99 protein-coding genes, 1 riboswitch and 1 other annotated feature (2 of these 101 running past the window's edge) are annotated in these 115,343 nt (G+C 52.9%); of the genes, 19 read left to right on the plus strand and 80 right to left on the minus strand.

Annotated elements, in window-relative coordinates:
- The 7 genes from hrpB to QTL79_RS04955 all read right to left on the minus strand — a co-directional run.
- Positions 1-1,466, minus strand: the 5' portion of a protein-coding gene (gene hrpB, locus QTL79_RS04925; protein ID WP_346353836.1) for an ATP-dependent helicase HrpB. It extends 1,024 nt beyond the left edge of the window; only the first 1,466 of its 2,490 coding nucleotides appear in the window; its start codon is at positions 1,464-1,466; its stop codon lies off the left edge, out of view.
- Between the two features lie 18 nt (positions 1,467-1,484).
- The gene (locus tag QTL79_RS04930) at positions 1,485-2,204 is read right to left on the minus strand and encodes a YdcF family protein (protein WP_346353837.1); all 720 of its coding nucleotides are present in this window, start codon (positions 2,202-2,204) and stop codon (positions 1,485-1,487) included.
- Between the two features lie 200 nt (positions 2,205-2,404).
- Positions 2,405-3,187 carry an SDR family NAD(P)-dependent oxidoreductase gene (locus QTL79_RS04935; protein WP_346353838.1) on the minus strand — a complete coding sequence of 261 codons (783 nt, stop codon included), beginning with the start codon at positions 3,185-3,187 and terminating at the stop codon, positions 2,405-2,407.
- 115 nt (positions 3,188-3,302) lie between these two features.
- Positions 3,303-4,226, minus strand: a complete 924-nt coding sequence (locus QTL79_RS04940) for a DNA-3-methyladenine glycosylase 2 (RefSeq protein WP_346353839.1) — start codon at positions 4,224-4,226, stop codon at positions 3,303-3,305.
- Positions 4,223-4,702: a methylated-DNA--[protein]-cysteine S-methyltransferase gene (locus QTL79_RS04945; RefSeq protein WP_346353840.1), complete on the minus strand. Its 480-nt coding sequence runs from the start codon at positions 4,700-4,702 to the stop codon at positions 4,223-4,225. The genes QTL79_RS04940 and QTL79_RS04945 overlap by 4 nt, the downstream gene beginning before the upstream one ends.
- Positions 4,703-5,281: a bifunctional transcriptional activator/DNA repair enzyme AdaA gene (locus QTL79_RS04950; RefSeq protein WP_346353841.1), complete on the minus strand. Its 579-nt coding sequence runs from the start codon at positions 5,279-5,281 to the stop codon at positions 4,703-4,705.
- A gap of 160 nt (positions 5,282-5,441) precedes the next feature.
- On the minus strand, positions 5,442-5,810 hold the full coding sequence (locus QTL79_RS04955; protein ID WP_346353842.1) for a VOC family protein: 369 nt from the start codon (positions 5,808-5,810) through the stop codon (positions 5,442-5,444).
- A gap of 140 nt (positions 5,811-5,950) precedes the next feature.
- On the opposite strand from QTL79_RS04955, the gene QTL79_RS04960 reads away from it, so the two are divergent.
- Positions 5,951-6,457: a GNAT family N-acetyltransferase gene (locus QTL79_RS04960; RefSeq protein WP_346353843.1), complete on the plus strand. Its 507-nt coding sequence runs from the start codon at positions 5,951-5,953 to the stop codon at positions 6,455-6,457.
- Positions 6,458-6,511: 54 nt separating this feature from the next.
- Here the strand turns inward: QTL79_RS04960 and QTL79_RS04965 are convergent, their stop codons facing one another.
- The 12 genes from QTL79_RS04965 to QTL79_RS05020 form a co-directional block, all read right to left on the minus strand.
- On the minus strand, positions 6,512-6,961 hold the full coding sequence (locus tag QTL79_RS04965) for a chemotaxis protein CheW (RefSeq protein WP_346353844.1): 450 nt from the start codon (positions 6,959-6,961) through the stop codon (positions 6,512-6,514).
- 442 nt (positions 6,962-7,403) lie between these two features.
- Positions 7,404-8,255, minus strand: coding sequence for a TSUP family transporter (locus tag QTL79_RS04970; protein ID WP_346353845.1), 852 nt, complete (start codon positions 8,253-8,255; stop codon positions 7,404-7,406).
- Between the two features lie 179 nt (positions 8,256-8,434).
- Complete coding sequence (locus QTL79_RS04975; RefSeq protein ID WP_346353846.1) at positions 8,435-9,364, minus strand: hypothetical protein; 930 nt, start codon at positions 9,362-9,364, stop codon at positions 8,435-8,437.
- A gap of 87 nt (positions 9,365-9,451) precedes the next feature.
- On the minus strand, positions 9,452-10,828 hold the full coding sequence (locus QTL79_RS04980) for an MATE family efflux transporter (protein WP_346353847.1): 1,377 nt from the start codon (positions 10,826-10,828) through the stop codon (positions 9,452-9,454).
- A 19-nt stretch (positions 10,829-10,847) separates the two neighbouring features.
- Complete coding sequence (locus QTL79_RS04985) at positions 10,848-12,020, minus strand: MFS transporter (RefSeq protein WP_346353848.1); 1,173 nt, start codon at positions 12,018-12,020, stop codon at positions 10,848-10,850.
- A 127-nt stretch (positions 12,021-12,147) separates the two neighbouring features.
- Entirely contained in the window at positions 12,148-14,169 is a 2,022-nt protein-coding gene (gene tkt / locus QTL79_RS04990; protein WP_346353849.1) for a transketolase, read from the minus strand.
- A gap of 93 nt (positions 14,170-14,262) precedes the next feature.
- Complete coding sequence (locus tag QTL79_RS04995; RefSeq protein ID WP_346353850.1) at positions 14,263-15,141, minus strand: DMT family transporter; 879 nt, start codon at positions 15,139-15,141, stop codon at positions 14,263-14,265.
- Between the two features lie 20 nt (positions 15,142-15,161).
- Complete coding sequence (locus QTL79_RS05000; RefSeq protein ID WP_346353851.1) at positions 15,162-16,721, minus strand: sigma 54-interacting transcriptional regulator; 1,560 nt, start codon at positions 16,719-16,721, stop codon at positions 15,162-15,164.
- Positions 16,722-16,939: 218 nt separating this feature from the next.
- Positions 16,940-18,316 carry a tyrosine phenol-lyase gene (locus QTL79_RS05005; RefSeq protein ID WP_346353852.1) on the minus strand — a complete coding sequence of 459 codons (1,377 nt, stop codon included), beginning with the start codon at positions 18,314-18,316 and terminating at the stop codon, positions 16,940-16,942.
- A gap of 325 nt (positions 18,317-18,641) precedes the next feature.
- A complete protein-coding gene (locus QTL79_RS05010; RefSeq protein ID WP_346353853.1) occupies positions 18,642-21,932 on the minus strand; it encodes a DEAD/DEAH box helicase in 3,291 nt (1,096 codons plus the stop codon).
- A gap of 235 nt (positions 21,933-22,167) precedes the next feature.
- Positions 22,168-23,787 carry an ATP-binding protein gene (locus tag QTL79_RS05015; RefSeq protein WP_346353854.1) on the minus strand — a complete coding sequence of 540 codons (1,620 nt, stop codon included), beginning with the start codon at positions 23,785-23,787 and terminating at the stop codon, positions 22,168-22,170.
- 111 nt (positions 23,788-23,898) lie between these two features.
- Positions 23,899-24,735, minus strand: coding sequence for a methyl-accepting chemotaxis protein (locus QTL79_RS05020; protein ID WP_346353855.1), 837 nt, complete (start codon positions 24,733-24,735; stop codon positions 23,899-23,901).
- 248 nt (positions 24,736-24,983) lie between these two features.
- Here QTL79_RS05020 and QTL79_RS05025 point away from each other — a divergent pair, with 248 nt between their 5' ends.
- Positions 24,984-25,328: a hypothetical protein gene (locus QTL79_RS05025; protein WP_346353856.1), complete on the plus strand. Its 345-nt coding sequence runs from the start codon at positions 24,984-24,986 to the stop codon at positions 25,326-25,328.
- A gap of 50 nt (positions 25,329-25,378) precedes the next feature.
- On the opposite strand, the gene QTL79_RS05030 is transcribed toward QTL79_RS05025, so the two are convergent.
- The 4 genes from QTL79_RS05030 to QTL79_RS05045 all read right to left on the minus strand — a co-directional run bounded on the left by QTL79_RS05030 (position 25,379) and on the right by QTL79_RS05045 (position 32,705).
- A complete protein-coding gene (locus tag QTL79_RS05030) occupies positions 25,379-27,877 on the minus strand; it encodes a hypothetical protein (protein WP_346353857.1) in 2,499 nt (832 codons plus the stop codon).
- Between the two features lie 442 nt (positions 27,878-28,319).
- Complete coding sequence (locus QTL79_RS05035) at positions 28,320-29,558, minus strand: Zn-dependent hydrolase (RefSeq protein ID WP_346353858.1); 1,239 nt, start codon at positions 29,556-29,558, stop codon at positions 28,320-28,322.
- A gap of 24 nt (positions 29,559-29,582) precedes the next feature.
- Positions 29,583-31,805: a HelD family protein gene (locus QTL79_RS05040; protein ID WP_346353859.1), complete on the minus strand. Its 2,223-nt coding sequence runs from the start codon at positions 31,803-31,805 to the stop codon at positions 29,583-29,585.
- A 45-nt stretch (positions 31,806-31,850) separates the two neighbouring features.
- Positions 31,851-32,705 carry an AraC family transcriptional regulator gene (locus QTL79_RS05045; protein ID WP_346353860.1) on the minus strand — a complete coding sequence of 285 codons (855 nt, stop codon included), beginning with the start codon at positions 32,703-32,705 and terminating at the stop codon, positions 31,851-31,853.
- A gap of 139 nt (positions 32,706-32,844) precedes the next feature.
- On the opposite strand from QTL79_RS05045, the gene QTL79_RS05050 reads away from it, so the two are divergent.
- A complete protein-coding gene (locus QTL79_RS05050) occupies positions 32,845-34,047 on the plus strand; it encodes an MFS transporter (RefSeq protein WP_346353861.1) in 1,203 nt (400 codons plus the stop codon).
- 177 nt (positions 34,048-34,224) lie between these two features.
- Complete coding sequence (locus QTL79_RS05055; protein ID WP_346353862.1) at positions 34,225-35,523, plus strand: NCS2 family permease; 1,299 nt, start codon at positions 34,225-34,227, stop codon at positions 35,521-35,523.
- Between the two features lie 54 nt (positions 35,524-35,577).
- Here the strand turns inward: QTL79_RS05055 and QTL79_RS05060 are convergent, their stop codons facing one another.
- The 7 genes from QTL79_RS05060 to QTL79_RS05090 form a co-directional block, all read right to left on the minus strand.
- On the minus strand, positions 35,578-37,170 hold the full coding sequence (locus QTL79_RS05060) for a deoxyguanosinetriphosphate triphosphohydrolase family protein (RefSeq protein ID WP_428845457.1): 1,593 nt from the start codon (positions 37,168-37,170) through the stop codon (positions 35,578-35,580).
- A 32-nt stretch (positions 37,171-37,202) separates the two neighbouring features.
- Positions 37,203-37,961, minus strand: coding sequence for a hypothetical protein (locus QTL79_RS05065; RefSeq protein ID WP_346353863.1), 759 nt, complete (start codon positions 37,959-37,961; stop codon positions 37,203-37,205).
- 270 nt (positions 37,962-38,231) lie between these two features.
- Positions 38,232-38,618 (minus strand): hypothetical protein, encoded by a 387-nt coding sequence (locus QTL79_RS05070; protein WP_346353864.1) that lies wholly within the window; start codon positions 38,616-38,618, stop codon positions 38,232-38,234.
- Positions 38,619-38,695: 77 nt separating this feature from the next.
- On the minus strand, positions 38,696-39,064 hold the full coding sequence (locus QTL79_RS05075; protein ID WP_346353865.1) for a hypothetical protein: 369 nt from the start codon (positions 39,062-39,064) through the stop codon (positions 38,696-38,698).
- 21 nt (positions 39,065-39,085) lie between these two features.
- Positions 39,086-39,550: a pyridoxamine 5'-phosphate oxidase family protein gene (locus QTL79_RS05080; protein WP_346353866.1), complete on the minus strand. Its 465-nt coding sequence runs from the start codon at positions 39,548-39,550 to the stop codon at positions 39,086-39,088.
- An 18-nt stretch (positions 39,551-39,568) separates the two neighbouring features.
- On the minus strand, positions 39,569-41,053 hold the full coding sequence (locus QTL79_RS05085; RefSeq protein ID WP_346353867.1) for a DEAD/DEAH box helicase: 1,485 nt from the start codon (positions 41,051-41,053) through the stop codon (positions 39,569-39,571).
- Positions 41,054-41,137: 84 nt separating this feature from the next.
- Positions 41,138-42,391, minus strand: coding sequence for a GNAT family N-acetyltransferase (locus tag QTL79_RS05090; protein WP_346353868.1), 1,254 nt, complete (start codon positions 42,389-42,391; stop codon positions 41,138-41,140).
- A gap of 187 nt (positions 42,392-42,578) precedes the next feature.
- Between QTL79_RS05090 and QTL79_RS05095 the strand changes: the two genes are divergently transcribed.
- Positions 42,579-43,910: a DEAD/DEAH box helicase gene (locus QTL79_RS05095; protein WP_346353869.1), complete on the plus strand. Its 1,332-nt coding sequence runs from the start codon at positions 42,579-42,581 to the stop codon at positions 43,908-43,910.
- A gap of 54 nt (positions 43,911-43,964) precedes the next feature.
- On the opposite strand, the gene QTL79_RS05100 is transcribed toward QTL79_RS05095, so the two are convergent.
- The 4 genes from QTL79_RS05100 to QTL79_RS05115 all read right to left on the minus strand — a co-directional run bounded on the left by QTL79_RS05100 (position 43,965) and on the right by QTL79_RS05115 (position 48,536).
- Positions 43,965-44,792 (minus strand): MBL fold metallo-hydrolase, encoded by an 828-nt coding sequence (locus tag QTL79_RS05100; protein ID WP_346353870.1) that lies wholly within the window; start codon positions 44,790-44,792, stop codon positions 43,965-43,967.
- A 154-nt stretch (positions 44,793-44,946) separates the two neighbouring features.
- Positions 44,947-45,114 (minus strand): hypothetical protein, encoded by a 168-nt coding sequence (locus QTL79_RS05105; RefSeq protein ID WP_346353871.1) that lies wholly within the window; start codon positions 45,112-45,114, stop codon positions 44,947-44,949.
- Positions 45,115-45,389: 275 nt separating this feature from the next.
- Positions 45,390-46,553 (minus strand): aldo/keto reductase, encoded by a 1,164-nt coding sequence (locus QTL79_RS05110; protein ID WP_346353872.1) that lies wholly within the window; start codon positions 46,551-46,553, stop codon positions 45,390-45,392.
- Between the two features lie 141 nt (positions 46,554-46,694).
- The gene (locus tag QTL79_RS05115; protein WP_346353873.1) at positions 46,695-48,536 is read right to left on the minus strand and encodes a transporter substrate-binding domain-containing protein; all 1,842 of its coding nucleotides are present in this window, start codon (positions 48,534-48,536) and stop codon (positions 46,695-46,697) included.
- Positions 48,537-48,686: 150 nt separating this feature from the next.
- Positions 48,687-48,935, plus strand: a binding site (T-box leader).
- Positions 48,936-49,003: 68 nt separating this feature from the next.
- Between QTL79_RS05115 and tyrS the strand changes: the two genes are divergently transcribed.
- Positions 49,004-50,224, plus strand: coding sequence for a tyrosine--tRNA ligase (gene tyrS / locus QTL79_RS05120; RefSeq protein ID WP_346353874.1), 1,221 nt, complete (start codon positions 49,004-49,006; stop codon positions 50,222-50,224).
- A 115-nt stretch (positions 50,225-50,339) separates the two neighbouring features.
- On the opposite strand, the gene QTL79_RS05125 is transcribed toward tyrS, so the two are convergent.
- Positions 50,340-51,689, minus strand: coding sequence for an APC family permease (locus QTL79_RS05125; RefSeq protein ID WP_346353875.1), 1,350 nt, complete (start codon positions 51,687-51,689; stop codon positions 50,340-50,342).
- Positions 51,690-51,910: 221 nt separating this feature from the next.
- A riboswitch (glycine riboswitch) is annotated at positions 51,911-52,007 on the minus strand.
- A 289-nt stretch (positions 52,008-52,296) separates the two neighbouring features.
- Between QTL79_RS05125 and QTL79_RS05130 the strand changes: the two genes are divergently transcribed.
- Complete coding sequence (locus tag QTL79_RS05130) at positions 52,297-52,668, plus strand: hypothetical protein (RefSeq protein WP_346353876.1); 372 nt, start codon at positions 52,297-52,299, stop codon at positions 52,666-52,668.
- A gap of 60 nt (positions 52,669-52,728) precedes the next feature.
- On the opposite strand, the gene QTL79_RS05135 is transcribed toward QTL79_RS05130, so the two are convergent.
- Together QTL79_RS05135 and QTL79_RS05140 are read right to left on the minus strand one after the other, a co-directional pair.
- Complete coding sequence (locus QTL79_RS05135; protein WP_346353877.1) at positions 52,729-53,283, minus strand: hypothetical protein; 555 nt, start codon at positions 53,281-53,283, stop codon at positions 52,729-52,731.
- A 22-nt stretch (positions 53,284-53,305) separates the two neighbouring features.
- Positions 53,306-55,498: a DNA topoisomerase III gene (locus QTL79_RS05140; protein WP_346353878.1), complete on the minus strand. Its 2,193-nt coding sequence runs from the start codon at positions 55,496-55,498 to the stop codon at positions 53,306-53,308.
- A gap of 279 nt (positions 55,499-55,777) precedes the next feature.
- On the opposite strand from QTL79_RS05140, the gene QTL79_RS05145 reads away from it, so the two are divergent.
- A complete protein-coding gene (locus QTL79_RS05145) occupies positions 55,778-56,293 on the plus strand; it encodes a hypothetical protein (protein ID WP_346353879.1) in 516 nt (171 codons plus the stop codon).
- Positions 56,294-56,360: 67 nt separating this feature from the next.
- Here the strand turns inward: QTL79_RS05145 and QTL79_RS05150 are convergent, their stop codons facing one another.
- The 3 genes from QTL79_RS05150 to QTL79_RS05160 form a co-directional block, all read right to left on the minus strand.
- Positions 56,361-57,272: a phosphatase domain-containing protein gene (locus QTL79_RS05150; protein WP_346353880.1), complete on the minus strand. Its 912-nt coding sequence runs from the start codon at positions 57,270-57,272 to the stop codon at positions 56,361-56,363.
- A 65-nt stretch (positions 57,273-57,337) separates the two neighbouring features.
- A complete protein-coding gene (locus tag QTL79_RS05155; protein WP_346353881.1) occupies positions 57,338-58,003 on the minus strand; it encodes an HAD family hydrolase in 666 nt (221 codons plus the stop codon).
- 16 nt (positions 58,004-58,019) lie between these two features.
- Positions 58,020-58,493: an HAD family hydrolase gene (locus QTL79_RS05160; RefSeq protein ID WP_346353882.1), complete on the minus strand. Its 474-nt coding sequence runs from the start codon at positions 58,491-58,493 to the stop codon at positions 58,020-58,022.
- Between the two features lie 231 nt (positions 58,494-58,724).
- Here QTL79_RS05160 and QTL79_RS05165 point away from each other — a divergent pair, with 231 nt between their 5' ends.
- The gene (locus tag QTL79_RS05165) at positions 58,725-61,016 is read left to right on the plus strand and encodes a PAS domain S-box protein (protein WP_346353883.1); all 2,292 of its coding nucleotides are present in this window, start codon (positions 58,725-58,727) and stop codon (positions 61,014-61,016) included.
- A gap of 279 nt (positions 61,017-61,295) precedes the next feature.
- On the plus strand, positions 61,296-63,062 hold the full coding sequence (locus QTL79_RS05170) for a methyl-accepting chemotaxis protein (RefSeq protein WP_346353884.1): 1,767 nt from the start codon (positions 61,296-61,298) through the stop codon (positions 63,060-63,062).
- 51 nt (positions 63,063-63,113) lie between these two features.
- On the opposite strand, the gene QTL79_RS05175 is transcribed toward QTL79_RS05170, so the two are convergent.
- The 6 genes from QTL79_RS05175 to blaOXA form a co-directional block, all read right to left on the minus strand.
- Entirely contained in the window at positions 63,114-63,914 is an 801-nt protein-coding gene (locus QTL79_RS05175; protein ID WP_346353885.1) for an AraC family transcriptional regulator, read from the minus strand.
- An 87-nt stretch (positions 63,915-64,001) separates the two neighbouring features.
- Entirely contained in the window at positions 64,002-64,304 is a 303-nt protein-coding gene (locus tag QTL79_RS05180) for a DUF6506 family protein (RefSeq protein WP_346353886.1), read from the minus strand.
- A gap of 124 nt (positions 64,305-64,428) precedes the next feature.
- Positions 64,429-64,998 carry a DJ-1/PfpI family protein gene (locus QTL79_RS05185; RefSeq protein WP_346353887.1) on the minus strand — a complete coding sequence of 190 codons (570 nt, stop codon included), beginning with the start codon at positions 64,996-64,998 and terminating at the stop codon, positions 64,429-64,431.
- A gap of 160 nt (positions 64,999-65,158) precedes the next feature.
- Positions 65,159-66,715, minus strand: a complete 1,557-nt coding sequence (locus tag QTL79_RS05190; RefSeq protein WP_346353888.1) for an ABC-F family ATP-binding cassette domain-containing protein — start codon at positions 66,713-66,715, stop codon at positions 65,159-65,161.
- A 49-nt stretch (positions 66,716-66,764) separates the two neighbouring features.
- Complete coding sequence (locus QTL79_RS05195) at positions 66,765-67,100, minus strand: arsenate reductase family protein (protein WP_346353889.1); 336 nt, start codon at positions 67,098-67,100, stop codon at positions 66,765-66,767.
- 206 nt (positions 67,101-67,306) lie between these two features.
- Complete coding sequence (gene blaOXA / locus QTL79_RS05200) at positions 67,307-68,119, minus strand: class D beta-lactamase (RefSeq protein WP_346353890.1); 813 nt, start codon at positions 68,117-68,119, stop codon at positions 67,307-67,309.
- A 166-nt stretch (positions 68,120-68,285) separates the two neighbouring features.
- Between blaOXA and QTL79_RS05205 the strand changes: the two genes are divergently transcribed.
- Entirely contained in the window at positions 68,286-68,699 is a 414-nt protein-coding gene (locus QTL79_RS05205) for a C-GCAxxG-C-C family (seleno)protein (protein WP_346353891.1), read from the plus strand.
- 84 nt (positions 68,700-68,783) lie between these two features.
- Here QTL79_RS05205 and QTL79_RS05210 read toward each other — a convergent pair whose 3' ends face one another.
- From QTL79_RS05210 to mgrA, 9 genes are all read right to left on the minus strand, one after another.
- A complete protein-coding gene (locus tag QTL79_RS05210; protein WP_346353892.1) occupies positions 68,784-69,149 on the minus strand; it encodes a hypothetical protein in 366 nt (121 codons plus the stop codon).
- A 141-nt stretch (positions 69,150-69,290) separates the two neighbouring features.
- On the minus strand, positions 69,291-70,304 hold the full coding sequence (gene mglC, locus QTL79_RS05215) for a galactose/methyl galactoside ABC transporter permease MglC (protein WP_346353893.1): 1,014 nt from the start codon (positions 70,302-70,304) through the stop codon (positions 69,291-69,293).
- Positions 70,305-70,320: 16 nt separating this feature from the next.
- Positions 70,321-71,838: a sugar ABC transporter ATP-binding protein gene (locus QTL79_RS05220; protein WP_346353894.1), complete on the minus strand. Its 1,518-nt coding sequence runs from the start codon at positions 71,836-71,838 to the stop codon at positions 70,321-70,323.
- Positions 71,839-71,920: 82 nt separating this feature from the next.
- Positions 71,921-72,949 carry a galactose ABC transporter substrate-binding protein gene (locus QTL79_RS05225; RefSeq protein ID WP_346353895.1) on the minus strand — a complete coding sequence of 343 codons (1,029 nt, stop codon included), beginning with the start codon at positions 72,947-72,949 and terminating at the stop codon, positions 71,921-71,923.
- Positions 72,950-73,068: 119 nt separating this feature from the next.
- Complete coding sequence (locus QTL79_RS05230; protein WP_346353896.1) at positions 73,069-74,262, minus strand: ROK family transcriptional regulator; 1,194 nt, start codon at positions 74,260-74,262, stop codon at positions 73,069-73,071.
- Positions 74,263-74,270: 8 nt separating this feature from the next.
- Positions 74,271-75,263, minus strand: a complete 993-nt coding sequence (galE, locus tag QTL79_RS05235) for a UDP-glucose 4-epimerase GalE (protein ID WP_346353897.1) — start codon at positions 75,261-75,263, stop codon at positions 74,271-74,273.
- 171 nt (positions 75,264-75,434) lie between these two features.
- Complete coding sequence (locus QTL79_RS05240; protein ID WP_346353898.1) at positions 75,435-76,595, minus strand: galactokinase; 1,161 nt, start codon at positions 76,593-76,595, stop codon at positions 75,435-75,437.
- Positions 76,595-77,587 carry a galactose-1-phosphate uridylyltransferase gene (galT, locus tag QTL79_RS05245; RefSeq protein WP_346353899.1) on the minus strand — a complete coding sequence of 331 codons (993 nt, stop codon included), beginning with the start codon at positions 77,585-77,587 and terminating at the stop codon, positions 76,595-76,597. The genes QTL79_RS05240 and galT overlap by 1 nt, the downstream gene beginning before the upstream one ends.
- A gap of 178 nt (positions 77,588-77,765) precedes the next feature.
- Positions 77,766-78,758, minus strand: a complete 993-nt coding sequence (mgrA, locus tag QTL79_RS05250; RefSeq protein ID WP_428845458.1) for an L-glyceraldehyde 3-phosphate reductase — start codon at positions 78,756-78,758, stop codon at positions 77,766-77,768.
- A 226-nt stretch (positions 78,759-78,984) separates the two neighbouring features.
- Here mgrA and QTL79_RS05255 point away from each other — a divergent pair, with 226 nt between their 5' ends.
- Together QTL79_RS05255 and QTL79_RS05260 are read left to right on the plus strand one after the other, a co-directional pair.
- Positions 78,985-80,139: an ABC transporter substrate-binding protein gene (locus QTL79_RS05255; RefSeq protein WP_346353900.1), complete on the plus strand. Its 1,155-nt coding sequence runs from the start codon at positions 78,985-78,987 to the stop codon at positions 80,137-80,139.
- Between the two features lie 36 nt (positions 80,140-80,175).
- Positions 80,176-82,518: an ATP-binding protein gene (locus QTL79_RS05260; protein ID WP_346353901.1), complete on the plus strand. Its 2,343-nt coding sequence runs from the start codon at positions 80,176-80,178 to the stop codon at positions 82,516-82,518.
- A gap of 70 nt (positions 82,519-82,588) precedes the next feature.
- On the opposite strand, the gene QTL79_RS05265 is transcribed toward QTL79_RS05260, so the two are convergent.
- From QTL79_RS05265 to nhaA, 8 genes are all read right to left on the minus strand, one after another.
- Positions 82,589-83,818: a SufB/SufD family protein gene (locus QTL79_RS05265; RefSeq protein WP_346353902.1), complete on the minus strand. Its 1,230-nt coding sequence runs from the start codon at positions 83,816-83,818 to the stop codon at positions 82,589-82,591.
- Positions 83,815-84,600 (minus strand): ABC transporter ATP-binding protein, encoded by a 786-nt coding sequence (locus tag QTL79_RS05270; protein ID WP_346353903.1) that lies wholly within the window; start codon positions 84,598-84,600, stop codon positions 83,815-83,817. Before QTL79_RS05270 ends, QTL79_RS05265 begins: the two co-directional genes overlap by 4 nt.
- A gap of 157 nt (positions 84,601-84,757) precedes the next feature.
- Entirely contained in the window at positions 84,758-85,255 is a 498-nt protein-coding gene (locus tag QTL79_RS05275) for a hypothetical protein (protein ID WP_346353904.1), read from the minus strand.
- A gap of 147 nt (positions 85,256-85,402) precedes the next feature.
- On the minus strand, positions 85,403-85,939 hold the full coding sequence (locus QTL79_RS05280; protein ID WP_346353905.1) for an HD domain-containing protein: 537 nt from the start codon (positions 85,937-85,939) through the stop codon (positions 85,403-85,405).
- A gap of 59 nt (positions 85,940-85,998) precedes the next feature.
- Entirely contained in the window at positions 85,999-86,823 is an 825-nt protein-coding gene (locus QTL79_RS05285; RefSeq protein WP_346353906.1) for a TrmB family transcriptional regulator, read from the minus strand.
- Between the two features lie 180 nt (positions 86,824-87,003).
- Complete coding sequence (locus QTL79_RS05290; protein ID WP_346353907.1) at positions 87,004-87,870, minus strand: Cof-type HAD-IIB family hydrolase; 867 nt, start codon at positions 87,868-87,870, stop codon at positions 87,004-87,006.
- 21 nt (positions 87,871-87,891) lie between these two features.
- Positions 87,892-89,796: an ABC transporter ATP-binding protein gene (locus QTL79_RS05295; protein WP_346353908.1), complete on the minus strand. Its 1,905-nt coding sequence runs from the start codon at positions 89,794-89,796 to the stop codon at positions 87,892-87,894.
- A 22-nt stretch (positions 89,797-89,818) separates the two neighbouring features.
- Positions 89,819-91,192, minus strand: coding sequence for a Na+/H+ antiporter NhaA (gene nhaA, locus QTL79_RS05300; protein ID WP_346353909.1), 1,374 nt, complete (start codon positions 91,190-91,192; stop codon positions 89,819-89,821).
- Positions 91,193-91,590: 398 nt separating this feature from the next.
- On the opposite strand from nhaA, the gene QTL79_RS05305 reads away from it, so the two are divergent.
- Positions 91,591-92,250 carry a hypothetical protein gene (locus QTL79_RS05305; protein ID WP_346353910.1) on the plus strand — a complete coding sequence of 220 codons (660 nt, stop codon included), beginning with the start codon at positions 91,591-91,593 and terminating at the stop codon, positions 92,248-92,250.
- Positions 92,251-92,403: 153 nt separating this feature from the next.
- The gene (locus QTL79_RS05310) at positions 92,404-93,321 is read left to right on the plus strand and encodes an SAM hydrolase/SAM-dependent halogenase family protein (protein ID WP_346353911.1); all 918 of its coding nucleotides are present in this window, start codon (positions 92,404-92,406) and stop codon (positions 93,319-93,321) included.
- Between the two features lie 41 nt (positions 93,322-93,362).
- Here QTL79_RS05310 and QTL79_RS05315 read toward each other — a convergent pair whose 3' ends face one another.
- The 6 genes from QTL79_RS05315 to QTL79_RS05340 all read right to left on the minus strand — a co-directional run bounded on the left by QTL79_RS05315 (position 93,363) and on the right by QTL79_RS05340 (position 99,693).
- Complete coding sequence (locus tag QTL79_RS05315; RefSeq protein WP_346353912.1) at positions 93,363-93,917, minus strand: hypothetical protein; 555 nt, start codon at positions 93,915-93,917, stop codon at positions 93,363-93,365.
- 22 nt (positions 93,918-93,939) lie between these two features.
- Complete coding sequence (locus QTL79_RS05320; protein ID WP_346353913.1) at positions 93,940-95,121, minus strand: ABC transporter substrate-binding protein; 1,182 nt, start codon at positions 95,119-95,121, stop codon at positions 93,940-93,942.
- Positions 95,122-95,143: 22 nt separating this feature from the next.
- A complete protein-coding gene (locus tag QTL79_RS05325; RefSeq protein WP_346353914.1) occupies positions 95,144-95,491 on the minus strand; it encodes an MmcQ/YjbR family DNA-binding protein in 348 nt (115 codons plus the stop codon).
- Positions 95,492-95,586: 95 nt separating this feature from the next.
- Positions 95,587-96,891: an amidohydrolase gene (locus QTL79_RS05330; RefSeq protein ID WP_346353915.1), complete on the minus strand. Its 1,305-nt coding sequence runs from the start codon at positions 96,889-96,891 to the stop codon at positions 95,587-95,589.
- Between the two features lie 35 nt (positions 96,892-96,926).
- Positions 96,927-98,183, minus strand: coding sequence for a C4-dicarboxylate transporter DcuC (gene dcuC, locus QTL79_RS05335; RefSeq protein WP_346353974.1), 1,257 nt, complete (start codon positions 98,181-98,183; stop codon positions 96,927-96,929).
- A gap of 172 nt (positions 98,184-98,355) precedes the next feature.
- Positions 98,356-99,693, minus strand: a complete 1,338-nt coding sequence (locus tag QTL79_RS05340) for a helix-turn-helix domain-containing protein (RefSeq protein WP_346353916.1) — start codon at positions 99,691-99,693, stop codon at positions 98,356-98,358.
- Between the two features lie 112 nt (positions 99,694-99,805).
- On the opposite strand from QTL79_RS05340, the gene QTL79_RS05345 reads away from it, so the two are divergent.
- Complete coding sequence (locus QTL79_RS05345; RefSeq protein ID WP_346353917.1) at positions 99,806-100,006, plus strand: hypothetical protein; 201 nt, start codon at positions 99,806-99,808, stop codon at positions 100,004-100,006.
- A gap of 82 nt (positions 100,007-100,088) precedes the next feature.
- Here QTL79_RS05345 and QTL79_RS05350 read toward each other — a convergent pair whose 3' ends face one another.
- The 3 genes from QTL79_RS05350 to QTL79_RS05360 form a co-directional block, all read right to left on the minus strand.
- A complete protein-coding gene (locus QTL79_RS05350) occupies positions 100,089-101,045 on the minus strand; it encodes an NAD(P)H-dependent glycerol-3-phosphate dehydrogenase (protein WP_428845459.1) in 957 nt (318 codons plus the stop codon).
- A gap of 46 nt (positions 101,046-101,091) precedes the next feature.
- The gene (locus QTL79_RS05355) at positions 101,092-101,841 is read right to left on the minus strand and encodes a DUF1189 domain-containing protein (RefSeq protein ID WP_346353918.1); all 750 of its coding nucleotides are present in this window, start codon (positions 101,839-101,841) and stop codon (positions 101,092-101,094) included.
- Positions 101,842-102,101: 260 nt separating this feature from the next.
- Positions 102,102-102,752, minus strand: a complete 651-nt coding sequence (locus tag QTL79_RS05360) for an HAD family hydrolase (RefSeq protein ID WP_346353919.1) — start codon at positions 102,750-102,752, stop codon at positions 102,102-102,104.
- Between the two features lie 151 nt (positions 102,753-102,903).
- Here QTL79_RS05360 and QTL79_RS05365 point away from each other — a divergent pair, with 151 nt between their 5' ends.
- Positions 102,904-103,665 (plus strand): DeoR/GlpR family DNA-binding transcription regulator, encoded by a 762-nt coding sequence (locus tag QTL79_RS05365; protein ID WP_346353920.1) that lies wholly within the window; start codon positions 102,904-102,906, stop codon positions 103,663-103,665.
- Positions 103,666-103,759: 94 nt separating this feature from the next.
- Here the strand turns inward: QTL79_RS05365 and QTL79_RS05370 are convergent, their stop codons facing one another.
- The gene (locus QTL79_RS05370) at positions 103,760-104,428 is read right to left on the minus strand and encodes a cysteine hydrolase family protein (RefSeq protein ID WP_346353921.1); all 669 of its coding nucleotides are present in this window, start codon (positions 104,426-104,428) and stop codon (positions 103,760-103,762) included.
- A gap of 273 nt (positions 104,429-104,701) precedes the next feature.
- Here QTL79_RS05370 and QTL79_RS05375 point away from each other — a divergent pair, with 273 nt between their 5' ends.
- The gene (locus QTL79_RS05375; protein WP_346353922.1) at positions 104,702-105,571 is read left to right on the plus strand and encodes a DMT family transporter; all 870 of its coding nucleotides are present in this window, start codon (positions 104,702-104,704) and stop codon (positions 105,569-105,571) included.
- Positions 105,572-105,629: 58 nt separating this feature from the next.
- Here the strand turns inward: QTL79_RS05375 and QTL79_RS05380 are convergent, their stop codons facing one another.
- Both QTL79_RS05380 and QTL79_RS05385 read right to left on the minus strand, forming a co-directional pair.
- A complete protein-coding gene (locus tag QTL79_RS05380) occupies positions 105,630-107,114 on the minus strand; it encodes a methylenetetrahydrofolate reductase C-terminal domain-containing protein (RefSeq protein ID WP_346353923.1) in 1,485 nt (494 codons plus the stop codon).
- A gap of 28 nt (positions 107,115-107,142) precedes the next feature.
- Entirely contained in the window at positions 107,143-107,955 is an 813-nt protein-coding gene (locus QTL79_RS05385; protein ID WP_346353924.1) for a hypothetical protein, read from the minus strand.
- A gap of 357 nt (positions 107,956-108,312) precedes the next feature.
- Between QTL79_RS05385 and QTL79_RS05390 the strand changes: the two genes are divergently transcribed.
- Positions 108,313-109,086 (plus strand): basic amino acid ABC transporter substrate-binding protein, encoded by a 774-nt coding sequence (locus QTL79_RS05390; protein ID WP_346353925.1) that lies wholly within the window; start codon positions 108,313-108,315, stop codon positions 109,084-109,086.
- 69 nt (positions 109,087-109,155) lie between these two features.
- On the opposite strand, the gene QTL79_RS05395 is transcribed toward QTL79_RS05390, so the two are convergent.
- The 5 genes from QTL79_RS05395 to pckA all read right to left on the minus strand — a co-directional run.
- The gene (locus QTL79_RS05395) at positions 109,156-109,407 is read right to left on the minus strand and encodes a TIGR03905 family TSCPD domain-containing protein (RefSeq protein WP_428845460.1); all 252 of its coding nucleotides are present in this window, start codon (positions 109,405-109,407) and stop codon (positions 109,156-109,158) included.
- Positions 109,408-109,417: 10 nt separating this feature from the next.
- A complete protein-coding gene (locus QTL79_RS05400) occupies positions 109,418-110,752 on the minus strand; it encodes a CoA-disulfide reductase (RefSeq protein WP_346353926.1) in 1,335 nt (444 codons plus the stop codon).
- 25 nt (positions 110,753-110,777) lie between these two features.
- Positions 110,778-112,175, minus strand: a complete 1,398-nt coding sequence (locus tag QTL79_RS05405) for an L-cystine transporter (RefSeq protein ID WP_346353927.1) — start codon at positions 112,173-112,175, stop codon at positions 110,778-110,780.
- Positions 112,176-112,453: 278 nt separating this feature from the next.
- On the minus strand, positions 112,454-114,220 hold the full coding sequence (locus QTL79_RS05410) for a sigma-54-dependent Fis family transcriptional regulator (RefSeq protein ID WP_346353928.1): 1,767 nt from the start codon (positions 114,218-114,220) through the stop codon (positions 112,454-112,456).
- A gap of 175 nt (positions 114,221-114,395) precedes the next feature.
- On the minus strand, positions 114,396-115,343 hold the 3' portion of the coding sequence (pckA, locus tag QTL79_RS05415) for a phosphoenolpyruvate carboxykinase (ATP) (RefSeq protein WP_346353929.1). It continues 633 nt past the right edge of the window; 948 of the gene's 1,581 nt are visible here — the last part of the coding sequence; the start codon falls outside the window, past its right edge; the stop codon is at positions 114,396-114,398.

A 115,343-nucleotide genomic window follows, 5' to 3' on the forward strand; every position in this document is an offset into this window, starting at 1 on the left:
TCCGCACGGCTGCGCGCGAGCGAGCCTTCTTCACGCTGCCCGCCTAAAGAAGCGGCTACGCCTTGCAGCGCATCGAGACGCAGTCTAAGATCTGCGCCTTGCTCTACCGGCATCGCATCGCGATTGCTGAGCAGTGCCGCGAGATCGCAGGCCATACGGCCGAGTCCCCGTTCAGCCGCCGTCAAAATCATGTGCGACAGGCGCGGATGCAGACCGATTTCCGCCATCCGGCGGCCATGTTCGCTGAGCCGTCCTTCTGCATCAAACGCACCGAGCAGTCTAAGCAGGCGAACAGCCTGTTCATAAGACGCCTGCGGCGGCAAATCAAGCCAATCGAGTTCCTCCGGCTGTCGAATCCCCCAGACCGCCAGTTCCAGTGCCAAAGAGGCCAAATCCGTCGCCAAAATTTCCGGCTTGCTTTGCTCCGGCAAACCTTTTTCCTCGCGTTTCGTCCAAAGGCGATAGCATACGCCCGGCCCCTGCCGTCCCGCACGGCCACGCCGCTGATCGGCAGCCGCACGCGAAACCGGCAGCGTTTCCAAGCGAGACATTCCGGTACGCGGCGAGAAACGCGAGAGACGCATCAACCCGCTGTCAACGACGATACGCACCCCTTCTACGGTCAAACTGGTTTCTGCAATTGAGGTCGTCAACACGATTTTACGCCGTCCCGGCGGTGTTTGGCTCAACGCCTGTTCCTGCTGCTTTTGCGGCAAATTTCCGTGCAGCGGCAATACCGATAATGACTCCGGCAATCCAGCCTGCGCCAGCAGTTGCTGCACACGCCGAATTTCTCCTACGCCCGGCAAGAAGACCAAGACATCGCCTTCAGCTTCGCGCAGCGCCCGTTTGATGACGCCGACAAGCGCCGCTTCTTTGCGTCCGACAAGCTCTTTTTCAAGATAATACGTCTCAACCGGATAACTTCTCCCCTCCGAGACTAAAACGGGCGCCGCATCGAGCAATGCGGCGACCGGCTTGGCCTCAAGCGTCGCCGACATGACGAGGATGCGCAGTTCCGGGCGCAACAGCGTTTGCGTCTGGCGTGAAAGCGCCAGGCCCAGATCGGCATGCAGGTTCCGTTCATGGAACTCGTCAAAGATAAGCAGGCCTACGCCGCTAAGCGCCGGGTCGTTTTGCAGCATGCGCGTTAAGATGCCTTCGGTCACGACTTGAATGCGTGTGGCATCGCCCACCCGGCTGTCAAAACGGATACGGTAGCCGACTCGTCCTCCAACCTCTTCCTGCAGCGAGCGTGCCATAAAACGAGCCGCCGCTTTGGCCGCGAGGCGGCGCGGTTCCAGCATGATGATTGTCTGTCCGGCCAGCCAGGACTCATGCATCAGTTCTAAAGGCACGCGCGTCGTCTTTCCCGCGCCAGGCGGCGCAATCAAGACGGCGCAGGCGTGGCTTTGCAAAGCCGCTTTCAGTTGCGGCAAAACATCGGTAATCGGCAAATCGGCCATTTCAGCTCCCCTTCTTCTCTATCGATCCAGTAAGAATGTTTTCAGTACGGCGAAATATTCGCGCAGCGCATAATTCAAATAAAGCAGCGGCCGCGAGCGAACCGCTTCTCCGCTTGCCTCGATGCCGAGCCGCGCCGCAAGATATTGCGCCCGGAATTGATGATAATCGCTAGTGATGATGACCAGACTTCCGTCCCAATCCGCCCGCTCCTGCAAAAGGATTTTGCTGTAACGCAGATTTTCCCAAGTCGTCGTCGAACGGTTTTCCATGATGATCCGTTCGGCTGCAACGCCGCGTTCGATCAGATAGCGCCGCATCACTTCCGCTTCCGTATATTGCTTGCCGCGCCCCAAGCCACCGGATACGACTGTTGTCGCCTCCGGATGCGCGTGCAGGTATTGAACCGCTTTTTCCAGCCGTCCTCTCAGCGTCACGCTTGGCTGGTCGCCGAGTACCGCAGCGCCGAGCACGATTAAAAACGGCCCCTTCGCTTTTGCATCATCGCTTCCGGCTCGATAGATGAACCCCTCTACGATTAACAGCGACGCCAGAAAAAGAATCACGCCGCTGAAAACTACGCATTGCAAACGATAGAGCAAACGTAAATGCCTCGGATTCTGCTCTGCAAGCGGCGCAAAGAGGCGACTTGCACCGAGTAACGCCAATCCCAGGCAACCGGTCGCCACTGTGCCGAAGGTAATTCCATATAGCGCCAGCATCAGCAGCAGAGCCAGCAAGATCAGAAAGATTCCAGCGCCAGCAAAGATCTTTTTCGTTCTGTGACCTACACTTCTAATTCGGTATTTCATCTTTCATGTTCAGTATGTGGCAAGCGATTAAGCTCCAAATACACTGAACATACACTTCCCTTCGCTTATAAGATTGTTAATTTCAAAAAAGAAAAAGCTGCAGGACCCTACTGTCCTGCAGCTCCATTTTACTCTTTTTTCTTACGATGGACAACTCCGCCTGTGGCCTGGTGCGTCGGCGTAACGGTGACTTCACAGATTTGCACATGCGGCGGAACCATGGCCGTGTAAAGCACCACATCGGCAATATCTTCAGCCACCAACGGCTGAAGCCCTTCATAGACGCTATCCGCTTTCGCCTGATCGCCCTGGAAACGGATCACGCTGAAATTCGTCTCGACCATGCCCGGTTGAATGTTCGTGACCCGGATCGGCTGATCCACGACATCCATGCGCAGCCCGTCGCTGATGAACTTTACGGCGGCTTTTGTCGCGCAGTATACGCCCCCTCCGGCATAGGCATGAATCCCCGCAGTCGAACCGATATTGATAACCTGGCCATTCGTCTGATTTTCAATCATGATCGGCACGACTTTACGCGTCAGGTACAACAGGCCTTTGACGTTGGTATCGAGCATCACATCCCAGTCCTCGGCATCGCCTTCGTGCAACTTTTCCAGTCCCAAAGCAAGGCCGGCATTGTTGACTAAGATATCGATCTTTCGCCATTCCGCAGGCAGGTTGTCGACTAGCGCGCCGACCGCAACACGATCGCGCACATCGAGTTTATCGACCATGACCTTTACGCCATGCTCGCTGCGCAGCGCCGCCGCGATTTCATTCAGCTTGGTCAGATTGCGTGCGAGCAGGATCAGATTCGCTCCGGCTGCGGCGAAGCGCTCTGCGCAGGCCCGCCCGATCCCGCTGCTCGCGCCGCTGATCAAAACGATTTTATTCTTCAATGCTACCATAGAAGTGACCTCCTTCATTTGCAAAACTCAATTACGCTTGTTCCCTCTTTTCAATTCTCCGCGCAAAAGCCAAACCCTGCTGCGCTTTTTTTATTTCGCCGCGTCTCTTTCAGCTTCATTCAGCAAACAGAGTCCGCCATAAGTAAAGCGTCGCATACGCTTCCCAGCCCTGCCAGGAAAGCGCCCATTCACGCAGTTCTTTCTCGCTCGGTTTTTCGCTGCGCCCCAGAATCGTCTTCACGGCGTTCTGCACGCCGGCGTCGCCGACCGGAAATGCATCCGGCTGCAGCAGCGCTTTCATGAGCACATAATCCGCGGTCCATTGCCCAACGCCCTTAAACTGCATCAAACGTTTTGCCATAGCGCTTGTATCTGCTTCGTGCAGCAACGCTTCTTTGTTCAGCTCGCCCTGCGTGATCGCCTGCGCAATGCCGATCAGATATCCCGCCTTCGCGCGCGATAATTTAAGCGGCGTTAAATCATCCAGCGATAATTTGGCAATCAACGCCGGCAACGGAAAGAGCCAGTGCTTTTCTTCCTGCCAGAGAATAAAGCTGCCAAACGTCTCGACAAAGCGGTTTTTCAACGTATAGGCAAAGGAAATATTGACTTGCTGGCCGATGATGCTCCAACAAAGCGCCTCGAATAGGTCCGGCAACGCGAAAATTCGCAAGCCGCGATACTTTTTTACGCTTGCGCCGAGCAGAGGATCCTTCTCCGCAATCCGGTAAAACGGCGTTATATCGCGCTTCAGATCCAGCCAGTCGCTGACGAACGCCGCAAGCTGTCGTCGTTCCGTCTGCGTCGGTTCCCCGTTCAGACAGCGCACGACAAGCTCGCCCTGCCGCGCAGGCCGAACCGTAATCAGCCAGCTGAAATTGCCGAAATCGACAGCCCTCTCCAACTGTCCCTCCCTGTATCGGTACAGGCAGTCAGGCGGATAATGACGCAAAAAATCCATCTGTTGACGCCACTCGTAACTCGGCGCCGTTTTGATGCAAAACTCACGCTGCGCCGCATTCCAGCTTAACTCCTTCATTCGCCCTGCTCCAGACGCAGCAAATATTCTTTAAACGTTACGCCAAACTCTTTATAGCCGACCATCTTCCCATTTTTCCCGATGACGCGATGACAGGGAATCAGGATCGGCAACGGATTTTTATTATTGGCCATGCCGACAGCGCGGCAAGCCTTGGGTCGATCAAGTTGAGCGGCGATCTCGCTATAGGAGCGTACCTCTCCATAGGGAATGGCAGCGACCGCAGCCCAGACGCGGCAGAAAAAATCTGTGCCGTCTGCCTTCAGCGCAACAGAAAACTCCCTGCGTTGTCCTTGAAAATATTCCTTTAACTGCTCAATGACTTCGCGGCAGGCTTCTTTGTCATGCGGACAATTCTTCTCCGTCTGATAGACCTGCCACTCCCGCTCGCCCAAAAGAATTTTTTCCACCACACCTTCATTGACGATTGTATAAATACGCCCACCCGCTGATTCCAGAAAATCATATGCAATCATTTATTCCATCCCTTCTTCCGTCTCGCGGCATAATTGGCGATAAGCACGGGGCGAACAGGCCATTTGGCGTCGAAAAGCCGCATAAAATCCGGAAAGACTACGAAAGCCGACCGCAAAGGCGATTCGCGTATTGTCGAGCATGCTTTCCGCTAACAGCACCGTCGCCTGCGTAATCCTGACGCGGCGCAAATATTCCGCCGGCGTTTCTCCTTTTGCCTTCTTGAACAGACGCTGAAAATGAAACGCGCTGCTGCCGAGCCGCCCCGGCAATGTTTCCGCCAAGCCTTCCCGGTCAAATTCGAGGCTGATAATCCGGCAGGCCGCCTCGATCAGCTCCTCTTCCGGCGAGTAAACGCCGTTCACTTCCGGTCGGCAACGCTTGCAGGGCCGGTAACCGGCTTTTTCCGCTTCGACAGCACTGAGAAAATAAACCGCATTCTCCCTCTTCGGCAACTTGGAATGACAGGAAGGCCGGCAATATATTTTCGTCGTTGTCACGCCGTAATAAAATCGTCCGTCATAATGTTCGTCGCCTGCGACAACCGCCTGCCACATGACACCGCTCGAAAAATTTTCCATCTCCCGTCTCACTCCCCACAAGCTTCTATACCGCTATCCTATCACATTCTACGCGCAATTTCGTCCGAAAATTTGCGTTTCAATTTTTCGCTAAAAAGAGCAGCGCAGGACAGGTCAAAAACCTGTCTTGCACTGCTCTCTTTAGCGTAGGATTTTTTTCTTACCCTCTTCCGTCAGGTAAGATTTCCAGCCAGTAGCCGTCCGGATCGGCAATGAAATAAATCCCCATCGCCTTATTTTCATAGCAAATGCAGCCCATCTTTTTGTGCAGTGCATAAGCCGCGTCAAAATCATCTACCGTAAAAGCGATGTGAAATTCATTTTCGCCCAGATTATACGCTTCGCTTCGCGCATGCAAGTGCGTCAGTTCGAGTTTGTGCGGCGTTTGTCCATCGCCAAGAAAGACCAGCGTAAAATCCTCCTTTTCCATGCGGCGGACTTCCTTTAGTCCTAAGGCTTCCTGATAAAACACCAGGCTTTTTGCCAGATTCAAGACATTCAAGTTATTGTGCACAAATTTGAAATTCATTCTTGCGCCCCCTTTATTTTCCGTCATTTGTCTTCTGGATAAATAATATCATTAATTTTGTCAACGCTCAATTGACATTAACTATTTTTAGTTTTACAATTGTAGTTAATTTTGCATCTTTTTTACAAGGAGTTGTAAGCATGGAAATGAAAATCCGACCTGTTTGTCTGGCTGACGCTGCTGCCATTCACGAATTGCGGCACCAGCCAGGCGTATTGGAAACCGTACTCAGCATTCCCGGCGAGCGAATCACGGACACAGAAGCCTTTTTAGCCGGTTTGAGCGAGCACGACTATCTGCTTGTCGCGGTACTGCAAAACGGCGCGCAAGAAAAAGTCATCGGCCTATGCGGCCTGCAGCGCAACCGGCGAGCACGTCAACTGCACAGCGCCGTACTCGGCATCATGGTCGATGCCGAGCAGCAGGGAAAAGGCGTCGGACGTGCCTTGCTGCGCGAAATCCTGACTCTGGCCGACCAATGGCTGATGCTGTTGCGCGTAGAGCTAAACGTCTTTACCGACAACAAACGCGCCATCGCCTTATATGAATCGATGGGCTTTTCCATCGAAGGTACGCGCAAATATGCCGCGATCAAGAACGGGGCTTACGCCGATGAACATCTGATGGCCCGCTACTGCCTCTCTTAGACTGTAAAAGCACCCTGCGCCTCACGGCAAAGGGTGCTTTTCGTATGAAGTTCATCACCCCGCGTCCTGCAAACGCACAAGCCCCATCGAGGCAAATAGTCGTTCCACATCGAGCAGAATGATTAACCGCTCCCCATCCTTGCCAATGCCTAGGATGACGTCATTCAGCATTTCCACTTCACTCGTCACGCTTTCAATATTCGCCTCTTCCAACCAACGCACTTCGGAAACAGCATCCACGATCACCGCTAAATCCTTGCCGGATGCCTCCAGCAGCAACGCCCGGCGATTCTCACTCTGCTCGGCACAGGCCAGTCCCATTTTTTTTGCCAGATCCACAACGGTAATGATCTTGCCGCGCAGATTGACAATCCCTTCCACGTACTCCGGAACATTCGGAATTCGGGTCGCCCCCTGGTAACGAATGATCTCTCGAACCTGGGAAATGTCCACCGCATATTCTTCTTTGCCCAGACTGAATACAACCACTTGCTCTTGGCTCATCGCGGACAACTCCTTTCTAGAAGTTCCCCCTTCTGCCTGGTTGAGCCCGGTTCAGTCTCGAATTGTCCAATCCCTTTTGCTTTTCCCCGCTTCCATTATATCATATTTTACATTTTTTAACATTCATTATTGAACCTTCGTTTCAAACATAGCCTTGGTAATCCATTTCCAAAAAACGGAGCCGCATCGGTTACAGCAATACAAATTCCAACCCAAATGTACCGTTCCTTCCACTACATGAGCTCGTCCGCCGCATTCGTGTCTGATGATTGAAAACATTGCAACCAACTCCAAATATGGATTTTTTCCGATGCTGCAACGCAGGAAGTTACTTATTTCATAGTATTCTAAGCCGATTTCAATATTCCTTTAAAAATCGGCCAAGATCGTACTAAATTTAAAGGGACCGTCAGTAGCGACAGTCCCTTTACCCTGTTCCCGCTTATTTTTTCGCTGCGCGGATCATCGTTACGCCGGTATAGATAATGACGCAAACCACGACCCACTTCAAAACCAGCAACGGCAAACTCTTGACGATATAAGCCGCGACTAAGACTCCAAACGAACCGGCCAGCGCAATCCAAAGGCTTGCTTTGCGATCGTACGCCCCGGTCTGGATGAACTTGATGCTTGCAGCCGGCTGCAAGAACGCACAGGACGCCATCATGATCGGGAATGCGACCCGCGGGCTAAGCCCAAGCGCATAAACCAGCGCCATACAGGGCGCAAACAAACCGATGCCGATCGTCATCAACGCGCCCAAGAAGAAATTGCCCACGGCGCCGATGACCATGCTGCTGCCCGTCAGTGCGATCGCATCGCCGCCAACCGGCATCACGCCAAGTAAGCCCGCTAAGATGATCGCCGCAACCGTCAGCAAGGCAATGCCCATGTAGAGGCGCACCTTATCAACCGGCAGGCGGGCAACAAGCCCGGCGCCAATCACAGCGCCCAGCATAGCCGCAATGATCATCACGACGAGTGTGATGGGTTCCACTTCGATGATCGTGGTAAAAATAAGCGCTTCCAAAACAACCGGTATACAGCAACTGACGTTTAACGTTCCTGGAATAATTCGATCCGGCACTAACTTGAAAAATTTGAAGAAAGCAGTTAACTGCGCAAAACTTCCAATCCCTAGCGTGTCGAAAAAATTAGTGATGAAGCCGATTGCGCTCAAGGTCATCGGGCTGGCTGAAGAAAACTGGCTGCGATATTTGTAGAGATCACGAAAAAAGATAAAGGAAAAACCTCCGGTCATAGCCACTAGCAGTCCGATAATAATTGATAACACCTGCGTTCCCCTTTCTTTATACTAATGTACGTCGAATTATAGCATAATCCAGTAAATATTTGTATGTTTTTTCTACGCCATCCGTCATTTTATTTTCTTTTTTCTTGCAACTATGTAAATAAAAAGCACCGTCTGTCGCGCAAGCGGAAAACAGACGGCGCTTTCTTTACTTGTCCCTCTTAGCGTTGTAAGAGATAGGCGCAAACCGTGTTGCCGGTCTTCTCATCATAAATGAGCTGTAAGGTGCAAGCCTTATAGTTGAACTCAAGCATTCCGGGTTTCTCTTTCACTACCGGACCAAAGACTTTTTTGAAACTGTCAACGCCGTCGCCCAGACGCAAACCGTTGAAACTGATTTCCTTGCCGCTGATAAAGACTTGGTTCACTTTCGCATCGCTGAACCAAATCCGGATGCCTTCTTTGACAAAATCCAAACCGCCTTCATCCGCCGCAATCGGAGATTCGGCGATGCGCGCGACGGCCGCTTCACGTGCCAGCCCCAGCAATGCATAGTAACGCGACAAGTTATGGCGAACCGTCATTGCCTTGACCTGCGCCCGTTCTTCAGCACCGCGTTCGACCAGAACCCGCTGCTTTATGACGTATTCCTTGCTGAGCGGCAACGGCGCCTGACCTGCGGCGCTATTTTTATTTTGCGTCAGATAATCGACCCGGATCACGCCATTTTCCAGCGCAAGGCGCTGCGGCACAATGCTCTCGCCTAAGAGCAGCGCATTACTGCCGCTGCGGCTTCCATCCGCCTGGCTTAGCGTAGCCGCAAGATAATAATAGACCGCTTTGCTGCCGCTGCTTTCCTGTTTCAAAAGCAACGCCGCATCGAGCGTACCGTCGCCATTCAAGTCGCCGCTCACGGGCTGAGGCTCTTCGAGCGCCGTAGTCAGCAGCCAGGACACGCCATGCGCGACCATATCCATTTCCGCTTTACCGTCAAGCAACGTGATCGACTTGCCATAAAAATCATACGTCGCATTGCGCGCGGCAACGCTTGCCTCGTTTGGCGTCAACGTCGCCTCTTCCGCCCACGCAGGACTCGCTGTGCAGCTCAAACCGATCAGCGCTGCGATCACCGCTTTCTTCATCGCCTTCATCGTAACACGCCCCTTTTCTAGCCTCGTCATCTCAAACCGTATTATTATATTTCTGTACGCGTCGCAAAAGCCCTGCAAAAAGGCAGTTCAGCCTTGCGCGCCCCGTTCTTCCTCTTTTAGCAAACGCTGACGTTGCTGCACCAACAGTAAACGCCCCAAGAGGCATAACGCGCCGAGCGCTAAGCCGATGATAACGCCCAGCCAATAGCCGTACGCGCCGTAAGCCGGTTGAAGCGCCAAGTAATGTCCGAGCGGCAGCCCGACAAACCAGTACGCCGCAATAGTCACCAGAAACGTAACATTCACATCCTTATAGCCGCGCAAAATTCCCTGCACCGGCGTTGCAACCGCATCCGAGAGTTGAAAAAACGCGGCATAAAGGAGAAAGCGCCCTGTCAATTCGATCACCGCCGGATCTTCGCTGTAAATCCGGGCGATGTGGTTGCCGTAAAACACCAACAGCACGGCGCAAATTCCGCCGACAAACACGGAAAGTCCTAAGCCCAGATAAGCATACTGCTTTGCGTCGCGAAACCGCCCCGCGCCGGTTTCGAAGCCGACCGCAATCGTCAGCGCCATCGCGACGCTAAGCGGCAACATATAGATCAGCGAAGCAAAATTGATCGCCGCCTGATGCGCCGCGATCGTCAACGTGTTAAAGCGGCTCATCAAGAGTGCGATCGCGGCAAAAATGCTCGTCTCGCAAAAAATGGCAATGCCGATCGGTATGCCGATCCGCGTGATCTCCCGCCAGATCTTCGCATCAAGGCGATAAAAGCGCTGCAGCACGCCATACGAACGAAACGGTTCTAGGCGCTGCACCACCCAGACGAACATCAGCAAGATGAACCAGTACGTAATGACCGACGCATAGCCCGCGCCTACGCCGCCCAAACGCGGCATGCCGCATTTGCCGAAAACCAGAAGATAGTTCAGCAGCAGGTTGAGCGGCAGCGCCGCCAGACTGATCCGCATCGTGATTTTCGTGTAGCCGAGTGTATCAACGAAGCTGCGAAAAATAGTCGAGAGAAATAACGGCGCGACGCCATAGGCGATGGCGCCGAGAAACGCCTGCGCAATCCGCCGGACTTCCGGCTGCAGCGCCATCCGATCGAGCAGCGCCGGTACGGCAAAATAGCCAACGAGCAGAACCAGCGCCGAAACAGCCAGCGCCAGATACACGCCCTGAATGATCTTGAACGAAATACTGCCTTTTTCCCGCGCACCGAGCAGCTGCGCAATGATCGGCACCAACGCAATCAGGATTCCGTTCAGGCCGGTAAATACAGCCATCCATATGTTCGCGCCAATCGCGACGCCTGCAAGATCGTCCGCTCCGGCATGGCCGGACATGATTGCCGCAAACAGGGCGATGGCAAAGAGCGCAACCTGGGTTACAAAGATCGGCAGCATCACGTCGCGCAACTGCCGGTATTTTTCTTTTAAAGACCACGTCTGTTTCATTCTTTTTCCTCTTTCTCCATCACTCAGACAGTTTGCTGGTCAAGCGGGTGATTTTCTTTTCCAGCCAAATTCCGTATACAGTTCCATAAAGCAGCGTATAGACGCCCGCCAGGAAAAACACGCCCGGATAACCGGTAAAAACAGCGGCAAAGCCAAAACCTGCCGAGCCTAAGATAAAACCCAGGTCCGCCGCCGTGGCAAAAAAGCCGAACGCGGTTCCGCGATTCACAGGATCGGTGCTCGCGGTCACGATCGTCCCCATCACCGGAAATGCCATGCCAAGCGCGCCGCCCATCAGCACGCCGCAAAAGCTGAGCAGAGGCCAGGAATTCGTCACACTCGTCAGACACATCATCAGTCCCATCAAAATCACCGCGACTAGCGTCAAGCGTTCCGGCGACGCCAAGCGCGTTATTTGGCGCAAAAAGAGACGCGTTATGATCACGCTCAGCGCATAGGCAGCAAAAAACGGCGTCGCATCCGCAATGCCCCGTCCCAGCATCATGAGCGGCAGAAACGTTAGTGCGCCGCCAAAGCAAAGACTGGTCGACAGGAGACTGAGCGTCGGCAGATAGACGCCGGGGTGAACGATAATCTCCCGAATCGGTCGTGTTTCTGAAGCCGTCATCTTCACCCGGATCGCCGGTCGCTTCGGAAATAAGAAAAGCGCAGCCAGGGCCAAAGCGCCGCCGACCTTAATGACTAACGACATGCCGCCCAAGAGATAAATCGGACTGGCCGCAGCCATCGCCAGACTGGCACCGAGCATGCCGAGCAGGCTATACCAGGCAAAGACCTCCGTCGTATGAATTTCCTCGAACATCAGGGTCGCCATCGTCAGCGCCGCGCCGCTGTAGCAGGCCAAGCCAATCCCTTGCACCAACGCACAGAACATGGCCAGCGGCAGTGTCTTCGCGAGCGAATAACCGCCCACCGCAAGCAGCGTCAGGCATAAGCCGATAGCAACCAGCGGCGACGTGCCAAAGCGGTCGACCGCCTTGCCCGCCACGACGCGCAGCAACAGGCCGCCGCTTGAAACCGAACCGACGACTAGCCCCACTTCAAAGCCGCTGAACGCAAGGCTGTCATAATAACGCGGCAAAACCGGCATAAAGATATCCAGACTGGCCCAATAACAAAAATTGGTCAGAATCAGCCGGATGAATTGGCGATTCATGATTTCACTTTTCACTGTCTTATCCACTCCATCTTTTCGTTGCAGCCTTCTGCCGCAACAACGACAAAACGGGCTTATGCACCGCCGGTAAGGCTACGCATAAGCCATCCATGCAACATCATAACTCCACTTACGCTTTCTTTCAGCGGTTCTCGGCCAGCAGCTGTTTCATCCGTTCCACTACATTCTTCACGTTGAAGCCATAGCGGCGGATCAATTCTTCGCCCGGCGCGGATGCGCCGAACGCATCGATCGCCAAGACCCGGCCACGTTCGCCGACGTAGCGTTCCCAGCCCATGCTCGCCCCCATCTCCAGTGCGAGGCGCGCGGAAATTTGCGGCAGCAATACGCTGTCCTTGTATTCGCGCCCCTGCTTTTCAAAAAGACTCCAGCAAGGAAAACTGATTACCGAGACATAGATATGTTCCTCCGCCAGCTTGGCCTGCGCCTCGAGCGCCAGAGCGACTTCCGAGCCGCTGGCCAGAATGAGGCCGCGCAGCGAACCGCCTTTGCCCGGCGAAAGGACATAAGCGCCGCGCACCACGCCTTCTTTGGCCAATTTATCGGTCGCAGGCAAGACCGGCAAATCCTGACGCGACAAGACCAAAGCCGTCGGCGTCGCACTCGCTTGCAGCGCAATCCGCCAGGCTGCCGCGGTCTCATTCGCATCCGCCGGACGGATCACATGCAGATTCGGCATCGCCCTAAGCGAAGCCAACTGCTCGATCGGCTCATGCGTCGGACCGTCCTCGCCTACCGCGATGCTGTCATGCGTAAAAACGTACGTCACCGGCAACTTCATCAGTGCCGCTAGGCGGATCGCCGGTCGCAGGTAGTCGGCAAACACGAAGAACGTCGCACCGAACACGCTCAGCCCGCCATGCAACGCCGCACCGTTAAGCGCCGCCCCCATGGCAAACTCCCTTACGCCGAACCAGATGTTGCGTCCCGTCGGCTGCAGCGCGGAAAAATCGCCGCCGCCTTTGATCGTTGTCTTATTCGATCCGGCTAGGTCCGCCGAACCGCCGAAAAAGCAGGGCAGCACCTGCGCCAGCGCATTGATGATTTCGCCTGAGGCCGAGCGGGTCGCCAAACTGGCGCCTTTCGCAAAGACAGGCAACGCCGCCTGCCAATTCTCCGGCAGCTTGCCGCTCATCGCCTGCGCAAGCACACTGCCCAGTTCCGGATATGCGGCATGATAGCGCACTAAGAGCGCTCGCCATTCTTCCTCAGCCTGGCAGCCGCGCTCCTTCACCGCCGTTTCAAAATGTTCATAGATTCCCGCCGGCACGGTAAAAGGCTGTGTTTCCTGCCAAGCGTACGCCTGCTTCGCACCTGCCGCCTCATCCTTTCCGAGCGGCGAACCGTGCGCCGCAGAAGTTCCCGCCTTCTTCGGCGCGCCGTAACCAATCACGGTCTTCACTTCGATCAGACTCGGCCTGGCGTCCTCTTCTTCGGCCGACGCCAGCGCCGCATCAATGGCAGCCAAATCATTGCCGTCTTCAACCCGCAACACTTGCCAGCCATAGGCGGCAAAACGCTGCGCCACATTTTCCGAAAACGATTTAGCCAAATCGCCGTCAAGCGAAATATCATTCGAATCATATAGCACAATCAGGCGGCCCAATTTCAAATGCCCCGCCAGCGAGGCCGCTTCGGCCGCAACGCCTTCCATCAGGTCGCCGTCGCCGCAAAGGCTGTATGTCCGGTGTTCAATGACCGGATAGCCGTCGCGATTGAACCGCGCGGCCAAATGACGCTCCGCCATCGCCATGCCGACAGCCATCGCGATGCCCTGGCCCAGCGGCCCGGTGGTGGCATCGACGCCTTTGGTGTGGCCGTATTCCGGATGCCCCGGCGTCCGGCTCTGCCACTGCCGAAATTGCTTCAAGTCTTCCATGCTAAGCTCATAACCGGACAGATGCAGCAATGCATAAAGCAGCATCGAGCCATGGCCTGCCGATAAGACGAACCGGTCACGATTGAACCAGTTCGGATTCGTCGGATTATGCTTCATATGGCGGGTCCAGAGCTGATACGCCATCGGGGCAGCACCCAGCGGCATGCCGGGATGTCCTGATTCAGCCTGTTCAATGGCATCAATCGCCAATGTCCGAATTGTATTAACGGCAATTTGCGCCACAGATTGTTCGCGCTTTTCCATCGTACCGCCTCCCTTTTCCTGCTTGCTTTCTCTTGCAACTCTTTCGCCAAGTGGAAAGAAAATCCCTTTTTGCCGTTTGCGCTGCGCCTTCCTTTACGCCGCCTTTTTCGCTCTCGCCGTCCCTAGCTGCAGCAATACGATGCCGAGCAAAATCAGACTGCCGCCCGACAATTGCGGCAGACTGAGTCGGTCGCCAAGCAGCAGCGCCGAAAGGAGCACCGTGATGACCGGTTCGATCATGCTGATAATCGAAGCATTTGCAGGTCCCACCCGGTTCATGCCGAGCAGAAAGCCAAGCACGCCGACCACTGTGCCAAAAAACGCGATCCCTGCCAGCGCCAGCCAACCGGAAAGCGGCAGCTCAAAGGCCAAACTGTCGCTTAGCAGGCCGCCGAGTGCGCAGAGCAGCGCCGCGGCGCCGCAAACATAGGTCGCGGCCACCAAGGCTGGAATCTCTTTTAACAAACGGTTGCTAAAGACAATATAGGCCGCATACACCAAAGCCGACGCCAAGCCCAACGCGATGCCGAGACCGCTGAGTTGTTGAAAGGAAATCCCCAGCACAAAACCCAGACCGATAAAACAGATCAGCAGCGACAGCGCCTTTTGACGCTGCATTTTTTCATCACCTAAAGCAGCCGCAATCAGCGTCACTAAAGCCGGATATGCATAAAGCAGCAGCGCGCCGATCGAAGCCGATACATGACGCAGCGATGCCGCGAACAAGATCGCCATCAGTCCATAGCCAAACGCGCCAAGCACGAGCAGGTGGCGCAACCTTTTCCCCGGCAGGCGCAGCGTCATTTTGCGCCAAGCGGCAGCCGCCGCCAGCAGCAACGCTGCCAACGAGAAGCGCACCGTCAAAATCGTAAACGTCGACGCTCCGGCCTCATACGCATATTTGATAAAAATAGCCACCGTCGCAAAACCGGCTGCCGAGGCCAGCACAGCCAACACTCCCGTCCATCGCATCTTCTCGCCTCCGTCCCTCTTTAGCCCGCCGGCTCATTCATCATGCCATATTTGCGCATTTTCTTCAGCACCGCAGTATGCGACAAACCAAGAACCGCGCCGACGCGGCGGGAAGAACGGAATTTTTTCAGCGTCTCTTGCAGGATCACTTTTTCCAATTCCGCCAGTCGTTCTTCCAACGTTTGATAAGTCGCAAACTGAACCTGGCTGATTTCGCCAACACGTCCTTCCGACTTACCCAACAGGATATGTTCACTCTGAACCTGATTGCCGTCCACCAAATTCACAGCCCGTTCGATGATATTTTCAAGTTCCCGCACATTGCCTGGCCAAGCGTAATCGCGCAGTCTCTCGAGCGCATCCGGCGAAAAGCCGGATACCGGCCGACGCAGCTTTTCGGCAAAGCGACGGAGAAACAAACCGGCCAGCAGTTCGATATCCTCCGGTCGCTCACGCAGCGGCGGCAGAAAAAGCGGAATGACGTTCAAACGATAATACAAATCTTCGCGGAACAGATTGCCGCTCACCATCTCTTCTAAATTACGGTTTGTCGCCGCAATGATGCGCACATCGAGCAATGTCTCCCGCGCGCTGCCCAGACGGCGCACTCGCCGTTCCTGCAGTACGCGGAGCAGTTTTGCCTGTAAATGCGCGGACACTTCACCGATCTCATCAAGAAACAGCGTGCCGCCGTTCGCCATCTCAAAAAGCCCCGGCTTGCCCCCTTTCGTCGCACCGGTAAACGCCCCTTCTTCATAACCGAACAATTCGCTTTCCAGCAGCGTATCCGGTATGGCCGCGCAATTAATCGGCACGAACTGCATCTTGGCGCGCGGCGATGCACTGTGCAGCGCGCGGGCAAACAATTCCTTGCCGGTTCCGGTCTCGCCCCGGATTAAAATCGTCGATTCGCTGTCGGCATAACGCTTGGCCTGAAAAAGCACACGTTCCATCGTCTTACTGACGAAATCGATATCTTCAAAAGTGACCGGAAGACCCGCCGTCATTTTTTTTACCAAATCTCTCACATCACGGTTATCGCGGATCACGACAACCACGCCGACGACTTCACGACTGCTGTCTCTAAGCGGAATCGTGCTCACCATGCAGTAGCTGGCCGTACATTCGACGTACACTTCGCGGTTTCGATACGGAGCGCCGCTTCGCAGAGTCTCTTTCACGAGCAGACTACGAGCCAGTTCCGTCTGCACCGGCGCACCGAGTACTTCCTCGAGTTGTAGACAGAGCATGCGCGCCGCCGCCGGATTACACTGCGTCACAACACCCTTTGCATTAATCGCGACAATCCCATCCTGAACCGATGTCAACACGGCATCGAGCTGTTCCGCACGTTCCTTGGAAGGCATAAAAAAAGTCCGCTCCACGCGATGGATGCCCTCCACGGCTGCCAATGCCTGCAGCAGTTCCTCGCAGCGCCTCTGTTCCACCGTCTGGCACTCGAGAAAAACCGCGCCCTGCTCCACTTCGATCGCAACAATGTTTATATCCCGTTCAGCCAGCAGCTGCGTCACTTCATACACGAGGCCGACCCGATCCATACAAGGCATGCGCAAACGCATTTTGCCACCTCCCAGCCGAACTTCATTCAAATTCTTTCCCCTCCATAGTAGCAAATTTTCTCACATTTCACAAATCTCTCAATCCAGCCTGAGCGGCAGACGCTTCGTGCCAGCAAAGCAAACGCTTACGCATTGTCAGCTTTTCAACTTCTTTCGCCAGAGTAAAAAGCCGGAAAAAGTGTTGTCGCACTTTTTCCGGCTTTTATTATGAATTTGTCTTAAACTAGCGGTTGGAATCGTGCGGTGAAGAAACGCAGCACCGGCGGTTCGTAAATCATTTCGAGTCCTTTGATGCTGTCGCGTTGTTTGTAAAGCTCGATCACCGAATCGGCCACGACATCCATATGCGCATACGTGTATACGCGGCGCGGAATCGTCAGGCGAACCAGTTCCAGTTTCGGATGGTAATTGTTGCCCTGTTTGTCACGACCGGCGGAAATGATGCCGCGTTCCATGCTGCGTACGCCGCCTTCGACATACAGATTGGCCGCCAGCGCCTGCGCCGGGAATTGGTCCTGGTCGATATGCGGCAGGAAACGTCGCGCATCGAGGAATACCGCATGACCGCCGATCGGCTTGACGATCGGCACGCCCGCTTCTTCCAGGCGTTCGCCCAGATAACGTACCTGCTCGACGCGATGCTTGATGTAATAATAATCCACCGATTCATACATGCCGCGCGCCATCGCTTCCATGTCGCGTCCGGCCAGGCCGCCGTAACTCGGCATGCCTTCATAGAGCACGACCAACTGCGTCGCTTTTTGATAGAGCATGTCGTCATTCATCGCGAGAAAACCGCCGATGTTGACGAGACAATCCTTCTTGCCGCTCATGGTTGCGCCGTCGCCGTAACTGAACATTTCTTTGACGATTTCCCGGATGCTCTTGTCGGCGTAAGCGGCTTCGCGCTCTTTGATGAAGAATGCGTTTTCCACGCAACGCGTCGCATCAAACATGATCTTGATGCCGAGCGGCTGCGTCAATGCGCGCAGTTCTTTCATGTTCTGCATGCTGACCGGCTGTCCGCCCGCCAAATTGACCGTGACAGCCAGACAAATATAGGCGATCTTCTCGGCGCCTACTTTTTCAATCAGCGCCTTCACTTTATTCAAATCCACGTTGCCTTTAAACGGATGCTCCGAAGCGGAGTCATGCGCTTCATCGATGATGATGTCGACAAAGTTAGCGCCGTTCAATTCCTGATGTGCGCGCGTCGTCGTAAAATACATGTTGCCCGGCACATAATCGCCCGGCTTGATCGCGATTTGCGAGAGCAGGTTTTCCGCACCGCGCCCTTGGTGCGTCGGCACGACATGCTTGAAACCGTACAAATCCTGCACCGCGCCTTCCAATTGGTAGAAGTTCACGCTGCCGGCATAGGCTTCGTCGCCGAGCATCATTCCCGCCCATTGATTATCGCTCATCGCGGTCGTGCCGCTGTCTGTCAAAAGATCGATATAGCATTCTTTGGAGCGCAGCAAAAAGGTGTTGTAACCGGCGCGCTTGATCGCCTCTTCCCGCTGTTCCCGCGTCGTCATTGCAATCGGTTCCACCACTTTGATCTTGAACGGTTCCGCCATGTACTTACGTGTCATTGTTTATTCCTCCTTGCGCTAATTACGGCAACGATCCAAATTTCCCGATCGTATTCCTGTCGTACAGTAGAGCAAAAACGATGCCAAGCGTGCCAAGGCGTTCCTTTCTTTGCTCACGCTTCTTTTTCGGAATCTCAAGTTTCCACTTTAGTTTCCTCTGTTGCTTTTGGTTTCCGATTTCAAACGACTCTTGCAGCATACAATTAGCAAGAAAGGCTTACCTCAAATAGCAGCGCTATTTCGGGGTAAGCCTGACTCAGTCAAACGAGAACAGTTTTATCTTGACACGTAGCGAATTAATCCGTGTTTCCCTAAGCAGTCACTGTTATAAACCGAATAAGTCTCTGACTTCCGCTTCGCCCAGTTTGTTCAGGAACGTTTCGCCCGGTTGGATCAGACCGTCAATGATCTCCCGTTTCTTTTCCTGCAGTTTGTATATCTTCTCTTCGATCGTATCTTTCGCAATCAGCTTATAAACCTGCACAGCCCGCTGCTGGCCAATCCGGTAGGCACGGTCGGTAGCCTGATCCTCGACCGCAGGGTTCCACCATGGATCATAATGAATAACCACGTCTGCGCCGGTAAGATTCAGCCCTGTGCCGCCCGCTTTCAAGGAAATCAGGAACACCTCCGCCTGTCCGCCGTTAAAAGCATGCACAAGGCGCATGCGTTCCGCAGCAGGCGTACTGCCGTCGAGATAAAAATGCTGAATGTCTTCCGCCGCCAGTTCACGACGGATCATGCCGAGCATTTCGGTAAACTGTGAAAACACCAAGATGCGATGTCCGCCGCTGACCGCGTCCGTTACCAATTCTTTGAGCATTTCAAGTTTACCGCTGCCGCCGTCATAGCCATCGAGAAAGAGACCGGGGTGACAGCACACTTGGCGTAAACGCGTAAGCAGCGTCAAAATTTTGATCTGGCTCTTGGCAAAACCGTTGGTCGCCACTTCCTGTTCAAATTCGCGCCGCGCCTGGAGCAGCCATGCGTCATAAACTTTCGCCTGTTCTTCGCTCAATTCGCCGCTGAGCTTCGTTTCGATTTTTTCCGGCAGTTCTTTCAGCACTGTTTTCTTCAGACGCCGCAAGATGAACGGACGGATATGGCGACTCAATTCGGCCATCGTTCCTTTATCGCCGTCTTTGACGATCGGCGCTTCAAAGCGCTGACTGAAGTCACGATGGCTTTTCAAATAGCCCGGCATCACAAAATCAAAAATCGACCACAGTTCGGTCAGCGTATTTTCGACCGGCGTACCTGTTAACGCGAAACGCGCTTCCGATTGCAGGCCTTTCACCGATTTGGCGCTCAAGGTATACGGGTTCTTGATATGCTGCGCCTCATCAAGAAAGCAGTAGCGAAATTGTTGCGCCTGGTAAAGATGAATATCGCGTTTGATCATGCCGTAGGAGGTGACGATAAGATCTACTCCGGTCATTTCCTGCAGCAACTCCTGACGCTGTCCCTGATTTCCGGTAATTACGAGCACCTTCAGATCAGGAGCAAACTTAGCCGCTTCTTCCTGCCAGTTGTACACGAGCGAAGTCGGCGCGATAACCAATGAAGGTTTACCGTTTTCGCTTTGTTCGGACAGGAGCAGCGTCAAAACTTGCAGTGTCTTACCAAGGCCCATGTCGTCAGCGAGAATTCCGCCGAGACGATAGTCAGCCAATGTCTTGAGCCACTTCACGCCGGTCTTTTGATAATCACGCAACTTTCCGTTGATGCCGGGCGGCACAGACCACTCTATTTCCTGCGGGTCACGCAAATCCTGCACCATTCTGCGAAATGCGCTGCTTCTTTCCAGCGCGACGCCGCCTTCTTCTCGCGCCGCCTGATCCAGGTACATCGCGCGGTAAGTCGGCAATTCGATCACCGATTTTTCCAGATCGGCACTTTGCAAGCCCAATTGTTCGACCAGCGCAGCCACCGCCTGAAACTCTTCGCCTTCCAGCGGAATAAAACCGCCTTCCGGCAAGCGATGATAGCGTTTCTTTTCTTTATAATCGGCCAGCAACGCCAATAATTCCCTGTGATCCATATTTTCATACTGAAAAGACAGTTCCATCAAACCGCTGTCGCTGTTTAAACGCACACCGGCGGACACCTGCGCCGGCGGCTGGATGCGCACGCGCAAAAATGCGTCGCTGGCCATGATTTCCGCCATCTCGCGCAGCGCAGGCAATCCGGTCAGCAGGAAATCATAACAGGCGCTCTCGCCTTCCAGCATCATTTGATCGCGCCCCAGTACAAAGCCATGCCGGTTGAAAACACCAAGCAAACGTCGCTCGCCTCTCACGTCGCGCAGCAGCAGACGTTCTCCGCCCGGCATAACGCCGCAAGCCGCATCTTTAAGGTCAAGAATGCGCTCGCCATACTGAAATTCGACTTTGGCGATGATGCTGTCCGCCTGACGATCAAGATAGATGCGGCTGTTAAGCGTTTCTTTATAGTAGCGGCTATAAACACTGTCATCCACTTCGACTTCGGCAACCTCTTCCAGCGCGGGCAATAAGCCGGCAAACAATTCTGAGGCCGCTTCGAGCGGCAAGGCCAGCGCGTCGGTCTCCTGACTTTGAAAGTAATGCAAGATGGGTTCCACTCCGGCGGCAAATTCCGCATCACAGTGGTAAATAGCCTGATCGCACCAAATATAGCGACATTGCGAATCAAGGCCGATCACGGACTTCGCATCCGGGCGCATCGTCAAACGCAGTCGCCCTTCTGCAGTCATTTCCTCCAGCTTAAATGAAATCGGCGGCCGTTCTTCGCGAACCATTTCATTGCGGCAGCGTCCGTTATCAGTTTCCACCAGGAAGGGTCGTTTTGCCATGATCGTCAAAAACTGCTGCAGCGTCTCATCGGTCAAACGCAGCCAGCGCGGTTCGGCAAAGGCCGAAGTCTCCCCCCGCCCAAACGATGCAGCACGCCAAGAGTCGCGCTGCGAGTCTTCGCGCCAGGCCGTCTGCAGCAGCGCCAACAGCTCTCGCGACAGAGAATCGAATTCCATGATCGCCGGATCAAAAGCAAACTGTTTGCCGAACACGACTGCCTTTTGCTCTCGCACGCCTTCCAACAGACGCGGAATGTCTTTGAGCACGTATTGTCGGCTGCTGCCGATGCCAAAACCAAGGCAATGCAGCACGCCCCATGGTTCGCGCGTGATCTGGTAAACCGGCGTCAAGCGCGCGGTCACTTTTCCTTTTCGTTCGCCGTTTTCCGACTCGGCGACAAGCAGAGGCTGCACATAGCGCCCCAACAACTCCTGCGTCGGCTGGTCGAGACTGACGCTCGACGCGGCTTCGACCGTAGTCGGCCCGAAATAATCGACCCAACGGTTTTGGATGTTTTTCATCACCGCGATCACATGTTTACAGGCGCCTTCATGTTCGCGCCAGGTAGCGCACTGGCATTCATAACCTACCAAAACCAGCGCTTCGTCAAATTCGACCTCGACGCGGTAATCGGTCCTTCCTGCCACCTTCGCTTCGAAGATTCTTTTCTTTCTATGAAAACGAAGCGGCTGTCGCACATGACCGTCTTCAAAATAACGACAACCTTTCTCATAACCATTTTTCAGAGCGGCTTGCGCCCGAATCGTTGCATCCGTTAGCATTTCACGTTTCTCCTCTTGATTCTGGATTAAAAGACCGGCCAGGTTCCCGCGCGGGAACGGCCGGTTCGTATAAAATCAGTCCGCCAATCTGTTTAAAGGCATACATTTTAGTATAGCATATTTTCTCCGCTGCGTCTTAAACTACATGAAAAAGAAAACGACTTTTAGCACTTCTTTTTCACACGCCCGATCGAACAAACCCGGCGACGCGCTTTTGCGCATCACCGGGTTTGTTTCAGTTTTTCTTCATCACATAGCGCTTTGGCATGCGCAGGGTAAAGCGGCTGCCCGCGCCGGGCGCGCTTTCGCACTCGACCGTGCCGCCTAATTTTTGCGTCACGATATTATAGACGATAAAAAGACCGAGCCCGGTTCCGCCGCTGGTTCTGCCGGTCGTGAAAAAAGGTTCGAAAATTTTTTGCCGGATTTCTTCGCTCATACCCCGCCCATTATCGGCAAACTGGAATACAATCTCTCCTTCCGCTTCGCGGATTTTAAAGAGCAGCGTTCCTGCCTCCCCCGGCGCAAAGCCATGCACGACGGCATTGACGACAAGATTGCTGATCACCTGCGCAAATGCACCGGGATAGCTTTCGATCTCCACTCCTTCCGCACAGTCCACTTCCAGCTGTAAGTTTGTCTTTTTGAGACTCGGCCGCAAGGTGAAGAGCACTTCCTCCAGATGCGCCTTTAAGTTGAAACGGCAGCGTTCTTCCACCATTTGCGAGACCGCTACGTTCTTAAAACTGCTGACCAGCTTGGCCACCCGTTCCAAATTGGGCAGCAAAGCCGCAAAGCCTTCTTTTTGATCCAGGCCGTACTCCTGCATCTGCTTAACGGTCATTTTCTTTTCTTCAAAAGCATTGAGCAGACGCTTCGTGTTTTCTTCCAAATAAGAAGCCGCCATGATGCCGTTGCCCAAAGGCGTATTAATTTCATGCGCCACCCCGGCGACCAGACTGCCCAGCGCCGCCATTTTCTCCGCATCCACCAATTGCGACTGCATCCGCTGCAAACTCTCCAGCATCTCTTTCAGCTCTTCTTCCATACTGCGCCGTTGTCGAACTTCTTCTTCCAAAGAATGATTAGCAAACTGCAACGCCTCATTGGAAGCCACCGCTTCTTCGTTCATTGCGCTCAATTCCTGATTGGATGCCATCAGTTCCTGCGTCCGCAAGTTCACCTTCTCCTCCAACGCTTCGTTCAGCGCAAGCATTTGCCTCTCCGACAGCATGATTTTTCGTGCCACCAAGAGGCCGATCAATAGGAAAATCAGGCCGGCCCAAACGGCAACGACAAGCATGTTTTGCTTCGCGCTTTGCGCCGCGTCCGAAATGGCGGTCGTTTCCTCTTGCACATTGCGCTGATGAAAATCAATGACCATCTTCATCCCATTGTTTATCCGTTCGAGATATAGCATGCTGTTCAATATCTTTTGCTCGGCCTGCGCGTCGTCGCCTCTTTGGCTCGCCGTCACCGCATCGTCGACCAATCGTTTGTAGCCCAGCCAGTTTTCTTTCAGGTATTGGTACAATGCATCTTCACGCGCATCTGTTTTGTCGCCCTGCAGATAGCCTTTGTCAATTTCCGCAATTTGCGCCTCTAACCGGTCATGAAAATAGACTTTTTTTCCTTCGTCCGGCGCTGCAAGCAACTCCGAAACGGAAAGAGGCACTTTATTAATCTTGTTCTGCAGTTCGACAACTTCATGAAAGCCGCTGCGCTGCGCCTGTTCGACGCGCAGCGTGTTTTGCTCGATCAGCGACAGCTGCTTGTAAAAAACAATTTGCGAATAAGCAATGATTGCGAAAACCGTCAGCACCAAGAGCGAGAGCGGTTTTTTGCTTGACTTCATACAATACCTCTCCTCTGCCAGGCACATCGCCTTGCAGTCTTTTCACAACGACTGACCGCCGCAAGCAGCAAAGAGGACGATTCGCAAACCGCCCTCTCTCAAGCTGCCGTGTTATTCCCGGAACATGATCCGCGCCACTTGTTCCAAATGAACCGCCGAATCAGTAAGTTCTTCGATCGACGCTGCAATCTGCTCGGAAGCGGCGGCCTGCCGTTCACTCAACGACAGCAGTTCCTTGATCTTGTCTTCAATAACCAGCGATTCGCCTTTAATCGCCCCCAAAATATCCTGAATCCGCTTGACCGATTCGCCGCTGTTTACAGCCATTTTGCGAATTTCTTCCGCCACTACCGCAAAACCGCGGCCATGCTCACCGGCCCGCGCCGCCTCGATCGCCGCGTTAAGCCCCAGCAGATTCGAATTGGCCGCCACGTCATTAATAAAACGCAGGATTTCTCCGGTATTGCTGATATCGTCAATAACCTTGGCATCGGATATACGCAGCGCATCCATCCCCGAAGCAAGTTCAGTGGCCGAAGCCGCCAATTCCTGCGCGGTCGCAACCATTTGCTGCGCCGAACCGGACAGCGTATGTGATATTGAATCGAGTTTTTCCCGGTTCGTCAGACTCACTGCCATATTAAGGCTGCCGACGATTTGCCCGCCCGCGTCACGCAGCGGTACCGCCGTCGACATGATCGCCATGCCGTACACTTCAGGAGGAACTACACTACTGGTTCTTTTTCCGCTGTCCATCGCCTTGCGCGCCGGTCCGGCCGGCGCTACCTGGCGCTCGACCAGATTGCACAAATTGACTTGGCTGCCCGGCTGGCAAAAAAGAATGGTTTCCTTATCGGTCACGACCACCGAACAATCCAGCGGCGATACCTCTACAATCTGGGGCGCTAATCGAATGGCCTCTTCTATAATCCCATGCATTTCCGCCATATTTTACCACTCCTTTTCTTTTTGTGGTCTTTTTTAATTTCTATCGAACCGCCGTCTTATTATTGCAGCTCTTATAAACTCTCACAAGTTATTCTCATTATAACAAATATGTCCTTTGCTTTATATGATTTTTCAAAATCATGCGATATTTTATTTTACAATATTTTCAATTTCCGTCACACAACTGTAACAAATTTAATTTATACTTAATAAAACGACATCATGCTGAAAAGGAGGTGAATCGAGTCATGAGCATCTCATCCGTCCAGCAGAATATAAATTACTATTTAAGCCGCCTCACGGCAACGTCCGGCATAGCGACCGATTCGCAAACGACGGCAACAAGCGCTGCCTCATCGATCGGCGCGGCCGCCAGTCTGACTTTGTCCGCCGCCGGCGTCGGCGCTTCCAGCAGCAGCAGCGGCGCCTCAAGCAGTACAAGCTGCCCGCAGGGAAAAAGCAGCTGCACCAGTTGCGGCCAGTGCGGCAAACCAGTTTCCAGTTCCCTCGCTCAGACAGGTTCGGCGGCAGCACTCAACTATTACAGCGCCGCAGCGCTGCAAGCGTATGACAAAACTCAAACTTATTTATAGCAAACGCATTAACGCCAGTCGGCAGACTATTTCTGCCGACTGGCGTTAACTTATGCCAACTTAAATGTTTGTCCCTCTATTTTGTAATGCGCACCGTCGACAAATTGAAAATCATTGACGTGATTTGTCGTCGCGTACCAATTGCTGAGCGTCAGTTCATTTTTTCCCGTTGCGTCAGCTGACTGATAAGAAATAAGCAAATCATTTCCGTTTTGCTTCGCCGTAAACGAGGTCGGATCAAACGCATGCGTAAACACCACTTTATCTTTTCCGTCTGCACCGATTAATGCGTCATGACCAAAGGCATCCGCAAAAACAAAAGTGTCCGTTCCCGCGCCGCCGAACAGCAAATCACTCCCGCCGCCGGCCAATAGGGTATCGTTGCCCTGCGCCGACGCAATCAGCAGACTGCCGGAATATTTATCGTCCGAACTGGCGCTGATTACGCTTGTTCCGGTGCAGACATGGTAGAGCTGATCGCCGCTATACAAACTTCCGTTAGCAAACTTGAAGTCCAGCTGCTCCTTATTCGCCTCAAATACCGTCAGCGCATTGCGAAATGTGACGCTCGCCGGCAGGTTGCCCCGGTTATCCGTCATTATAATATCATTGCCGCTTTCCGCCCACTTCATATCCTGAAAATGAATTTCGTCGACAAAATTAAACAACAAGTGACTCTCTGCACTCATCGCGCCTTTAATCTCAACCGTACTGTTGCCGATATTCGTAAAATTGCGTTGCCACTTCAATTGCGAATTACCGCGTGCGCCCTGCTCAATCAGGAACTGATACGTTCCTCCAGCCTGGCCATTGTACATGATATCATTGCCGTTGTTCCAGTAGAAGGTATCGTTCCCTCTGCCGCCAAACAGCAGATTGTTTCCGCCGCCGCCGGTCAGATAGGTAGTGCCGGAACCGGCATATATAACGTCATTGCCGCTGCCGCCGTACAATTGTGAATTGCCGCTGCCGCCGCTGATATAATTATCGCCGCTGCCGCCGTAAATAATATCATTACCCGAACCGCCAAGCAACATATCCCCATTGTTGCTGCCGTATATCACATCATTGCCGCTACTGCTGACAACCAACGCATTCTGTTTGCCGCTGACATGTTCCGCGACGCGAATTACCTGATCCGTCGCGCGCCCGAAAATTTTCACCTCTGGGATATTCAACTGTGAACCGCTCCATTGCTCGACTGGTGCGCCGTTCGTTCGTTCAATTTGCGCGCCAAGACCGATGGCACCGTTCGGATCATATAAGCCGAGCGACGAACCTGACCACAGACCTTCCGACTGCGCCGGCAAATGGCGGTCAATTCGGCTTGCGTCAATTCCGCTGATGCCCGGAAACAAATTTAATGCATCCTGCGGCATTTGCGGCGTGACAATTCCTAAATTATTAATCGGATACAATGCCGCATAATCGATATCCTGAAGACATTCGCGCGCCGTTAGAATCGCCGGAACAATAATGTTGACGCCGACATGCCCATCTTTAGCCGGATCGCTACTGTAGCGAACCTGCCCAACCGGATCTTGCTCCGTCAAGAGATTAACTATATTGCTAAAATCCTGCCCGACAAAGGAGTTCGCAATCGCCTTGGCCTGATTTGCGCGTTGCAACAGCGTACCTCCTTCGAGTCTCACGCTTCCGCCGCTTGGCAAATGTATCGTATGCCCCGCCAGCAATTGTTCTTCGGCGTACATTTTCAGTTGGCGCAACATGCCCGGCGCTTCTTCAGCCAGCGTCGGCAACGCAACGCCGGTGTCAAGAAAATACATCCCTGCCATCATTTCCGCCAAACCGCCGCCCAGCGAATGCCCGGCCAATGAGATTCCATAGCCTTTGCCGCCAAAATCTTTCTGCACGCGCGCCATTAACTCTTTGAAGCGTCCATAACCTTCGACGACCTGGTTGGGTATGACGCCCAAACCGATTTCCAAATCCGTTGCGCCATCCTTGCTTAACACCCACGTGCTAAGCGGACTGTTGGGCGATGTGCCTTCGAACGTGATGGCCACCTGCTTGTTTGCAGCGTCAACATAGGTACTGCTGTCATAGCCGCTGACCGTCTCGGTAAAATCATAGCGCTGCCATTTTTTATCGATTGTTTGATTCGTCGCCTTGTTTTCCGTGTAAATAAGCCAGGATAAATCTCCCATTGATGCGCCGCTAAGCGTTTCATTTGTGATCGTTTCCCCGGGCCGTGCATTGATGCTGCCTTCTTGCTGGGCAAAAACCGGCGCTGTCGTCCCCGTCGGCAGCGCATTAAAGATGTTGATGCCCGTGTCGATTACAAGCTGCACGCCATCCTTCACGAGATCCGCGGCATCGCGGACCGGATCCGGCTGACGGCCAAAAATCGCGATCGGGATGTCTTCGATGACTTGCTTCGCAACGCCAAGCGGATCGCCTATCACCCGGCCGACCTGTTTGCCCGCTAAATCGGCAATGCCGTCGATCAATTCTTTGCCGCTTTCAAGAACTGGATTCTCGGTTACATCCTGGATGATCTTGCGCGTCAAATTTCCGATTAAACCCATACGCTTTTTTCACCTGCCTTGCTTTTTTCACTTTGCCTCACCATTTCTTTCCCATACATACCAAACCACCCCTTACAAACTCTCATTTTTTCCCATTGCTTCAACAGAATATCCATTATGGATTTAACTGTCAACTATCTCAAAGCACCTATTTCCCATGTATTAAGTATTCTTGGTTCCACACTCTGCCAAATAAAAAATGCTCCGCCTAAAACATACCGTTTTAAGCGGAGCATTTTCTCATTGCGCACTGCTGTTAGCCAAGCAGAGCAAAACGTACAAAGGAGATCACGTTCTTTGCCGCCTGCGGGCGAACTTCGACGCTCTTCTCACTTTTCATCTGGAACAGGGTAGCCCATACCATCATTGCCAATCCTCCTACTACAATACTGTTCGCTATTATATGTCAAATTTTTCTTGTTGGCAAGGAGAATCTCATGCGTTATATCCGGACGGCCGCTAACTTTTTTACGGCTGCCAGCAAGATATCCGCACCAGCTGCAATATCGGCCATTTCGGCATGTTCGGCCGGATTATGACTGATGCCGTCGCGGCAAGGGATAAAGAGCATGCCGGTCGGCGCAAGTGCAGCCAGATGCATCGCGTCATGCCCTGCGCCGCTCGGCAGCAGGCGGTGACGATAGCCTTGTTCGTGACAAAGCGTTGTCAGCAGCTCTATCATGGAAGCGGCGAGTTTAACCGGCGCTTCTTCGCTTACTACGCTGATTTCAGCAGCAACGCCGCGCCGCCTGGTAATTTCTTCGATGGCAGCGTGCAATGCGGCTACGACCGCCAGCTTACTTTCCTGACCAATCCCCCTGATGTCGACGCCCATTTCGACGCGGCCGGGAATCACATTCATCGCACCCGGTTTAGCCTCAATCACGCCGACAGTTCCAACAATGCCTCCGTCAGCCGCTGCTTTCGCCAATTTTTCCACCTGCAGAATGATTTCCGCCGCCGCCGCAAGCGCGTCATGACGCAAATCCATCGGCGTCGCGCCGGAATGATCAGCCTGTCCGTTTACGACAATCGTAAAGCGGCTCGGCGCGGCAATGCCGGACACGATGCCAAGCTGCGCCTTAGCAACTTCCAACACCTTGCCTTGTTCGATATGCAGTTCGAGAAACGCCTTGATCGGCATCGCATATTTCGCTTCAGCAACACGCTGCGCGTCAAAACCACGCTGTGCGAGCGCTTCCGCTAGGCTGACGCCGTCTTTATCCCGATACCGTTCGAGCGCTTCACGCGTCAGTTTGCCGCAAAAAGCTTTGCTGCCCAGCGTCGCAACGCCGAAACGGCTTGATTCCTCGGCCATGAAAACCACCACTTCAATCGGGTTTGCATGCTGCGCTTTCGCATCGGCCAAACATTGCAGCACCTCGATTGCGGCGAGCACTCCGACGACGCCGTCATAGTTCCCGCCACTCGGTACGCTGTCAATATGCGAACCCAGCATCACCACCGGCGCCGCCGGATCCGTTCCTGCACGCCTGGCAATCAGGTTGCCGAAGCTGTCTTCCCGCAGCGCCAGACCGGCCTGGCGCAGCAAGGCTTTTACATAGTCCCGTCCCTGCCAGTCCGCAGCGCCGAAAGCAAGACGCGAAACCCCGCCATCGCTGTCTCGCCCGATTTTTTCCATTTCAGCAAACGTCTTTGCCAGTCGCGCCTTGTTAATCATCCCGCCACGCTCCTCTTCTTTCAATCAGTTTCCCCGCCGCTTGCGCAGCAGAGGCGTCATCTCTCCCTGATACAGGATATGCAGGTTATGCATTGCCCGCGAGAGCGCCACATACAACAAGCGTGCGTCAAACGGCGTATCTTTGAACGCTTCTTCCGACGCATCCCAGACGATGACGCCGTCAAACTCTAAGCCCTTCGCCAGTGCTACCGGCAAGACCGAAATGCCGCCCCGGTAGGTTGCGCCATCACCCGACACCAGACAAAGCGGCAGCTCACACTCCGTTTCCGCCCTTTCCGCTTTGAGCGCCGCATAAAGCTCGACGGCCTGCCTTTCTAATTTCGTGATTACAGCGATCGATTTCGCGCCGCGCTCCATAAACAAATCGAGCATTGCCGCTGTCCGCTTTACTCCATGCGCAAAGGAGCGGATCTTTTCCGCGGTCGGTTTGCGGCCAATTTCATAAACCGGAATCGCACGGCTGTGTCCCTGTGGCATCACGCGGTTAAAGATATCGATGATCTCTTTCGCCGAACGATAGCTATGCAGGATTTCGCGGTATTCGGCCTTGGCATCGGCAAACACTTCCTTGATCACGACGTTCCAGCTCGCGATGCTGCGGTACGAATGAATCCCCTGCGACAAATCGCCCATAATCGTAAACGAACCGTTGGCCGACAGTCGCTTCAGCACGACAAATTCCAGCGCGTTCAAATCCTGCGCCTCATCAATAACCATGTGATCGAAGCGATCCATATGACTCCAGCCGTTCAGCAGCATCGCCAGATATGCGAGCGGCGCCAAATCTTCGCGCTCCACCTGTCCAGCGTCGAAGACCGCCTGACTATGACGACGAATCGCATCAAGGTCGTAATTGGTATCTTTCACCGGTTTAAAGATGCCTTTTTTATTGAAGACATCACGATACGCATCAAGCAATGACGGCGCGTGCCAGCTTTTCGCATGCTTCTTCAAAAAGGTAGCCGCCTCTTTACGACAGCGCTTCAATTCCTCTTCCGTGCCCTTGCCTTTCTCAAAACGCGCCTGCATGACATCGAGATAATTGTTCACCTTAAAATTGACAAAGCGCCCCAGCATTTCAAGCCGCTCCCGATAGGGCGAAGCGGCGGCTTCCATAAATTGATTAAGCTGTTCGCGCGCCGTGATCGTCAGCACTCCTGCAAAGAGCGAGATGTCTTCCAGCTTCAGACAAAACGCGCGCGCTTTTTGCTCGACGTAATTTTCGAGAATTTGAATAAAATCGAGTGATCCCTTAAGACGCGCGGTATCTTCGAGCAGCTTTACCGCGGTCCGGTCTTCGCCTGACAAAATCATCTCCAAACGTTTGTCGGCGGCGACATTCCAGGTTTGCTGCGTAATCGCCGCAGCCAGATCGTCCCAGACCATCTGCTTGACGTCAGCCGCGTCAATCTCAGGCAACAACTCGGAAATATAATCGAGAAAAATACGATTCGGCGCAATAACGATAAGTTTTTCCGGATTCAGCTTTCCGTTATAAAGCAGGAACGAAAGGCGATGCAGACCAATCGTGCTCTTGCCGGAACCGGCTACGCCCTGAATCACGGTCACCTGGTTCAGCGGTTCACGAATGATCTTGTTCTGCTCCGCCTGAATGGAAGTAATGATGTCTTTCAACTTGTCCGCCGCACCCTCGCGCAATCGTTCGCGCAGTGCCGGATCGGCCAGCAGCGCTTCCTCCTGACGGTTCAAAACCTGGTTTAAAATATAATTATCCATCACCGCCTGCAGCTGTCCCTGCGCGATTTTATACTGTCGTTTCAGGCTGACAGCACCGCTGTAATGGTAGCGATCCATCACAGAATAACTGGCCCGTCCGTCATAGCATTCGTAAAAAACAGTCGCGACCGGATCACGCCAGTCAAAAACTAAAATATCCGCCGGTCCATTTATTTCGAGCCGCGCCGCTTTGCAGCGCCCGATATAAAAAGGTAAAAATTCATCCGTGCCGTCTTCTTTAAAATCCACGCGGCCAAAATACGGATTCGCCAATGCATTGTCCAAATCAAAGATTTTTTTGCTGTTGTCGCCGCGCAGCATCGCATGCACATAGGCGCTCACTTCATCTTTGATCGCCAGCGCATTTTGCCGTCGGTTGAAACGGTCGTCAATATCATGCTGCAACTGTGCAATAATTTCTTGCATCTCTGCCCTCGTTTGGGCAAGATGCTGCTCTTCCTTATTAAAATCAGCGTGCTGTTCTTCCATAAATCCTCCCGTTTTTATCACTGCAGCGTTTTGCCCGCTGCTTTTCTATTTGCGCAAGCTCGACGGCGGCAACTGCTTATATTTTTTAAACAAGCGACTGAAATAATTGATATCGTCAAAACCGACCGCCATCGCCACTTCGCTGATATTCATGCTGCTTTGCTGCAATAACTGCACGGCACGGTTAATTCGCAAATGATTCACGTATTCAACCGGCGCTTTGCCGGTAACGCTTTTGAACTGACGGCAAAAATGCGGTCCGCTCATATTGGCCAATGAAGCCAAGTGAGGCAAAGTAATTTTGTTCGCATATTCGCACTCGACGTATTCGAGTATCGGTTTCATTTGCTGCAGCCGCCGTTCCTGCCGTTGCCGTTTCGCAGGGCTCTCCTTATCTTGATGACGCCGGAGTAAGCAAACCAGAATCCGGTAACAGCAAGCCTTAACCGCCAGTTCATAGCCGACTTCCTGTGCATTAAACTCAGACACCAAACACTGAATTTCTTCACGCAACTCTGCATCCTCGCCAATCCAATTTTTAAAACAAATTTGATTGTTCATCAGCGGCGTCATATAGCGGATTTGACAAAAATCCATCTGACTGCTGAGCAAGAATGATAAGTCCATCTTGATTACATGATAAATCAAATGCTGGCAGTGGTTCTCACCGAAATGAAGTTCATTGCCGTTGATCACCACGACCGCTCCGGGAACGAGCGAAAATTCACTGGAATTGCAATGAATCATGCCTTTGCCCTTTTCGCACCAGACCATTTGAAATTCGCTGTGCCAGTGCCGTTCAAAAATCGGCCCGATGGTAAATTGTTCATGCCGTACCACCTTGAGCGGAAAATCACGCTTGAGATTTTCCCGCCACTGACCGTCATCATCGACTTTCATGCAAACCACCCCGTCAATATCATGCTAGTTTAGCGCAACATACTCCATGTATTTTCCTTTGATAATCTATATAATACTATCATATCCGCATCTACAAAACAGCAACTTCATGCTATTATGACGAGAAAGAGGTGCCCTTATGTCCCAACTAGTGCAGCAACTGCGGACGATGGACCGCAACTATTTTTATTTCCTCCTTTCGACCGCCTTCATCGGCATCGCGCAAAGCGTCGACGGCGCGACACTGACCAATTACCTGCGCGACAATCTCGGCATGATGATTCTGGAGCGTTCCGCGCTCGAATTTCCGCGCGAGCTGCCCGGACTATTGATCGTCTTCATCATCGGCGCCCTCTCTTCGCTCGGCGACATCAAAACAACCGTCATCGCCAACATCCTGGCTGCCGGCGGCATGTTCGCGCTCGGCATCATACCGCCGGACTACACGTTGGTCGTCATCTTCATTTTTATCTACAACATGGGCACGCATATTTATATGCCGATGTCCAACAGTATCGGCATGAGCTTCGCCAGCGCCGCAGACCTCGGCAAGAAACTCGGCCGTATGAATGCGGTCAATACGGCGGCGCTGGTCAGCAGCAGCGCTATTCTCTGGGCGCTGTTTCGTTTTTTCCACATCAGCTTTACCGCCGCGTTCAGCATCGGCGCCGTCGCTTACCTCTGCGCCGCCTTTTGCCTGAGTAAAGTGCATAGCGCAACCGCAAGCAAAAAGAACAGCCGTCTTGTGCTGCGCAAGGAATATGCTCTCTACTACTGGCTGTGCGTCCTCTTCGGTGCGCGCAAGCAAATTTTCATCACATTCGGTCCTTGGGTACTGGTCGATATTTTCCATCAACCCGTTACGACGATGACCATCCTCTTCTTCATCATTTCTCTGACCGGCATCGTCGTTAAACCCTGGATCGGCCGGATGATCGACACGCTGGGCGAACGGCGCGTCCTCTGCGGCGAAGCAGTCGCGTTCCTCTTCGTCTGCCTCGGTTACGCGTTCGCCACCGACCTGCTGCCACAGGCGCAGGCGCTGCTTCTGATTTGCGCCTGTTACATTCTCGACCAGTCGATGAGTTCGGTCAGCATGGCCCGCGCCACCTACATGCGCAAACTGGCGCTGACGCCGGCCGACATTTCGCCCAGCCTCTCGATGGGTACCAGCATCGACCACATCGTAACCATGTTCTTGCCGATCCTCGGCGGCATCGTTTGGTATAACGGCGGCCCGAACGGCTATAAACTCGTTTTTCTCGGCGGCGCGCTCATCGCCTTGCTGAATTTTTTCTCCGCCCGCTTTATCAATTTGACAGCGCACAAAAGCAACAACTAGGCTTGCTAAGATAAAGAAAACCCGTCTTTTTTAGGACGGGTTTTCTTTTTTATGACAACTTTACTTTAAACAACATTCCATATTCTCTTTTATTACCAGACTCTTTTTCTTGTATCTCTTGTTTACAATTGTTATAATGTCGTTTATGTCCCTAAACTGCAATAATTGAGGTGTATTATGAAAAAATGGTTTGAATTGGAACAGCGCGGCAGTTCGGTTTCCACGGAACTGATCGCCGGTTTCACGACGTTCCTCACAATGGCCTATGCCGTCATCGTCATTCCCGCGGTGCTCAGCAGCACCGGTATGGATTTTAACGGCGCCTTTCTCGCCACCGGACTGACGATCATCGTCGCAACGCTGATCATGGGAATTTTCGCCAACTATCCGATCGTAATCGGCCCCGGCCTCGGACTCAACGCTTATCTGGCCTACAGCGTCGTCTCGGGCAGCGGGCACAGCTGGCAAACGGCGCTTGGTGCAGTCTGCCTGTCCGGCATCTTGTTCTTCCTGATCTCACTCACGCCGCTGCGTTCGATTTTACTCGAAGCGATTCCCGCCAGTTTAAAGCATGCGATCACCGCCGGCATCGGCCTTTTCGTCTGCTTCATCGGCCTGCAGAGCGCCAAAGTGGTCGTCGCATCGCCGGCCACGCTCGTTACGCTGGGAAAACTCAGCGAGCCGACCGCGCTTCTCTCCTGCATCGGCCTGATCCTCTCGCTGGTCTTGATGGTCTACCGCGTAAAAGCTGCCTTGATCGTCGGCATGCTGATCACCGGCATCCTGGCTTACTGGCAGGGTATGCTGGTACTGCCGGAACACAGCCTGGTCGTACCCAACGGTTTAGAGAAGACACTGCTGCAACTCGATCTCTCCTCGATCTGGCAGCAAGGTCTCTACTCCGTCGTCTTCACTTTTTTGCTGATCACGCTCTTTGATACGACCGGTACACTGCTCGGCATCGCCGAACAGGCTCATATTCTTAAAGACGGCCGTTTGCCGCGCGCGCGCGGCGCATTCCTGGCCGATGCCACCGGCACCGTGATCGGATCGCTGCTTGGCACCAGCCCGACTGCAACGTATATTGAATCCGGTTCCGGCGTCGCGGCCGGCGGTCGCACCGGCCTAACTGCGGTAACGGTCGCCGCCTTAATGACGCTGACGCTCTTCTTCGCGCCGTGGGCCAAAGTGCTCTCGACGATTCCGGCCGTTACCGCTCCGCCTTTGATTATCGTCGGTTTTTTCATGATGAACAGCCTGCGTCACATCGACTGGCAAAACATCGAAGAAGCGTTCCCTGCCTTCTTGATCATGGCGACGATGCCGCTGACCTACAGCATCGCGACCGGCATCGGCCTCGGTTTCATCGTTTATCCGCTTTTAAAGCTGCTACGCGGCAAATATGGCGAAGTGCATCCGATCTTATATCTCTTTATGGCGTTGTTCGTCTTTCAGATGACGTTGCAAAGTCATTAAAAAGAACGCGGCTCCCTTGCTAACGCAAGTGGAGCCGCGTTCTTTTTAACTTTTTTACTGGCTCATATCCTGGCAAATGCCGTAGAGTTTTTGGTATTCCCGTTCGGCGTAAGAATCGGTCATGCCGGCGATATAATCGGCAACGGTACGCAATAACGCCAATTTGAAATCGAGGCGGTCGACTTCGATCCGCTGCCCCTGTGCGGCAGAAAAGTTGTCCCAGGATTCTTTCGCATAGCAATGTTCGAACGTCACGCGAACCTGCGCCGGATCGTCAAACAAAGGCCGGGCAAAGGCCAGCGGGTTGCCCTGGCTGCGCAGATACTCACGAAATACCGATTCGATCGCGCTGTCCGACATTTGCTGCGGCGACGTGACATATGCTTCGAATAAGCGCTTGATGACGAATTCGCCGCGGCCGTCCATCCGTTTTACGCTGCGCGAATTTAAGATCACGTTCTTCAAACGGTATTGCAGCAGCTTATCGGCTAATCGCGTCGTGCCGTCAAAGCCCATCAAACGTGAAATTTCAGGATTATAACGCACCTTCATCTGTTCTCCGTCTTCCTGCGGCTTCTCCAGCAATATGCCGGGATTGGCAAGCGGCGTCGGATCGGTGAGCAGTTTCTTCATGCGCTGGATGTAACTGTCGGTCAGCCAGTTGACGATATATTTCGGTACCGCCTGAATGAAAAGGTTGCGGTCGGAAATGTAATTCGTCACTGTGCGGCGTGTCGCGCCTTTAATCTTATTGGCAGTCAGCATCAAATCAAAGATACGGAAGTCCGCCTCGGCAAACTCCGGCATTTCTTTGACCAGGTCGCGCCGCTCATATTCTTGAATCGGCATTTCAAACACGTCGATGATCCGCTTTGGCGTCAGGTAATTACAGGATAACGCGTCTTCGATATCATGGTGGCGCTGCGCGATCTTGTCGGCAATCGCAACGGCCAAGCATTCGCCGCTCCAAATATAATGGCCGTCCGCCTGCAGGCGCTGCAGATATTTGCTGTAATAAGCCGGAATCTCGCGTTTGCCGTAAGTGATCGTGCTATGGAACAAAATGCCCGACAGCGCGAACAGCGTCAGTTCCATGCTGAAATTCTGATAGCTGCGGCTCAAATCCTCCAAGATGCGAATGCTTTGCCAGTTGTGCTTAAAACCTTCGTGCAGCTTCAGGCGCAAGCGGTCTTCGCCCTCATCGGCCAGGTAACGGTTGATGCCAAGCTTGGTATTGATCTTCTTGTTTTGGTACGACAGAATCGCGTCGATCGTCCGCTCTCCGGCATGGCCGAACGGCGTATGTCCGAGATCATGGCCGAGTGCGATCGCTTCGACCAGATCCTGATCGAGGCCGAGCGCCTTGGCAATCGTCTTGCCGATTTGCGCCACTTCAAGCGAATGCGTCAATCGATTACGGGCATGGTCATCATGCCCGTCGCCGTACACCTGCGTCTTGCCCGCCAAGCGTAATAAATTTCGGCTATAGAGGATGCGATCGCGATCGCGCATAAATACGGTGCGATACGATTGCATCCCTTTCGTCCGTTTATTGATTCCCGCACTGATATGAAAATAATCCTTCAGCGGTCGACCAGCCAGTCCGGCGAACGTCTTGCGTACCCGCTCCTCATACGTTTCACTCATCGCAGTTCCTCCCCGCCTTGCGCCGCAGTTCATTACTCGGCGCTGATCAGATACTCCGTCCGCAAGTCTTCGACTTTTACCGGCACGCAGGCCCACTGCTCCGCACCTTCAACCGGCGGCTGAGGAAACGCGATCGACAAGCCTTCCGACTTGGCGACAAAATCAAGCAGAATGCGCAGCTGCGATTGCGCAATGCCGCGTACCGCCACCTGATCTGTTCCGAACCCAGCGCCGAATCGCTGCGCGCTAAGGCGCGAAAAAAAGAGCGGTATGCAGCGCGTCCCTTCACCCGGCCCCGGAATCCAGACATAATTGCCGTTAAGCCGTTCTTCCTGCACTTCCATCAGCGCCCAAAACGGTTGTCCGGCCAGTTGATCGCCGGGAATCGCCTTCTGCTGCAGCATATATGACAGCACCGACTGCAACTGCGCCAGATCACTTTGATCGACGAGCATCAAGTTGAATTGCTGCGCAAACGTCGCCATATCATCTTCATAGCCGTTACGTGCGACGACAACGCCCGCCAGTCCCGGCACATCGGCCACCTGTCCGGCAAAATCGGCCAGATCGCGACCGGATAACGGCTGCTGATCCTCGCGGCAATGGAACGCCACCGGCAAACGCAACTCGCCGACCGCCATTTCCGCATAAATAGGAAACTCATGATTCTTGCCTGACATCCCCCGGACATACGTATTCTTCGCCACCAAAGTCTGCGGCTGCTGAATCTTTTGCAACGCAGCATAAACCTGCTGCAGAAACTCTTTTTCACTACGCGTAACTTGCGCCATCGTTCATCTCTCCTTTTCTTTGCCAAAGACGGGCAGACTTCTTCTGCTTCCGTCAACAGTAAGACAACTTCTATAGTATTCTGCCCCGCCGTTTCTTTTTCCTTCGCTAAAATCGCATTCTAATTTTTGAAAACGCTATTTTAATTTGTTTAATTGAATCTCTTTTTCTTTTGGCTGGTATAGATTCAAAAGAAAAGAGGTTCACGCGACGTGAACCCATTTTTCTTAATTCGCTTATGCAGTTTCCTCTGATTGCTATTTTGTACCTCTTCAAATTCCAGTTGCCATTTTAATTCCTTCAACGATTGCTCTTGCAGTTAAATCTTGCCCTTGATCTAGAAGCCACTTCATAACTTTTTTCAACTTACTCTCTTTATCTAAATCCGAATTAATCTCTAATAATTTTTCTGTATACTCAATTCCTGCAACAGTAATTTTAGCCATCCCAGTATATATATCCATAATGGTGCTATCACCAGGTAAAACCTTAATATTGCTTATCAAGCGCTCATTTTCCAACTTTACTAATGCCGAAATAAAAACTTGTTTATCCATTTCTAATTTGTTAGCACAAATGAATTCTCTCATATTAGGAACATCTTTTTGATATTCTGTATATATTGCTATTAAAACTTTGTCCTTTGTAGTTAATTCCATTTTCTTCAGCACCTCCACTACTATAATTCACCAATCATATTCATTCTTGGTTATATCAAAATTTACCTTTATCAGTTTTATAAAAAAAACTCTTTACCCCACTGATTATTTTTGAATCCTAATTCACTTACCTTCGTTCTCTCCAAGCCCCGCAGCTGTGGTTTTTCTGGAGCATTAAGGGCAAGGAATAGCAGACAGGAAGAAATAGACAAGTCTGATGGCAGCAGCGACACGGACGTCGCTGCCATCAGACGCAGGCTATTTCCTCCATGTCTGCTCCGCCGCCCGACGGTTCCGGAAAAACCATTGCTGCGGAAAGAGCTAAAACTGCGAGTATTTACATCACTAGCAATTTGAATTTTCAAATGTTGAATATAAAAAAGAAGGCACCATGCTGGCACCCCTTCTTTCCATGTGTCGATACGCTGATATTTTTCACCTTTCATTGCTCAACAAATAAGCAGACGCTACCGTCTCGCCTTGCCGCTAATCTTCTCCACCGCAAGCTTTATCACAACGGTACGCGCTTTGCCTTTGACAATGTAATCCTTGCCTGCAGCGATAAAGTCGGGCGAATATTTTTCCACCAGCGCCAAGAGTGCCGCGTCTTTTTCTTCGCCCTCCACCAGACTCGCCCTGCCAAACGCAATCGCACTTTCATATTTTGTGCTGAATTTTTCCGGCAGCACTTGCGTCGCGCCGACCACGCAGAAGGAGACTTTTTCATTTTGCGCCAGGCAATCGAGTTTTTTACCCTCCGTTGCGCAATGAAAATAAATCGTATCTGCGTCATATACATAGCTTAGCGGTATCCCATAGGCATAACCGTTTTCACCCTGCATCGACAGGATGCCGTATTCGCCGCCACGCAAAAGCGCCGCTGCCTCTTCTTGCGTCACTTGGCGTTCCGCCTTTCGCATCTCACGATACATCAAAACTCCCCCTTCGCCTTAGCGTTTCTTATTGCCGGATTTGCCGCTCGGTTTGGTGCCCGGTTTCGCCCACGGCGCAAGATTAGAATGCCCCTCCGATTTCGCAAACGATTTCGGCTTGGCCATTTTCGCTCCTGCCGGACGTTTTCCCTCGCCCGCTTCGCTCTGGCGTTCGCTCGGCTTGACCGCCGCTTTCGCACCGGGTCTAACGAAGGTTGCAGGCGGCCGCCAATCCGGACGATCACCCGGTTTGCCTGCGCCGCTTTGCACTGGTTTTGCCGAAAGGCGACGTTCCGGCGCAGCGGCTTTATCGCCAGCCGCAGTTTTTTTAAGCGGCGTTTTCACATAGTCCTCAACCTTCTTATGACTGTCAAACAAGCGGCCTTTGGCAATTGTTTTCGCCTTAATCGACAGCTTCAGCACTTTTTCAAAACGTCCCATCAGCGCCGCTTCGCGCGGATTCAAGATGCAAAGCGCCGTGCCTTTCTTGCCGGCGCGTCCGGTTCGCCCGGCGCGATGCAGATAAACCTGCGGTTCTTCCGGCAAATCGAGATTGAAAACGAACGCTACGCCGGGAATGTCAAGGCCGCGGGCCGCCAAATCGGAGGCGACCAACAATTTGGCCTTGCCTTTGCGAAAATCCTCCAAAGACTGCTTGCGATCGGTCTTAAACGAACTGCCATGCAGTCCTGCTGCCTTGAGACCATGATGGTTCAACTTGGCGACCGTGATCTCAATATCTTCGCCGCGATTGACGAAGACGAGCGCACGGTCGACTTCGAGCGCAAAAACCAATTTGCGCAGCACTTCGATCTTGTCGCGCTGTTCGGCGACGAAATAAAAATGTTCGATGTCCGGCCGCGAATCACCGCTGTCGGGAATATCGACCAACACCGGCTGATTCATCATTTTTTGCGCCTGTTCCAGCGTCTTGGGCGTAATCGTCGCGGAAAAGAGCATAATCTGCCGATCTTTCAGCGTCGTCTGCACCACGGCTCTGACGCCGGCAAAGTTGTTTTCATCAAGCAGACGATCCGCTTCGTCGATAACGATTGTTTTGATCGTCGGCGCGGCAATCTTCTTTTTCTGGATCAATTCCATGATCCGGCCGCTCGAACCGACGATGATATGCGGCTTTTCCTTTAGCTTGTCAATCTGACGCATAATGTTGACATTGCCGATCAGCGACGTCGACGTAACCGGCAGACCGGAATTCTTCGCCAGCAATTCAACCTGCCGTAAGATTTGGATCGCCAATTCATGCGTCGGCGCGAGGATCATCGCCTGAATGTCGCGTTTCGTCGTGTCGATACGCTGAAAAATCGGCAGCAGATAAGCCAGCGTCTTACCGGTACCGGTAGCCGACTGCGCAACGATGTCCTTGCCTTCGAGCGCCTCTGGAATGACCTGAACCTGAACGGCGGTCGGTTTGCTGATCTCAGCCTGGAGGAGCCCGGCGCTAAGCGCTGGGTTCACGCCAAGGTCTGTAAATGTTTTATTCATCTTTCATTCTCCTGTATTCCATATTGCAGATTATCCTATTATACCGCAAAACCGCTTTGCTGCCGACTCTCTCCTTGCATTTCCTTAAAAACGCGTGCTGCAGATCGGTTTTTCTTCCGTTGCAAAGAGCCGTTGCACGACGTCGCGATATCGTTCATCCGACAAATGTGCCAGGCCGTAACGTTCAAGCGTCTTGAAATCGACCGCGCCCATGACGAGCGAAGAAAATTCGGCCACGTCGATATGCAGCTCGACCTCCGCCTCTACCACCCCGGAAACAATGCTGGGCAATCCGTTTCTGAACGCAACGACCAGCGGCGCAGCGTTCTCAGGCAAAAAATCATCCCTGAGCATAAGCGAGAGCGTGCAGTCCTGGCCGCCGAACGATTGCTTGGCCGCTGAGCGGAAGAATCCGGCAGCATCGACCACGCGGTACATGATGCCGACGCCGCTGTTGTGGCTGGCGTGCGCCAGCACCGGCATCACATGATCCGAGCCGTCGCGCGGATCGCTCAGCAAGTGGTGGAAGTTTTCTTCCTGGCTATAGAGAATCACCCGCTTCACCTGATCCGCCTGACTGCGCAAAAAATGCAGCAAGCCTTGCAACGCCGCCGTGTCTTCATAGATCAGTTCTTCGACGACCATGTCATAGACAAGAAAATGACTGTCCTTGCGCGGCTGGAATTGAAAGTTCAAAAATCCTTTCAGCCCTGTCCCATCATCATAGCCTACGACCCGATAAGCCGGATTGTTGAACAGGAGTTCAAATGCGCCCGCCGTCCGGGCCAGCATGCCATGCCTGCTTTTGGCGCAGCGATTGTAGCAGGCGGCGGTTTCCTCGGCATCACTGGCCGAAAGCATCCGGCAAGCTTTTCGCCCCGTTTGCGCGAAGGCCAATGGATCGACGCTATATTCGCTGTACTTGCCGCCGAAACCGAAGCCCATCCGTTTGTAAAAGTCAGGCCGGAACGGATACAGTGCTACCATGCTCTGCTTCTTGCGTCTCGCCTGCGCTAAGAAATAGCGGATCATCTCCTTGCAGACCCGCTCCTTCTTGTGCAGCAAATCAACCGCGATCGAGCCTACGCCGCCAATCGGCATTCTGCCCTGGCGATAGGTCAGCATGAAATCGTAAATGATCATGCCGCCCAGCATTTCACCGTCCCGATACAGACCATGCACGCTCTGGCTCGCATCATACGCCATCCGTTCCAATAATTGAAAGCCTACGGCGGCCATATTTTCCGTTGTGCGCGGCACGCGCAGCGGATATGCATTGGACATCAAGTCCACAAATCGTTTGATTTCATTACCTGTTACCTTGCGAATATCCTCCATCACTGCGCCCCCAAACTTTTTCCTCTTACTCTCTCTTTGATTTCGTCAAGAGCCTCGCTTCCCCTGCCTCCTTCTCTCTTTTGTCGGCCTTTCCAAACTTTTTTTGTAAAATTTCCTACCAATTATTGCGCTAAACAGGTATAATGACCAGTGGTCACTTTGATTTTATAAAAAAGAGGTATATTGCATGTCTATCGACTTTAAAGCGCTCGGCATTCGGCGTGAGATACATACGTATTTGGCTGAAAACGGTATTGCGACCCCTACCCCGATTCAGGAAGAAGCGATTCCTGTCATTCTCTCCGGCAAGGACGTCATCGCGCAAGCGCAGACCGGCACCGGCAAAACGCTGGCATTTCTGTTGCCGTTTTTAGAAAAAATCGATCCGAAGAAACCGTACACGCAGTGTCTCGTCGTCACACCGACGCGCGAGCTGGCTTTGCAAATCACGGAAGAAGCCTCGCGTCTTGCTGACATTCTCGGCATCGGCGTGCTTTCCGTACACGGCGGCCAATCTTTGATGCAGCAACGGCGCAAGTTAAAAGGCGACGACGCGATCCATCTTGTGATCGGCACGCCAGGCCGTATTCTCGACCAATACCGCCGCAAGGCCTTGTCGCTGTCCGGCGTTACGCGCCTCGTCCTCGATGAAGCGGACACGATGCTGCACATGGGCTTTTTGACCGAAGTGGAAGAAGTCATCCGTTTGACGTCCGGCAACCGCCAAAGCGTAATTTGTTCGGCGACGCTGCCGCCCAAGGTGCGCAACCTGGCACGCCAGTATATGAAAAAACCGACCGTCATCCAGGTGCAAAGCCCGAAAGTGACGCTGGATGAAATTCGTCAGGTCATGATGGAACTGTCTGCCGACGACAAGCTCGACCGTCTCTGCCAATTGATCGACTTGTACACGCCGTATCTGGCGATCGTCTTCTGCCACACCCGGCAAAAAGCAATCGCACTCAACCTGGCGCTTGGTCAGCGCGGCTACAACACCGACGAATTTCACGGCGACATGTCGCAAAACAAACGCCAACAGGTGCTGAAGCGCTTCAGTGAAGCCAAGCTGCAAATTCTCGTCGCCAGCGACATTGCCGCACGCGGCCTCGATATCGAAGGCGTCACGCATGTCTTCAACTACGATATCCCGCATGACGTGGAAAGCTACATCCATCGCATCGGCCGCACCGGCCGCGCCGGTGAAAAAGGCATGGCGATCACCTTTGTCGAAGAAGCGGAGCGCCGCTACCTTCGCCTGATCGAACAGGGCATCCGCTCACCGCTGGAAAAGATCCGTCCGGACGGTCATAGCATTATCAAGCGCGCCCCTCGCGCCAAAGTCGCCGAAGAGCCGGGCCTTAAACCGCCGCTGCCGAAGCGCCTGGAAAAGAAGAAAAAGATCACCGGTCACAGCGGCAAAAACCACCGCAGCAACCGCAAACCGAAAGCGACTCCCGGCAGTGAAGACGGCAAACCGCGGACAACAAGTAAAGCACGTCCTGGGCGGACGCGAAAATAGCAAAGAAAGCGACAGATTCGTCTGTCGCTTTCTTTTTTTGAGCGCTGCTCTTATTCAATCGTATTCCAGTACCAATCCCACGCCCACTTCCTTTAGCGTAAAATTCTGCGCCAAGCGTATTTTGGCCGCGAGATCGGTGCAATGCGCCGCATGCAAGATCTTCACATTCTGCTTTTTCAAATGCGCACAGGTTTGTTCGAGAATTTCCGGCGGACTGTCGAGCAGATGAAAACCGCCGATGACGTCTTGAAGCCGCGTTTCTTCGCAAACCAGCTTGGCGTAGTCCACAGTGTTGCAGATTCCGGCATGCGAACAGCCGGTAATAATCACCAAGCCGTTTTCCCCTTTGTATGCCAGCGCCGAGTCGTCAAGGCTGAAATCCGGCTCCCTGCCGCTACCGTTCTCGACGCTGCCGACCGGCGTCTTATTTTCAAAGCCATTGCCGCGCGGGATTTCACCAAGAAAGACCAGCCGCTCCGTCAGCCAGACCGGTTGGCGGCTCAAGAGCATGCTAAACTGTCGCTGCAGCACATCCAGGCTGAGCAGCGAACCGATTTCGCCGACCTCTTCGACGCGTTTGCTGTAAAACGCACAGGGGTGGGCGACCAGCGTCGGCTTTTGCGCCGCCTGATTCTCCGACAGCCATTGCACCAAATGCCCCAGCCCCCAGGTATGATCGTTGTGCCCATGCGAAATAGCGACAAAATCAATTTCGCCCAGCGGCAGCTTCATTTTCAGCGCATTTTTAAGGAAAACATCGGAATATCCGGTATCGAACAGAATCCTGTTTTCACCTTCTTCAATAAAATACGCTACCCCCGGTTCTCCCAGATAATAGCGGTCAATCAACGTATTGTTATCTACCAGTACGGTTACCTTCATTTCCTGCTCCCTTCCTCTCTTCTGCCATTTACTTCCCCGTTTGTTTTTCATTGTCCTGCTTGACCCGATCTTTTCCCTTTTGCAAAAGAGAAAACAAAAGCGGTCATCCCGAAGCATTATGCCTCTGAGATGACCGCTTTATTCCTATCCTTACTCATTGATCAAAGTCGCCGTTTCGACCCAGCCATGCTTTAAATTGCAATGAGTGATCTTCCAATTGTTGTTGTTGCTTCATTTCCAGTTTACCTTGTTCAATTTCCTGTTCAGTCAATTTTCTCGGGCCACTAACCTCAATTTCACGAAGCTCTGCCATCGATTTCATGCCTTACTCCTCCTACACATTTTTAATACGTTTAGGATTTGTTGCAATCTAAATTCCATGTAGTATTTATCAGTTTTTGATAAATACACGCCTCTCCATCCTCCCCTCCTCTCTTCTTTCTCTTGGGAGAGTACTTCTATATTATCTTTTTTATACAAACTAGTCAAATCTCACCGACTGGCGCTAACTGGTAAATTTCTCACATATTAACGCTCAATATCTTTCCCGCTCTTATTTTCGAAATATTTCAATTTATTTTTTACTTTTTTTCCCACTCAGCAACCACGCAATCGTTGCCAGTTTTTTTGCCGTTCTTTCTGCAAACAATCACGCTCTAGTTCCAAAACAACATCCTGAACATAACTCATGCGGCGCATCCCGACGAGAGCCGTGCTGATGCCCGCCGTAGAACGCAACACCCTTACTGCCAATTGGCTAAGATTGTCCGTACCCAACCAGTCTTCCGTCACTTTTTCCACTTTTGCCTTATATCTCTTCGCCTCTTCGCTTGCTTGCCCCTTATAGGCCTGTTCGGATAAACGAACGAGCTTGCCTTCTTTGATCGCATTGAGCGTGCGATTGGTCAATACGCCGAGCCCCTGTTCGCGGGCGTAATCAAGAACGGAAAGGCCGCACGGCTGATTTTTTTGCAATACGCCGCCGGGTTCCATCAAGTTCAAGGGAAACTGCACCACGCGAAAATGGTGTTGCGGCGAAATATCCTGCGCCAATTCCCATAGTTCCTGCAAACAGGTGAATTCATAATGGCTCTGCGGCCTGACGAAGGTGTTGGAACTGACGCCGTACGAGCTGATCCGGCCTGCGGCGACTTCTGCTTCGAGATGCGTGAAAGCCTGACGAAAACGCTGCAGATATTCGCCGCGCGCCTCCCGTCGTCCTACCCGGTGCTGCTTCGCCCAGGTCAGATAATATTCCGGATTGTGCAGCAAGTAGCAATCGAGACACGATAAATTTAAGCGCTTCAGGCTCCGTTCAAGCTGATCCGCCAAAAAATCGGGATGGATGCAATGTTCCAAACCTTCGCCATAAATGACCAAATCGGAAAATTCTTTGCCCGCGCTCTTTCGTTCCTGACTCAGCAGATAATTCTGCCCTTGCAGATATCCCGCTTTGGAGATGACAACCACCTGATCGCGTGCGATTTTCCCCTGACCGATCAGTTCGTTTAGCACAAGCCCGACCAATTCTTCCGATTGTCCATCGGTGTAATTTGCACTGGTATCGATCATGTTCACCCCGGACAATAAGGCTTGCGCCAACGCCTCGCGCTGCTCTTCGCTGCCAGCGGCGACACGGTAACAGCCGAACCCAACAGGACTGACCGCCAAATCCAGCCCGCCCAAGCTGTGATAAGCAATGGCAGGATGATCTTGCGCATATTTTTTTGTTCCCTCGGGTGTGGCTGAGCCTATTATCATAATGACCTCCAATATTCCAAACCAAACAACGGAAAAATTCCGGCATCCGGCAGCTATCCATTCCTTGAAGAGCCTCTTACCTCTTCATTCACCGCCCTGCCGTCACAATCCTCTAATCTGACGTCAGATTCAGTGAAAAAGCTATGGAAGAAGTGGAAATTGCAAAGTAAAAACAGTCCCCTTACCTGCTTCACTGCTGCAAAGCAGTTCACCGCCGAACGTCTGCTGCGCCAGCTGATAGAGGACATAAAGCCCGAGTCCCGTATTGCCGCCACTGCGGTTTGTCGTATAAAACGGATCGAAGATATGCGGCAATATTTCCGCTTCGATCCCTTTGCCGTCATCGCTATACGTAAAAATAAAGCGGTTCTCTGCCTGGCGCGCCGACAACGTTATTTGTCCTGCATCGTCCGGGTTATAGGCGTGGCTGAGTGAATTCAAGATCAGATTGGCCGCAACCTGCGACAGCGCGCCGGGATAACTGTCAACACACCAGTCTTCCGGACATTCCACAATGATTTTCAGTTGCCTATTCTTTAACGCTCCGCGCAGGCTGGCCACTACATCCGCCAAACATTGGCGCACTGGAAAGACGCGCCGGACTTCACTGGCCTGGTCCGCGGAAACCCGTTTAAAGCTTTGCACCATTTCGGCCGCACGCTGTAAATTTGCCAGCAACAACGCCGCCGCTTCCCGCTGTCCGCTCAAGAACTCCTGCAACTCACCGCGCGTGAGCTTGCTTTGCGCAAATGTTTCTTCCAGTTCTTTCGCTTGTTGCGCCAAAAACGAAGCCATCGTGACGCTGCTGCCGAGCGGCGTATTGATTTCATGCGCAACGCCTGCCACGATCGTATTAAGAGAAGCCATCTTTTCCGACTGGACGAGTTGGCTCTGCGTCTGCTGCAGCTGTTCGAGCGCGTTGGCCAGTTTTTCATTGCTTTTTGTCAGTTCACGATTCGCCGTTGTCAACGCCTGCGTTCTCTTTGTCACCTGTTCTTCAAGGCTATCATTGGCAAGACGTAAATCCTCCGTCTTTTCCGCGACTTGACGGCGCAGCGATCGATTCCAGACAAAGCCAAACGCAAACACCGTCAATGCCAAACCAGTCGCCAACGCTGCTACGATGCGAAATTCACGGTTTTGCCAAAGGCTCTTCTTTTTCGTCATCAACCATTTATCATTGATCCGGTTGCGCTCGCTCTGCGGTATCGCAGCCAGCGCCTTATTCACTATGCCGGCCAATTCAGGCCAGTCTTTGCGCACCGCCATGCGCCCTTCCCAAAAATACGGCGTTTCCATCGCAATTCTAAGATTACTTAGTTGCAGCTGTTCGATCTGATAATTGGCGGTCGCCGCATCGGTAATATACGCATCAGCATCGCCAACGGACACAGCACGCAAACAATCGCTTTCCGTTTGGTAATAGCGCCAGGTTAAAAAAGAATAGACCAGACGACTCAGATCATAGATCCAGTAATCTTTGACACCGGCTACTGTTTTGCCGCGCAGCCCCTCCACCGACTCCAAGTCCTTCAGCGTGTCGCGCGTCACGACGACCACCGGATAGCGCAGGTAGACTTCGCTGAACAGCATATACTTCTCACGTTCCGGACTTTGCGCCATGCTACAAATCAAATCCACTTTTCCTTCTTTAGCCGCCGTTAGAACCTGCGACCAGTTCAGTCCTCGTGTCGTCTCGATTTTGACATGGAGCTGCCGCTCAAGAATCGTCGCATATTCGGCGCTGATGCCTATGAATCTGCCTTTTTCATCATACGCTTCTAGCGGCAGATATTGTTCATCCAGGCCGAGCCTGATTACTTTATGCGCCTCCAGCCATTGACGTTCATCCTCCGTGAGATTCAATTCCGTCGGCTGCCATGCAGTCTCGGGCTGGCAAAAAGACTCGTAGAAAAAGAAGGCGCCTAACATTGCCGTTATCAGCAATGCGCCCAGCACGATCCGCCGCCTAATTTCCATCATTTCGCCTCCTTTTTCTGCAAGTCCCATTATATGGCACTTCGCCGTTTTCCTGCGATTCCCTGCTCTTGAAGCGTTGCAAATCGCCTGTCCTTTTGCACAGCAATTGACAAAGCCTTCTTCGCCTAGTATAGTTTATCCATAACGCAATATTGCATCGCAATGATCGGGCTAAGTACCTTCTTTTTTCTTCTTCAGAGAGCCGGTGGCAGCTGTGAACCGGTGAAGCAAAGTTGGGAATTACCCCCGTGAGCAGCAGGCCGAACCCCTTGTGGCAGTAGGTTGAGCCGGCATGCCGCCGTTATCCGGCAGACGACCGCTGCGGCAGTCGTTCACATGAGAGACTGGAGCGTTGGCTCCGGTAATCAGGGTGGTACCACGGGTTTTAGACTCGTCCCTAACCAGGGGATGAGTCTTTTTTATGCTTAAAAAACATTGTCGCATTGCAAATAACACTGGGAGGTTTCACCATGTCCGTATTTGACGTATTGAAAGAACGCGGTTTTATCCAGCAGGTCACCCATGAAGAAGAATTGAAAGAACGCCTTGCCAACGAATCCGTCACCTTTTACATCGGCTTCGACCCCACGGCGGATAGCCTGCATGTTGGCCATTTTCTCACCTTGATGGCAATGGCTCACATGCAGCAGGGCGGTCACCGTCCGATTTGCCTGCTCGGCGGCGGCACCGGTTCGGTCGGCGATCCGAGCGGTAAGAGCGATATGCGCCGCATGATGGATCGTACAGAGATTAATCACAATATCGAATGCTTCAAAAAGCAGATGCAGCGCTTCATCGACTTTTCCGACGACAAGGCTCTGATGATCAATAACGCGGATTGGCTGCTCGAACTGAATTACGTCCAACTTCTGCGCGAAGTCGGCGTCCATTTCTCGGTCAATCGAATGCTGGCTGCCGAATGCTACAAGCAACGCTGGGAAAAAGGCCTGACCTTTTTTGAACTGAACTATATGATCATGCAAGCCTACGACTTCTGGGAGCTCTTCAACCAGCAAGGCTGCATCCTGCAAATGGGCGGCGACGACCAGTGGTCTAATATCCTCGCCGGCGCCGACCTGATTCGCCGCAAAGAAAGCAAGCCGGCTTTCGGCCTGACGCTGACGCTGCTCACGACCAGCGACGGTCGGAAAATGGGCAAGACCGAAAAAGGCGCCTTATGGCTGGACGGCGAAAAAACATCGCCGTATGAATTTTATCAGTATTGGCGCAACGTGGCCGATGCCGACGTCGAGAAATGCCTTTCTTTGTTGACGTTCCTGCCGATGGATGAGGTGCGCCGCCTTGGCGCGCTGGAAGGGCAGGCCATCAACGAAGCCAAGAAGGTTCTCGCCTTTGAAGTAACCAAACTGATTCATGGCCAGGAAGCAGCGGAAAACAGCCGACAGGCGGCGGAAGCCTTGTTCAGCGGCAGCGGTTCACTCGATAATACGCCGACCGTAAATGTAACGAGCGCCCAGCTTGGCGGCAAACTGCTCGATATCTTATTTGACGCCGGCATCTTCGCTTCCAAAAGCGAAGGCCGCCGTTTGATCGCACAAGGCGGTCTGCACCTTGAACAGGAAAAGGTCAGCGACCCCGACCGACTGCTTAGCCAGGACGATTTCACCGACAATGCCGCGCTGCTGCGCAAAGGCAAAAAAAATTACTATCGCCTCGTCTTGAACCAATAAGTAAAAAAGATATTCTTTTCTCTAACCGGATCGCGCTTTCGCGGTCCGGTTCTTTCAAGCGAAAGGGAGTCTTCGCAAAGCCAATTTGGCTGACGAAGACTCCCTTTTGCTTTTCTTACGCCGACTTTTTTGCGCCGCAGGCGCCTTTCTTTTGGCGCAGCATCAGCCAGTAGACCGGTACGCCGAGAAGCGTCAGCGACAATGCATAGAGCGTGTCCTGCGGATTATTCAGCAGCGTACTGCCGATGATATAGAGACCGCCGAGGATCGCAACCGCCGGAACAACCGGATAGAGAGGAACCTTATACGGCCGTTCGGCCGCAGGCTGGCGTTTTCTCAACAGGAAGACCGCGACAAACGCAAGCAGATAAAAAATCTGGATCATGAACATTGCGATGTCGGTCAGGCGATCGGGATCGCCCAGCGTCATCAACAGCACCGCCATGCAGACCTGAAACAAGGTCGCTCCGACCGGTGTGCCATATTCCTTATGCACCTTCGCTAAAAAACGCGAACCCGGCAGCTGCCCTGCCACCGCCATTGCATACGGCACACGCGCATTTGTCATGATATAACCGTTCAACGCACCGAAAATCGAAACCAAAATGCCGATGCTAATCAGCTTGCCGCCGATATCACCGAAAAGAATTCCGGCGGCAGCGCCGCTGGCGAGCGGTCCGAGCGCCGCAATTTCTGCGGCCGGCAGCACATGCAGCACCGCAACGTTCACCGAAAGATACGCCACGATGACAATGCCGAGGCCCAAGATGATCGCGCGCGGCAATAACTTCGCCGGATTCTTCATCTCACCGGCGACAAATCCGGCCGCGATCCAACCGTCATACGCCCATAGCGTCGCCAATATCGCCGCGCCCATGCCGGCCGATTCGCTCACGCCGCTGCTCATGTTAAGAATTTGTCCATTGCCCTGCCACAGTCCGAAGACGGCAATGCAGGCAATCGGAATCAATTTTGCAATTGTCGCAACCGACTGGATCATCCCGCCGCAGCGCGCGCCGAGGCAGTTTATACCGGAAATGAACGCCACCGCCAAGATAGCCAGCGGCATCTTATAACTGGTCGGAATATTTAAAAAGGGAATCAGCAAGGCTGAGAAATAAAGCCCCAATGCGCCGATTGTCGCCGGTCCATAAATCAACGTCTGTACCCAGCCGAACAGATAAGCCCAGAATTTCCCGTACACCTCGTCCAAATAAGCATACATGCCGCCGGTGCGCGGAATCTGCGCACCAAGTTCGGCGATCGTCAGTCCGGCCGTGACCGTGATGATGCCGCCGATCACCCAGGCTGCCAGTCCCAACGTCGAATCCCCGGCCGCCAGCAGCACCTTGCCCGGTTTCATGAAAATTCCGGAACCGATCACCATCCCCACGACCAACGCCATTGCGGGAATCAGGCCCAGTTCCCTTTTTAACAGTTTGTCCGCTTGCGATTCTTTTTCCATTTTGCTTCACTCCTTCATCTGCCCCTCCAGCTGGGGCTGTTCTTACAACTTTTGTCTCTGCAGAGTAATGAAACAAAAGGAGTCAAATCATTGCTGATTTGACTCCGGAGGACACTTCGAAAAGGGTATTTCAATCCGGCATGTACGCCATGCTTTGCGAAAACACAGACCCTGCGTTGCCGCAGCGTCTTTTCCCGTTTCTCGACACCAATTTCTGGTGCTTCTTGTGCTCTGTCCTTTTGCCTGAGAGATTGAGCAGCATTTCTGCCGCCTTGCCCCTTCGGCGCCCTTGTTCAGGGTCTCTCCAGAGTCCCGTCCGTTTACGGTTCCACCTGCAAGGCAGGTACCTGAGAGTGTTACTCCTTCGGTGAGCCAACGGCCTACGCCATGGCTGCTCTTCCGCAAACATCATCCGGCCATATGTAGTTGTGTACTGGACACTAACCGATAATGATCGATTATACAACAGCGTCGGAAAAAGCGCAACCGTTTTTCCATTTTTAAGCCTTATTGCCATTGACGAAAAGCATCGCTTTGCTGTATTCTGATAGCTACAGTATCTTTTTATTCCGATCGGACTACCCAGTCAATTTAGGAGGTGCACGGCATGACCAAACGTTGTCCTACTTGTCGGCGTGAAACAAGCGAAACTGGCGAATCCTCTTCCGGCGGCTTTTCCCTTCATGCGACGCTTACCGGACTCAGCATGGAATTTCCGACCGCACGTCGCCTTCCCTGGCGCGCTTTTTTCGGCATCTTGCTGCTGATCGGCATTTGGCAGACGATTGCCGCATTCATTTGCACGCACCTCTTACAGATGAGCGCTGCCGCCACCGACAGCATTCGTCAGCTGATCGCCGGCGCCTTCTTCTTTTTCGGCTGTTGCGGCGCTTACCAGCGCAGCCTCGCTAAACGCACGACAAGCCTTGACGTTAAAGAAAGCTGTCCCGATTGCGGACGTGCCTTCACGCACAAATAAACAAGCCTGATGAATAAGAAAAACCGGCATTCATTTGCCGGTTTTTCTTATTCATTCGCACTACTTTCCGCTGTCCACCAAACGCTGAAAGTAGTGGAGAAACTCCGCCTTCACTTCGCTCATCTTTCTCTCCCTGACATCCGGTTCGGACTGAAGCGGCGTAACGTATCCATTCAAGCCCTGCTGATGCAGCTTGTCAAATTCATAATACAGCAGCGTATTGTCAATCGCGTCAACATGGGCCAATTCCTCTTCCGTCAAATCGCCCAAATCAAAACGTTCATAGATCAACTGCTGCAGTCGCCCTTCGATATCGCGATATTCCGGCAGATAAATTTTGACCGGCCGGGTAACGTCGGACAAATATGCTTCACTGCCGTCGTGCAGCAGACAGGCCCGCTGCACGCGCTTCGGCAGTTGGCGCGCTTCGGCTTCCTTCCGGCAGTTCAGCGAATGCTGCGCAACGCTGTAAAAAGTGTCAAAATGTCCGTTCGCACGGCAGATATGCGACAGCGCATGCGCGATGTCCGCAATCAGAATTTCCTCCCGCCGCGGCGCGAACGGATAAAAAAGAACATTGCTGTGCGTCAGGATCGGATTTTCTCGTTTCTCCATGCTAACCTGCTTTCTGCCCGCTTTATTTCAGTTTAAGTTTCGCCAGCGCATCGGCCAGCGCCGAATTCAGCGGCTCTTCTTTCGCCTTGCTCTGATTGCGCAAATATTGATTCACATCGCTCTTCGAAACCTTCGACGTCTCTTTTTCGCGCCGTTCGTTGAACGACGACAATTTTTCCCGATGACCGCAGCCGCAGACAAACAGACGGGCGTCGCCTTCGCCGCGCATTTCCATCTTCTTGTGGCAGTTCGGGCAGCGAGCGTTCGTAACCCTGGCAATACCCTTGCGATGGCCGCACTCACGGTCCTGACAGACCAGCATTTTGCCTTTCTTGCCGTTGACTTCGAGCATATACTTGCCGCAGTCGGGACACTTCGTGCGGGTCATATTGTCATGCCGATATTGTTCCTGACTGTTTTTGATGTCCGTCACGACCGCGCGGGCATACGCGCGCATTTCATTAATGAACGAGGTCTTATTCAGTGCGCCTTTCGCAATCGCGGCCAACTTTTGTTCCCAGTTCGCGGTCAGTTCCGGCGATTTCAGATCGCGCGGCACCAGTTCCAAAAGCTGTTTGCCTTTTGACGTGATGTGCAAATCCTTGCCTTTTTTTTCGATCAGAAAACTGTTGAACAATTTTTCGATGATGTCGGCCCGCGTCGCAACAGTACCGAGCCCGCCAGTTTCGCCGAGCGTCTTCTTCAGCGTCTCATCGCTGCTGCTGATGTATTTCGCCGGATTTTCCATCGCCGTGAGCAGCGTCGCTTCGTTGAACAAAGGCGGCGGTTTCGTTTCCCCCTTGGTCTGTGAGAGTCCGGCCACTTTCAGTACATCGCCCTTGTGCAACTCGGGTAGGCTTTGATCGACCAAATCATCTTTAGCGGCGTCTTCATCCTCATATTTGTTTTCATAGACTTCTTTCCAGCCCTGCGCAATCACACGCTTGCCTTTGGCAGCGAACGTTTCGCCGCCGATCTTGGCCCTAAGCGTCGTCTGCTCATATTCGAAGGCCGGATGCAACGCGGCCAGGAAGCGCTTCACAACCAAGTCGTAAATCTTGCGTTCCTTATCGTCGAGATTGTTGAGAAACACCGCCTGTTCGGTCGGAATGATCGCATGATGATCGGATACCTTACTGTCGTCGACGACATGTTTGTTCGTTCTGACGTTGCCGCGCAGCGCCTTGCCGCCCAATTTCGCGTACGGTCCGACGGTGCAGGCGCGAATCCGCTCCGGCAGCGTGTCGACAATGTCCGCCGAGATATAGCGCGAATCGGTGCGCGGATACGTCAATATCTTATGCGTCTCATAGAGGCGCTGCATGATATTAAGCGTGTCCTTTGCCGAAAAACTATACAGTTTATTGGCGTCGCGCTGCAATTCGGTCAGGTCGTAAAGCGACGGTGCAGGCGTCTTTTTGTAAGCCTTGTCCACATCGACGATTTGCAATTCTTTGCCTTGCAGTTCACGTACAAGCTTATCGCAGGCTTCTTTACTGAACGTCCTTGTTTCTTTTGTCTTGGCATCCTGCCAGAAAAAACGAGCGCCCGGCACCGCGGCCGCGATGCCGTAAAATGTGCGCGGTTTAAACGTTTGAATTTCCTCTTCGCGCTGCGCAATGATCGCCAGCGTCGGCGTTTGCACGCGGCCGCAGGAAAGCTGCGCATTGTAGCGGCAGGTCAGCGCCCGCGAGGCATTCATCCCGACCAGCCAATCCGCTTCCGAGCGCGCCACTGCCGAAGCGTAGAGATTTTCATAGTCGCGGCCGGGTTTTAAATTGCGAAATCCGTCCTGGATCGCCTTGTCAGTGACCGATGAGATCCAAAGCCGCTTGACCGGCTTGTTCACATGCGCCTTGGCCAAAATCCAGCGCGCTACCAATTCACCCTCGCGTCCGGCATCGGTCGCGATGATCACTTCATTGACGTCCTTGCGCAGCAACTGTTCCTTGACTGTGTTATATTGCCGCCCGGTCTGCTTGATGACAACCAGCTTGAGCGGTTCGGGCAGCATCGGCAGATCTTCCATCTTCCATGACTTATAGCGCTCATCGTAGCTTTCCGGATCGGCCAGCGTCACCAGATGCCCGAGCGCCCAGGTCACGATATATTTATCGTTTTCAAAATAGCCGTTGCCCTGCTTGGCGCAGCGCAATACCCGCGCCAAGTCACGCCCTACTGAAGGCTTTTCCGCCAATACCACTGCTTTACTCATATCATGTTTCCATCCTTTTGTTCTCTGTTAGACTCCTTTGATTGTACTGGATATCCTCACAATCGGCAAGTTCAGCGCTTCTTTTCGATTTCACTCCGGATTAAATAACGATCATCCCTCGCATTTTTCATTCCGCCGCATATTTTTTACGCCGCATTGTACTTTCTTTTTCGAACAGAGTATAATACCGTAGTATAAATATTTTTTAGTGGCGTGTAATCGTTATATGCCGCTATTTGCAGACACATAGCCACAATTAAAAAATGGAGGTATTTTCTCATGCAAGAAAAACTAAAATCGGTTCAATGGGGCGTTATACTGGCTATCGCAACTATTTTTCTCGGCTTTTTCCTTGGCGCAGCAATGGGCGGCGCCGAAGCGCAAATCAAACAATATTGGACCGCTTCCGCACAGCCCGTTTTAAGCAGCGTCTATAATAATGATGCGCAAAAAGTATCGGCTATCGTGGATCGTTCTTGGAAAATGCTGCAGCGGGCCCATATGCATGCCGCCGCTATCGGTTCAGCCAGTTTAATTTTACTCTACGTGTTATCCTGTCTCAATCTGTCGGCCCTCTACAAAAAAACTCTCGCATTATTCTTGGGACTCGGCTCGCTCGGTTATTCTCTGTCGTGGCTTTACACTGCGTTCGCCGCGCCGCTTACCGGCAGTATCCCCGCCGCCAAAGCTTCAATTCACATTTTGGCAGCCGGTTCGATCGGAATGTTGCTGGCAGGCACTTTTGCGATTCTGGCGTTAAGTTGCAAAACCTTACTCTGCAGCAAAAACACGTAAATCTATACGCTGCTTTTCAGCAAGAAAATGGCCTCGGGTGATCACACACCCAAGGCCATTTTTTTACTTAACGCTGCTTGCTCCATGCTGTCCAAGATTCAGTCGGACTTTGCGCCGCATACGCGTAGAATTCTTGCAAGAATTGCAGCCGTTCCTGAGACGCTTTTATCTTCCAGGCTTCCTGCGAGCTTTCCTGCAGCAAATTCGCACCGCCGAGCAATTGCTGACGCGCCAGGATATCGTTGAAGGAAACTTGTTTTGCGTTTTTCAGCATGTCATACATGGCCATGAAAGTTGTCGTGCGACCATGACCGGCCTGACAATGAAAATGCAGCGCGGTGCCGGGCGGCAGATTCTTGTAAAAGGCAAGAAAGAGCTCGACCGCCACATCGTCCGGTCGCAAATGGTCGGTCACAGTAAGACGAAAATATCCGACGCCGCGTTCCTTGACGAACTCTTCCTCACTGAGCGCGCTAAGGACAAAGAGATCTCGTTTGCAGTCCGCGCGCTTCACTTTATTCAGCGGCGCGATGCTAACTATGCTGTCTTGCGCCTCCGTCAAATGTATTTTCTCGTCCTGCAGCACTTCCTGCATACTCTTTCCGACATTGGCCCAGTCGCGCGCGCCGTACCAACTCACCGCGATTCCATTCAGCAAACCGTGCGATTCCTGCCGCAAATCGACAATAACCAGTGGCGCAGGCAGCTTCGCCTGCAGCACTTCGAATTCTAAACGGGAGAATTGCGCGCTGCCCGATGCATGCAATTCCGCCAAACCCTGGCGTGACGGCAGGAAACCTTCACCAGTCTGGAACGCATCATCGCTCGTCCTGAAATTGCGCGGCAGGCTCGCTTCGTTCTCCGTGTCAATCCGCCAAAATTCTTCGCCCGCCTGCACCTTTGCCGCTCCGGCGTACATTGGTCCGTTGCAAATGACGGCAAGCAAGACTACCGCCGCCAACCATATTCTTATTTTCACCGTTCCGTCCTCCCTTTTCTTTTACAGAGAGCGCTTATTTATCTTCCGCCTCTGCACGGCGCAAATCAGCGTCCGCCGCTCAGCCATTCGCCAAGCTCGCCGCGCAGTTCGCCATAGACCGAAATGATCCGATCCGCCTGCGCTAAATCCTGCTGACCGGAATTTGGATTTTGCAAACCGATGCAGGCCATACCGGCCGCTTTGGCTGCTGTAACGCCGTTATAAGAATCTTCAATAACCAAGCATTCTTTCGGCGACAGGCCGAGCAGCGACGCCGCTCTAAGAAAAATATCCGGCGCAGGCTTTGAATGGGTTACTTCATTGCCGCTGACTGACGCGACAAAAAAAGACGATAAGCCAAGCATCTCAATAATCAAATCAATATGCTGGCGTGGTGACGAAGACGCCACCGCCATCTTATGTCCTTCATGCTTGAGACCAGAGACCAATTCGAGCACGCCGGGAATCGGCGCATCAACATTGGCCGCCTGAAGCGCCGCCAGGTAGCGCTGTTCGTAGCCATCCACCAGCGTCACTATCGAGTCTTCCAACGCATGCCGCTCTTTCAGCGCCGTAAAGATTTGCCGATTCGTCGTGCCAATGAACGCATCGTGGTCAGCCGGCGTCAAATTGACGCCCAGTTCCTTTAAATACTGCAAAAATGTTTTCTTATGTATCGGTTCGCTATCGATCAGCACCCCGTCCATATCGAATATCACGCCTTTAATCATCGTCCGATTCTCCTTTTCATATCCGCAATGTCGCCAGCAGCCGCTTCGGATTCAAGAGCAGACCGATCGCATCCTGCGGGCTGCTTACCACCAGATCGGCTTCGCGCAGCGCCGCCATGCTCGCGCCTTCACGGCCAACCACCGCAATCGACAATGCCGCCAGCGCAAACATCGCCGCATCATTCGAGCCATTGCCTATGCAGACGGTGTGTTCCGGCCCCAGCTTGCGCACCAGTTCGGCTTTTTGTTCGCCTTCCGCACCCGGTTTGATCACCGCAACCTTAACGCCAACAAGCTCTGCCAGTTGGGGTCGCGCCTGACCGAACGTATCCGCGGTAATCACATTAACGTTCAATTCCTGACTTAGCGCAAGCAAAAGTTCCTTCACCATTGGCGCAATCAAGCCGTCAACGGCCAGCGTCCCATTATAATCAACGACCGCATAGCGTAAATCGAGTTTCCTGCCGTCCGGAAAGAACACCGTCTCCATACTGCAACCTCCCCACATCCTTTTCTTGCGCAAACAGCCACTCAAAGCTTCACAGCTTTCTCTTCTTCTTCCACTTCTCCACGCACGCCGCTCTCTCCTGCCTGCCGGAAGGGCGCTTCTTTTTTCCCTTTTACGCTCAGCCATTTTTTTACACCTTAGCAGGATAGGTTTCCTTCTCAGCGAACTATATCACTAATATTATTCTACTTTTTCAACAGGCAGGTGAATGAGATGTTGGATCGGAGCGCTTTGCGCATCGCGCAGATTTATTTGCTCTTCGGCAGTCTTTGGATTTTATTTTCCGATCAATTCGTCTCTTTGCTGACGCAGGACCCGCTCTGGATTACCCGCCTTTCCACGGCCAAAGGCTGGCTGTTCATGCTGGTTACCAGTTCGCTGCTCTATTTTTTAATCCATCGTTCGCATCATGAACTGCGCAGCGCCAATGAACGCTACCTCTCCGTACTGCGAGCTGCAGAAACCTACTCGATTATCGGCACGAACCCGCAAGGCCTGATTACCGTTTTTAACGCAGGAGCCGAGCATCTGCTGGGATATTCAGCAGATGAGGTCGTCAACCGGCAAACAGTCGAACTCATTCACGATGCCGCTGAAATCGCCGCCTGCGCCGCCGAACTCAACGTAAAGCCCGGTTTTGAGGTTTTTACCGCGCTCGCCACAGAACAACGGCTCGAAAAAAAATATTGGCACTACCTCACTAAAGACGGACGACGCATCTCGGTTCAATTATCGCTTTCGCCGCAACGCGATGCAAATGGCGTCATCACCGGCTTTCTTGGCATCGCTAATGACGTCAGCGCTCATCTGAAAGCCGAAGAAGCTTTACGCAGCAGCGAAGCGCGCTTTCGCCGCATCACGACCCATCTGCCGATCGCCATCTCCTGCAGCGACGCGACCGGAAACATCTTATTCTTAAACCCTGTTTTCGAAAAACTCTTCGGCTATACGCTTGGCGATGTCCCAACAGTCGCCGCCTGGTTTGAGAAAGCATATCCGGACGAAACGCTGCGCGAATCCGCCGCGCAGTATTGGCAAGAGTTTCTTTCCCAGCCGGATCTGAAAGCCGCACAACCTTGGGAAGGTACACTCGTCCGCAAGGACGGCGAGAAGCTCATCATCCAAATCTACGCGGCGCTCGACGAGGATTACCGCTATCTGGTTTTTTTAGACATCACCGAACGGCGCGCTGCCGAAGACCTGCTGCGCGAGCAGCGCCTCTTTACCGATGCCGTCTTAGACAGCGTTCCCGGCATGCTTTACCTCTACGACAGCCAGGGCCGTCTGATCCGTTGGAACCGCCAGCACGAACGGATGACCGGTTACTCGACAGAGGAAATGGCTAAGATGACGCTCTTAGACTGGTACCGCGACGACGAAAGCACCGCCAAACGAATTTTACAGGCTGTTGATGACTGTCTGACAAACGGTTTTGCCGAAGCGGAAGCCGATATGCAGACCAAGAACGGCAAAAAGCTGCCCATGTTCTTCACCGCAGTCAAGCTCGATATTAGGAACGAGACCTATTTTACCGGCATCGGGATCGACATAACCTCGCGCAAGCAGGCCGAAGCAGCGTTATTGGAAGCCAATGCGGCCTTGGAACAGCGGGTCGAAGACCGCACGCAAGATTTGAGCGCCGCCAACGAAGAACTTACCGCGATGAATCAGGAGCTGATGGCCGTCAATGAGACGCTGCTCCAACTGAACGAACAACTGCGCCAGACCAAGGCTTCGCTGATTCGTTCCGAACAAATGGCCTCTTTGGCGCGTCTGGTCGCGGGCATCGCACATGAGATCAATACGCCGGTCGGTTTATGCGTGACCTTGTCTTCGCATCTGGCGCAACTGAATGACAACTTTGCCGTCCTCTTCCAAAACGGCGTCGTGAAGCGCAAAGACCTGACGGATTATCTGGCCGAAATCCAAGAAACCAGCCAAATGCTGCAAATCAACAGCGAACGCGCCGGCAAACTGGTCAGCAACTTCAAACAGGTTTCCGCCGACCAAGCCAGCGAAACGCGGCGTTCTTTCAATGTCCGGCAATATGTCGACGACATCTTGCTCAGCCTGCGCTCGCACCTGAAAAACAGTGGCCACCAGATCACCGTCAGCGGCGAAACCGAGTTGACAATCGATGGCTATCCAGGCGCATTCGCGCAAATCATGACGAATCTGATCCTCAACAGCGTCGTCCACGCCTATCCCTCTGGTCAATGCGGCACGCTTCGGATCGATTTGCTCAAGCAGGACGACCACCTCCAGCTCACCTATCAGGATGACGGTCTTGGCATGGAGCCTGACGTACTGGAAAAGATCTTCGAACCGTTCTTCACGACCCGGCGCAATCAAGGCGGCACCGGCCTCGGATTGTCGATCATCTACAATCTGGTCACGCAGCTTTATGGCGGCACGATTGAGTGCCGCAGCACTCCCGGCCAGGGCTCGATCTTCACCCTGCTTCTGCCGCTTACTATTACTGCGCAAGACCAGGCAGCCCTTTAAAGAGCACGACAGGTTTCAGCCGTTGCGTTGAAACTGTCGCGCTCTTTCTTCTTACGAAGCAGTCAAAAACACAACTCCGTCTCTAGCAAACATGCATTAACGCTTTAATTTGTTTTTTAATTATTTATTCCGTCAATTTTAAAAGGTAACTTTTCTTTTATGGCTAATTACTTATAGAAGAGATTGTCATTAGACGGATCAAATTTTATGAAAGGAGGATCGCAAAGCAGCATAAGTTCCATCTCGTTACAGAGCATTAGAGAAAGTGGGGAGAACGTATTGCAAAAAATAAAGTATAAACTGATGGCCAGCCTGATTCTGGTAGGTGTGATTTGCGTCTTGCTTCTGGCAGGCTATGATGTATTCAGCACAATCCGCAGCAACGACAAAGACATTGCCGATTATCGCGCCGTGCTGTACGAACAGTTTGACCGCAACATCAAGCTGCAGGTCAATACGGTGCACAGCCTGGTGCAGGAAATTTACAATCAACAGCAAAAGGGTCTTTTATCGGAAGCAGATGCGCGAAAGCGTGCGGCCGATTTGGTCCGTTCGCTCCGCTTTGATGACGGCAATTATTTTTGGATCGATACGACGGAAGGCGTCAACGTCGTCTTGCTTGGCCGCCCGGCTGAAGGCAAAAGCCGCATAGCGGACGTCGATAAGAAAGGGAATCCTTTCATCAAGAATTTACTGGATGCCGCGACGAAAGAAGGCGGCGGCTACAGCGACTACTGGTTCCCCAAGCCAAACGAAGAAACGCCGCTGCCTAAACGCGCCTACACCCAGCAATTCAAACCGTACGGCTGGGTCATCGGCACCGGCAACTGGGTCGATAACATCGACAAGTTAGTCGCGCTTAAAGAAGCGGAAAAGAACAAGGAATTGCAGCGCAGCATCGCCGTCACCGCGGCCATCGCTCTACTGGGCATCCTTCTGGCCGCCGTCATGGCGCAAATCATCAGTAAAAAAATCGCCACGCCGATCAGTCTGGTTGCTGACGGCGTGCAGCAAGTCGCCAACGGCAATCTGGCAGGACCGAATCTTCCGGTAACAACAGCGGATGAAATCGGACAACTGACCGCTTCGTTCAATGCGATGAAACACAGCTTGCGCAATTTGATTCAAGAGACAGCGGAATCATCCGAGCAACTGATCGCCGCCAGCGAAGAACTGTTCGCCACTTCGGAACAGGCGGCGCAGGCCTCGGCCCAGGTCGCGACCTCGACGACTGCGGTCGCGCAGGGCGCGGACAACCAAGTGCACAGCGTCCAAAAAACCGCCAGCGTAGTCGAGGAAATGTCAAACCAGATCGAACAGATTGCGCTGAAAGTCTCCTCGATGTCCGATACCTCGGAAAAAACGGCGCGTTCCGCCCACTCCGGCGGTGAAGTGCTCAAGGTCGCAATCGGTCAGATGAACAGCATCGAGCAGACCGTATCCGGTTCGGCAGCGGTCGTCGCCAAACTCGGCACCCGTTCGCAGGAAATCGGCCAGATCGTCGACACTATTGCCGGCATCGCCGGGCAAACGAACCTACTGGCGCTGAACGCAGCGATTGAAGCGGCGCGCGCCGGCGAGCAAGGACGAGGTTTTGCGGTCGTCGCGGAGGAAGTTCGCAAACTGGCCGAACAGTCGCAGGAAGCGGCCAAGCAGATCGCCGATCTGATCCAGGAAATTCAAAGCGATACCGGAAAAGCGGTCAGCGCGATGGATTTGGGTACGAAAGAAGTCAAAACCGGCGCGGAAGTCGTCGCCGGTACCGGAAAAGCCTTCCAGGAAATTTCCGACATGGTCAAGGAAGTCTCCTCGCATGTGCATGAATTGTCGCTCACGGTACAGCATCTCGCTCAAGGCGGTCTGACGATCTCCAATGCGATGGCATCGGTAGAGGAAATCTCGCGCAATGCGTCAATGGAAACGCAGACCGTATCGGCCGCGACCGAGCAGCAGGCGGCTTCGATGCATGAAATCGCCGCAGCCAGCCGTTCCCTAAGTCAGTTAGCGGAACGACTGCAAGCATCCGTCATTCAATTTCGCTTATAACAGGCAAAAGCCCGCAGGCAACGGCAAACGCCGTAATACCTGCGGGCTTTTTTATATTTTTTCGCAATAATAATGGCTGTGAAACTTATCTTCCTGCAGATAAACAGACGGCGTTTCGCCGACAAACGTTTTGAACTCCTTGATAAAATGTGCCTGGTCATAGTAGCCGTTATCGAGCGCCAGCGCCAGATAATCGTTCTTTTCCTGCAGCAGCAAACGCTTCAAGACGCCTTCGAAACGGACGATGCGTTGAAACGTCTTCGGCGTCACGCCGACGCATTCCTTGATTTTTCGCTGCAGCTGACGCTCGCTGACGAATAGTTCTTCGCCTAACTGCATCGTCCGGGTCGCCGGATTACGATAATACAGACGGCGAACCGCTTCATCCAGCCAGGCTTCCGGTTTGTGAAAGCAGTGAAAAAAGCGGTGCAACGCCCCTTCAAAAATCTGTATCCGCTGCGCCAAATTAGTCGCTTCGCATAATTGCTCACGCAAGTTTCTCCCTGCTTCCCCCCAGATGTCTTCGACTGCGAGCACATGATCGGCCAGCGCTTGCACCGGAAGCGGGGAAAAGTGGCGCAGCGCCCCCGCTCGAAAACGCACGGAAATAAAGCCGACCGCACCGTCCGGCTCCACCTGCAGATTCCTCTGACGCGGCGAGAGCAGACAGCAAACCGGCAGGCGCTCTTTGCGCGCCGAAGAAAACGCCAACCACGGTTTGCCATAATGAAAGATCAATTCATGACCGGTGCCCGGCAAAACATCCGGCAACTCGCTCTCGTTCTCCCAGGCCCAATAACGATCGACATACGGCCGCAGCTCACGGCTCGGCAGGATTCCGCGCACTTTCATCCCACAATCCCCCATCCGGTACAGTTCTCTTCCTTACTCTATACGCTTCAGAAAAGAAAAAACCTGCCGAAAAAACAAAGAATGCCTTTAAAACAGCTCATCGCCGCTTCGGTTGCCAAAAGCCGGATGTCCGTCGAAGCGAACCACGCCGACTAATGCCTTTCCATCAACCGCCGCCTTTACTTCGGCCACGCCGTTAACGCCAAAACCGGCGCATAATTCGATCGCTTCTACGCCTTGCGCAGCCAAACTTATAGCCGCTTCGACCGCTTCGCGATAATTACCGACCCCAACCACCGTCAGCTCCAGTTCCGGCGTATTGATTACCGTCCTGTGTTCTTTTTCATTCGCCCGCGGCGCGACAAAGAGAAACGCGGCTTTGCACCCCATAAAAAAACCTCCTTTTGCTTCATCTTTTTTCTTCCTCTTTATCTTAGTGCAACGCTAGCGCCGCGCATTGTAAAAAAACGACGGAGACTGCTTCTTTTTGCAGTCCCCGTCAAGTTTCCATTACTTATAACGTTATTTTTGCACCAAGCAGGTCAACGAAGGAGCGCAACCATGCCGGATGGTTCGGCCAGGCCTGCGCCGTAACCAGGTTGCCGCTGACCGCAACCGGCACATCGGCCCATTCGCCGCCCGCCAAACGGCATTCGGCTGCACAGGCCGGATACGATGTAACCGTCAATCCTTTCAGCACGCCTGCCGGCGCCAATAATTGCGTGCCGTGGCAGATCGCCGCGACCGGTTTGCCGGCGGCAAAAAAATCCTGCACCAATTGCAGCGTCTCGGCATGCATCCGCATATATTCCGGCGCGCGTCCGCCCGGCACGACCAGACCGACATAATCGGCGGCCTTGGCATCTTTCGCCGCCAGGTCGACCGAAATCCGATGACCGGTCAGTTCAATATAGGTATCCAGCCCCGTGAAATCGTGTACGACCAGTTGCAGCATATCGCCTTTTTTCTTGGCCGGTGCGGCGATATCCACCTGATAGCCCAGCATTTCAAGCGCCTGTTGCGGCACTTTCACTTCATAATCTTCCGCACAGTCACCCGTCAGTATGAGGATTTTTTTTGCCATGATCTCTACCTCCTGCGCTCTATTTTCTTCCACTATACTACATTGCGCCAAACAGCGCATTGTAAAAAAACGACATATTTTAGCAAAATTAAGCTTGCATGTCGCTTTATATAAATTTCATAAAAAAACCGCCGACAAAAGCGGCGGTTTTTCAGACTGCTTATACGATTTTCGTCGTCCAGTTTTCCACATTCCAGACCTCGGTCACCCAGTCCTGATAAAAATCAGGTTCATGTGAAACCAGCAAGACCGTTCCTCTGTACTCGGTCAGCGCCCGTTTCAGTTCATCCTTAGCGTCCTGATCGAGATGGTTGGTCGGCTCATCAAGTACCAGCCAGTTGACGTCCTGCAGCATCAGCTTGCAGAGACGAACCTTAGCATTTTCGCCGCCGCTCAAAACCATCATCTGACTGGTGATATGCTCATTCGTCAAACCGCAGCGCGCCAGCGCGGCACGTACTTCATAGTTGCTCAAGCCCGGAAAGTCCTGCCAGATCTCTTCAATCGCAGTGTTGTTGTTCTTGCGGTTCGATTCCTGTTCAAAATAACCGATCTGCAAATGATCGCCCATTTCCACTTTGCCGGAAACTGGTCGGATCGCGCCGATCAGCGTTTTTAAAAGCGTCGATTTGCCCAGACCATTGACGCCGCGAATCGCGACTTTTTTGCCTTTTTCCAGAATCAGACTGACCGGCCTGGTCAACGGCTCGTCATAGCCGAGCACGAGGTCTTCACATTGCACGACATATTTGCTTGGCGTACGCCCTTCGCGGAACTGGAAAATCGGTTTTATTCGCTCCTTCGGTTTTTCCAGCATCTCCATCTTATCGAGCCGCTTCTTGCGGCTGTTGGCCATGCCGCGCGTCGCGACGCGCGCCTTGTTGCGGGCGATGAAATCTTCCATCTTGTCGACTTCCTGCTGCTGGCGTTCATATGCCTTCAATTCCTGGCTCTTGCGCATCTCATACATCGCCTGGAATTGTTCGTAGTTGCCGGTATAACGGGTCAAGACCGCATTTTCCATATGGTAAATGACGTTGATGACTTCATTCAAAAACGGCAGATCATGCGACACGAGAATAAATGCGTTCTCATAATTTTGCAGATAGCGCTTCAACCATTCGATATGTTCAAAGTCCAGATAGTTCGTCGGCTCGTCCAGAATCAGAATCGTCGGATTCTCCAAGAGCAGCTTCGTCAGGAGCACCTTGGTGCGCTGCCCGCCGCTCAAATCCGCGACGTCCTTATCGAGGCCGATATCGAGCAGACCGAGGCCTTTGGCGATTTCTTCAATTCTGGCGTCAATCATGTAAAACGAGCCGTGATCGAGCACGTCCTGAATTTCACCGACATCCTCCATCATCTTTTCCAGTTCCTCCGGCGAAGCCTCGCCCATCTTGTCGTACATCGCCAGCATTTCCGCTTCCATATCGTACATCGACTGGAACGCTTCACGCAATACGTCTCGGATACTCTTGCCGCGTTCCAGCGAAGCATGCTGATCCAAATAACCGACCTTGACTCGGCGGCACCATTCCACCTTGCCTTCATCCGGCGTTAATTGTCCGGTGATAATGCTGAGAAAGGTCGACTTTCCCTCACCGTTCGCACCGATCAATCCGACATGTTCGCCTTTCAGCAAACGGAACGTCGTGTCCGTCAAGATTGACCGCGCGCCAAAACCATGGGATACGTTTTCAACTGTTAATACGCTCATTCGTAAATACTCTCCTACTTTTTGCTTTCGCTGTTACTGTCGCTTCGGATCATTCCCAGGTTTGCCAAATCTCCGGCGCATAACCAAGCGTTGCTTTGGCGCCGTTGCGAACGATGGGGCTTTTCAATAATACCGGTGAAGCCAGCAGCGTTTCCTCAATATCATGCAACATATATTTCAGATTCCGCTTGGCATATTCTTTGCATTCTACGTCAATCAATTTTGTCATGCCGCCCACCGCGGCCTGTACCTTAGCCAGTTCACCGCGACTTAGACCTTTAACCTTCAAATCGATAAATTGAAACGCAATGCGTCGTTCTTTAAAATAACGCTCCGCTTTTCGGGTCTCCTGACAGCTTTTCCTGCCGAAAATTTGGATGTTCATTTTATCGTCGCTCCCGAATTTTCATCTCACCAATGATTTATTGTATCGGCCAAACATGCTGCCGTCAAGCCGCCCAGGCAAATTTAGCAGGAAGATTTGTTGCAAAACGAACGGATGAGGAAAACGACAAAGACACGAAGCACATACTACTTCGTGTCTTCCCTGTTCTTTGCTTCTTTGTGTTGCGACATTTTCGCCGTTTCTAGTTAGAAGATGCCAAGCTCGTGCAACACCGCATTAGTGATCCGAATCCGCTGCGTGGTAAAGTCGGCTGGCACCGGTTTAGGAGCGGTCAGTACGGTCGCAAAATAATAGACATTGTCTCCCGTTTCCAAATAACCTACATACCAACCGACATTGTCCGCCGGTTCGTTGGCCCAGCCCGTTTTGGCGCGCAGGACATAGTCCGCTGTTTTTTCTTTAAGCATGATTTCCTTAACCTGATCGAGCGTCCGCTTTGAAAACGGCAATTCATTGTCATGCAAACGACGCAGGAAATTGATCTGTTCATCCGGGCTGATCCGTAAGGCTCCCGTCAGCCAGAAATGGTCAATCCTGCCGCCGATATCGCCGTTACCGTAGCCAATCCGTTCAAGATATTGCCGCATCCGTTCCGCGCCGACACGCCGCGCCAATTCCTGATAGTACCAGACAACCGAATATTGAAACGCGCTGCGCAGCGTGTGATCGCGGTTCCAATCAGGAAAGTCACGCTGCTGCTTGTCCCAAGGCAACAGATAGTCCGCATCCGGAATCACGCCCGTCTCCAGTCCGATCAGCGAATTGGGAATCTTGAATGTCGAAGCCGGTAGAAACCCCTCCCGGCAGCGCTGGCGATTGACATAGCTGAAAAGATCGTTCTTTTGATCATATACAACCATTGCGCCACTGACGCCCGCCGCATCGAAATACTTCACAAATTCGGCCCGTTCTTCCTCGCGCGCCTCTCCCTCTTTCAGCGGCAGCAGAAGCAGGCATACACTACAGACCAGCAAGACCATTAGACTTTTCTTTTTCATCGTATCGCTCCTTTTTCCTGTGATCCTTGCTCCGATTATACCTTTTCCGCCTTTGCGCCGGCTATGTCTGCAAGCTGTCAGACGCCTCTCACCCTGCTCGCAGGAAAAAGGGATACCAAGAGAGAATAAGACTTCGTTAGCATAATCGACTAGAGGAGGTTCAAGCATGTTGCAACAGTTAATTGAAAGCGGCTTCGGCAACGCTGAAGATTTCAACTGCGCCGAAAAGATACTCTACGGCGCCAATCTTGTCTATAAACTCGGCCTCGATCCCCAGGCACTGCGCCTCTCCGCCGGTTTCGGCGGCGGCATGGGCATCGGCAGCACTTGCGGCGCTGTGACCGCATCCATCATGGTCTTAAGCTCTCTCTTCGTCAAAGAGCGGGCGCACGAAGGCGAAACGATCAAACAGCTCAGCCAGCAGTTCCTCGCCGCGTATCAACGCGAAATGGGCGATCTGAACTGCGACGCATTAAAAGCCCAGCATCGCACGCCGGAGACCAAATGCACCTTTGTGATCGCCAAGGCCGCCGAAATCCTCGACCAAATCATCGAAGAACAGCGCCAGGTTTCGGCATAACCACTTTATAGCCTACTAAAACGAGGTCAACGGCGCTGCTGCCGCTGACCTCGTTTTTTTATTCTTGTATGCACTTTTGCCCGCTTAAAGCAAGGATTTGATAATCGCTAGCAACTCATCAACCGAGGTCGAAAAGCGCCGCTCGCCGCAAAGCACGTCAAGCGTGTCGCTCTGCGGCCTTACTGCGATTAGGAGCGTCTGCGCAGCATCCGCAGCAAACAGGTCCGGCAGCGCATAACTCTCAACCGCCTCGAAGATCAAGACGTCGGGATTCAGCATCTTCAGTTCCTCTCCTGCCTCCTGCAACGTCTGTTCAAGCAGGCGCACGCGCAGTTCTTTTGCCTTTTGCAAAGAAGAGGCCAGACTGGATAAATAGAGAGAATTGCCGCAGAAAATGACTTCCATCGCTTTCAATCCTTCACCCGCTTTCGCCGCCTTTGATCCTTTCACCCTTTTAACTCTAACAAATTTTAAGTCGGGGCACACTGGCCGAAAGTATAGTCTGCGCAAAAAAACTCCCGGAGATAAAAGACGAATGCGCTGCAGCCGTCTTTTGTCTCCGGGAGTTTTACTCTGCTTCGAAAAAATCTTTTATTTCTTCGCGAGATATTTTCGGATATCGAACGCAACCGCCATAACGATGATCAGACCTTTGATGATCAACTGCCAGTAGGGGTTGATGCCGATGAACGTCAAACCGTAGTTGATGACGCCGAAGATCAGCACGCCAGCCAGAACGCCGGGTACGGTCCCGATTCCGCCGGCGGTCGATACACCGCCGACTACGCAGGCGGCGATCGCATCGAGTTCATACATGTTGCCGTAGTTGTTCGTCGCGCCGCCGGTCCGGGCCGCTTCAAGAACTCCGGCGATACCGTACAACGCGCCGGCAATCGCATAAATCGTGAGCAGGTTGCGACTGACGTTGATGCCTGAGACGACCGCGGCCTGCACATTGCCGCCGATCGCGTACATGTTCTTACCCAGCCGCGTCTTATTGAAGATAACCCAGACGACATAGGAAATTGCCAGTGCAATTAAGACTATGTATGGCACGGTATAGTCGCCAGAGCCGAACGCACCGGAACCAAGATTGGTGAAGTCGGGGCGCAGGCCGCCGATCGGCTGCGATTCGTTTGGTTTCATGTCAAAGTAGATCGAGTTTACGCCATAGACAATAACCATCGTACCCAGCGTCGCAATGAATGGCGGGACATGAAAGCGCGATACGATCAAACCGTTGATCACGCCGACCAAGAGACCCGCGAAAACAGCCAGCAGTACCGGCAGCCAAAGCGGAAGTTCCGGCATATTGGGATAAAAAAGTCTCGAATAATCCGACACCTGCAGCATCGAAGCCGAAATGACCGCGGTCAGGCCGACGACGCGTCCGGTCGATAAGTCGACGCCGCCGGTAATCAGTACGAAAGCCGCGCCCAGTGCGATGATCGCCCGCGTGGAGGACTGGAGCAGAATGTCGCGCATCGTGGTTACCGATAAGAAACGGGGATCATAAATAGCAATCCCGATTGTCAGTACGAACAGCACGATATAGATGGCATTTTGCGTGATAAATTCCTGTATTCTTTTTCCGTCTATGTTCACAATTGCACCCTCCTTATTACGCCATGCCCTGAGCCGCTAGGCGCATGATTGCTTCTTCACTTGCTTCCGACCCTTCAATGATTCCGGTCAGTCGACCCTCACTCATCACCATGATCCGGTCGGACATGCCGAGCAGTTCCGGCATTTCCGAGGAAATCATGATAATGCTCTTGCCCTGTTTTGCGAGTTCGGCGATGATCGTATAAATTTCATACTTCGCGCCGACGTCGATGCCGCGGGTCGGTTCGTCGAGCAGCAGGATCTCCGGCTCCGTCAAAAGCCAGCGTGCCAGCAGCACCTTTTGCTGATTGCCCCCGGAGAGATTTTTTATCAAAGTCTTGATCGACGGCGTTTTCACGCGCAGCTTTTCCATGCTTTCGCTGGCATCTTTGCGTCGTTTTTCGTCATCCAACAGAAAATACGGCGTCTCATAGCGGGCCTGTTTGGCCATCGCCACGTTTTCCAAAACCGACAGTACCGGGAAGATCCCCGTTACCCGCCGTTCTTCGGTCAAGAGCGCCATCTTATTCTTTTTCGCATCGACCGGCGATTTAATTTTCACTTCTTTGCCGTTAATGAAGAACTGCCCCTCTGACATCGCTCGCAGGCCGAAAAGCGATTCGATCAGTTCGGTGCGCTGCGCGCCGACCAAGCCGCCGATGCCGAGTATTTCGCCTTTGCGTAAATCAAAACTGACATTGCGGAACGATTTCGGGTAAATGGATGTCAGCTTTTCCGCGCGCAACACCACGTCGCCCGGCACATTGCTGCGCGGCGGGAAGCGATGCGTCATGTCGCGGCCGACCATGCGGGAAATGATCAGATCGGTCGTCAGTTCCGCGGCCGGCCAGGTTCCCATATGTTTGCCGTCGCGCATGATCGTCACGTCGTCCGATATTTTTAAAATCTCTTCCATTTTATGCGATATATAAATGATTGCCACGCCGCGTTTTTGCAGATCGCGAATGATGCGGAACAAATGCTCGACTTCCGCGTCACTGAGCGAAGATGTCGGTTCATCCATTACGATGACCCGCGCGTTATACGAAACCGCTTTCGCGATTTCAAGCGACTGAATCTTCGATACCGACAGACTGCCGACCCGCGTCGTCGCTTTAATGTCAATTTCCAGGTCCTTAAGCAGCGCCTCTGTATCCTGGCGCATTTTCTTCTCGTCGATCAACTTGAGCGGGCCGTAACTTTTTACCGGAAAGCGGCCCAGCCAAATATTTTCCATTACGTTGCGATGCGGCACCGGGTGCAATTCTTGATGGATCATTGAAATCCGATGATTCAACGCATCTTTTGAATTGTCGATTTCCACCTTGCTGCCATTTAAGAAAATCTCTCCAGCATCCTGCTTATAGATGCCAAACAGGCATTTCATCAGCGTCGACTTACCAGCGCCGTTTTCCCCCATCAAGGCGTGAACGGTTCCAGGACGCAGTTGGAACGAAACATTGTCCAATGCCTTGACGCCGGGAAACGCTTTGGAGATATTCTTCATTTCTAATATATAGCCAGTGTCTGTCATGCTGTCGCGCCTCTCTTTCCCCTGCAGTTCGGTGCACGGATGGCGGGCAGGAGCCGCAGCCCCTGCCGTCAGCCGTTTTTCCTTACTTGGCTTCGTTCATGTTCGCCTTGGTGATTTTCTTATAAGGAACCCAGACATATTTTCCGTCGATGATTTCAAAACCGGTGTTTTCTTTGTTCGGCACTAAGCCTTGCGCCAGTGCGTTAGAAATGGCAAACGTCGCCTTGCCTTGGTTGTTGGCATCGTTCAACACGGTGCCGAGCAGCGTGCCGTCTTCCAGGGCTTTCAGCGCCGGAGCGGTCGCATCCACGCCGACAACCGGGATATATTTGCCGTCTTTGAAGTAACCGGCGGCTTTCAACGCTTCAATCGCGCCCAGCGCCATGTCGTCATTGTTGGCAAATACGCAGTCGATCTTGTCGCCATTAGCCGCTAAGAAGGCAGCCATTTTTTCCTGGCCTTTGACGCGATCCCACATACCGGTGTCTTCCGCCACTTTAACGACTTTCAAACCGGCATCTTCCATTGCTTTGATCGCATATTTGGTGCGCAGTTCGGCATCTTGATGGCCTGGCTCGCCTTTCAGCATAACGTAGTGAACTACGTTATCCTTGCTGCGATACGCTTCCGGATGCGCTTTGAAGTAATCGACCATCAGCTGACCGGAAATCGTGCCGGATTCTTCCGCTTTGGCTCCGACATAAAAGACTTTGTCCCATTTCTTCATATCTTCGGCCAATGGCTCGCGATTGAAGAAGACGACAGGGATATTGGCTTTCTTCGCTTTGTCGATGATAACACCGGCAGCAGCGCGGTCAACCGGATTAATGGCCAGCGCATTCACCTTTTTGCTGATAAAGAGGTCCACTTTGTCATTTTGCGTCGCTTGAGCATTTTGGCTGTCTACGATATCCACTTGGGCTTTTCCTTCGGCTGCTTTGGAGATCGCGTTGCGGACACCCGTCATAAAGGTGTCGTCAAACTTGTAGATGGCCACGCCGATAGTCGATTTGGCCTTGTCCGTCGCTGCCGGCGTCGAGCTTGAGCACCCGGCGAATAATGCTCCCGCGAGCATCGTGGTGAGAATGATACCTTTCCAGTTCCGTTTCACAGATTAACCCTCCTTACCAAATTTTGTGGAATATCATATACCATGAGCCAAACCGTTCGCCCTAGCATTCGGAAGATTCCGATATTTAAGGCCGGATCGTTTCATGATAACGACCACCGTTAGCGCTGACTCAGCCAGGCCGAGTCGGCAATCTCCGCCAGCACCATATCCGCCATGCCCTTTGCCGTATGGATTGCCGTTTCGTTCGAGTAGCGAATCTCCAGCACGCTGCTGCAGCTTTCGAACGAATGTTCATTCACGGTTTCCTGCAGTTGCTGTTCGATGAATTTTTGCGCGACGGCCAGACCGCCACTGATTACGATCAGTTCCGGATTCAGCGCATTCACCATATTCGCAATGCCTAGGCCCAAATGATGCGCTACTTTTTTCAATATCTTGCAAGCCAACGGATCGCCCGCTTCGGCAGCTTGGTAGATTTCATCGGCTGTCAACTGCGCAATTTCGCCTTCCAGGATTTCAGAAACCAAACTTGTTGCGCCGCCGCGCAGCGCCTCGCTCATAAATTCCACCAACGCGCTCTCCGAAGCCAGCGCTTCGAGACAGCCCTGTTTGCCGCAGCTGCAGCGCGGACCGTTCATATCGAGCGTCATATGTCCGACTTCACCGGCGCTGTTATTCACGCCCCGGTAGAGACTACCGTTAAACATCAGGCCACAGCCGATTCCATAGCCGACTTTCAAGAGCAACAGGTTATTGGCGTTTTTCGCCGCGCCATAGTAATACTCGCCGTTCGTCAAGGCTTTCGCATCGTTTTCCACAAAGACCGGCAAACGGAACTTCTCTTCCAGGATATATTTGAGCGGCATATTGCGCCAGCCAATGTTCGGCGCAAAGACCGAAATCCCTTCCTTGGCACGCACCGGACCGCGCGCAACGACGCCGATGGCGACGATTTCTTGCGTCGCTTCCTTGCAGCACTCGCCTACCATGCCGACCAGCAGATCGACGACGTCCTGCTGCCCCAGGCCGCGGATATTACTGCTGTGCTTGTAATGAATCCCAAGCGCCGGGTCGATCACATAACCGATCATCTTATAGGAACGGATGTGAATGACGACAATCTGTTCCCGCGCCGGATTGACTTTCATCAATACGGGACGTCGTCCGCCGCTCGATTCGCCGAGTCGGTCCGTTTGGATCAAATCCAGCATTTCCAAGCGTCCGCTAATCGTGTTGACCGTAGGCGGCGTCAAACCGGTAAGCTTTGCGATATCGGCGCGCGAAATCGGTCCGCGCCGCCGAATCATGTCAAGGATCAACGTTTCATTGCTGACCGGTTTGCTCAGTTGCATCGCAAGCCCTACCTTTTTGCGGCAAAACCGCGGGGATTTTTTTCGTGCCAACGCCAGGCGGTGGCAATGATTTCATTGATCTCACTAAATTGCGGCTCCCAGCCTAATTCCTCTTTGATCTTCGTCGCGGCAGCGACCAGAATCGCCGGATCGCCGCTACGCCGCGGCGCGGCTTCGCGACGGATCGCAATTCCAGTGACCGCTTCGGCCGCATCGATGATCTGCCGGACGCTGAAGCCATTCCCATTACCGAGATTGTACGCGCCCGACCCTTGCCCAGCCTCGAGCGCTTCAACCGCCAGCAGATGCGCCTGCGCCAGATCGTTGACATGGATGTAATCGCGCACGCAGGTTCCGTCCGGCGTCGGATAATCTTCGCCGAAGATCTTGATCGATTCACGCTGTCCGAGACAGGTCTGCAGCACCAGCGGAATCAGATGGCTTTCCGGTTGGTGATCCTCACCGATATCGCCCGCCGGATCGGCGCCGCAGGCGTTGAAATAGCGCAGCGCCTTGTAACGCAAACCGTACGCGCGGGAATAGTCCTCCATCGCATTTTCCATGATCAGTTTCGTTCGTCCGTATACGCTCGCCGGCTTTTTGTCCATCTCTTCCGTGATCATTGCCGCGGACGGTTCGCCGTACACCGCCGCCGTCGAAGAAAAGACCAGTTGCTTGACGCCGCATTCCGCCATTACATCAAGCAGATTCAACGTTCCGCCCACATTGTTGCGATAATAGGCCTGCGGCTCTTCCATCGATTCGCCGACCAGACTGTAGGCGGCAAAGTGAACGACGGCCGTTATCGAATTACGCCGAATCGTCTCGCGCAGCAGCGCACTGTCAAAGATGTCGCCCTTTACCAGGCGGTGTCCGGCGACCGCTTCCTTATGCCCTTTGCTCAAGTTGTCATATACGACGACCTCGTGTCCGGCTTTGGCCAATAGGCGCACCGTATGCGAGCCGATATAACCGGCGCCGCCGGTAATCAGTATGTTCATTGCTGTTCCCCCCATCTTGGTTACCTGTCATGGCGAGTCATCGATTATCATCGCCTCCACTAGCCCGACCAACGAGGAATATTTCCTGCATTAGTCCAAGTGTATTTTATTACTTTCGTCCGAATGGTAGAAAATCCCTTTATCTTCTTCAACTTATGTCGCTACATCACACTAGTCAAGAATTTTCACGCCATCCGAAACCGCGGCGACATGGAAGTCGGCTTTCAAGCCGGTAGCCTGGCTATAGCCTGCTCCGACCTGCTCGCTAAAAGCTGTGATCGCGTCGCGTTTTACCAGCGCGATCGCACAACCGCCAAATCCGGCACCGGTCATGCGTGCTCCAATGCAGCCCGGCGCCTTCAGCGCCAAGTCGACCAGGCAATCCAGCTCGCGTCCCGTCACTTCATAATCCTGGCGCAGCGACGCATGCGATTCGCGCATCAATTGCCCAAAACCGACCATATCTCCCTGCATCAAGCAGATTTTCGCCTGCTTCACTCTTTCATTTTCCGTTACCACATGGCGCGCCCGGCGACGCAACGTTGCATCGCTCAATTGCTCTTCCACTTCGGCCACGCTCGCCTGGCAAAGATTCTTCAGCGCTTTACGGCGGCGCAAAATATCGAGCGCCGCTTCACATTCGCTGCGCCGCTGGTTGTATTTCGAGTCGGCCAGCTCGCGCTTCTTGTTGCTGTTCATGATGACAAGACTGTGTTCCTGCAAGACAAACGGTATATATTCATAGGCAAGCGTTTCGCAGTCAAGCAGCATCGCCTTATCCTTCTGCCCCATCGCGATCGAAAATTGGTCCATGATGCCGCAGTTGACGCCGATGAATTCATTCTCCACCTGCTGGCAAAAGCGAGCCAGCGCGACGCGGTCGATCTCCGTTTCTCCGGCAGCGCTGCGCAGCATGAACGCAGTCAGTACTAGAATCGCCGCCGACGAGGAAAGACCCGCGCCGTCCGGCAGATTGCCGGAAAACAAAATATCGCAGCCTTTGAGCGTCATTCCTGCATTGAACAATTTGGCAAAGACGCCTTTGGGATAGTTGGCCCAGCCATCTTCGGACAAAAACATGAGCGTATCGGTCAATTCCAGATTCACGGCCAATTCAGCATTCGTCGATTTCAGGCATACCCGGTTGTCGTCGCGAAAACGCAACGCGCCCCAAATGCCGACCGACAAAGCCGCCGGAAAGACAAAGCCGCCGTTATAATCAATATGTTCACCGATCAGATTGACGCGGCCCGGCGCAAAAAAACAGTGTACCGGTTCCTGCGTCGCACCATAATTTTTTTCAAACAATGTCGTCAACTGTTTCGCATCCATTATGACTTTTCCTCCGCTTCCTCTTGTACCGCAGCGCAAGCGTTCCGTAAGGCTTCGACCGTCTCTTCCACCGCATGCGGATTGCAGGCTGCCCACGCCCCCATTTCAGAGGACGCATAAAACTTGATTTTTTTCGCTTCGCGAAGCGGCGGATAAAATTCAATATGAAAATGATAATACGCATCCGCGTTCTCATCTTCTGCGCAGTTTACCGGCGTCTGATGCAAGCACATCATATACGGAAACGGACGCCCAAACAATTTGTCAAAAGCAGCCGTCACGCATTTTAAGATCCGCGCCAGATCCTTTTTCTCCTGCGCATCGAATTGCGTAAGATCGCCCTTGTGTTTCTTGCTGACAATGAAGACGCCATACGGATAGTCGGTGAAAAACGGCAGATAAGCCAAAAAATTTTCATTTTCAGCGACAATGCGCTGCGCAAATCTCTTTTCTTCCCGGTTCATATCGCAGAGCAGACAGCGCTTTTCTTTTGCATGGTATTCGCGACAACTGTCCAATTCGACCTGAATCTTTTGCGGCACGAACGAATAGGCATAAATCTGACCATGCGGATGCGGCATCGTCACGCCGACTTCTTCGCCGCGATTTTCAAAGGGGAAAATATATTTTATTTTCGGATCCTGGCTTAGCGCCGCCTGACGCTCTGCCAACAGCGTCAGCAACTTCTCGATATGTGCGACAGGCAACGCAGACAAGCTGCTGGTATGATCCGGCGAATACAAAATCACTTCGCACTTGCCGTAGTTTTCCGCCGTCCGGTACGGACCGCCGGTGACTTCATCCGGCAGGCCTGGCGTCTGGCTCAGTGCAGGAAAGTCATTATCGTAGGCAAACACGTCATATTGCTCGGGCACTTTACCGGAGCCCGGACAAAAAGGACACCAGTCTTTCGGCAAATGCGGCCTGGCCTGACGGTTCGATGCCACCATCGTCCAGGTTCGCAGTAAAGGATTCCAGCGTAATTCAGCCATCTTTGCCCCTCCCTAGTAAATCGACAAATTTCTCATTTATATTACACGCTTTATTAAGAATTTAATTAAGTTTGTTTTACATTTCTCTCTTCTCATAAAAATTCCTGCCTCTTTTTATCTGTTTTTTGTAAATATTTGAAAAACAGCGCAAAAAGAGGCTGCATGGCAGCCTCTTTCCTTAACGCAAGATCTCCTCTATTCGTCTCAGCTCTTCATCACTGAACTGCAGATTTTTCAACGCGCCTACGCAGTCGTCAATTTGGCTCACTTTACTGGCGCCGATCAAGACCGAGGTAATGCGACTGCCGCGCAGCACCCACGCCAATGCCATTTGCGCCATGTTCTGGCCTCGCTCCTTAGCTACTTCATTCAGCCGACGAACCTTTGCCACCAACTCCGACGTCAAATCGGTCGCCTGCAGGAAGGCACTGCCGCTTGCCGCGCGCGAGTCGCTCGGAATGCCGTCCAGATAACGATTCGTCAGCACGCCTTTGCCAAGCGGCGAGAAGGCAATGCTGCCAACGCCCTCTTTTTCCAGCAGATCCAGCAGGCCGTCTTCCGGCCAGCGTTCGAGCATCGAATATTTGGGCTGGTGAATCAGACAAGGCGTACCCAGCCTGCGCAAAATCCGAATCGCCTGCGCCGCCTCTGGCGCTTTATAATTTGACAGGCCGACATATAACGCCTTGCCTTGGCGAACGATCTGATCGAGCGCCGCCATCGTTTCCTCCAGCGGCGTTTCCGGATCAGGACGGTGATGGTAAAAAATATCGACGTAATCAAGCCTTAGCCGCTTTAGGCTTTGCTCGAGACTGGCGATGAGATATTTTTTCGAACCCCAGTCGCCATAGGGACCGGGCCACATCGTATAGCCCGCTTTCGTAGCGATGATCATTTCGTCGCGCTGCGTCGCAAAATCGCTGTGCAGGATGCGGCCGAACATCTCTTCGGCCGAACCGGGCGGCGGCCCATAATTATTAGCCAGATCGAAATGCGTGATTCCAAGGTCAAAGGCTCTGCGCAGCATCTCCCGGCAGTTTTCCGCCTGATTCACCTCGCCGAAATTATGCCACAGGCCCAGTGAGATCGCCGGCAGTTTCAGTCCGCTTTTGCCGCAGCGATGATAACGCATCGTTTCATACCGCTGCAGGTCAGGTCGATAACTCATCATATTTCCCCCTGTCTTTGACGCTCCGTTTTATACACTATATATTTTCTCTCACTCCTCGTTCCCCTTTATTTGAGCGGTAATTTTTTGACTGTCCTAAAATTATCGTCGTCTTCTTCATTTAAAATCCATATTGCCGCTTCTTCTGGCAGGATAACGTACAAAATTCTAGAAATTACCAAACAAGGCTTTTTCTCTGTTCGCACTACGTGAAGATGAGGTGATTGGGTTGAAAGCGATTTTCTTGCGTCGGTCGTTTTTGTTTCTGGTTTCGCTGCTTTTTTTATTCGCCCTGCTGCTCGGCGGCTGCCTGAAAAAGGAACCGATCCGGATCGGCTTCGTCGCCGACCTAACGGGAAAGCAGGCGGAACTCGGCGTTCAGGAACGCAACGGCGTACAACTGGCTGTTGACAATCTCAATGCGTCCGGCGGCATCGCAGGCCGTCCGATCGAACTTCTGATCCAGGACGACTTAGGCACAGGCGACGGCGCCCGCGCAGCGATCCATCAGTTACTGCAAGCCAATGTGGCTGCGATCATCGGCCATGCCACCAGCGCGCAAACCACGCTCGGCCTTCAGCTAACGGATCCGGCTAAAATCGTCCTGCTGAGTCCGACCGCATCGACGCCCGACCTAAGCGGCAAATCGCCTTATTTTTTCCGCGTTTATCCTACGTTCTTGGATAGCGCGCGCGGCTTTGCCAGTTATGTCTATCAAGATCATGCGCTGAAAAAGATCGCCATTTTAGCAGATAGCGATAACGCCGCCTACGCCTTTACTTACCGGGATGTCTTCAGCGATAAATATACCAGTCTAGGCGGCAGCGTCGTCAAATCAATCTCGTACGCTTCTTCCAAACAGCCCGATTTCGCTCCGTTACTCAAAGAACTCAGGCAAGGCGAACCGGACGGTCTGCTCTTGGTTACCTCCGATATCGATGCGGCGTTGATCGCGCAGCGCGCCCGGCTGATGGGCTGGCGGGTGCTGCTCTTCGCTTCCGCATGGGCGCAGACAGAGATTCTTTTGCACAATGGCGGCATGGCGGTCGAAGGGATGGAAATTGAACAGGCCTATGCGCTCGACAACGAAAATCAGGCTTTCTCGGCCTTTAAGCAGCAATACCAAGCGCGCTTCGGCCGCGCGCCTTCGTTCGGCGCTTCTTTCGGCTATGAAGCGGCCTCCGTCTTGGCCAATGCTTTGAAAAAGACAGGCGGCCAACGTGAAGGATTGCGCCAGGCGTTGCTCGACACCAAAGATTTCCCCGGCTTACTGGATACGATTTCCTTCAGCGCCAACGGCGACGTTGTGCGTCCGTTCTATCTCAGCACGATTCGTAATGGCAAGTTTGTCATTCTTGCCACCTTGTCGCAAGCCAAGCAATAGCCTTTCCGCTAAAGTCAAAGCAAAGGGGTGGTGTGCATGCGTTCTCCTCGCGAAAAAATTCCGCCTTTGGAACGGGTGTTGCTGCGTCTGCTGCTCGGGCGATTATTTATTCCGCTATTGCTTTTAGGCCTCGCCGTACTCTGCAGCGCGACGTATTTCAACGACCGCACCTTAAAGCAGCACCAGGAACAAACCGCTCTGACGACTGCGCAAATGGTGGATCACTATCTTAAGAACGGCGATCGCATGCTTGACGCACTCGCCAAGACAGCCGCCAAATCGCCCGCGGATTTCGTCGCTTTTACGCAAAGCAGCTGGGAAGCGTACGGCATATTCGAAACGATTTATTATTTGGATGAAAAAGACACTATCGTCTTAATGGTACCGCCTGACCCACGCTATCAGGGCATGGACATGTCCAATCTTCCCTATTTTCAAAACTTGGATGAAGCGGATCAACTGCTGGTTTCCCGCCCGTTCATCTCGCTACGCACCGGCGAGCCGACCGTTTATCTGGCGAAAACACTGCCGCACGGACGCCTGATCGGCGCTTTGAACTTAAACGGCGTGCAACAGCAAATTGAAGAACTCAATGACGTGAACCGAGGCAATACCGTGTTCATCCTTGATCAGTCCGGCACCTTGCTTGCCTACCCGAGCGCACAGCAAATCCGGCAGCAGACGAACCTGAGCAATCTCTCCATTTTCCAGCAAGGTTTGCACGGCAATACGACGGCAATTTACCAAAACAATGGCGCTTTCTTTCTCGCCAGCACCGCTAAGACGACAAAAAACGATTGGATCATCATCACCCAGACGCCGCTCCTTTCCTCATGGGGGCCCTACCTCGGCGCCTTCGCTTTTGCCTTAATGATCGCCATTTTGCTTTGGCTGGCCGTCTGGCGCAATCTTAGCCAAAGCCTGCGCAGCGACATCGTCCAGCCGATTGCGGAATTGAGCCGCAGCACTGCGGCGCTTGCCTGCGGCGATTATCCGGAAGCCGACGTACAAACCCCGCCGACTTTCTTTGCCGAACTCAATAAGCTGGCGCTCGATTTCTCGCAAATGAGCCGGACACTGCAAGCCCGTCAAGAAGCGCTCGCGACGAGCGAACAGCGTTACCGCAGCCTGTTTGCCGAAGTGCCGATCGGTCTCTTTCGCACCATGTTTGACGGACAGATCATCGATGCCAACCCCGCCTTTCAGCAGATGCTGGCCTGGCCCGAACAGGAGCCGCTCTCCGCTTATCGCCTGACCGATTTTTACGCCTCGCTTCAGGATCATGAACACTGGCAAAGACTCTGCGGCAGCAACGATGCTTCGCTTGACGCCGAACTGAAAATGCGGCGCAAGGACGGCCGCTTCATCTGGGTCCGCCTCAGCATGCGCGGCATTAGCGCTTCAGACGGGCGCGCAGCTTTCTATGACGGCAGCATGGAAGACATCACCGCGCGCAAAGAGGCCGCCGATGCATTGCAAGCCGCGCATGACCGCCTAGAAATGAAAGTGGAATTGCGCACCCAGGAACTGACTTCGCTCAACCAGGAACTCATGGCGATGAACTTTGAGTTGACGGAAGCGCTGGATCGTTTGAAGAAGACCCAGGAAATTCTGATCCATTCGGAAAAAAGAGCCGCGCTCAGCAATCTGGTCGTCGGCCTGGCACATGAGGTCAACACACCGGTCGGCGTTGCGATCACCGTCTCTTCGCACCTGCAGGAACTGTTTCTCGCCACCGCCGCCCGTTATACAGAAGGGATCATGAAACGCAGCGACTTCACGCAGTTGCTCGCAGACAGCCAGGAATCGATCGAGCTGTTGCTTACCAGTCTGAACAAAGCCGTGCAACTGATCCGCAACTTCAAACAGGTATCGGTCGATCAAAGCGGCGAGACGCGACAGCGCTTTGTCGTTCGCGAATATTTGGAAACGCTGGTGAGCAGTCTGCGTTCCGCCAATCGTGATTTTTGCCATCAGGTCGAGATTATTTGTGCTGAACACATCGAACTAGACAGTTTCCCCGCCGCCTTTTCGCATATCGTTACAAGCTTGCTGCTGAATTGCCATCATCATGCGTTCGCACCGCAGCAATGCGGCAAGATTACCCTGTCCGTCACGTTTGACGCAAACGGGCCATTCATTTTGACCTGTCAGGACAACGGCCAAGGCATGTCGCCGGAAATGCGCGAAAAGATATTCGATCCGTTTTTCACCACCCGGCGCGGCACCGGCAGCATTGGACTCGGTCTATACATCGTATACAACATCATCACACTGCAACTGTTCGGAAGCATCATCTGCCAAAGCGAAGTCGGCCAAGGCACTGCTTTCGTCATCACATTGCCCCAGGAAAAACAGCCTGACTATGCATCTGTCTAAAAAAGAAAAAGCAAAGGGGATTGCCTCGCCGCGTAAGCGCCGTGATAATCCCCTTTGCTTTTTCTTTTTGCTAAGCGCCGCGTCCGCCGCTGAATTCATCGATCGCACGCTCGATTTCCTGCGTCAGCGCATCGGGCAAGCCCTCGATCTTGACGTGCAAGAAACCGCGCACAATCGTGGCGACCGCCGTCTCTTCACTGAGCCCTCTGGCCATCAAGTACTCGATCTCTTCCGGCGCGATCTTCCCGACCGCCGCTTCGTGGCTCAGTTCCGCATTGTCGGTCCGTACTTCCAGTTCTGGAATCGCATAAATTACGCCTTCCGGATTGAGAATCAATCCATGGCATTCAAGATGCGCCCTTGTTTCCGCAGAGGAAGCCAGCAAGTGACCGCGGTTGATGCTGGTTCCGCCAAGACTCAAGGTGCGGGCGATAATTTCGGCTTTTGCCCCCGGCGCCGCTAGGACGGCGCGCCCGCCGACGTCAAGATGCGAGCCCGGCATTGCAACCAAAATCGAATTCAAACGCGCCAGCGAATCCTTGCCGAGCAGACGCACCGTCGGATACATTTGTAGATCCTGTACCGGCTTCAAGCAAATGTAGTTGGACAAAAAGACGCCGCCCTCTTCGACCACCACTCCGGTACGCGGTCTGACCGATACCTCTTCCGCCCATTGATGAATCATCGTAAAGGTCAGTTTGCCGCCTTTTTTAATGAAAAATTCGCTGATGCCGATATGCATGCCGCGTTTGACGTCCGGATCGGTCGTACAGCCGGTGATCACATGCAGCTCCGCTCCTTCTTCGACAATGATCATATTGTGCACGTCCTGAATCAGCCCATCCTGGCTGATATACAAACAGGCCTGCACCGGATGCGGTACTTTCACGCCGGGCAGCACGCGGATGAAATAACCATGTTCTTGATGCAAAGCCGCTCTGGCGGTATATTTGTCGGCATCCGCAGACACGGTCTTCCACCAGTAATCTTCGAGCCAGGGATGGCAGCGCAGCGCCTGGTCGGTAGACATCACTTCGAGCCCTTCTTCCGCCATGCTGCACTGCAGAACCGAATGATTCATCTGCACATAGCTGCCGGATCGCGTCGCAGAATCCGCTTCCGTTTCCACGCCGACCTGTTCGAGCGCCTTGCGCCGCTTCGGCGTTAGATCCTCTCCCGTCGCTGCTTTCGCTTCATCGTCCGTGTAACGCTTCAGATCGACATCCGCACCGTATAAGCCAAGTTTCTCCGTTGCTTTCTCCGCTTTCTCCTTCCAGCCAGCCGTTTTCTCTTCGCTCATTGACAGTCCCCCCTTCCTTCTGCGCAACGGATGCAGTGTTCATAGCCGCCCTGACGGATGCAGCTTAGCATCTCCTGTGGATTTCCGCTGCAAGAAATCGTGCCGTCGTAGAGGACATGGGCAATATCGGCCGGAACATATTGCAAAATATGTCCGGTATGCGTGATGATCAGACCGGACTTGCTGCGTTTCGCCCGACGCTGACGCAGCGATTCTCCCGGCGCAACTTTTTCCGCGACCGCCGCGCCACGCTCCATGATCCAGTCGGCTGCGGCGCCGACCAGCGCAATATTCTCAAGGTCTACGCCGGATTCCGGTTCATCAAGCAAGAGCAGATCCGGTTTCTGCGCCATCAGCTGCAACAATTCGGAACGCTTGATCTCACCGCCCGAAAATCCTTCATTCACATTGCGGTCAAGAAATTCGCTCAGATTCAATTTGGCCGCCAAGGCGTCGGCATCCACCTCTTCTCTGCTGCAAAGCGTTACCATCTGGCGCAGCGTCAGACCGCGAATCGTCGGTGGACGCTGAATCATCACACCTAAACCCAGCTCGGCGCGGACATCGACCGGCAGTGCCGTGATGTCGGTCTCACCGAACAATATCCGCCCCTCTACGACGCAAAAGCGTGGAAAGCCCATGACCGCCCCGACCAACGTCGATTTCCCGGTGCCGTTCGGCCCGAACAAAGCATGAACCTCTCCCGGCTTTATATGCAGGTTCACGTCACGCAAGATAAGTTTGTCCTGAACTTTCACACTGAGATGCTCAATGCGCAGCATCGCATCCGCCTCCTTCATCCCTGGATATCTAAGGCGCAGGAAATTTTTTCCTACTTAAGCCAATTGTATCATTTCAGATCGGCAAAATCCATATTTATCCAACATGTTTCTTTAGGCAAAAAAGATGACAGACCCAGTCTAAGCCAGGTCTGTCATCTTATATCTTTACCCTTACATTCTTGTCCGTCATCAGACTGCGCAATTCGCGTTGGTACTCTTTGTTAAGGCGGTCGATCTCCAGCTGACGCTGCTGCAGCATTTCATCGCGTTCCCAGCGTTCCTGCGGCGTGTTGACCATCTCGATGAATTTCTCATATACCTGCACTTTGTTTTCCAACAAAGTGATTCCTTTGGCATGAATCTCTTTGATCTGCGGCGTTTTCGCTTCATACTTGCGTTGTCCGTCCAGCTTTTTCAGCAAGTGCTCTTTGCGCTGCTGCAATATTTGCATCAGTTCTTCTTTCGTTTGCGCGCTCGTGATCGAACGGTCTTCCACTTCGCTCGACAAAGCCTGCGCCTTCTTGCCCTGCTCGAATTCAAAGGTAACGTACTCTTCCAATTCGCTTTTTACCGGATCGCTAAAACAGCCGCTCAGCACCGGTACCAGGACAGCCACGCACAGTCCGACAATCGCCAGCTCTTTTTTCCAGTTCATTGCGCCTTACCTTCATTTTCTTCATATATTTACACTCTTTCATCATAGCAAAAAACGGCGCATAAATCTCTTTTTTCAACTATTTTTAGCGGCAAATTATAAGAAGTTCATCAAAGTAGACTGCTGCACGGAAAGGCTTTTCCCTCGCTATTGATAGTCCTTCGCCAGCGCGGCCCGTACAAACTCAATGTGCTCCGCCATCTCAACGCCCATCATTTCGGCGCCCGCCCAGAGCGTCTCGCGATTGACCGCGCGCGCAAATGCCTTATCCTTCAATTTTTTCAGCACAGATTTCACTTCGACATTCGCCAGATCTTTGTCCGGCCTTACCAACGCGCAGGCGATGATGAAACCGGTCAATTCATCGACCGCATAGAGTGTTTTTTGCAGCTGACTGCGTTCGCCCGGCCAATCACGGGCATGCGATTCGACATCGGCAATGAACGCTTCGCTATAGCCGTGCGGCTGCAGCAGCATGGCGGCCTGCGTCGGATGCTGCTCCGGGTATTTTTCAAAATCGACGTCATGCAACAAGCCGACCGCGCCCCAGTATGCAACATCCGATTGATATTTTTCCGCATAGGCGCGCATGGCTACCTCCACCGCGCGGCAGTGATTGAGCAGCACCGTTTCTTTTACATGACTCGTTAAGACTGACCAGGCTTTTTCCCGACTCGTATCCATTTTCATTTCCTCCCGCTTACGTTTTTTCATTTTCCCCTGACCGCTTGGCGATAAAAGCTTTACTGTTTCTTCGCCCTGTCTTTGAACTTACCGGTCACAACCGCATGCAGTTCCGGCTGCTTGCGCAACAATTCGTCCAGCTTGTCTGCGCCGAAATGTCGCATGACCGCTTCGATCATGATGTCATGCCGGACATATTCGGTTGCGACCAGTACAAGCGCCGGATCCTGCGTCTTTACCGCCCAAGATGCGCCATGATCAAGAAAGTTGGCAATGATGACCTCTTGCCGGTCTTTGACGGCCAGCGTCAATTGCCCGCCGATTCGCGCCTTGACCACATCCGCCGGCATATAGTCATGATGAAACGTCGTTCCCAGGCGGCAAGCCGCATTGCCGAAGACAATCGAGCAGACATTGACGCCGCGCTCTTCGGCGCAGGCCACGCTCTGGCTAAGCAGCGTCGCCTGCGGTTCCCAGACGGACAGCCACAGCTCACTTTTGCTGCTTTCAACAAGGCTGTGCAATTCGTTGAACACCGGCTCACGGCCATGGATCCTGGCAATGACCGCCAGTTCGTTATTGCTGCCGAGCGCCGCCAACGATTGATCGAGAAAGGCAAACGTCGCATCGACATCGCGGCGCAATCGTTTCAATAGTTCTTTCGCCGGCACCGGCGAATATTTCACCGGTTCCGACGGCAGCGTATAAATCGCGCCGCGTTCGCTAAGCTTGTTCAGCACTTCATAAATCATTGAGCGGGGAACGCCGCAGCGCTTGCTCAACTCGTAACCGGTCACCGGCGCTTGCTGCAGTAAGGAGACATAGGCCTTCGACTCATATTGCGAGAAGCCAAGTTTTTGAATCTCCAGCATGATTTTTTCCATGCAATCCTCCTAGTCGTTCTTCTTATAACTACGTCGTTTGTTTTATAACTACTATAGCAATTCTTTTTTTGCCTGTCAATCGCATCCGCTTCGCCTGCAGAAAAAAAATATCCGGCAGCTTCGATCGTTTACGATCCATGCTGCCGGATATTTGCGCTTCTTTACAATTCTCTTTTCCGACTAACTCGCCAGTCCCGGCAACAATTCCTTCAGCGCATGCGCCACGCCGTTTTCTTCATTGCTGCGCGTAACGGCACGACAAACGCTTTTGACTTCCGCTGCCGCATTTCCCATGGCCACGCTGTAGCCGACCGCTTCCAACATCGATATATCGTTTTGACTGTCGCCAATCGCGGCCGCATCAAAGAGCCGGATTCCCAAATGTGCTGCCAGACAGCGCAAGCCGTTTCCTTTCGATGCGGCGGCAGAAACCGCCTCAAAACTATTCGGACCGCCCTGGTAAACCGCGACGCCCGGCATCGCATTCAATTCAAGAATCGCTCTTTGCCGGAACGCCGCATCATAACTGATCGCATATAATTTGTACAACTCTTCGTCCGGCGGTATCGCCTCTTGATACTCCTTCACCATCACCCGCCCGTCCTGACTGCTTTGCTGCCTTTCTACCGCCGCCATGCTGAAGCCGTCCGGCAGGGAATTCGACTCCTGCAATCGCTTTACTTCCGCCTCCAGGCGCGCCAACGCATACGTAGGCACATAGATGGATTTCCCGCTGGACGTTTCATAATACACTTCTTTTTCTTCCAGCCACTTTAGTACCGCCAACGCATCGCACCGCTTCAGCGCCGAATGCTGCAGCAAATTTCCCTTTCGGTCATGTACCGCGCCGCCGTTGGCGCTGATGACCGGCGTTGCGATGCCGGCCCGTTGGCAAATCGTTTGCACATCAAAATACATCCGGCCTGTAGAGATCACGATTTCCACGCCACGATCCTGCGCCGCCTTTATCGCGGCGACGTTAGCACGACTGATCTCACTCTTTTTATTGAGTAATGTTCCATCCAAGTCAATTGCAACCAGTTTCATACTATCCTCCAGACTGCTTCCTCATTTGTCGTTGATCTTTTCCGCCAGTTCCGTCAGGTACGTCCAGCGTTCCAAGAGCGCATCGAGTCGCGTTTCCATTTCTTCCTGCTGCGCGGTCAATTCCTGCAGCAGCGTATAATCGGCTCCCGCATTTTCGATGCGCGAGCGCACCGTCTTGAGCGCGCCTTCTGCTTCGGCAATGACCGCGTCAATCGTCTCGTATTCTTTTTGTTCGCTATAACTAAATTTGCGCGGCCGTTCTCGTGTCCGTTCTAAAACCGGTTTTTCTTCTTCCGCCGCTTTTGTCGCCGTTTCCTGTTCTTTACGCAGCTCACAACGTTCCTGATAGTCCGAATAGCCGCCATTGTACGGCTCGATCTTCCCTTCGCCTTCAAACGCGAAAACCCTGTCCACTACCCTGTCAAGGAAATAACGGTCATGCGATACCGTGACGACCGCACCGGGAAATTCATCGAGATACTCTTCCAGTATCGCGAGCGTTTGAATGTCGAGATCGTTTGTCGGCTCGTCGAGCAAGAGAACATTCGGCGCACTCATTAAGATTCGCAGCAAATAAAGACGCCGCTTTTCGCCGCCCGACAGCTTGGCAATCGGATTCCACTGCAGCTCCGGCGGAAAAAGGAAGCGCTCCAGCATCTGACTGGCGCTGATCGTGCCGCCGTCAGCAGTTGGCAGATAGTTCGCCTCTTCACGGATATATTCGATGACGCGCAAGTTCTCATCCATTTCGCCGTTTTCCTGCGCAAAATAACCCAGTTTGACCGTCTGGCCGATTTCCCGTTTGCCGCACTTTGGCTGCAAGCGCCCGGCAATGATGTTAAGCAGCGTCGACTTGCCGCTGCCGTTAGGACCGATAATGCCAACCCGATCATCCTTGAGCAGAATGTAGCTGAAATTTTCAATCAAGCGTCGCTCCGCATACGCATGGCCGATGTGTTCAAGTTCGATGACCGTGCGGCCGAGCCTTGTCGCGCCGACGTTGATTTCTACCTTGTTCTCGCTCAGATCGACCGACTGCTCGCTCAGCGCTTCATAGCGCTGAATGCGTGCTTTTTGCTTTGTCGTCCGTGCCTTCGCACCGCGCCTCATCCAGGCCAGTTCCTTGCGCAGCAGATTCTGACGTTTCTGTTCGCTGGCTTCGGCCGATTCTTCCCGCGCCGCTTTCAGTTCCAAGAACTGGCTGTAGTTCCCGCTGTAAGCATAGAGCGTCCCTTTATCGAGTTCGATCATCCGAGTTGCCACCCGATCGAGGAAATAGCGGTCATGCGTGATCATCAAAAGTGCGCCTTTGCGTTTGGCCAAGTATTGTTCCAGCCAGGCGACTGTGTCATTGTCGATATGGTTGGTCGGTTCATCAAGAATCAGCAGATCCGCCGGAGTGATCAATGCGCCGGCCATCGCGATGCGCTTTCGCTGACCACCGGAGAGACTTTCGACTGTTGCGGAAAAATCACTGATGCCCAATTGCGTCAGGATGATCTTCGCATCGCTTTCCAGCTTCCAGCCGTCGACCGTATCCATTTCCTGCCCCAGATCGATCAGTCGCCGCTGCAGCCTTTCATCCTCCGGCTGCTGCCGACTTTCTTCCAGTGCCTTTTCATACTCGCGCAGCACCCGCATTTCCGGCGACGTTCCCTTGAACACCTGTTCCAGCACCGTAGCGCCTTCATGAAACACCGGTTCCTGCGGCAGATATTCGAGGCGGCTGCCGCCGCTTTTTGTTATCTTTCCGCCGTCGGCCGTATCAAGACCGGCCAACACCTTTAAAAACGTAGATTTCCCTGCACCGTTTACGCCGATCAAGCCGATCTTATCGCCTTCTTCGACGCCGAACGTGACATCGTTAAACAAAACTTTCATGCCGTAACTTTTACTGAGATTTTCTACTGTTATTATCGTACTCATCTATTTCGAATTCCTCTTGTTCTTATTTATTCTCATGTATTATTCCATTTTTCCGGTTCGTCATAGCAATGATCAACGCCCCCATCACTGCGGCACAAAACGAACCCAGCAAAACTCCCAGTTTTGCCTGATCCGTCAAATGCGGTATCTCAAACGTCAGTGCGGTAATAAAGAGCGACATCGTAAAACCAATCCCTCCCAGGCAGGCCGCGCCGAGCAATTGCACCCATGTCAAATCAAGCGGCTTCGTGCACAATCTGCATTTCACCGACAGCCACGCCGCGCCGAAAATCCCCATCGATTTGCCTATAACCAGACCGCCGATTACGGCAAACCCCAGATTGCCAAGCAAAGGTCCGTTTGAAATACCAATCACTTGAACGCCGGCATTAGCGAGCGCAAAGAGCGGTAAAATCAGAAACGACACCCAGGGATGCAAGCCCCGTTCCATCTTTTGCAATGGCGTTTCCACACCGTCGCACAAGCGCGTCAAGTCTTCCACCGCATCCTGAACGGCGGCGTCACGCAAAATATCGCCTTGTAACGAACCAGATCGAGCCAGGCTATGGAAGACTTTCTCTCCGGCCTCAATGAACGGCCGCGTATCAATAGGTGCACGCGCCGGAACAACCATAGCCGCCAAAACGCCTGCAATGGTCGCATGAATGCCCGATTTCAACACCAGTAGCCAGAGCAGAAACGCAAATGCGGCATAAATAACCGTATGCCGAACCCCTAACCTATTGACAATTGCCATGACCACCAGAAGCAACGCCGCCAAGCCTAATGTAATAAAATCGGGCGGCGCAGAATAAAACAAGCCGATGATTACAATCGCACCAATGTCGTCAACAATCGCCAGTGCCGTGAGAAAGACCTTGAGACTAAGAGGCACCCTCTCACCCAAAAGCGAAAGAATCCCTAGCGCGAATGCGATATCGGTGGCCGTCGGAATAGCCCAACCGTGCGCCAACGCCGGATCGCGCAGCAACAACAGATAAACAAGCGCCGGAGCCAACATGCCGCCCAGTGCGGCCACGAGAGGAAATAACGCCTTGCGCAGATTGGCCAGTTCACCGGCTAGCATTTCCCGCTTGATTTCGAGTCCAACCAGGAAGAAGAAGATCGCCATGAGTCCGTCGTCAATCCAGTGCTTCAGCGTTTTTTCCATTTCAAAAGCGCCGATTTGTATCTTTGCGGTCTGCTGCCAGAGCGAAAAATAATCGGCGCTCCACGCGGAATTTGCCCAGAGCATCGCCGCTGCCACACAGATTGCCAGCAAAACTCCGCCAGCCGAACTATTGCGGGCAAACAAACGAAACGGACGTAAAATATAATCAATCGGCGCCTTGCGGTATACAGCTCCAACGCGCCGTCGTTGTCCTTTTGCAGCCATCCGTCTCACCTCTTTTTCTTTCTTCTTATCTCATCATACCATGCACCCAGAGCAATTGCCATAAGGCTCGCCTGTCGTTTTGCCGCCGAAAACAGCTGCGCTGTTTTTCCTTCATTAAAGCAGTCCTGCTTTATGACGCTGATTTTTTCTTTACCCGGCGCTGCAATATTTTTCTCTTTTTGTCGTTTTTTCGCCGCATCAGTTTACTTTTCATTATGCGTATTTGAAAACAATAGGCACACAGAGCTTATTTGACTAGACAGTCTGACTATGCAGTCTCCATTTACAACTGTTTTTTTTATGTTACAATAGTGTCCTGTATACGTAGTCTTGGGAGTAAGTACTAATTACGAATAAAACGGCCGAACGTTTCGGCTTTCCTGGGGAGGAATTACACAATGAATATGAAAATCATCGCCCTGACGCTCGGCGTCCTCTTAAGCAGCGCGACCGCCTTCGCTTCTCCGGTCGAATTCAGCAAAGGTTCTCTTGAACTCGAACTTGGCGCAACGCTGAATGCAAAATCCGCCGGCTCCGGCGCCGTCGCAAAAGAAGTCAAGGGAAAATCCGGCTACAAATCGGTGGCCACCTTCGGTTTAAGCGACAAGTTTGCGCTGCAGCTCAAACATGGCAACTTCACTTCGGAAGATGCACAGTACGGTCCTTTGAAGACCTTTGTCGAATCGACCCCTTCCGATTTCAACCTTCTTTACAAACTGAATCCGACCATTACGCTGATCGGCGGCTATGAGCACACCGACATCACTTACGGCAAAGCGGTCAATGCCGCCACCAGTTCCGCGTTCCACATCGGCTTTACCGCGGCTAGGCCCTTGTCTGAACGCATGACATTGTTCACGACGCAGATGATCGGCAACAACGTCTCGCTGCAGGAATACGGCCTCAGTTACAAGACCTCGAAAGTGACGACGCTCAATGTCTCCTACGCCGACCGCAAGATAAAGAATGTCTCCTTAGAGGTACCCGCTTTGCATATTAGCGGCAAAGAAGATTACCAAATGACCGGCATCACCTGCACCGTCGGCGTAAAATTCTAATTGTTTTTTCGAAACAAGACCGCTCATTTTTTGCGCGGTCTCGTTTTTATTTCGCTTATTCTTTTCTTTGGCAGGGATAGCCTTGCGCATGACGAACTTTTTTAAGTATCGCCAGCACTTGTCTTGGCGCAAATTTTTTAGGGAGGTTTCAAAATGAACAGAGCAAGTAAACGCATAGCCACGCTCCTCGTCTTCGTTTTTCTCCTTTCCTTCTCGCTTTTGGCCGAAGCAAAGAGTCCGCTGGTACTGCAAACGGACTTCGGTCTTAAAGACGGCGCTGTCAGCGCGATGCAAGGCGTCGCCGTCGGCGTCGATCCTGACATTCGCGTCTTCAATCTGACGCACGAAATTCCCGCCTATAACATTTGGGAAGCGTCTTACCGTCTGATGCAAACCGCGCCGTATTGGCCTGCCGGTACGGTCTTTGTCTCGGTTGTCGATCCGGGCGTCGGAACAGAGCGCAAATCGATCGTTCTCAAGACGCAGACCGGCCACTATTTTGTCACGCCTGATAATGGCACCCTGACCTTAATTGCAGAAAAGATGGGCATCGCCGAAGTCCGGCAGATCGATGAAAACACGAACCGTCTTTCCGGCTCGAACGAATCCTATACTTTCTTCGGCCGTGACGTCTATGCCTACACCGGCGCTCGTCTGGCAGCCGGCGTCATCGACTTCGAGCAGGTCGGCCCGCGTCTCTTGACCGACATCATCCGCATTCCTTACCAAAAATCGGCTGTCAAAGGAAGCACGGCAATTGGCACGATTCCGATCCTCGACATTCAATACGGCAACGTATGGACCAATATCAACAAGACTACGCTTGATTCACTTCAGCTGCGCCCCGGCGATATGCTGCAAGTCGAAATCTTCAACCAGGGCAAAGCGGTCTATAAAGGAAAGATGCCGTTCGTCAACACATTCGGCGATGTTCCCGACGGCAAGCCGCTCGCTTACTACAACAGTCTGATGGATCTGTCCTTCGCACTCAATATGGACAGCTTCTCCAGCGTGAACAAGGTCTTTTCCGGTCCGGAATGGAGCGTAAAAGTGGAGAAAATTAACCGCTGACTTAAAAAGTGCCGTCTCGCGTGTGGCGAGACGGCACTTTTTTATGCAATTTTAGCGTCACTTCCGCTTTTAGACGAGTGGGCGGCGTTTTCTTTCTCTGCTTTCGTCTCCGTCTCTCGCGCAGTCGTCGTATCCGTCTCTCCGCCGGAGACATAGACGCGACCGCATTCCGGGCAAACCGATGTGAAAATCCTGACGCTTTGCGCAACGACTTTGCGTCCCTCCTGCTGCGCTTTCGCCTGTTCATTTCCGACATGCTCCTGTTCGTGTGAAGCAACGGCCGCCGCCTCACTTCCGGGTTCCAAATGCGTCGGCGACTTGAAGGAAACGCCCGGATCATTGGATACGTCACTATACTTCCGTTCCTTGCACGTCTGGCACTCAATCTGATTCATCCGCTTCAACTGACGAAGCTGCGGATCGTTCCAATCCTGTTCGCTGCTTCGACCGGACAGTTCAAGCGTATATGCAGGTCCTACCTTGGCCGCCAGATCCGGCGCTTGCGCCGCAGCGCTCGCATTCGCCTGCAGCGGCTGATTCATCTCCTGCAGTTGGACTGCTTGGCCGCTGCCGCCTAAGACTGCTATTGCCGACATCACACCCCCTCCTTTCAGCGGTTCAATGTCCCGCCTCGCTTCGCTCTAAAAAAACGCTCTTTCCATTTGCGACGCCCATCACGATAATGCTGTTTTCCACATCATGCTTGCGATTCAGGCTGATGGTTCCGCTCACGCCGGGAATGTCTTTTGTCTGCTCCAATGCCGCACGAATTCCCTCTCCCGTGACGCTGTCGGCTCTTTTGACGGCATCGAGCAAAACCAAAGCCGCATCATAGCCCAGTACAGCCGCCGCGTTTGGCATGCGCCCCTCCGACAGCTTCATAAATCTTTGCTTAAACTCCGTTACGCGTATATTATCATCATCGACAGAAAACATATCGGCGTAAAATAGATTTTTCAGATGGCTATCGCCAATCAACTGCCGTATCGTATCGATATCCCAAGCATCGCCGCCGACAATCGGCCCTGCAAAGCCGGCCCTTCTCGCCTGCGGTATAAAACGACTCACATCGATGGAAAAGCCGGGGATAAAGACAAGTTCGACATTATCGTCTTTCAGTTCTTCTTTTATTTTGCCGAAATCCGCTTCACCGCCCCGATACTCGCTTTTATAAACAATCACGCCGCCGCGCTTAATAAATTCCCTTTCAAAAAAAGAACCGATTCCCTGCGAGTATTCCGATGAAGCATCGACGTACAACGCCGCGCGCTTGGCATTCAGGCGCGCTGACGCAAAAGCCGCCATCGCGGTGCCTTGAAACGGATCGGTAAAACAAGCCCTAAACGCGTATGGCTTCGTCCGGCCGCTGTCGTCGAGCGTCACGCGCGGATGCGTCGCATTCGTGGCAATAAACGGCGTCTTCAGTTCCCCGGCCCGTTGACCCAAAGAAATAGCCGTGTCCGAATTTTTCGGTCCCAGTACCGCCACGACATGTTCATTTTTGACCTGCTGTTCAAAAATCGTCAGCGCAATCGCCGGATCCGACTTATTGTCGCCTACGACCAAACGAACCGGCAGGCCTCTGATCCCGCCCTTTTCATTCACTTCCTGAATCGCCATTTTCATTCCGCTTAGCGCCAGTGCCCCGGTGCTGCCGTATTTTCCGCTCAGCTCCAAATTTACACCGAGGCAAATTTCGCCCAGGTCGGCCTTTTTTTCCCGCGACGCATTACTGCAACCGATGATTGAGAACGATAAAATAACCAGGGCTACGCGTAAGCACAAGCCCTTCTTCGTCATTTCAACACCTCCGCATTTTCGTTTACAGCAGGGCCTGCGTTCTGCGCGGCAAGCCTTTTACAACTAACGCATACGATTGCTCCAGCAGTTTTTCCAATTCTGCATCCGATAAACCGCCGTCGAGATCGATCGTATTCCAATGCCGCTTATTCAGATGATAGCCTGGCTGAATGCACGCATACTGACGGCGCAGCAGTTCGGCATATTCCGGGTCGCACTTTAAAGACACGGTATCTCGTGCCTCACGCACGCCCAAAATGGCGAATATTTTGCCGCCAACCTTAAGCACCACGACGCCCGGGCCAAACGGAGCCTCTTCAACTGCGCCGCGTTTACTGAGGCCATAAGCTAGCATTTCTTTACCATTCATCGATCGTTCTCCCTTCCTCACAGATACTGTATACTTTCTGATTCACAAGGAAAACTCCTGCAAGATTCACTGGAATAATCTTGCAGGAGTTTTTTTCATGCTACTATATCGCAGGCCGTCAAGACGATCAATTCGACCGCCTGCGCCAACACCGCCTCATCAAAATCAAACGCGCCGTCATGGTGTCCGGCTGTCCTATTAATACCGAGCATCGCATAACTACCCTGTCCGCCGCGTTGCTGCACCCGTTCCAAAAAGCAGGTGAAGTCCTCGCTCGCACCAAGACTGCCGCTTTCCTGCAGCTTTTCAAACGCGCCCTGGCACTCGGCCACTTTGCCTAAACGCAAGGCCAAAGCCGCATCGCTGCTGCCGCCCGACGCGCCTCCGGTTTCAACGCTTTCAGCCGTCACGCCGTACATGGCGGCCGCTCCGGCAATCACTCTTAGCGCTTCCTCTTTCATATATTGGTTGATCTGCGTCGTTTCGCCGCGTGTTTCGAGCTTAAGCAGCGCGCGATCCGCAATCACATTGCGTCCGCTGCCGGCTTCCAGCACGCCGACATTAATGCGTGAAATTCCGCCGCTGTGCCTCGATATCGCATGCAAGTTCAGCGCCGCGTTCGCCGCCGCCAGTAATGCATTGCGCCCTTCCTGCGGCGCAGCGCCGGCATGTGCCGGAACACCTTTGAATGCGACATCGAGTTTCGTCGTTGCCAGAAAACCATCGGTACCGCAAACCAGCAAGCCGCTGCGGTCGGCAAGAAAGCCAATATGCATGCCGAGCAAATAGTCGACATCATCTACGACGCCCGCTTCCACCATCGCTTTCGCACCGCGCACCCCTTCTTCCGCCGGTTGGAAAATCAGCTTTACGCTGCCGGACAGTTCTTCCGTCAGCGTAGCCAAGACCGACGCTACACCCAGACCGATCGCCGCATGTCCATCATGTCCGCAGGCATGCATCACGCCTTTATTCTGCGAAGCAAAGCCTTCTTGCCAAGGTCGATGCGTCGCCGTCGCCGCTTCAAGCACCTCGTTCGCGTCGATATCGAAGCGCAGCGCCAGGACCGGTCCCGGACGTTTGCCACGCAAGATGCCGACCACGCCGGTCAGGCCGCCCCGCATCGCTTCGATCAGTTCGCCATTGCCGCCTTGCCTGGCGGCGCGCGCCATATTTTCCGCCAGTTCTGCCGTCGACGGCACGCCCATCATCGCCGCTTTATCGATGACCTCTTCGCCCAGTTTCACTTCATAGCCAAGCATCGTCAGTTTTTCCGCAATCTTGGCCGCCGTACGAAATTCCGTCCAACCGGCTTCCGGATAGCGATGAAAATCGCGTCGCCAATTTACTATTTCATCCTGCAGCGCCGTTACCGCTTCATGGATTTTTTTCTTCTTCATTTGTCACCCTTCTTTGCCTTAGCGTTTTATTTTCTTTATAAGAGCATGAACATCGAAACGATCGCGGCAATCAGCATGCCCGGCGCATTTCGTTTCGCAATCTCCATCGGGCTGACGCCGGACAATTGCGCACAGATGATCGCCGCGCCCGCGAGCGGCGACATCGTCCGGCCAAGCGCGCCGGTCAGCTGCGCGAGCGAACCGAGCTGCGCGATTTCGAGACCGAAGTGCTGCGCATGCGGCGTTATCGCGCCGTTGAACGCCAGCGTCGCCGCATCGCCGGAGCCGCAGAGAACCGCGATCAAAAACGGTCCGAACGTCGCGGCCAGTTTTACGATGCTCTGCGAATTCTTCATCGCTTCTATCAACGCATCGGTCAGGCCGATCAATTGCATGCCGGTCGTGAACGTGGCCGCGGCGATGATGATGCCCATCACTCCTGCGTACGCGCTGCCCATCGCTTCAAAAAACGCTTTCGATATTTCCTGCGGACTTTGCCGCGTCACCAAATAGGCAAGCAACGTACCGCTGATCATCGCCTGCGGCACGCTGATTTCCGGAATCAGATGCACCTGCTTGCTGCCCAGCAGCAACATCACAAGCGGCACGAGCGGAACAATCGCTTTCAAGAAATTAATTTTGAATACCGCCTGCTCGACGACGGAATCTCCCGTATTTTTTTGCCAGCCGCGATCTTCCTTGCGCAAATAAGCCAGCGCGGCCAAAACCAATGCGCCGATAATCGCCGCACTGATTGTCGTTTTGCTATGTACGGCAATGACGCTGAGTACGTCCATATTCGCCAGTTTGGCGACAAACGGGTTATGCGTCGCGCCGGGACTCAGCACGCTGCCGATCGTACCGGCAAAAATAGCCGCTCCGGCGACCGCCGGGTGCACACCGGCACTCATCAGCGTCGGAATCAGAATCGCGCCAACCGCCGCCGCACAGCCCGCCGCACTGGGCAGTGCGATATTGATCACAAACGTGACCATGACCGCACCGGGAATCAGCACTGGCCTGCACTGCCTCAACAGTCCCGCCAGCATCTGCACCAAATGCGCGTCGCACTGCGTCAGCTTCATGACATAGGCAAAGCCCATCACGGTCAGGATGACCGTCACCAGCCCGGGGTTGACCATCGCTTTGGCAAACGCGTCAATCGCTTCGAGCGGTTTTCCGGCCAGCGCAGCCATCAATAGACCGGATAAAAAAAGGACCATACGGACTTCGTAGCGCTTCACGACAGCCACTCCGGTAAGCAAAATAATGATTGCACCCAAATAAACCACTGTATCATCCATCCTTTTTCTTTTTTAGACGAGCCTTTGCCGTCTCTTCGCCTTCATTATACCTTACGTTACGGACTATTAAAAGACATTTCCTTAATTGAGAAAAAATCACGCGACGTTTCATTTCAAGCGAAACATCGCGCAACAGTCGCACAGTGTGAAGCCTTCTTCTTCATTCTCCTGAGAACAATTTTGAGAGCGCCTGCATGCGCAGCTGATATAGATTGCGCGGTCGCCCTTTATGCAGCGTTTCCTGCTGCGTCAAAAGCGCAAGGCCCTTTTCGACCAAGCTGGCCAACAATCGCCGCGCACTGCGCGGCGTGATCGCCAGATGAAGCGCCAATTCATCGGCACCGACCGCTTCGCCGCTAATTTTGCCGAGACTGGCCAAAAGACGATTTAGCGTCGTAACGCTGATATTCATCTCCTGCGCCATGCGGCGGCAGTCTTCATCGGCCGCACGCAACGAATACTGAAGATGCGCGGCCGAACTTAACGGTCCGGTCACGGTTCCTTCATCGGAAACCACCATCCAATTCCCTTTTCCCGCATGTCTGGCAAAACCCATCGCTTTGTAGGCGTTCTCCTCCGCAGCATGCGCAGTCTGGCCGAAGCCGATACCGCCGCTGACCGGAACCGGCAGCGCCTTGATGATTTCTTCTTTGATCGGCATGACCGTGAAGTTTTCCGTAATCGCCTCGACTGCGCCGCGCGTCGAATAAATGCTGTACTGTCCATGGCCATGCGCATGGATTGCGCCTTTGGCCATTTCCGCATAGTTGATCAAAAGCGTGTACAGCGTCGCTTCCAAACGCCGCACCGTGTAGCCGGAATGCGCTTCGCGCACGACATCCGCATAATCGTCAATTGCGACATGCTGCACCGCAATCTGGCTGTCCTTGAACGCGGCTGCTTCCACCGTTCGAATCGCCAAATTCAATGTCGTTCGGATATTATCGCGCAGTGGCCAGATACGAAATACCGGCACCTGGCGTTTCTTCAATTCCTCATAAGCCGACTGCAGCGTCGTGACAGCGGCTTTGGTTTTTCCGGCCTGCCATAATTCATAATGGTAGGCGGCCAGATCCTGTGTGGAGATGATATCCTTGAATTCTTTCACATAGATGTTCTTGACCTTTAGCGGAATATCGGCAAACGTCTCTTCGATCTCGGCCCGGCTGAGCAAATCGAAACTGATTCCGTCAAAGGACATTTTTTCGATGCAGGCAATTTGCAGCAAGACCCTATAGAGGCTGGAACCGGTATGCGGAATATAAAAGAGCGGCTTGCTTGTCGCCTGGCAGGCAACGGCAAAATAATACGGCACCTGACCGGAAAACAGCCAGACATCGGCGCTATCGCCGTAGCGTTCCATTAGTTCTGGAACTTCCGACGGCACCGCATAGATCAGCGGCGTCATTTCAATCCGTTTTTCGTACTCTTTGCCGACTTCGCCAATCAAGGAGACCGAGTCGCGCGGCCCGACCACGGCAATTTTTATTTTTCGCATGCTATCCCTCTTTGCTGACAGATTATCGCCTTTTTCTTCTGTCATTATAGCATGACTGGCGGCAGGAAATCTTCTGCCCATCTTGAATCACTTTAGTATGGGGGTGAGAACAATGGGGAAATTATTTCAGGTGACCTGTCCGTCTTGCGATGCCGCTATGGTTGATAAGACGCCGGATTCTGCAATGCATTTTTTTGATTGTCCCAATCATTGTCCCGGCTCGCAACGAATCGTACAGGAAGAGAACACCAGTCAAGAAGAGTTGGATGCCGAACGCGAGCGGCATTTGCAGTGGAGAAAAGAACATCCGTAAAGCGAGAACCTGACCTTTGATGCCAGGCAAAAAATCCCGCCGCCGTTTCTTTCGGCGCGGGATTTTTTTTCGCTAGGCACGGTTAAAACTCAGTGGTTGGCATACGCAGAAATAAATCAACAAGTTTTTCCGGCGCCGCTTTGGCGTCGAATAAGATCTCATAGACGGCCTGGCTGATCGGCATTTCGACCCGGCAGCCGATTTCACGCAGCGCAACGGCCGTTGCCGCCCCTTCCGCCAATTTGCCGAATGCTTCCTTGCGCACAAAGGATTCGCCATACTTTCGGTTATGACTATGCGCCGAAAAAAGCGTCGCTTCATAGTCGCCCAAATGGCTCAAGCCGTATGCGGTAAGCGCATTTCCGCCAAGTGCTACGGTGAGACGCGAAACTTCCCTCGCGCCGCGCGCCATCAAAGAGCCTTTAAGACTGCCATAACCTAACGCATCAAGCATGCCGGCCGCGAGTCCCATCACATTCTTCGCGGCCGCGCCAATTTCACAGCCCAGCAGGTCCTGCCCATAATAAAATCGGATCAGCGGGCTATGGAACGCCGCGACGATTTGACGCGTCAAATGTTCCTGCAGAGAATCAATCACCATGCAGTTCGGAATCCCGGCAACAAAATCCTGCACATGGCCAGGCCCTAGCCAAACGGCAAGATTATCGCTCCGGCCGCTTTCCTCGGCAAAAACCTGCGACAATCGTTTGCCGCTGTCGCTTTCCAAGCCTTTCATGCAGAGTACTACCGTCTGGCCGCGCCAATTTTTTTGCTTCACCAATTGAGCGGCAAAACTTCTTACTTCCTGCGCGCCAATGGAAAGCAAAACGATCTCAGCGTGCGCCAGCGCCTCCTCCAGATTATCGCTCAAGCGGACATTCGGCGGCAGCGTCAGGTACTCATTCCTTCGCTCCGCTTGAAAACGCGCCAGATTCAACGAACTCTCTCGCCCCCAGAGTACGACCTCATGCCCAACCCGCGCGGCGTACCACGCCAAAAAACTGCCCCAACGGCCACAACCTAAAACGGAAACGTTCATCTCTTTTTCTCTCCTACGTTTCTTCTTTATTTATTTTTTCGTTTTTTTACTTTTCGCTGTTCTTAAGCGTTCGGATCACATAGAGCATCGGCATGCCGTAATAAAGGATACCATAGCCAGGCAAGGAAAAATCACCGATGAATTTGACCATATCCAATATGCAGGAAGCCGTCAGCGCATACAGGCTGAGACGCGCGGCCTCGCTATACGTCAGGCGGCGCTTCATGCTCCGGGCCAGCCAAAACGTCAGCAGCGTGACAATCGTCGCGCTCAAGATTTGCGCGAGAAAATAATAAACCAACCCCATGAAGAGCGCAATCAGACTGAGCCATTTCAAAGCCGGAAGCCAGTGAGCCACATCGCTTTTCGTCAGCGTCGCTTCCTGCAAATGGCTGAAATTGGTCGTGCGCATGTCGCCTTCGCCTTTCTTATTGATCATCGCATTTTCGGTGAAGAGCACGCCGCTTTTATACCCCTGCAGCGCCGCTTCGCCCGTCTGCCCCGTCGTATCTACGATCACAATCGTATCCTCGTCTTGCCGGAAAACAACGTAGGGCATTTTCCCCTCGACCTTAAGTTTACCCTCTGCAACGACAAACTCAGGAAACGAATCATTAAAGGTTTCGACGACTTCGTTCACGCCGCTCGTGACCCAAAAGATCACCTTAAAGCCCATCAGCGTACCCAAAACCAACGAAAGCAATAAAAAATAATGCACTGCTTTGCGTAGCGGTTCCTGCAGCGCAAGTTTGTAAAATTCGATCCGGAATAAACTTCCGATCAATTGTTGCAGCATCTTGGCGCTCCTTTCCTCGAAAACTCTTTCTCCTTCTATAAATTCAAAACACAAACGGATTTTCCTGCCGTAAATTTTCAGAGCGCACTGCAAGCGAAGAAACGGAGATAACGCCGAAGGCCGCAATTTTCTTTGCAGCCTTCGGCGTTATCTCTTGAATAAAATATCTATTCGTTACGCTGGTTACCCATTACGCCAAATAGCTGTTGCAACTCCGCCTAGTTTTCGCCACTGCAAAACAGACGGAAGAGGCTGCCGTGTCAGCGGGCCATTTGCGTCTCAAGCGGCTTGAGCAATGTAAGAATGTCGCTCGGTTTTTCCAAACGATAATCCGGCCCGAGCAAATCCTTCGTCATCGTTCCCCAAAGAGCCAGCGCAAAGTCGACGCCGGCTTCTTTGGCGCAGCTGAGATCATGCACCGTATCGCCGATGTATAACGCAGTCGCCGCATTCGCACCACTCAGCGCGAGAAATTTCAGAAGCGGGTCCGGATTTGGCTTATGTTTGACGGTGTCGTCGGCGCAAATGACGTAAGGGATTTGTTTCACCAAATGCGTTACCAACGGTTCCGCCGCCAGTTGCGTTTTGGTACGCGATGTCACGATGCCAAGCGTCACTCCCCGTTCGGCCGCCATGCGAACGACCGCTTCGATTCCGGGATACAATGCAATCTTATCCCTCCAGAACTTAACATTGTCGATCCATTTTTCCATGATGCCCTCAGCATCCTCTACGCCAAGCAGCGTCAGACCGCGTGTCCCCGGTATGCCGCATACGGCGGCCAGTTCCGCCAACGTATGCTCGCGTCCCAGTTCATCCAATAACACCTTCTGCAGCGCCAGCTGATTTACCGTCTCCGTATCGATCAGCGTACCATCGACATCAAAGACTAGCGTCTCATACTTTTTCATCCGAATCGCCAACCCATCTTTTTAATATTGTTTAATATCGTTATCACTATAATACAACAACTTTTCTTCATTTTCAATACAAAACAATTTAAATTAATAATAAACCTTTCTCTCCTGCTTGTTGTATAATGATTTCGGAGGTGTTGCTCTTTTGTTTGCGCAAGAACGTCATGACGAAATTCTACGTCGTCTCGCTGCCGCCGGAAAAGTCACGGTCAAGGAACTGTGTCTCGCATTCGGCGTCACCGAAGATTGCATCCGCAAAGATCTGAACAAGCTGGAACGGGAAAAAAAATTAAAACGCGCCTACGGCGGCGCGATTGAACTGCGAAAGAAACTTACGATCGCCGCTTTGGATGAACGGCGTACGGAAAACATTGCGCTGAAACGTCGCATCGCCGCCAAAGCGTTCCGCCTACTTACGCCCGGCGACCATATTTTTTTAGACACCTCGACGACCAATCTGCTGTTGGCCGATCTGATCGCCGACAGCCAGCTGCCGTTAACGGTGATGACTAACATGATCGATATCGTCAAGGCGTTTGACCGCAGCCAGACCAGTACCGTGCTTTGCACCGGCGGCACATACCGTCCGAGCATCAACGGCTTTGTCGGCGCGCTGGCCAACGCGACGATCGAACGCTATAAATTTGACAAAGTGTTTGTCGGCGTCGGCGGTCTCAATTTGACCGAAGGTTATCTGACGATTCTCGAAGCCGAAGAGGGTTTGACGAAAAAGACGATCATCGACGCCGGACGCGCCGTATATTTGCTGATGGAAAATCGCAAGTTCCACTTTGATGCCTACTACAAATTTGCTACAACCAACGATTTGACCGGCATCGTCAGCGAAGAGGATCCCGGCGAAGAAATTCGCGCCGCGCTGGCCGAACAGAATATCGTTCTCTTTTGAAACCAGCTGTTACATTTTTTTCAACGACCGCTTTAACGCAAAAAGGAAGGAGGCAAACGTAAACTTTGCTTCCTTCCCTTTTCTTTATCGCAGGCTAATCGCGAATCAGCCATTTGCTTTCAACAGTCGATATGCCCGCTTTGCGGTATTGATCGACCAACTCCTGGCGGCTTTTCTTCGTCATCGTCAGCACGACATCATCGACGACCTGCACTTTGTAATCACGGTTCACCGCCCCCTGTGCCGTACGGTACACGCAATACGCTCCGTCAAGGCCGAGCAAAAAGATCTCGTCCACCTGATTGGCAATCAGCAATTCTTCGAGCTCGCGATTGGCAAACGCATCGGCGCGGCATTTGGCAAAATAGTGCGGCGATACGACTTTAAGCCGTCCGTCAAGACGCGCTCCGTCGCTGCCTGCCACGGCACGCCCCCGGCCAAGTAAACGGTTCAATAAGGTATCCGGCCATTCATGGCCGATATATACGACCAGCATATCCTGTTTCACTGCACCTTCAATGACGCGATTCGCCAGGTTTATGAAGGAAGCCGTTTCGGGAAAGAGCGGCTTCTTGCCGTTTCGCTCCCCGGTGAAATCTTCCTGAATGTCGACGACCAACAGCGCACTGCGTGGTTTGAGATACGTGCCGATCTTTTTCCCCTTGGTCGGCATCAGAGTCCTTGCCGCTTTAACCGCCAGCGTACCGGCTGCGCCGACTGCGCCGAGCAATAAAGACCCCAGTAGATATCTGCCTAGCTTCATCTTCTTATCCTCCGCTTCTCTTTCGTTTTTTCGCCTCAACCTTGAAAGCTTTCTCTGTAAGAAAATTCGCGCAAAATTTTCAAATTCCTGCCTTTTTGCTCGCTGACGCCTAGAAGCCGCGCACTCTGTGAAGCCAAAGAACAGATCGCCATTTGACGCCAGACGGTAAGCAAGGTATCGTATAGATAAAACTTTTTCCTCGGAGAAGCAACTTTTGTTTTCCTGCGCAGCAGCGCCCGCGCAACGACTCAACCATGGAAAGAAGGTTTTCTTATGCATCATTTTTTGCCGACTTCGCCGCGTCTGCGCGGCATCTGCCTCTTGCTGCTTGCGTCAACGCTTTGGAGCACCGGCGGCTTATTCATCAAATGGGTGGACTGGAACCCGCTGGCGATCGCCGGTTGTCGCAGCGCCATTGCCGCGCTGGTCATTGCTTTTAGTTTTCGCAGCGCTTCGGTCCGCTGGAAAAGCAAACCGCTGCTGCTCGGCGCGGTCTGTTATGCCGGAACAATGCTCACTTTCGTCGCCGCCACCAAGCTGACCACCGCCGCTAACGCGATTTTGCTGCAATACACGTCTCCCGTCTATGTCGCAATCCTCGGCGCGCTCTTTCTGCGCGAAAAGGTTACGTTGCGCGACGTTTTGACGCTGCTTTGCGTCGCAGGCGGCATGTACCTGTTCTTTCAGGATCAGATGTCGCCCGGTCATCTTTACGGCAATCTGCTCGCGATCGCCTGCGGCATGATTTCCGCCGTAATGATCGTCGCCTTGCGCCGTCAAAAGAACGCTTCCCCGTTCGGCTCGATCCTGCTCGGCAATGTGCTCACGTTTTTCTGTGGTCTGCCTTTTATGTTCGCGGGTCAGCCTTCACTGCGCGGCTGGCTGGCGCTGCTCATCCTCGGCGTCTTTCAGCTCGGCATCTCCTTCGTGCTTTACTCGATCGCAATCAAATCGGTTACCGCGCTCGAGGCATCGGTCATCACGATGCTCGAACCGCTTTTGAATCCGGTCTGGGTCTTTCTCTTTCTTGGTGAACAGCCCAGCAGCAGCGCTCTCCTGGGCGGCGCCATCCTGCTCTTGGCGCTGAGCGCCCGCTTTCTGGTGCCGGAACGAAAGAAGAAAACAACGCCGCTCGCCTCCTAGCTCTTCGCGAAAAGCCAAAACAGCCTCCACGCTTATCAATGCAGGGAGGCTGTTTTCTTTATTTTTCACGCTTCTCATTCTCTTCTTCCTCCAACTGGCGAAAATAGTTCAGCCAGGAAGAGGTTTTGTAAAGTCTCCAATTGCAGGGCGGAAAATAGCGTTCCTGCAAAACGCGTTCTTCTCGCGTCGCACGATACGCCTGATAAATGCTCACATAGATGCATTTTCTTTCGCCGGGAAAAACCTCGCACCAACCCTCGCAGCTGCCGCCGCAGGCACCGTTGCGCTGCTGCTTGGGACAGCTCGACATCGGACAGATGAAAGCCAGTTCGTGCAGCACACAATCGCCGCAAAAGCGGCATTGGTTGGCAATGCCTTTAACAAGAAATTCAAAATAAGTGAACGACTTTTCCAGACTGGAGTCGTCAATTTGCTTCATTATGCGACGGATAAGAGGAAAGCAGCGCGCCTCTTTGGCAAACACCGTCTCATGCAGCCATTGGAAAAGCTTCAGCCGCGCCGTTTTCCCTTTCGCCTCTTCCCCCGCGGGCCCTGACGTCGGCTGCGCGGCGCTCAGATAAAAACGCCCCGGCTTCGCATAAGCGAACTCCGGCAGCAAGCTCTGATAATCGGCGGACAGCGCTTCGCCCTGCTCGATGATCTGCTTCACGTCTTGGTAATGCAGTCCATGCCCGCCGATGTTGATGCCGTCATAATTCAAACCCTTGAGCACCGCATACAATTTGGCGGCGCGCAGCAGCTGCCGCTCTTTTTTCTCGCCCGGCAAGACTGCCTCGGCCTCAATTTCGCGCAGCAGCGCATCACTGACCACACAGCCGGGAATCTTATTGGCATGCATCAGGCGGGCAGCAGGCAGCGACAGGACGAACACGTTGCCAATCAGGGCAACGTTTGGATGCTTCTTGCGCATATACTTCGCCAATTCGTCCATCTTCTTCACATCATAGCCCATCTGGCTGATGATGAATTGCGCACCGCTCGCTATCTTTTTGTCCAATTTATAATACTGCGCCATCGTTTCGGCTTCCGTTTCTTTAAAAGGCGAAACGACCGCACCGGCAAAAAAACCGGCCTCTTCCTTTTGATTCAAGGTTTCAGCCAGGCGTAACGTCTGGACCGAGTCGAGATCAAAGACCGGTTTGGCCTGCCCCATCACACTATCCATCGGATAGTCGCCGGTCATGACCAGCAGGTTTTTGAGCCCCGCTCCCGCCAGCGCATACAGATCGCTTTCGATCGCACTGCGGTTCTTATCCTTACAGGTATAGTGGATAATCGGCTCGATTCCACTCTTCTTGATCGCCACCGCCAGCGGATAAGTCAGGATCGAAGGCTTGCCGCCCGGGCTGTCGGTCAGCGTGATACCGTGCAGCAGACGATCTTGCGCCGCCAGCTCCGCCATCTCCAACACTTTCTTTTGGTTCGGCGCATTCACGCCGCGCCCGGGAACCATTTCCCAGGTCAATGCAAGGCGATCCGGCCGGTGCAGCGCCTCTTTGAGCGATATGTACTCGTCCGCCATATTCGTATCCTCCCTATGAAACGCGCTCTTATCGCCCCCGGCCCACCGGACAGGCAAATTCACAGCAGCGACAATACTTGGTTATTTTCACCGGCTCCGCGCCTTCGACAGCGCAAAGCTCCGCCGTCTCTTCATCGATCTTCATCTGCTGATTGCAGGCGACACGGCTGTAATTGCCATTCCTGCCCGGCAATTCGGCGCGACCGTATTTCTCCTCGCTGTACAATTGTTCGGCAAAGGAATTTTGCGGACAAGCCTGCTTACAGTATCCGTCGCACGGGGCGCACGGATCAAAGGAGAGCGGTCCGGTCGGCTGAAGCTCGATATCGAGCGTCAGCGCACGCAGTCTGACGCGCGAACCGTACTCCGGCGTCAAGAGCAAATTGTTCTTTCCCAGACAGCCGAGGCCTGCGAGAACCGCGGCATCCTTTAAAAAGATGCCGCCTTTTTCAACATGATAGGGCAGATTGACGCCGTTGAGTCCAGCCGTTTCTTTCAGCCAGTCGCGCAGCGCATTGAGCGTCGCGATCAGTTTCTTATTGCCGGGCGGATTCAACTGTCCATGCCAGTGATCAAGTTCCGGCTGCTCTTCCGGGTGCGCATAGGCGATAACCACGACCGAGCGCGCTCCTTCAGGCCAGACGACTTCTCCCGCCCTGACCGCATGCTTTTTCTCCTCGCGTGCGCCGACACCGCTGTATTCGGGCATTTGCGGCGCGACCGTGAAAGAAGGCGCGCGTTTAAGATCTTCCACCGAAGCGATGCCAACCAGCGTGGCCCCGAATTCTTTCGCCTTATTAAGGATTTGCGCGCCAAGCGCCAGTCTTTCCCTTTGATTCATGCAATCCCATCCTTTCCATAAAAAAAGCAGGCCAAAAAAACCCTTCTGCAGAGTTTTTTCAGCCTTCAGTTTTCTGATCGGCTATTTCTTTTAAATTACGCGTTGAATACGTAAAATATAGCACGCGTCAGCAGCTTTGTCAATTTCAGCTTGTAATGTTGACAACTTCTTTCTTTCCTGTCATACTAATGTCTATCATTCGTCATCTGATAGCTAATTGGAAAACCAAAGGCTAAGAACGATTCTTTCGTTCTTGGTCTTTTTTATTTTTCAAAGGAGGAATGCCGCTTCACAAAACGCTTCAGCGCATCCGTTCAAGCACACTTTCATTTTTAAAAGGTAAGGGAGGAATTTATCTTGTCCAAAAAACTTTTTGCACTCTTGCTGTCCTGCGTCTTTTTATTTTCTCTTTCGCTCCTTGGCTGCAGCAAGTCGAACGCGCCAGCTGCTCAAATATTGAAAGTCGGCTCCGACACCACCTATGCCCCTTTCGGTTTCCAGGATGAAAAAACAAAAGAATATGTCGGTTTCGATATCGACCTGATCAAGGCAGTCGCCAAACAAGCCGGTTACGAAGTGCAACTGCAAAGCATGAACTTCGACGGCCTGATTCCGGCGCTCGACAGCGGCTCGATCGACGTTGCGATTTCCGACATGACAATCACGGATGAACGGGCAAAAAAAGTCAATTTTTCTAAACCTTATTACAAAGCCGGTCTCTCGATTGTCGTTGCCGCGGGCAATACCTCTATTCAAAACTTTAAGGATCTGGAAGGGAAAAAAGTAGCCGTTTCCATCGGCTCTACCGGAGCCGATGAAGCGCATAAGATTAAGAATGCCAAGATCGTCGAGTTCAACGCGATCGCCGAAGCGTTTCTCGAGCTGAAAGCCGGCGGCGTCGACGCGGTGATCAACGATTCGCCGGTCAATGAATATTATATTTTACACGAAGGCAGCAAGACCGCCAAGATTGTCGGCGAGCCGCTAAACTCCGAAGATCTCGGCATCGCTACCGCCAAAAGCAATCCGGAACTCGGCAAGAAACTCGACAAGGCTTTGGCCGAAATCAAGGCAAACGGCAGCTACGAAACCATTTATCTGAAATGGTTCGGCAAAAAACCGCCGCAGTAAGTTTCTTGCGCAACTTGAAAAGGCCCTGCATGTTATAAAAACAACATGCAGGGCCTTTTCGCAGTCAGATTAGCGGTTTGCCGCCTCCAACGCGCGCGCCAGTTGATCCGTACAGGAGGTCTGATTGCGACAGATGTTTCCTTTAAATTTCGCAACAACCTCCTCCACGCGCATTCCCTCCAGCAACTTGCTTAGCGCGGCAAGATTGCCCTGACAACCGCCGGAGAACTCCACCTTTTCTATAATTCCGTCATGCAGCGCAAAGCGAATCTCTTTTGCGCATACGCCTTCCGTCCGATAGGTTTGCATGGTTTCTTTCATTCTTCCTCCTCTATTTTGCCGCATTGCCTGCGATATTCATAATGTCCCAGGGACGCGAAAACGGCGGCGCATAAAAGAAATCCATCATGCCCAGTTCCTTCGTCGTAACGCCGCCTGCCACCGCCATCGCCAACGCATTAATCCGTAAGATCGAAGCCTCCCGTCCGGCAATCTGCGCACCAAGAATTCGTTTACTCTCGCATTCGTAAATCAATTTCAGGAAAATCTCCTCTTGGTTTGGCAGATAATTGCTGTGATCTTTGTCTTTAACAAACACCGTCCGACAGGAGATTCCCATTTTTTTCGCCTCGGCCTCCGTGATGCCGGTGCGTCCGGCGGCCAGTTCCATTACCTTCACTGCCGCCGTTCCCAAAGTGCCGGGAAATTGTTGCTTACCGCCCGCCATATTTTCGCCGACAATACGGCCAATACGATTGGCCGTCGTCGCCAGCGGAATATAGACGTCTTTATGGCTAACCAAGTGATGCACACTGGCGCAATCGCCTGCGGCATATACATCGGGCAAGCTGGTTTCGCCCAAATCATTTATCCAGATTGCTCCATTAGGCAGCATACGCAAATCGTTTTCCGACAAGAAACGGGTTTGCGGCTTCACGCCGGTACAAACCACTACCAAATCCGCCGGATAAGCGCCCTTGTTCGTGACAACGGCGCTGACCGCCGTTTCCCCTTGCAAACGTTCGACGGTTTCCGCTACATGCAATTGAACGCCTTGGCTGCGCAGTTCCGCTTCCATCAGATCGGTAATTTCCGGATCAAACGAATCCGGCAAGACACGATCATCGAGCTGGATCATGCGCACTTCTTTTCCCTGTTTGTGCATCGCTTCCGCCAACTCGAGGCCAATATAGCCCGCGCCGATGATGACGACATTGCGGACAGACGCTTGGCGCACGAGAGCTTTCAAAGCCTGGCCATCCGCGAGCGACTTTAAGGTAAACACATTCTCCAGCGCAATATTGCCAATCGGCGGCAGCATCGCAGTCGCGCCGGTTGCAATCATGACCTTGTCATAGTGATCTTCAAAAATTTTGCCGCTGCCCAGTTCTTGCACCTGCAACGTTTTTTTACGCGAGTCCAGCTGCAAGACCTGGTGTCCGGTCCGCATCTGAATTCCGCTGTCGCTCATTTGTTGCGCCGTGCGTGACACCATATAATCCGGATCGTCAAAATAATCTCCCACATAATAAGGCAAGCCGCAAGCGCCAAAGGAAACCACTTCCGATTTTTCATACATGACGATTTCCGCTTCCGCAACCATTCGCCGCAATTTAGCTGCAGCGCTCATCCCCGCCGCTTCGCCTCCGATAATAATGAAACGCATCTTTTTTCCCCTTTCTCCGTTACCGTTAGGCAGCGTCTTCCTCTTCCGCTTCACCTGAGCGACTGTAGGATTCGCCGTCCAATTCGCCTGCGATGCGGCTCGTCATGACGCCAACCGTCATGGCGCCGCTTACGTTAAGCGCGGTCCGTCCCATGTCGATCAGCGGTTCAATTGCGATCAGCAAGCCCACCAAGCCGACCGGCAAGCCCATCGACGAGAGGACGACCAGCGCGGCAAACGTCGCTCCGCCGCCGACTCCGGCAATGCCAAACGAACCGATCGCGACAATAATAATCAGTTTCAATAAAAAGCCGAGTTCAAACGGATTGATGCCAACCGTCGGCGCGATCATTACCGCGAGCATCGCCGGATAAATACCGGCGCAGCCATTTTGGCCGATGCTTGTGCCAAACGAGCCTGCTAAATTGGCATACCCTTCTGGGACGCCCAATTTTTTCACCATCGTTTCGATGGTCAAAGGCAGCGTACCCGCGCTGGTGCGTGAAGTAAAGGCAAAGGCCATGACCGGCATGATCTTTCCTACATACGTGAACGGATTCAAGCCCATACAGAATAAAAGAAATAAATGAACGGCAAACATCAAAATCAATGCCGTATACGAAGCGAGTACAAATTGCATCAGCGTCAGGATTTCGCTAAAATTACTCGTCGAAACAAATTTGGCCATCAGCGCCAAAATGCCGTACGGCGTAAGGCGCAGCACCAACGTTACCAGACGCATGACCACGTCATGCACGACATTGACCATCTTGACAAAGAAATCCGCAACTTCCGGCTTTTTCTTTTTAATGCCCAGCACGGCAATGCCGATAAAGGCCGAGAAGAATACCACCGACAACGTGTCATTGCTGCCTTGTCCGGTCATTGCATAGAACGGGTTGGTCGGAATAATTTCAATCAATTGCTGTTGAATCGGTTTCGCTTGAAACGTAGTCAGCTTGCCTTCCAAGCTTTTCTTGGCGCCCAATTCCGCTTCGCCGGTTTGCATATTTTCCGCCGAGAGATGGAAAGCCAAGGAAGATCCAGCGCCAATCGTTGCCGCAATCGCAGTCGTCAAGAGCAACAGACCGATGATCATGCCGCCGGCCCGTCCCAGCGTTTTGGCGTCTTTCAGATTGGTAATCGCCGAAGTGATCGAGACCATGATCAGCGGCATTACGATCATTTTCAACAACCGTACATAACCGGAACCGATTACGTCAAACCAACTGTTGGTTTGCTTGATCAGCGCGGCATTGTCACCGAAGATCAATTGCATCGCCCCACCCAATGCAATACCGAGAACCAAGCCTGTCATAACCCGTTTGCCGAAACTGGCGTGCTTTTGCTGCATCCGATATAAGACGCCCATCAGCACCGCCATCACCAATAAATTTACAAATAGTCCTGTTAGATTATTCATAAGACCCCTCCTGCTTTCACATTTTTCTCTCTTGCTGCGTCCTCTCTTTTCCCTTTCCTTTAGTTCTTCAGTCTCGTTTTATAACTAAGCAATATTCATGCCAACTAACAATACCAGCAATAGCAGGGTTGTTGCGCTTTCTTTTTACGCCAGTTTCTCATATTGCGAAGTTTACTGCTCCCGCAACGCAGAGTTGCCTACCAAATCAGACTTCTCATTTTGCGACATAATTCTCATATTGCAAAACCTCCTTGTCTTAACAAGGAGGTTTTGCCGCATCACTCCGCTTCGAGCGCTTCATATTCCTTTAATTTTCGGTACAACGTCGCTTTGCTGATGCCGAGCCGCTTGGCCGCTTCTTCTTTGCCCGCTAAACTGAGTCCGAAGGTGGATAACGCTTTTTTGATCATTTGCCTTTCCACTTCCGCAATCGTAGTAAATTCCGGCACGCACACATTGCTGCTCGAAATCCGACTGGCTACATTTTGCGCCGTGATCATGCTTCCGCTTTCCACGCTGACCAAGTATTCCATCACATTTTCCAATTCGCGCACATTCCCCGGCCAGTCATAGCTGATCAAAATCCGGTATGCCTCATCTTCGATTCCGTCAAGCTCGTCTTTGCCGCTCGCATTGCGATGTTTTTCTAAAAAATGCCGGATCAAGCCCGGTAAATCTTCACGCCGCTGACGCAACGGCGGAATAAGCAGCGGAAACACATTGATGCGGTAGTATAAATCCTGACGGAATTCATTGCGCGCCACCATCGCTTCAATATCCTTATGGGTGGCCGAAACAATCCGCACATCCGCCGAAACGCTTTCGGTACCGCCTACCCGTTCCACCCGCTTTTCTTCCAACACGCGCAGCAGCTTGGCCTGCAGCGGCAACGACATGTCGCCAATTTCATCCAAAAAAAGCGTCCCGCCGTCGGCCAGTTCGAACTTGCCTGGTTTGCCGCCTTTGCGTGCTCCGGTAAACGCGCCTTCATCATAGCCGAACAATTCGCTTTCCAACAAGTTTTCCGGAATGGCTGCGCAATTTAGCGCGACAAACGGTTTGAGCATTCGCTCGCTCATGCAGTGCAATGTCCGCGCAAACAGCTCCTTGCCAGAACCACTCTCGCCGCGAATCAATACGTTTGTCGTACTGCGCGCCGCCATAGCCGTTATTTTTTTCGCCCGCTGGATCGCTTCACTGATCCCCAGGATCATGTCGGTGTCGCAGCCGATCGTTCGGCTGTACTTCGAGACGATTTTTTTCACCGTCGTCATTTCCTGAATCGCGGCCACCGCGCCCTTCTTTTCCGCACCGTCAAACCATGGCGTCACCGTGGCAACGCAATGCACCAGCCGATTGCGAATCATACTCGACACTTCGCGATTGGCAATTTCACGCCCCTGCTTCATGCCGCCTTCCGGCAGCAATTCCGGGAACAGACTGCTAATGGCAAGACCGATTCCTTCGTCGCCCTGAAACCCAAGAATCTGTTTGGCCGCGGTATTCAAACGGACAATGACGCCGTTCGAATCCAAGGCAATAATGCCTTCCTTCACGGCATTGACGATGGTTTCCAATTCGTTTTTCATCGCTGCCAGTTCCTTTATGCGTTCCTGTTCCGCCACCTTGCCTGCCAAGAGTTGTACCATGCCTTCGACAACTTCAAACAATTCGTCCCGGCGCGTCAACAGCACTTCCTTTTGTTGCGGTAAAAAGGCGACCAGCGCCACAAGGCCAATGACCGCGCCATTCATGCTGATCGGCACGCAAAGCTGCGCCAATTCCATACAACGTGTGCGCTTTTCGCAAAGCAGGCACGAATCAGCCTGAAGCGGGTTTTCTACGACGACCCGCTCTCCGCTTTGAAAGACCGACGCAAAGACCGGCGTCTGTTGCAGTCGCTTGCCAATCAGCTTTCTGTACGGACCCGTTCCAGCCACCCGGTTGAACATGCTGTCCACAATTGTCACTTCTACGGCCAGCATACCCGCCATTGATTCCGCGACCTGCTGCACCATTTCATGTATCTGTTGCAAACTTGCCATACTCCGACCTCTCACGCCGCCGTTTTATCCGGCATCTTTTTAAAATAACTATTCACATAGTAGCATACTTGCGCACGAAGATATATCGCTAAATACTTCCCTTTAAAAAGTTCTTTGCTTGCGAATGGCGCTCCAATCCGTTTTTAAATGCTAAACGGACTGGAGCGCCATTTTTTTATTCGGCTTTTGGACCGGCTGCGGCAATTTCCGGCAGCATGTCTTCGCTGAATTGGGCAAAGTTTTTTTCAAACAGCTGCGCTAACTGGCGCGCTTGTTTCTCGTAAGCGGCGCCGTCTTGCCAGGTGTTTTTCGGCTTCAGAATCTCCGCCGGTACGCCGGGACACGAAGTCGGCACCTGAACATTAAAGATCGGATCCAATTCATAGCTGACGTCGGCCAAAGCACCTTCGATCGCCGCACTGACCATCGCTCGCGTGTACGCCAGGTTCATCCGCTTGCCTTCGCCGTATGCACCTCCGGACCAACCGGTATTGATCAGGTATACGTTCGTGCCGTGCTTGGCCAATTTTTCGCCCAGCATTTTCGCATAGACGAGCGGCGACAAGGGCAGGAACGGCGCGCCAAAGCAGGCGGAAAAGGTCGCTTGCGGCTCCGTGACGCCGCGTTCCGTACCGGCCAGCTTACTGGTATAACCGGATAAGAAGTGATACATTGCCTGTTCGTTATCGAGTTTGGCAATCGGCGGCAGCACGCCGAACGCATCGGCCGTCAAAAAGACCACTGTCTTCGGATGACCGCCGACGCCCGGGATGACCGCGCCCGGAATATAATCAACCGGATATGCAACGCGGGTATTTTCGGTAAATTCTATGCTGTCGTAATCGGCCTCGCGCGTCCCTTCACGCAGCGAAACATTTTCCAGCACCGAACCAAAACGGATCGCCTGCCAGATTTGCGGCTCGCCGACTTCGCTGAGCCGGATGCATTTCGCATAGCAACCGCCTTCAATATTAAAGATGCCTTCATTGCTCCAGGCATGCTCGTCATCGCCGATCAAACGCCGCTTAGGATCGGCCGAGAGCGTCGTCTTGCCGGTACCGCTCAGTCCGAAGAAGAGCGCCGTATCTCCTTGATCGCCGAGATTGGCCGAACAGTGCATGCA

Origin of the sequence: Azotosporobacter soli (genome assembly GCF_030542965.1) — a bacterium.
Lineage (GTDB): Bacteria > Bacillota > Negativicutes > SG130 > SG130 > Azotosporobacter > Azotosporobacter soli.

What these genes read in the sequence shown, in the direction of transcription:
- QTL79_RS05065 (WP_346353863.1), bottom strand. Translation starts at nt 37,961, where the DNA reads ATGGCGCAAGTTACGCGTAGTGAAAAAGAGTTTCTGCAGCAGGTTTAT.
- tyrS (WP_346353874.1), top strand. Translation starts at nt 49,004, where the DNA reads ATGTCCGTATTTGACGTATTGAAAGAACGCGGTTTTATCCAGCAGGTC.
- QTL79_RS05050 (WP_346353861.1), top strand. Translation starts at nt 32,845, where the DNA reads ATGTCCCAACTAGTGCAGCAACTGCGGACGATGGACCGCAACTATTTT.
- QTL79_RS04950 (WP_346353841.1), bottom strand. Translation starts at nt 5,281, where the DNA reads ATGGAAAATTTTTCGAGCGGTGTCATGTGGCAGGCGGTTGTCGCAGGC.
- QTL79_RS05160 (WP_346353882.1), bottom strand. Translation starts at nt 58,493, where the DNA reads ATGGAGACGGTGTTCTTTCCGGACGGCAGGAAACTCGATTTACGCTAT.
- QTL79_RS05075 (WP_346353865.1), bottom strand. Translation starts at nt 39,064, where the DNA reads ATGAAAGGTGAAAAATATCAGCGTATCGACACATGGAAAGAAGGGGTG.
- QTL79_RS05270 (WP_346353903.1), bottom strand. Translation starts at nt 84,600, where the DNA reads ATGCTGCGCATTGAGCATCTCAGTGTGAAAGTTCAGGACAAACTTATC.
- QTL79_RS05230 (WP_346353896.1), bottom strand. Translation starts at nt 74,262, where the DNA reads ATGCAACTGAGCAAACCGGTCAGCAATGAAACGTTGATCCTTGACATG.
- QTL79_RS05070 (WP_346353864.1), bottom strand. Translation starts at nt 38,618, where the DNA reads ATGGAATTAACTACAAAGGACAAAGTTTTAATAGCAATATATACAGAA.
- QTL79_RS05265 (WP_346353902.1), bottom strand. Translation starts at nt 83,818, where the DNA reads ATGAGCGAAGAGAAAACGGCTGGCTGGAAGGAGAAAGCGGAGAAAGCA.
- QTL79_RS05165 (WP_346353883.1), top strand. Translation starts at nt 58,725, where the DNA reads ATGTTGGATCGGAGCGCTTTGCGCATCGCGCAGATTTATTTGCTCTTC.
- QTL79_RS05315 (WP_346353912.1), bottom strand. Translation starts at nt 93,917, where the DNA reads ATGTCGGCAATAGCAGTCTTAGGCGGCAGCGGCCAAGCAGTCCAACTG.
- QTL79_RS05320 (WP_346353913.1), bottom strand. Translation starts at nt 95,121, where the DNA reads ATGACGAAGAAGGGCTTGTGCTTACGCGTAGCCCTGGTTATTTTATCG.
- QTL79_RS05135 (WP_346353877.1), bottom strand. Translation starts at nt 53,283, where the DNA reads ATGGAGAAACGAGAAAATCCGATCCTGACGCACAGCAATGTTCTTTTT.
- QTL79_RS05025 (WP_346353856.1), top strand. Translation starts at nt 24,984, where the DNA reads ATGAGCATCTCATCCGTCCAGCAGAATATAAATTACTATTTAAGCCGC.
- QTL79_RS05195 (WP_346353889.1), bottom strand. Translation starts at nt 67,100, where the DNA reads ATGAACATCCAAATTTTCGGCAGGAAAAGCTGTCAGGAGACCCGAAAA.
- QTL79_RS05410 (WP_346353928.1), bottom strand. Translation starts at nt 114,220, where the DNA reads ATGGCAAGTTTGCAACAGATACATGAAATGGTGCAGCAGGTCGCGGAA.
- QTL79_RS04980 (WP_346353847.1), bottom strand. Translation starts at nt 10,828, where the DNA reads ATGAAACAGACGTGGTCTTTAAAAGAAAAATACCGGCAGTTGCGCGAC.
- nhaA (WP_346353909.1), bottom strand. Translation starts at nt 91,192, where the DNA reads ATGGCTGCAAAAGGACAACGACGGCGCGTTGGAGCTGTATACCGCAAG.
- QTL79_RS05290 (WP_346353907.1), bottom strand. Translation starts at nt 87,870, where the DNA reads ATGAAACTGGTTGCAATTGACTTGGATGGAACATTACTCAATAAAAAG.
- QTL79_RS05305 (WP_346353910.1), top strand. Translation starts at nt 91,591, where the DNA reads ATGAATATGAAAATCATCGCCCTGACGCTCGGCGTCCTCTTAAGCAGC.
- QTL79_RS05275 (WP_346353904.1), bottom strand. Translation starts at nt 85,255, where the DNA reads ATGAACTGGAAAAAAGAGCTGGCGATTGTCGGACTGTGCGTGGCTGTC.
- QTL79_RS05330 (WP_346353915.1), bottom strand. Translation starts at nt 96,891, where the DNA reads ATGAAGAAGAAAAAAATCCATGAAGCGGTAACGGCGCTGCAGGATGAA.
- QTL79_RS05325 (WP_346353914.1), bottom strand. Translation starts at nt 95,491, where the DNA reads ATGAATGGTAAAGAAATGCTAGCTTATGGCCTCAGTAAACGCGGCGCA.
- QTL79_RS05280 (WP_346353905.1), bottom strand. Translation starts at nt 85,939, where the DNA reads ATGGATACGAGTCGGGAAAAAGCCTGGTCAGTCTTAACGAGTCATGTA.
- QTL79_RS05370 (WP_346353921.1), bottom strand. Translation starts at nt 104,428, where the DNA reads ATGAAGCTAGGCAGATATCTACTGGGGTCTTTATTGCTCGGCGCAGTC.
- QTL79_RS05110 (WP_346353872.1), bottom strand. Translation starts at nt 46,553, where the DNA reads ATGATAATAGGCTCAGCCACACCCGAGGGAACAAAAAAATATGCGCAA.
- QTL79_RS05385 (WP_346353924.1), bottom strand. Translation starts at nt 107,955, where the DNA reads ATGAATCAAAGGGAAAGACTGGCGCTTGGCGCGCAAATCCTTAATAAG.
- QTL79_RS04940 (WP_346353839.1), bottom strand. Translation starts at nt 4,226, where the DNA reads ATGAAGGAGTTAAGCTGGAATGCGGCGCAGCGTGAGTTTTGCATCAAA.
- QTL79_RS05130 (WP_346353876.1), top strand. Translation starts at nt 52,297, where the DNA reads ATGACCAAACGTTGTCCTACTTGTCGGCGTGAAACAAGCGAAACTGGC.
- QTL79_RS04995 (WP_346353850.1), bottom strand. Translation starts at nt 15,141, where the DNA reads ATGCGATGGACGGGAGTGTTGGCTGTGCTGGCCTCGGCAGCCGGTTTT.
- QTL79_RS05360 (WP_346353919.1), bottom strand. Translation starts at nt 102,752, where the DNA reads ATGAAAAAGTATGAGACGCTAGTCTTTGATGTCGATGGTACGCTGATC.
- QTL79_RS05185 (WP_346353887.1), bottom strand. Translation starts at nt 64,998, where the DNA reads ATGGCAAAAAAAATCCTCATACTGACGGGTGACTGTGCGGAAGATTAT.
- QTL79_RS05030 (WP_346353857.1), bottom strand. Translation starts at nt 27,877, where the DNA reads ATGGGTTTAATCGGAAATTTGACGCGCAAGATCATCCAGGATGTAACC.
- QTL79_RS05395 (WP_428845460.1), bottom strand. Translation starts at nt 109,407, where the DNA reads ATGAAAGAAACCATGCAAACCTATCGGACGGAAGGCGTATGCGCAAAA.
- QTL79_RS05000 (WP_346353851.1), bottom strand. Translation starts at nt 16,721, where the DNA reads ATGCGTTTGCGCATGCCTTGTATGGATCGGGTCGGCCTCGTGTATGAA.
- QTL79_RS05005 (WP_346353852.1), bottom strand. Translation starts at nt 18,316, where the DNA reads ATGACACGTAAGTACATGGCGGAACCGTTCAAGATCAAAGTGGTGGAA.
- QTL79_RS05180 (WP_346353886.1), bottom strand. Translation starts at nt 64,304, where the DNA reads ATGGGGTGCAAAGCCGCGTTTCTCTTTGTCGCGCCGCGGGCGAATGAA.
- QTL79_RS04975 (WP_346353846.1), bottom strand. Translation starts at nt 9,364, where the DNA reads ATGAAGGCGATGAAGAAAGCGGTGATCGCAGCGCTGATCGGTTTGAGC.
- galT (WP_346353899.1), bottom strand. Translation starts at nt 77,587, where the DNA reads ATGGCTGAATTACGCTGGAATCCTTTACTGCGAACCTGGACGATGGTG.
- QTL79_RS05350 (WP_428845459.1), bottom strand. Translation starts at nt 101,045, where the DNA reads ATGAACGTTTCCGTTTTAGGTTGTGGCCGTTGGGGCAGTTTTTTGGCG.
- QTL79_RS05115 (WP_346353873.1), bottom strand. Translation starts at nt 48,536, where the DNA reads ATGATGGAAATTAGGCGGCGGATCGTGCTGGGCGCATTGCTGATAACG.
- QTL79_RS05295 (WP_346353908.1), bottom strand. Translation starts at nt 89,796, where the DNA reads ATGAGTACGATAATAACAGTAGAAAATCTCAGTAAAAGTTACGGCATG.
- QTL79_RS05080 (WP_346353866.1), bottom strand. Translation starts at nt 39,550, where the DNA reads ATGTATCGTGAGATGCGAAAGGCGGAACGCCAAGTGACGCAAGAAGAG.
- QTL79_RS05285 (WP_346353906.1), bottom strand. Translation starts at nt 86,823, where the DNA reads ATGGAAAAAATCATGCTGGAGATTCAAAAACTTGGCTTCTCGCAATAT.
- QTL79_RS05145 (WP_346353879.1), top strand. Translation starts at nt 55,778, where the DNA reads ATGCAAGAAAAACTAAAATCGGTTCAATGGGGCGTTATACTGGCTATC.
- QTL79_RS05045 (WP_346353860.1), bottom strand. Translation starts at nt 32,705, where the DNA reads ATGAAAGTCGATGATGACGGTCAGTGGCGGGAAAATCTCAAGCGTGAT.
- QTL79_RS05035 (WP_346353858.1), bottom strand. Translation starts at nt 29,558, where the DNA reads ATGATTAACAAGGCGCGACTGGCAAAGACGTTTGCTGAAATGGAAAAA.
- QTL79_RS05125 (WP_346353875.1), bottom strand. Translation starts at nt 51,689, where the DNA reads ATGGAAAAAGAATCGCAAGCGGACAAACTGTTAAAAAGGGAACTGGGC.
- QTL79_RS05380 (WP_346353923.1), bottom strand. Translation starts at nt 107,114, where the DNA reads ATGGCGGACGAGTACATATCGCTCAAAGAGGCGCTGCACCGGCCGGAT.
- QTL79_RS05310 (WP_346353911.1), top strand. Translation starts at nt 92,404, where the DNA reads ATGAACAGAGCAAGTAAACGCATAGCCACGCTCCTCGTCTTCGTTTTT.
- QTL79_RS05260 (WP_346353901.1), top strand. Translation starts at nt 80,176, where the DNA reads ATGCGTTCTCCTCGCGAAAAAATTCCGCCTTTGGAACGGGTGTTGCTG.
- QTL79_RS05240 (WP_346353898.1), bottom strand. Translation starts at nt 76,595, where the DNA reads ATGGATGCGAAACAGTTGACGACATTGTTTGAAAAAAATTATGGTGCG.
- QTL79_RS05015 (WP_346353854.1), bottom strand. Translation starts at nt 23,787, where the DNA reads ATGAAGTCAAGCAAAAAACCGCTCTCGCTCTTGGTGCTGACGGTTTTC.
- QTL79_RS04935 (WP_346353838.1), bottom strand. Translation starts at nt 3,187, where the DNA reads ATGGTAGCATTGAAGAATAAAATCGTTTTGATCAGCGGCGCGAGCAGC.
- QTL79_RS05205 (WP_346353891.1), top strand. Translation starts at nt 68,286, where the DNA reads ATGTTGCAACAGTTAATTGAAAGCGGCTTCGGCAACGCTGAAGATTTC.
- QTL79_RS05140 (WP_346353878.1), bottom strand. Translation starts at nt 55,498, where the DNA reads ATGAGTAAAGCAGTGGTATTGGCGGAAAAGCCTTCAGTAGGGCGTGAC.
- tkt (WP_346353849.1), bottom strand. Translation starts at nt 14,169, where the DNA reads ATGGAAAAGCGCGAACAATCTGTGGCGCAAATTGCCGTTAATACAATT.
- QTL79_RS05355 (WP_346353918.1), bottom strand. Translation starts at nt 101,841, where the DNA reads ATGCTGCAACAATTGATCGGAAGTTTATTCCGGATCGAATTTTACAAA.
- QTL79_RS05190 (WP_346353888.1), bottom strand. Translation starts at nt 66,715, where the DNA reads ATGAGCGTATTAACAGTTGAAAACGTATCCCATGGTTTTGGCGCGCGG.
- QTL79_RS05085 (WP_346353867.1), bottom strand. Translation starts at nt 41,053, where the DNA reads ATGAATAAAACATTTACAGACCTTGGCGTGAACCCAGCGCTTAGCGCC.
- QTL79_RS04945 (WP_346353840.1), bottom strand. Translation starts at nt 4,702, where the DNA reads ATGATTGCATATGATTTTCTGGAATCAGCGGGTGGGCGTATTTATACA.
- QTL79_RS05345 (WP_346353917.1), top strand. Translation starts at nt 99,806, where the DNA reads ATGGGGAAATTATTTCAGGTGACCTGTCCGTCTTGCGATGCCGCTATG.
- QTL79_RS05340 (WP_346353916.1), bottom strand. Translation starts at nt 99,693, where the DNA reads ATGCGAAAAATAAAAATTGCCGTGGTCGGGCCGCGCGACTCGGTCTCC.
- QTL79_RS05055 (WP_346353862.1), top strand. Translation starts at nt 34,225, where the DNA reads ATGAAAAAATGGTTTGAATTGGAACAGCGCGGCAGTTCGGTTTCCACG.
- QTL79_RS05175 (WP_346353885.1), bottom strand. Translation starts at nt 63,914, where the DNA reads ATGAAAGTGCGCGGAATCCTGCCGAGCCGTGAGCTGCGGCCGTATGTC.
- QTL79_RS05040 (WP_346353859.1), bottom strand. Translation starts at nt 31,805, where the DNA reads ATGGAAGAACAGCACGCTGATTTTAATAAGGAAGAGCAGCATCTTGCC.
- QTL79_RS04960 (WP_346353843.1), top strand. Translation starts at nt 5,951, where the DNA reads ATGGAAATGAAAATCCGACCTGTTTGTCTGGCTGACGCTGCTGCCATT.
- blaOXA (WP_346353890.1), bottom strand. Translation starts at nt 68,119, where the DNA reads ATGAAAAAGAAAAGTCTAATGGTCTTGCTGGTCTGTAGTGTATGCCTG.
- QTL79_RS05400 (WP_346353926.1), bottom strand. Translation starts at nt 110,752, where the DNA reads ATGCGTTTCATTATTATCGGAGGCGAAGCGGCGGGGATGAGCGCTGCA.
- QTL79_RS05405 (WP_346353927.1), bottom strand. Translation starts at nt 112,175, where the DNA reads ATGAATAATCTAACAGGACTATTTGTAAATTTATTGGTGATGGCGGTG.
- QTL79_RS05220 (WP_346353894.1), bottom strand. Translation starts at nt 71,838, where the DNA reads ATGACAGACACTGGCTATATATTAGAAATGAAGAATATCTCCAAAGCG.
- QTL79_RS05375 (WP_346353922.1), top strand. Translation starts at nt 104,702, where the DNA reads ATGCATCATTTTTTGCCGACTTCGCCGCGTCTGCGCGGCATCTGCCTC.
- QTL79_RS05155 (WP_346353881.1), bottom strand. Translation starts at nt 58,003, where the DNA reads ATGATTAAAGGCGTGATATTCGATATGGACGGGGTGCTGATCGATAGC.
- QTL79_RS05090 (WP_346353868.1), bottom strand. Translation starts at nt 42,391, where the DNA reads ATGGAGGATATTCGCAAGGTAACAGGTAATGAAATCAAACGATTTGTG.
- QTL79_RS05020 (WP_346353855.1), bottom strand. Translation starts at nt 24,735, where the DNA reads ATGGCGGAAATGCATGGGATTATAGAAGAGGCCATTCGATTAGCGCCC.
- QTL79_RS05095 (WP_346353869.1), top strand. Translation starts at nt 42,579, where the DNA reads ATGTCTATCGACTTTAAAGCGCTCGGCATTCGGCGTGAGATACATACG.
- QTL79_RS04955 (WP_346353842.1), bottom strand. Translation starts at nt 5,810, where the DNA reads ATGAATTTCAAATTTGTGCACAATAACTTGAATGTCTTGAATCTGGCA.
- QTL79_RS05060 (WP_428845457.1), bottom strand. Translation starts at nt 37,170, where the DNA reads ATGAGTGAAACGTATGAGGAGCGGGTACGCAAGACGTTCGCCGGACTG.
- QTL79_RS05105 (WP_346353871.1), bottom strand. Translation starts at nt 45,114, where the DNA reads ATGAAATCGATGGCAGAGCTTCGTGAAATTGAGGTTAGTGGCCCGAGA.
- galE (WP_346353897.1), bottom strand. Translation starts at nt 75,263, where the DNA reads ATGAACATACTGATTACCGGCGGCGCCGGTTATATCGGCTCGCATACG.
- QTL79_RS05100 (WP_346353870.1), bottom strand. Translation starts at nt 44,792, where the DNA reads ATGAAGGTAACCGTACTGGTAGATAACAATACGTTGATTGACCGCTAT.
- QTL79_RS04965 (WP_346353844.1), bottom strand. Translation starts at nt 6,961, where the DNA reads ATGAGCCAAGAGCAAGTGGTTGTATTCAGTCTGGGCAAAGAAGAATAT.
- mgrA (WP_428845458.1), bottom strand. Translation starts at nt 78,758, where the DNA reads ATGATGAGTTATCGACCTGACCTGCAGCGGTATGAAACGATGCGTTAT.
- QTL79_RS05010 (WP_346353853.1), bottom strand. Translation starts at nt 21,932, where the DNA reads ATGCTAACGGATGCAACGATTCGGGCGCAAGCCGCTCTGAAAAATGGT.